The organism is Fulvimarina pelagi HTCC2506, assembly GCF_000153705.1.
In the GTDB taxonomy this organism is placed as follows: domain Bacteria; phylum Pseudomonadota; class Alphaproteobacteria; order Rhizobiales; family Rhizobiaceae; genus Fulvimarina; species Fulvimarina pelagi.
Map to the genome: position 1 here is coordinate 600,195 of NZ_DS022272.1, position 115,343 is coordinate 715,537.

At 61.3% G+C, this 115,343-nt stretch carries 98 protein-coding genes and 1 other annotated feature; of the genes, 50 read left to right on the forward strand and 48 right to left on the reverse strand.

What is annotated here, in order from left to right; translation table 11 throughout:
• The 9 genes from FP2506_RS02785 to FP2506_RS02825 form a co-directional block, all read left to right on the forward strand.
• The coding region (locus FP2506_RS02785) for an FAD-dependent oxidoreductase (RefSeq protein ID WP_007065859.1) at positions 1–894 on the forward strand (894 nt) is incomplete at its 5' end.
• Positions 895–989: 95 nt separating this feature from the next.
• The gene (locus FP2506_RS02790) at positions 990–1,634 is read left to right on the forward strand and encodes a gamma-glutamylcyclotransferase family protein (RefSeq protein ID WP_007065860.1); all 645 of its coding nucleotides are present in this window, start codon (positions 990–992) and stop codon (positions 1,632–1,634) included.
• Between the two features lie 23 nt (positions 1,635–1,657).
• A complete protein-coding gene (locus FP2506_RS02795) occupies positions 1,658–2,125 on the forward strand; it encodes a YtoQ family protein (RefSeq protein ID WP_007065861.1) in 468 nt (155 codons plus the stop codon).
• Between the two features lie 175 nt (positions 2,126–2,300).
• On the forward strand, positions 2,301–3,683 hold the full coding sequence (locus tag FP2506_RS02800; RefSeq protein ID WP_007065862.1) for a class II 3-deoxy-7-phosphoheptulonate synthase: 1,383 nt from the start codon (positions 2,301–2,303) through the stop codon (positions 3,681–3,683).
• A 234-nt stretch (positions 3,684–3,917) separates the two neighbouring features.
• On the forward strand, positions 3,918–4,442 hold the full coding sequence (locus FP2506_RS02805) for a hypothetical protein (protein ID WP_007065863.1): 525 nt from the start codon (positions 3,918–3,920) through the stop codon (positions 4,440–4,442).
• Complete coding sequence (locus FP2506_RS02810; RefSeq protein ID WP_007065864.1) at positions 4,442–4,783, forward strand: hypothetical protein; 342 nt, start codon at positions 4,442–4,444, stop codon at positions 4,781–4,783. Before FP2506_RS02805 ends, FP2506_RS02810 begins: the two co-directional genes overlap by 1 nt.
• Before the next feature lie 113 nt (positions 4,784–4,896).
• The gene (gene dusA, locus FP2506_RS02815) at positions 4,897–5,937 is read left to right on the forward strand and encodes a tRNA dihydrouridine(20/20a) synthase DusA (protein WP_007065865.1); all 1,041 of its coding nucleotides are present in this window, start codon (positions 4,897–4,899) and stop codon (positions 5,935–5,937) included.
• Positions 5,938–5,995: 58 nt separating this feature from the next.
• Entirely contained in the window at positions 5,996–6,823 is an 828-nt protein-coding gene (locus tag FP2506_RS02820; RefSeq protein ID WP_007065866.1) for a sulfite exporter TauE/SafE family protein, read from the forward strand.
• Between the two features lie 58 nt (positions 6,824–6,881).
• Positions 6,882–7,301, forward strand: coding sequence for an ion channel (locus tag FP2506_RS02825; RefSeq protein WP_007065867.1), 420 nt, complete (start codon positions 6,882–6,884; stop codon positions 7,299–7,301).
• 10 nt (positions 7,302–7,311) lie between these two features.
• Here FP2506_RS02825 and FP2506_RS02830 read toward each other — a convergent pair whose 3' ends face one another.
• The 3 genes from FP2506_RS02830 to FP2506_RS02840 form a co-directional block, all read right to left on the reverse strand.
• Positions 7,312–8,022 (reverse strand): retropepsin-like aspartic protease family protein, encoded by a 711-nt coding sequence (locus FP2506_RS02830; RefSeq protein WP_007065868.1) that lies wholly within the window; start codon positions 8,020–8,022, stop codon positions 7,312–7,314.
• Positions 8,015–8,218, reverse strand: a complete 204-nt coding sequence (locus FP2506_RS02835; RefSeq protein WP_040488859.1) for a DUF1289 domain-containing protein — start codon at positions 8,216–8,218, stop codon at positions 8,015–8,017. Before FP2506_RS02835 ends, FP2506_RS02830 begins: the two co-directional genes overlap by 8 nt.
• A gap of 109 nt (positions 8,219–8,327) precedes the next feature.
• Complete coding sequence (locus tag FP2506_RS02840; RefSeq protein ID WP_244404113.1) at positions 8,328–9,884, reverse strand: sensor histidine kinase; 1,557 nt, start codon at positions 9,882–9,884, stop codon at positions 8,328–8,330.
• A gap of 109 nt (positions 9,885–9,993) precedes the next feature.
• Here FP2506_RS02840 and FP2506_RS02845 point away from each other — a divergent pair, with 109 nt between their 5' ends.
• The 3 genes from FP2506_RS02845 (at position 9,994) to FP2506_RS02855 (ending at position 13,313) form a co-directional block, all read left to right on the forward strand.
• Positions 9,994–10,605 carry a glutathione S-transferase family protein gene (locus FP2506_RS02845; protein ID WP_007065871.1) on the forward strand — a complete coding sequence of 204 codons (612 nt, stop codon included), beginning with the start codon at positions 9,994–9,996 and terminating at the stop codon, positions 10,603–10,605.
• Positions 10,606–10,611: 6 nt separating this feature from the next.
• Entirely contained in the window at positions 10,612–11,250 is a 639-nt protein-coding gene (locus FP2506_RS02850; RefSeq protein ID WP_007065872.1) for a uracil-DNA glycosylase family protein, read from the forward strand.
• Between the two features lie 266 nt (positions 11,251–11,516).
• The gene (locus FP2506_RS02855; RefSeq protein ID WP_244404114.1) at positions 11,517–13,313 is read left to right on the forward strand and encodes an acetolactate synthase 3 large subunit; all 1,797 of its coding nucleotides are present in this window, start codon (positions 11,517–11,519) and stop codon (positions 13,311–13,313) included.
• A gap of 76 nt (positions 13,314–13,389) precedes the next feature.
• On the opposite strand, the gene FP2506_RS02860 is transcribed toward FP2506_RS02855, so the two are convergent.
• Entirely contained in the window at positions 13,390–15,393 is a 2,004-nt protein-coding gene (locus tag FP2506_RS02860) for a hypothetical protein (protein WP_007065874.1), read from the reverse strand.
• A gap of 154 nt (positions 15,394–15,547) precedes the next feature.
• On the opposite strand from FP2506_RS02860, the gene ilvN reads away from it, so the two are divergent.
• Complete coding sequence (gene ilvN, locus FP2506_RS02865; RefSeq protein WP_007065875.1) at positions 15,548–16,120, forward strand: acetolactate synthase small subunit; 573 nt, start codon at positions 15,548–15,550, stop codon at positions 16,118–16,120.
• Positions 16,121–16,151: 31 nt separating this feature from the next.
• On the opposite strand, the gene FP2506_RS02870 is transcribed toward ilvN, so the two are convergent.
• Entirely contained in the window at positions 16,152–16,913 is a 762-nt protein-coding gene (locus tag FP2506_RS02870; RefSeq protein ID WP_007065876.1) for an alanyl-tRNA editing protein, read from the reverse strand.
• Between the two features lie 3 nt (positions 16,914–16,916).
• Positions 16,917–17,957: a cysteine synthase A gene (locus tag FP2506_RS02875; RefSeq protein ID WP_007065877.1), complete on the reverse strand. Its 1,041-nt coding sequence runs from the start codon at positions 17,955–17,957 to the stop codon at positions 16,917–16,919.
• Between the two features lie 367 nt (positions 17,958–18,324).
• Between FP2506_RS02875 and dksA the strand changes: the two genes are divergently transcribed.
• Positions 18,325–18,741: an RNA polymerase-binding protein DksA gene (gene dksA, locus FP2506_RS02880; protein WP_040488861.1), complete on the forward strand. Its 417-nt coding sequence runs from the start codon at positions 18,325–18,327 to the stop codon at positions 18,739–18,741.
• A gap of 185 nt (positions 18,742–18,926) precedes the next feature.
• Here dksA and FP2506_RS19475 read toward each other — a convergent pair whose 3' ends face one another.
• Positions 18,927–19,145, reverse strand: a complete 219-nt coding sequence (locus FP2506_RS19475; protein ID WP_369407262.1) for a flagellar biosynthetic protein FliO — start codon at positions 19,143–19,145, stop codon at positions 18,927–18,929.
• Here FP2506_RS19475 and FP2506_RS19150 point away from each other — a divergent pair.
• The 4 genes from FP2506_RS19150 to alaS all read left to right on the forward strand — a co-directional run bounded on the left by FP2506_RS19150 (position 19,044) and on the right by alaS (position 26,183).
• The gene (locus FP2506_RS19150; protein WP_040488863.1) at positions 19,044–19,295 is read left to right on the forward strand and encodes a hypothetical protein; all 252 of its coding nucleotides are present in this window, start codon (positions 19,044–19,046) and stop codon (positions 19,293–19,295) included. The two genes, FP2506_RS19475 and FP2506_RS19150, sit on opposite strands and share 102 nt — an antisense overlap.
• A gap of 216 nt (positions 19,296–19,511) precedes the next feature.
• Positions 19,512–22,037: a cell cycle histidine kinase CckA gene (gene cckA / locus FP2506_RS02890; RefSeq protein WP_007065880.1), complete on the forward strand. Its 2,526-nt coding sequence runs from the start codon at positions 19,512–19,514 to the stop codon at positions 22,035–22,037.
• Positions 22,038–22,296: 259 nt separating this feature from the next.
• Complete coding sequence (gene recA / locus FP2506_RS02895; RefSeq protein WP_007065881.1) at positions 22,297–23,370, forward strand: recombinase RecA; 1,074 nt, start codon at positions 22,297–22,299, stop codon at positions 23,368–23,370.
• 137 nt (positions 23,371–23,507) lie between these two features.
• Positions 23,508–26,183 (forward strand): alanine--tRNA ligase, encoded by a 2,676-nt coding sequence (gene alaS, locus FP2506_RS02900; protein WP_040489339.1) that lies wholly within the window; start codon positions 23,508–23,510, stop codon positions 26,181–26,183.
• Positions 26,184–26,813: 630 nt separating this feature from the next.
• Here alaS and FP2506_RS02905 read toward each other — a convergent pair.
• Positions 26,814–28,031, reverse strand: a complete 1,218-nt coding sequence (locus FP2506_RS02905) for an NADP-dependent isocitrate dehydrogenase (protein ID WP_040488864.1) — start codon at positions 28,029–28,031, stop codon at positions 26,814–26,816.
• A 146-nt stretch (positions 28,032–28,177) separates the two neighbouring features.
• On the opposite strand from FP2506_RS02905, the gene FP2506_RS02910 reads away from it, so the two are divergent.
• The 3 genes from FP2506_RS02910 (at position 28,178) to murI (ending at position 31,344) form a co-directional block, all read left to right on the forward strand.
• Positions 28,178–29,689, forward strand: a complete 1,512-nt coding sequence (locus FP2506_RS02910) for a carboxylesterase/lipase family protein (protein ID WP_007065886.1) — start codon at positions 28,178–28,180, stop codon at positions 29,687–29,689.
• A gap of 123 nt (positions 29,690–29,812) precedes the next feature.
• The gene (locus FP2506_RS02915) at positions 29,813–30,559 is read left to right on the forward strand and encodes an RNA methyltransferase (RefSeq protein WP_040488865.1); all 747 of its coding nucleotides are present in this window, start codon (positions 29,813–29,815) and stop codon (positions 30,557–30,559) included.
• Positions 30,556–31,344, forward strand: coding sequence for a glutamate racemase (murI, locus tag FP2506_RS02920; protein WP_007065888.1), 789 nt, complete (start codon positions 30,556–30,558; stop codon positions 31,342–31,344). Before FP2506_RS02915 ends, murI begins: the two co-directional genes overlap by 4 nt.
• On the opposite strand, the gene FP2506_RS02925 is transcribed toward murI, so the two are convergent.
• Both FP2506_RS02925 and FP2506_RS02930 read right to left on the reverse strand, forming a co-directional pair.
• Positions 31,341–32,225 carry a transglutaminase family protein gene (locus FP2506_RS02925; protein ID WP_007065889.1) on the reverse strand — a complete coding sequence of 295 codons (885 nt, stop codon included), beginning with the start codon at positions 32,223–32,225 and terminating at the stop codon, positions 31,341–31,343. The two genes, murI and FP2506_RS02925, sit on opposite strands and share 4 nt — an antisense overlap.
• A complete protein-coding gene (locus FP2506_RS02930; RefSeq protein WP_007065890.1) occupies positions 32,222–34,660 on the reverse strand; it encodes a circularly permuted type 2 ATP-grasp protein in 2,439 nt (812 codons plus the stop codon). The genes FP2506_RS02925 and FP2506_RS02930 overlap by 4 nt, the downstream gene beginning before the upstream one ends.
• 74 nt (positions 34,661–34,734) lie before the next feature.
• Here FP2506_RS02930 and FP2506_RS02935 point away from each other — a divergent pair, with 74 nt between their 5' ends.
• Complete coding sequence (locus FP2506_RS02935; RefSeq protein WP_007065891.1) at positions 34,735–35,529, forward strand: ion transporter; 795 nt, start codon at positions 34,735–34,737, stop codon at positions 35,527–35,529.
• Positions 35,530–35,568: 39 nt separating this feature from the next.
• Positions 35,569–36,477 carry an AEC family transporter gene (locus FP2506_RS02940; protein WP_007065892.1) on the forward strand — a complete coding sequence of 303 codons (909 nt, stop codon included), beginning with the start codon at positions 35,569–35,571 and terminating at the stop codon, positions 36,475–36,477.
• Between the two features lie 480 nt (positions 36,478–36,957).
• Here FP2506_RS02940 and FP2506_RS02950 read toward each other — a convergent pair whose 3' ends face one another.
• On the reverse strand, positions 36,958–40,374 hold the full coding sequence (locus FP2506_RS02950) for a transglutaminase family protein (RefSeq protein WP_007065894.1): 3,417 nt from the start codon (positions 40,372–40,374) through the stop codon (positions 36,958–36,960).
• A 209-nt stretch (positions 40,375–40,583) separates the two neighbouring features.
• Here FP2506_RS02950 and FP2506_RS02955 point away from each other — a divergent pair, with 209 nt between their 5' ends.
• From FP2506_RS02955 to treY, 4 genes are all read left to right on the forward strand, one after another.
• Positions 40,584–41,681, forward strand: a complete 1,098-nt coding sequence (locus FP2506_RS02955) for a zinc-binding metallopeptidase family protein (RefSeq protein ID WP_007065895.1) — start codon at positions 40,584–40,586, stop codon at positions 41,679–41,681.
• A gap of 318 nt (positions 41,682–41,999) precedes the next feature.
• Entirely contained in the window at positions 42,000–43,862 is a 1,863-nt protein-coding gene (treZ, locus tag FP2506_RS02965) for a malto-oligosyltrehalose trehalohydrolase (RefSeq protein ID WP_244404115.1), read from the forward strand.
• On the forward strand, positions 43,859–45,715 hold the full coding sequence (gene malQ, locus FP2506_RS02970; RefSeq protein WP_007065897.1) for a 4-alpha-glucanotransferase: 1,857 nt from the start codon (positions 43,859–43,861) through the stop codon (positions 45,713–45,715). The genes treZ and malQ overlap by 4 nt, the downstream gene beginning before the upstream one ends.
• Positions 45,712–48,408 carry a malto-oligosyltrehalose synthase gene (gene treY, locus FP2506_RS02975; protein WP_007065898.1) on the forward strand — a complete coding sequence of 899 codons (2,697 nt, stop codon included), beginning with the start codon at positions 45,712–45,714 and terminating at the stop codon, positions 48,406–48,408. Before malQ ends, treY begins: the two co-directional genes overlap by 4 nt.
• Positions 48,409–48,558: 150 nt before the next feature.
• On the opposite strand, the gene sbmA is transcribed toward treY, so the two are convergent.
• The 5 genes from sbmA to FP2506_RS03000 all read right to left on the reverse strand — a co-directional run bounded on the left by sbmA (position 48,559) and on the right by FP2506_RS03000 (position 52,910).
• Positions 48,559–49,812, reverse strand: a complete 1,254-nt coding sequence (gene sbmA / locus FP2506_RS02980) for a peptide antibiotic transporter SbmA (RefSeq protein WP_040488868.1) — start codon at positions 49,810–49,812, stop codon at positions 48,559–48,561.
• 366 nt (positions 49,813–50,178) lie between these two features.
• Positions 50,179–51,138, reverse strand: a complete 960-nt coding sequence (coaA, locus tag FP2506_RS02985) for a type I pantothenate kinase (RefSeq protein ID WP_040488870.1) — start codon at positions 51,136–51,138, stop codon at positions 50,179–50,181.
• Positions 51,139–51,146: 8 nt separating this feature from the next.
• A complete protein-coding gene (locus FP2506_RS02990) occupies positions 51,147–51,485 on the reverse strand; it encodes a phosphoribosyl-ATP diphosphatase (protein ID WP_007065901.1) in 339 nt (112 codons plus the stop codon).
• Positions 51,486–51,512: 27 nt separating this feature from the next.
• Positions 51,513–52,316, reverse strand: a complete 804-nt coding sequence (gene hisF, locus FP2506_RS02995; RefSeq protein ID WP_007065902.1) for an imidazole glycerol phosphate synthase subunit HisF — start codon at positions 52,314–52,316, stop codon at positions 51,513–51,515.
• A gap of 36 nt (positions 52,317–52,352) precedes the next feature.
• On the reverse strand, positions 52,353–52,910 hold the full coding sequence (locus FP2506_RS03000) for a Uma2 family endonuclease (protein ID WP_007065903.1): 558 nt from the start codon (positions 52,908–52,910) through the stop codon (positions 52,353–52,355).
• Between the two features lie 67 nt (positions 52,911–52,977).
• Here FP2506_RS03000 and FP2506_RS03005 point away from each other — a divergent pair, with 67 nt between their 5' ends.
• A complete protein-coding gene (locus FP2506_RS03005; protein ID WP_007065904.1) occupies positions 52,978–53,820 on the forward strand; it encodes an alpha/beta fold hydrolase in 843 nt (280 codons plus the stop codon).
• Between the two features lie 3 nt (positions 53,821–53,823).
• Here FP2506_RS03005 and hisA read toward each other — a convergent pair whose 3' ends face one another.
• From hisA to hisB, 4 genes are all read right to left on the reverse strand, one after another.
• Positions 53,824–54,564 (reverse strand): 1-(5-phosphoribosyl)-5-[(5-phosphoribosylamino)methylideneamino]imidazole-4-carboxamide isomerase, encoded by a 741-nt coding sequence (gene hisA, locus FP2506_RS03010; RefSeq protein WP_007065905.1) that lies wholly within the window; start codon positions 54,562–54,564, stop codon positions 53,824–53,826.
• Positions 54,565–54,687: 123 nt separating this feature from the next.
• Positions 54,688–55,341 carry an imidazole glycerol phosphate synthase subunit HisH gene (hisH, locus tag FP2506_RS03015; RefSeq protein WP_007065907.1) on the reverse strand — a complete coding sequence of 218 codons (654 nt, stop codon included), beginning with the start codon at positions 55,339–55,341 and terminating at the stop codon, positions 54,688–54,690.
• A gap of 44 nt (positions 55,342–55,385) precedes the next feature.
• Positions 55,386–55,844 (reverse strand): DUF2628 domain-containing protein, encoded by a 459-nt coding sequence (locus FP2506_RS03020; protein WP_187289020.1) that lies wholly within the window; start codon positions 55,842–55,844, stop codon positions 55,386–55,388.
• A gap of 37 nt (positions 55,845–55,881) precedes the next feature.
• Positions 55,882–56,490 carry an imidazoleglycerol-phosphate dehydratase HisB gene (hisB, locus tag FP2506_RS03025; protein ID WP_007065909.1) on the reverse strand — a complete coding sequence of 203 codons (609 nt, stop codon included), beginning with the start codon at positions 56,488–56,490 and terminating at the stop codon, positions 55,882–55,884.
• A 165-nt stretch (positions 56,491–56,655) separates the two neighbouring features.
• On the opposite strand from hisB, the gene zapE reads away from it, so the two are divergent.
• The 8 genes from zapE to FP2506_RS03065 all read left to right on the forward strand — a co-directional run bounded on the left by zapE (position 56,656) and on the right by FP2506_RS03065 (position 67,809).
• Positions 56,656–57,837 carry a cell division protein ZapE gene (gene zapE / locus FP2506_RS03030; protein WP_050764975.1) on the forward strand — a complete coding sequence of 394 codons (1,182 nt, stop codon included), beginning with the start codon at positions 56,656–56,658 and terminating at the stop codon, positions 57,835–57,837.
• Between the two features lie 480 nt (positions 57,838–58,317).
• Positions 58,318–59,280, forward strand: a complete 963-nt coding sequence (mdh, locus tag FP2506_RS03035) for a malate dehydrogenase (protein WP_007065911.1) — start codon at positions 58,318–58,320, stop codon at positions 59,278–59,280.
• A gap of 84 nt (positions 59,281–59,364) precedes the next feature.
• The gene (gene sucC / locus FP2506_RS03040) at positions 59,365–60,555 is read left to right on the forward strand and encodes an ADP-forming succinate--CoA ligase subunit beta (RefSeq protein ID WP_007065912.1); all 1,191 of its coding nucleotides are present in this window, start codon (positions 59,365–59,367) and stop codon (positions 60,553–60,555) included.
• A gap of 2 nt (positions 60,556–60,557) precedes the next feature.
• The gene (locus FP2506_RS03045) at positions 60,558–60,740 is read left to right on the forward strand and encodes a hypothetical protein (protein ID WP_007065913.1); all 183 of its coding nucleotides are present in this window, start codon (positions 60,558–60,560) and stop codon (positions 60,738–60,740) included.
• A 14-nt stretch (positions 60,741–60,754) separates the two neighbouring features.
• Positions 60,755–61,675 carry a succinate--CoA ligase subunit alpha gene (gene sucD, locus FP2506_RS03050; protein ID WP_007065914.1) on the forward strand — a complete coding sequence of 307 codons (921 nt, stop codon included), beginning with the start codon at positions 60,755–60,757 and terminating at the stop codon, positions 61,673–61,675.
• Between the two features lie 233 nt (positions 61,676–61,908).
• The gene (locus tag FP2506_RS03055; protein WP_007065915.1) at positions 61,909–64,896 is read left to right on the forward strand and encodes a 2-oxoglutarate dehydrogenase E1 component; all 2,988 of its coding nucleotides are present in this window, start codon (positions 61,909–61,911) and stop codon (positions 64,894–64,896) included.
• Positions 64,897–64,946: 50 nt separating this feature from the next.
• Entirely contained in the window at positions 64,947–66,584 is a 1,638-nt protein-coding gene (gene odhB / locus FP2506_RS03060) for a 2-oxoglutarate dehydrogenase complex dihydrolipoyllysine-residue succinyltransferase (RefSeq protein WP_007065916.1), read from the forward strand.
• A 466-nt stretch (positions 66,585–67,050) separates the two neighbouring features.
• Positions 67,051–67,809, forward strand: a complete 759-nt coding sequence (locus FP2506_RS03065) for an SDR family oxidoreductase (protein ID WP_040489345.1) — start codon at positions 67,051–67,053, stop codon at positions 67,807–67,809.
• 32 nt (positions 67,810–67,841) lie between these two features.
• Here the strand turns inward: FP2506_RS03065 and FP2506_RS03070 are convergent, their stop codons facing one another.
• Positions 67,842–68,420, reverse strand: a complete 579-nt coding sequence (locus FP2506_RS03070) for a hypothetical protein (RefSeq protein WP_007065918.1) — start codon at positions 68,418–68,420, stop codon at positions 67,842–67,844.
• 175 nt (positions 68,421–68,595) lie between these two features.
• Here FP2506_RS03070 and lpdA point away from each other — a divergent pair, with 175 nt between their 5' ends.
• Positions 68,596–70,011, forward strand: a complete 1,416-nt coding sequence (lpdA, locus tag FP2506_RS03075) for a dihydrolipoyl dehydrogenase (RefSeq protein WP_040489346.1) — start codon at positions 68,596–68,598, stop codon at positions 70,009–70,011.
• A gap of 129 nt (positions 70,012–70,140) precedes the next feature.
• Here lpdA and FP2506_RS03080 read toward each other — a convergent pair whose 3' ends face one another.
• From FP2506_RS03080 to FP2506_RS03095, 4 genes are all read right to left on the reverse strand, one after another.
• On the reverse strand, positions 70,141–70,605 hold the full coding sequence (locus tag FP2506_RS03080) for a DUF2948 family protein (RefSeq protein WP_007065920.1): 465 nt from the start codon (positions 70,603–70,605) through the stop codon (positions 70,141–70,143).
• Positions 70,606–70,716: 111 nt separating this feature from the next.
• Entirely contained in the window at positions 70,717–71,667 is a 951-nt protein-coding gene (locus FP2506_RS03085; protein ID WP_244404116.1) for a glycosyltransferase family 2 protein, read from the reverse strand.
• A gap of 136 nt (positions 71,668–71,803) precedes the next feature.
• A complete protein-coding gene (locus FP2506_RS03090) occupies positions 71,804–72,655 on the reverse strand; it encodes a universal stress protein (protein WP_007065922.1) in 852 nt (283 codons plus the stop codon).
• A gap of 79 nt (positions 72,656–72,734) precedes the next feature.
• Positions 72,735–74,219 carry a SulP family inorganic anion transporter gene (locus FP2506_RS03095; RefSeq protein ID WP_040489347.1) on the reverse strand — a complete coding sequence of 495 codons (1,485 nt, stop codon included), beginning with the start codon at positions 74,217–74,219 and terminating at the stop codon, positions 72,735–72,737.
• 101 nt (positions 74,220–74,320) lie between these two features.
• Positions 74,321–74,376: a sequence feature (sul1 is cis-regulatory element that is thought to sense ions involved in sulfur or methionine metabolism; They are found in Alphaproteobacteria), on the reverse strand.
• Between the two features lie 206 nt (positions 74,377–74,582).
• Between FP2506_RS03095 and pdeM the strand changes: the two genes are divergently transcribed.
• Positions 74,583–75,296, forward strand: coding sequence for a ligase-associated DNA damage response endonuclease PdeM (gene pdeM / locus FP2506_RS03100; protein ID WP_007065924.1), 714 nt, complete (start codon positions 74,583–74,585; stop codon positions 75,294–75,296).
• 7 nt (positions 75,297–75,303) lie between these two features.
• Here the strand turns inward: pdeM and FP2506_RS03105 are convergent, their stop codons facing one another.
• Together FP2506_RS03105 and FP2506_RS03110 are read right to left on the reverse strand one after the other, a co-directional pair.
• Positions 75,304–76,200, reverse strand: a complete 897-nt coding sequence (locus FP2506_RS03105) for a patatin-like phospholipase family protein (protein ID WP_007065925.1) — start codon at positions 76,198–76,200, stop codon at positions 75,304–75,306.
• 94 nt (positions 76,201–76,294) lie between these two features.
• Positions 76,295–77,479: an acetyl-CoA C-acetyltransferase gene (locus tag FP2506_RS03110; RefSeq protein ID WP_007065926.1), complete on the reverse strand. Its 1,185-nt coding sequence runs from the start codon at positions 77,477–77,479 to the stop codon at positions 76,295–76,297.
• A gap of 300 nt (positions 77,480–77,779) precedes the next feature.
• On the opposite strand from FP2506_RS03110, the gene phaR reads away from it, so the two are divergent.
• The gene (gene phaR, locus FP2506_RS03115; RefSeq protein ID WP_040489348.1) at positions 77,780–78,367 is read left to right on the forward strand and encodes a polyhydroxyalkanoate synthesis repressor PhaR; all 588 of its coding nucleotides are present in this window, start codon (positions 77,780–77,782) and stop codon (positions 78,365–78,367) included.
• Between the two features lie 23 nt (positions 78,368–78,390).
• Here phaR and FP2506_RS03120 read toward each other — a convergent pair whose 3' ends face one another.
• The 3 genes from FP2506_RS03120 to FP2506_RS03130 form a co-directional block, all read right to left on the reverse strand.
• On the reverse strand, positions 78,391–79,464 hold the full coding sequence (locus FP2506_RS03120; protein ID WP_007065928.1) for an NAD(P)H-dependent flavin oxidoreductase: 1,074 nt from the start codon (positions 79,462–79,464) through the stop codon (positions 78,391–78,393).
• Between the two features lie 177 nt (positions 79,465–79,641).
• A complete protein-coding gene (gene rpmF / locus FP2506_RS03125) occupies positions 79,642–79,821 on the reverse strand; it encodes a 50S ribosomal protein L32 (protein ID WP_007065929.1) in 180 nt (59 codons plus the stop codon).
• A 241-nt stretch (positions 79,822–80,062) separates the two neighbouring features.
• Entirely contained in the window at positions 80,063–80,746 is a 684-nt protein-coding gene (locus FP2506_RS03130) for a biosynthetic peptidoglycan transglycosylase (protein WP_007065930.1), read from the reverse strand.
• Between the two features lie 182 nt (positions 80,747–80,928).
• Between FP2506_RS03130 and FP2506_RS03135 the strand changes: the two genes are divergently transcribed.
• Together FP2506_RS03135 and FP2506_RS03140 are read left to right on the forward strand one after the other, a co-directional pair.
• A complete protein-coding gene (locus FP2506_RS03135) occupies positions 80,929–81,828 on the forward strand; it encodes a polyprenyl synthetase family protein (RefSeq protein WP_050764977.1) in 900 nt (299 codons plus the stop codon).
• A gap of 216 nt (positions 81,829–82,044) precedes the next feature.
• Positions 82,045–82,965, forward strand: a complete 921-nt coding sequence (locus FP2506_RS03140; protein WP_007065932.1) for a universal stress protein — start codon at positions 82,045–82,047, stop codon at positions 82,963–82,965.
• A 13-nt stretch (positions 82,966–82,978) separates the two neighbouring features.
• Here FP2506_RS03140 and FP2506_RS19335 read toward each other — a convergent pair whose 3' ends face one another.
• Together FP2506_RS19335 and ispG are read right to left on the reverse strand one after the other, a co-directional pair.
• Positions 82,979–83,842 carry a lytic transglycosylase domain-containing protein gene (locus tag FP2506_RS19335; RefSeq protein ID WP_274533401.1) on the reverse strand — a complete coding sequence of 288 codons (864 nt, stop codon included), beginning with the start codon at positions 83,840–83,842 and terminating at the stop codon, positions 82,979–82,981.
• A 413-nt stretch (positions 83,843–84,255) separates the two neighbouring features.
• The gene (gene ispG / locus FP2506_RS03150; RefSeq protein ID WP_040489350.1) at positions 84,256–85,524 is read right to left on the reverse strand and encodes a flavodoxin-dependent (E)-4-hydroxy-3-methylbut-2-enyl-diphosphate synthase; all 1,269 of its coding nucleotides are present in this window, start codon (positions 85,522–85,524) and stop codon (positions 84,256–84,258) included.
• A gap of 159 nt (positions 85,525–85,683) precedes the next feature.
• On the opposite strand from ispG, the gene FP2506_RS18280 reads away from it, so the two are divergent.
• The 7 genes from FP2506_RS18280 to murJ all read left to right on the forward strand — a co-directional run bounded on the left by FP2506_RS18280 (position 85,684) and on the right by murJ (position 94,123).
• The gene (locus tag FP2506_RS18280; RefSeq protein WP_007065935.1) at positions 85,684–85,857 is read left to right on the forward strand and encodes a DUF3309 family protein; all 174 of its coding nucleotides are present in this window, start codon (positions 85,684–85,686) and stop codon (positions 85,855–85,857) included.
• Between the two features lie 212 nt (positions 85,858–86,069).
• The gene (locus FP2506_RS03155; RefSeq protein ID WP_040489351.1) at positions 86,070–86,729 is read left to right on the forward strand and encodes an outer-membrane lipoprotein carrier protein LolA; all 660 of its coding nucleotides are present in this window, start codon (positions 86,070–86,072) and stop codon (positions 86,727–86,729) included.
• A gap of 215 nt (positions 86,730–86,944) precedes the next feature.
• Entirely contained in the window at positions 86,945–87,850 is a 906-nt protein-coding gene (locus FP2506_RS03160; RefSeq protein ID WP_007065937.1) for an outer membrane protein, read from the forward strand.
• Between the two features lie 183 nt (positions 87,851–88,033).
• Entirely contained in the window at positions 88,034–88,504 is a 471-nt protein-coding gene (locus FP2506_RS03165) for a GNAT family N-acetyltransferase (protein WP_040488874.1), read from the forward strand.
• Positions 88,505–88,940: 436 nt separating this feature from the next.
• Complete coding sequence (locus FP2506_RS03170; protein ID WP_244404117.1) at positions 88,941–89,507, forward strand: GGDEF domain-containing protein; 567 nt, start codon at positions 88,941–88,943, stop codon at positions 89,505–89,507.
• A 117-nt stretch (positions 89,508–89,624) separates the two neighbouring features.
• Positions 89,625–92,519, forward strand: coding sequence for a [protein-PII] uridylyltransferase (locus FP2506_RS03175; protein WP_007065940.1), 2,895 nt, complete (start codon positions 89,625–89,627; stop codon positions 92,517–92,519).
• On the forward strand, positions 92,516–94,123 hold the full coding sequence (gene murJ / locus FP2506_RS03180) for a murein biosynthesis integral membrane protein MurJ (RefSeq protein WP_007065941.1): 1,608 nt from the start codon (positions 92,516–92,518) through the stop codon (positions 94,121–94,123). Before FP2506_RS03175 ends, murJ begins: the two co-directional genes overlap by 4 nt.
• Positions 94,124–94,271: 148 nt before the next feature.
• On the opposite strand, the gene FP2506_RS03185 is transcribed toward murJ, so the two are convergent.
• The 13 genes from FP2506_RS03185 to FP2506_RS03245 all read right to left on the reverse strand — a co-directional run bounded on the left by FP2506_RS03185 (position 94,272) and on the right by FP2506_RS03245 (position 111,314).
• Complete coding sequence (locus tag FP2506_RS03185) at positions 94,272–94,997, reverse strand: adenine nucleotide alpha hydrolase family protein (protein WP_007065942.1); 726 nt, start codon at positions 94,995–94,997, stop codon at positions 94,272–94,274.
• Positions 94,994–96,208 (reverse strand): electron transfer flavoprotein subunit alpha/FixB family protein, encoded by a 1,215-nt coding sequence (locus FP2506_RS03190; protein ID WP_007065943.1) that lies wholly within the window; start codon positions 96,206–96,208, stop codon positions 94,994–94,996. The genes FP2506_RS03185 and FP2506_RS03190 overlap by 4 nt, the downstream gene beginning before the upstream one ends.
• Positions 96,205–98,157 (reverse strand): DUF3483 domain-containing protein, encoded by a 1,953-nt coding sequence (locus tag FP2506_RS03195; protein ID WP_007065944.1) that lies wholly within the window; start codon positions 98,155–98,157, stop codon positions 96,205–96,207. Before FP2506_RS03195 ends, FP2506_RS03190 begins: the two co-directional genes overlap by 4 nt.
• Before the next feature lie 2 nt (positions 98,158–98,159).
• Entirely contained in the window at positions 98,160–100,214 is a 2,055-nt protein-coding gene (locus FP2506_RS03200) for an NADH:flavin oxidoreductase (RefSeq protein ID WP_007065945.1), read from the reverse strand.
• Between the two features lie 121 nt (positions 100,215–100,335).
• Positions 100,336–101,448 (reverse strand): FAD-binding oxidoreductase, encoded by a 1,113-nt coding sequence (locus FP2506_RS03205; protein ID WP_007065946.1) that lies wholly within the window; start codon positions 101,446–101,448, stop codon positions 100,336–100,338.
• Between the two features lie 22 nt (positions 101,449–101,470).
• Positions 101,471–102,730 carry an aromatic ring-hydroxylating oxygenase subunit alpha gene (locus FP2506_RS03210; RefSeq protein ID WP_007065947.1) on the reverse strand — a complete coding sequence of 420 codons (1,260 nt, stop codon included), beginning with the start codon at positions 102,728–102,730 and terminating at the stop codon, positions 101,471–101,473.
• 96 nt (positions 102,731–102,826) lie between these two features.
• Positions 102,827–103,393, reverse strand: coding sequence for a sarcosine oxidase subunit gamma (locus FP2506_RS03215; RefSeq protein WP_007065948.1), 567 nt, complete (start codon positions 103,391–103,393; stop codon positions 102,827–102,829).
• On the reverse strand, positions 103,386–106,370 hold the full coding sequence (locus tag FP2506_RS03220; protein ID WP_007065949.1) for a sarcosine oxidase subunit alpha family protein: 2,985 nt from the start codon (positions 106,368–106,370) through the stop codon (positions 103,386–103,388). Before FP2506_RS03220 ends, FP2506_RS03215 begins: the two co-directional genes overlap by 8 nt.
• Positions 106,371–106,384: 14 nt before the next feature.
• A complete protein-coding gene (locus FP2506_RS03225) occupies positions 106,385–106,690 on the reverse strand; it encodes a sarcosine oxidase subunit delta (RefSeq protein ID WP_007065950.1) in 306 nt (101 codons plus the stop codon).
• A gap of 28 nt (positions 106,691–106,718) precedes the next feature.
• Complete coding sequence (locus tag FP2506_RS03230) at positions 106,719–107,972, reverse strand: sarcosine oxidase subunit beta family protein (protein ID WP_007065951.1); 1,254 nt, start codon at positions 107,970–107,972, stop codon at positions 106,719–106,721.
• 205 nt (positions 107,973–108,177) lie between these two features.
• Positions 108,178–109,182, reverse strand: coding sequence for a GlxA family transcriptional regulator (locus FP2506_RS03235; protein WP_007065952.1), 1,005 nt, complete (start codon positions 109,180–109,182; stop codon positions 108,178–108,180).
• 150 nt (positions 109,183–109,332) lie between these two features.
• On the reverse strand, positions 109,333–110,580 hold the full coding sequence (locus FP2506_RS03240; RefSeq protein ID WP_007065953.1) for an ATP-binding protein: 1,248 nt from the start codon (positions 110,578–110,580) through the stop codon (positions 109,333–109,335).
• On the reverse strand, positions 110,580–111,314 hold the full coding sequence (locus FP2506_RS03245; protein WP_007065954.1) for a response regulator: 735 nt from the start codon (positions 111,312–111,314) through the stop codon (positions 110,580–110,582). Before FP2506_RS03245 ends, FP2506_RS03240 begins: the two co-directional genes overlap by 1 nt.
• Before the next feature lie 246 nt (positions 111,315–111,560).
• Here FP2506_RS03245 and FP2506_RS18905 point away from each other — a divergent pair, with 246 nt between their 5' ends.
• Positions 111,561–112,355 (forward strand): hypothetical protein, encoded by a 795-nt coding sequence (locus tag FP2506_RS18905; RefSeq protein WP_156414003.1) that lies wholly within the window; start codon positions 111,561–111,563, stop codon positions 112,353–112,355.
• Positions 112,356–112,445: 90 nt separating this feature from the next.
• Here FP2506_RS18905 and FP2506_RS03255 read toward each other — a convergent pair whose 3' ends face one another.
• Complete coding sequence (locus FP2506_RS03255; RefSeq protein WP_007065956.1) at positions 112,446–113,075, reverse strand: MliC family protein; 630 nt, start codon at positions 113,073–113,075, stop codon at positions 112,446–112,448.
• A 295-nt stretch (positions 113,076–113,370) separates the two neighbouring features.
• Here FP2506_RS03255 and FP2506_RS03260 point away from each other — a divergent pair, with 295 nt between their 5' ends.
• Positions 113,371–114,270: a D-alanyl-D-alanine carboxypeptidase family protein gene (locus FP2506_RS03260; protein WP_007065957.1), complete on the forward strand. Its 900-nt coding sequence runs from the start codon at positions 113,371–113,373 to the stop codon at positions 114,268–114,270.
• Between the two features lie 33 nt (positions 114,271–114,303).
• Here FP2506_RS03260 and FP2506_RS03265 read toward each other — a convergent pair whose 3' ends face one another.
• Positions 114,304–114,996 carry an SDR family NAD(P)-dependent oxidoreductase gene (locus tag FP2506_RS03265; protein ID WP_007065958.1) on the reverse strand — a complete coding sequence of 231 codons (693 nt, stop codon included), beginning with the start codon at positions 114,994–114,996 and terminating at the stop codon, positions 114,304–114,306.
• Positions 114,997–115,047: 51 nt separating this feature from the next.
• On the reverse strand, positions 115,048–115,266 hold the full coding sequence (locus tag FP2506_RS18650) for a hypothetical protein (RefSeq protein ID WP_148227454.1): 219 nt from the start codon (positions 115,264–115,266) through the stop codon (positions 115,048–115,050).
• Positions 115,267–115,343: the final 77 nt, after the last annotated feature.

The following is a 115,343-nucleotide window of genomic DNA, read 5'->3' on the forward strand; positions in this document are numbered from 1 at the left end:
CGTCAGCCAGAGAAGCTAGTGATTCTCGGCGGTGGTTATATCGCAGTCGAATTCGCGAACATCTTCCTCGGGCTCGGCACCGACGTGACGTTGGTCTATCGCGGCCAGGAGATCCTTCAGGGCTTCGACGATGACCTCCGCAAGAGCCTCCACGAGCAGATGAGCGCGAAGGGTATGTCGGTGCGCTGTCGCGAGACTTTCCAGGAGGTGCGCCAGAAGCCCGGCGGCGGCTTCGAAGCGGAACTCGACAATGGCGAAGTTTTGGATGCCGACGAGATCCTTCTTGCGATCGGGCGCAAGCCGAATACGGAGAATCTCGGCTGTGAGAAGGCCGGCGTAGAACTCGACCAACGCGGCGCCGTCAAGGTGGACGACTATTCCCGTACGAATGTGGAGAACATTTACGCCGTCGGCGACATCACCAACCGCCTGCAACTGACACCGGTCGCGATCCACGAGGCAATGTGCTTCGTCGAGACGGTGTTCAAGAACAATGCGAAGAAACCGGACTACGAATCCGTTCCGACTGCTGTCTTCTCCCAGCCCGAGATCGGCACCGTTGGCCTGACCGAGGCCGAGGCCGCCCGGCGCTTCGACGAAGTCGCGATCTACAAGACCGACTTCAAGCCGATGAAGCATACGCTTTCCGGCCGCAACGAGCGCACGGTCATGAAGATCGTCGTCGATCAGGCGACCGAGCGTGTCCTAGGCGTGCATATTCTAGGCTCGGACGCAGCCGAAATCGCGCAGGTGCTGGGCATCGCTGTCAAGGCCGGACTGACTAAGAGCCATTTCGACGAGACCATGGCCCTCCATCCCAGCGGCGCGGAAGAACTCGTCACCATGTACGAGCCGACTTACGTGCTGCGAAAGGGCGAACGGATCGCTGCCTGACCTCCGGTCCACCTAGCAGGGTCCATCGGCCTCGAAACGAGCCGTCAAGGGTTCGAAGGGTTGATTGGAGCCGCCGGCACTGCCATTGCAGGGGTATGGACGTACATCCCGATCATCCCGACCTTGAGGCGCTCGCCGCCGAGGGCAAGGTCATCGCCTATTTTGGTTATGGCTCGCTGGTCAACCGCCACACACTGCGTACGAAATTTCTCGGTATTCGGCGGGCCGAGGCGCGCGGCTGGCAGCGGTTCTGGCAACCGCGCGATCCGACAGCGGAGATGGCTCTTCTATCGGTGCAACCGAACAATGCTGAGTCCGTCCATGGCGTCGTCGTCTACGATCTCGTCGATCACCTTCCAAGCCTTGATGAGCGCGAGGCGGGTTACAATCGGCGGATCATCGATCCGGCGGCCTTGACGATCGAGAACCCGCCGCTCACTGATCTGCCCGTGTTCATCTACGAGGCGACACCCGGCGCGAGCAATGCTGTGGAACTCGGCTCGGCGATCCTGCAGAGCTATCTCGACGCGGTCATGCAGGGATTTCACGATCTCTACGGCGACGACGGCCTGAAGCGGTTCATCGAACGCACTCAGGGCTTTGAGACACGGCTCCTGCAGGACCGGTCTGCACCACGCTATGCACGGTCCGTCCCCCTGCTGGCTGGCGAAGCCGAACTTTTCGACAGTCTCGTCAGCGCCCGCGGCGTCGAGGCGATCGAACTTAATCCGAACGAGTAATTAAGAACTAAGGGTCTTCTGCGATGAGCGAGAAGCTTTGGCGCATCTATCTCTCCGGAGAAATTCACACCGACTGGCGCGACGAGATCGCAAAGGGCGTCGAGGGCGCCAGCCTGCCGGTCTCGCTGTCTGCGCCTGTGACGAACCATTCGGCGTCCGATGATTGCGGCGTCGCTATTCTTGGGCCCGAGCCGGACAAGGGTTGGCACGATCGCAAGGGCGCCTTGATGAACTCGATCCGCACCAAGACTCTGATCGAGGAAGCCGACATCGTCGTCGTTCGTTTCGGCGACATGTACAAGCAGTGGAATGCGGCGTTCGATGCGGGCATGGCCGCCGCGCTCGGCAAAAGCCTGATCGTGATGCACCCGCCCGAACATGCGCACGCGCTTAAGGAAGTCTGCGCGGCGTCCAGCGCCGTCGTCGAGAGGCCGGACCAAGTGGTCGAAATCCTTCGCTATGTCATCCGCGCGGAGCTGAAAGGCTATTGAGCGCCATTCTTCGTGACATTCGCACCTGAAAATGCTTAAAGGGCCTCGAATTCGGTCGGACAATCCCTGCGTGGGTTGGCGATTGGCTGACATGCCGGCCTGCCGAGCGAAAAAATCTTTGAATAACAATAAAGAAGTGACAGGCTGCGAAGCCGGTCGATGAGAGGTCAAGATCATGGGTGCGAATTGGACACCGTCGAGCTGGCGAAATCTGCCGATCGAGCAGGTGCCGGATTATCCGGATCCCAACGCTGTGCGCGATACCGAGGATCGCCTGAAATCGTTCCCGCCGCTAGTTTTTGCCGGTGAGGCGCGCAAGCTTAAGCAAAGCCTTGGTGAAGTCGCGAAAGGACGTGGCTTCCTGCTGCAGGGCGGCGATTGTGCCGAAAGCTTCGCCGAGCATGGCGCGGACAATATCCGCGATTTTTTCCGCGCCTTCCTACAGATGGCCGTCGTCCTCACTTTCGCCGGCTCCAAGCCGGTCGTGAAGGTCGGCCGCATCGCTGGGCAGTTTGCCAAGCCACGATCGTCTTCCAACGAGACGAAGAATGGTAAGACGCTGCCTTCTTACCGGGGCGATATCATCAACGGCATCGACTTCGATGAAGTCTCGCGCATTCCGAGTCCGGATCGACAGATCGAGGCGTACCGGCAGTCGGCCGCGACGCTCAATCTCCTTCGCGCTTTCGCTCAGGGCGGTTACGCAAATCTGGACAATGTCCACCAGTGGATGCTCGGCTTCGTCTCGGGTAGCCCGGAAGCGGCACGTTACAGCCAGATCGCCGACCGGATCACCGAGACCATGGAGTTCATGCGGGCGATCGGTATCAGCGGCGAGAACCATCGCTCTTTGCGCGAGACGGATTTCTACACCAGCCACGAGGCGCTGCTGCTCGGTTACGAGGAAGCGTTGACCAGGCAGGACTCGACCTCGCATGGCGATTGGTACGCAACCTCCGGCCACATGATTTGGATTGGAGACCGCACGCGCCAAGAAGATCATGCGCATGTCGAATATTGCAGCGGGATCAAGAACCCGATCGGCCTCAAATGCGGTCCAAGCATGGAGGCGGACGGCCTTCTGCGTCTGATCGACAAGCTGAACCCGAAGAACGAGGCGGGCCGCCTAACCCTCATTACCCGCTTCGGTCATGAGAAGGTGGAGAAGCACCTGCCGGCACTGATCGATGCGGTGGAGAAGGAAGGCCGGACGGTGGTCTGGTCCTGTGATCCGATGCACGGCAACACGATCTCGCAGAACAGCTACAAGACCCGACCGTTCGAGCGGATCCTCGCCGAGGTCGAGGCGTTCTTTGCTATCCACAACGCCAAGGGCACCCATCCGGGCGGCATCCATATCGAGATGACCGGCAAGGATGTGACCGAATGCATCGGCGGCGCGCGGCCGGTGCTGCCTGAGAACCTGTCGGATCGCTACCACACGCATTGCGATCCGCGGCTCAACGCCAATCAGGCACTGGAACTCGCCTTCCTGGTGGCGGAGCATCTGAAATCGGATGCCAACGACGCGGCCGCCAAGAGAGAGGCGGCTGAATAAGTCAGACTTCCGAAACCTCTGAGATGGCCCGGTTCGCCGGGCCATTTCTTTTTCTGGCCATGAGTGGTCTCTCTCGCCGCAAGATCTTTCCTCCGAAAATTTGTCCACAGTGGCCTGGCGCGCTCGCATGATCGCTAACGATGGGGCTTATGCGCAGCGATGCGCGTGATCACCCACAGATTGGGAAGAAGGACGAAGTGAAATGCTGCGTGTGAGAGCGGAGAGGATGGGCTCGTGAGCCCGGAGCGGATCGCGGCCGTCTGCCGAGGCGACGATCTGTTGTGGTGGGGTCTGCGCACCGTGCCGGGGCTTAGAAGGGTTTGCGCGTTTTCGCGCGGGATTTGGCATTCGGTCTGCGAGCGGCTCGCCGAATGGCTGCTCACCATCTGGCTTCTCAACTGGGGCGTGACGCTAGCCTATGGCGGTACGTTTGAAGCGCCGGCATTCGCCGTACTCAAGTCGTGGGCGAGCATCGAGACCTGGTCTCTGTTCTGCCTGATCGGTGGTGGCGGCCGGCTTATGCTGCTGATCCTCAACGGTGGATGGCGCAAGTCGCCGCATTTTCGGGTGCTGGCGGCGCTCGGTACTGTGCCGTTCTGGGTTGCGGTCGCCTACGGCTTCCAGTTGTCCGGCACGAACACTACCGGCACCGGCGCCTATTACGCCTGCATCGTCGCCGAGATCGTCAGCATGTACCGGGCGACGAGCGAGGCCGGTTGGAACGACGGTCGCGCTGCCCATCAGGGAAATCGTGGCTGATGCCGGTCGGGGAGATCATGGGCTACGTGGCGGCCGGCGTGACCGGGCTGATCGTCGTTATGCGCCTGATCGACACCTATTTCTCAGAGCGCAGACGCGGACGGCAGACGGGCGACGAACAGTTGAACATGGCTCGCATCGCCGTGTTCCAGCCGACCGCGGAACTGTATCGCCACGCGACGCTCGAGCAGCTGATGGGCGAGATCCATGCAAGGATTGGAGAGATCCATCATGTCGTGATGGCCGAGGACGAGGAACGCAAGGCGATCGAACGCGCAAAGCTCGCTGCGGATCTTGAGGAACTGGAAACACTGCGGCGGAAGGAGCGGGAGCGCGGTTGACCTGTCGGCCGTTCGCGTCGGCCCGGGTTCCGGGTTGGCAGTTGACGGTACGATACGGTAGATCGCGGCATACTCTCGAAACATGATGACGTAAGACACCGGGTAGCCGAGCGATGAAATCGCGCAAACCAAACGCAGCCGAAGGGGACCTTTATGGCGAAGACCAGCCAGTCTTCGCCGTAGCCCCCATGATCGACTGGACCGATCGGCACTGCCGCTTCTTCCACCGGCAGCTGACCGCCAAGGCGCTGTTGTACACCGAGATGGTCGTCGCGGACGCCATTTTACATGGGCCGCAAGAGAAGCTGCTCGATCACGATGCGGCGGAGCACCCGGTGGCTCTGCAGCTCGGCGGATCGGACCCTGAGAAACTGGGAGCGGCCGTGACGGTCGCCCGCGAGTGGGGCTACGACGAGTTCAATCTCAATGTCGGCTGCCCATCGGACCGCGTTCAGTCCGGGACCTTCGGTGCCTGCCTGATGCGCGAGCCGGAGCGAGTCGGTGATTGCCTTCAAGCCATGCGCGATGCTGCGAATGAAACCCCAGTCACCGTCAAATGCCGCCTCGGCGTGGACGATCAGGATATTGAAGAGTCGCTTGATCGGTTGGCGGACGAGGCGATCCGGGCCGGTGTCTCCGTCATCTGGGTGCATGCGCGCAAGGCTTGGCTCGAAGGGCTGAGCCCGAAGGAAAACCGTGACATCCCGCCCTTGGACTACGATCGGGTTGGCCGCTTGAAACGGCGTCTTCCCAATGTGTTTGTCGGCCTCAATGGTGGTCTCAGATCCGTTGCAGTGGCAAACGAAACCATCGCAGACCTAGAACTCGACGGCATGATGTTCGGCCGCGCCGCATACCAGACGCCGGACCTTCTGTCTGAGGTCGATCACTGCATTTATGGAGAGCCCGAGCGGGCTATCGACTATCCAGCTCTTATCGCGGTTATGGAGGATTACGCCGCGCGCCATATCGCGCTCGGCGGACGGCTCAACCACATCACACGGCACATGGTCGGATTGTTCAACGGTCTGCCGGGGGCGAGGCGCTGGCGGCAGGTGCTTTCGACCAAGTCCACAGGGTCTGAAGCAAAGCCGGCGATCATCCGCGAGGCGTTTTCCCACATCCGCCTCGACGCGAACCAGGAAGCGGCCTAAGCAGGCGACACGAACGGTCTTACCGAGACCAACCAATCCCGCCGGCCATTCCGTCTCCATGCTGACATCGATCGATTTCCACAGTGCGGCCGTCATCATCGGAGCGCTCGCCCTTGCCGCAGGGTTGGCCGGCTTCCTAGCGGGCCTTTTTGGGATCGGCGGCGGGGCGATCTATGTGCCGGTCCTGTATCAGCTTTATCAATGGCTTCAGGTGCCGGAAGCCGTTGCGATGCACCTCGCGGTCGGGACCTCGATCGCAACAATCGTCCCGACTTCGCTCCGTTCGCTATACGCGCATCTCAGCCGCGAAGCGGTGGACCGGAGGCTTTTGAAGGAATGGTGCATCGCGGTGCCAGCGGGGTCGATCGCCGGCGCCTTCCTTGCCGCGAGCGCGTCTTCGGTTACCCTTCGCGCGATCTTCGCCGCCTTGGCCTTCGTGATCTCGCTCAAGCTTCTGTTCGGTCGGATCGAATGGACGCTGGGAAAAGATCTTCCGGGTAAAGCGGGGCGCTCGCTCGCCGGTGTCATCATCGGCTTTTCCTCTGCCCTTATCGGTATCGGAGGCGGCGTTCTGAACAATACCTTCATGACGCTTTATGGCCGACCGATGATACAGTCGGTGGCGACCAGCGCGGGCGTCGGTGCTCTCATCGCTGTCCCCGGCGTTGCCACCTACATCTTCGGCGGTTGGGGCGATCCCCTGCTGCCGCCGTTCAGCCTAGGCTTCGTGAGCCTCACGACCCTTGTCGTCGTGGCGCCGATGTCGTTGATCGCGGTGCCCTTCGGCGCCGCGCTTGCCCACAAGCTGTCGCGCCGGACGCTCGAGATCGGTTTTGGCATCTTCCTCGTCCTCGTCGCGCTCCGGTTCGCGATCAGCTTGTCCTGAATTGAGACCGACCCCTTAATGCGCCAGACGCCTATATCGGCTTAGGGTGTTCTGACCGATGTTCTTTCTGACCCATCTCATCTTGCCCTTCGGAACGGCCGGCCTCGTGGTCCTCGTCCATCGTCTCGTGATGGACCAGGTCTCGCGCCGCCTCGGCCGTCTGGAGGCCAGCATCACGCCGTCCCGGACTGTCTTCGCAGTGGTTATCCTATTAGCCGCTCATCTCGTCGAGATCGGCGTTTTCGCCGGGAGTTTCGCCATGCTCGTCGGATTTGGCGAGGAGCCGATGCTGACGGGCGCCTTCGACCGGAGCCTGGAGGATTACCTCTACTATTCCGGCACGGCCTATACCTCCCTCGGGATTGGCGACATCGTGCCCCATGGCGCGGCGCGGATCATGACGGCAGTCGAAGCCGTCACTGGCCTGGTCATGATCGCCTGGACTGCGGCCTTCCTCTATGCCGAAGCAATCTATTGATCCGGTTCATTCAGTCCGTGAGGACGAGCCGATCGCCACGAAAATCGTAGGATGTGAGCGTGTCGAGAAAGCTCATGCCGAGGAGCACCGTTCCGAGTCCATCGCCGTCGGTAACCGCGGCCCGGATATTGCGCCGTTCGATATCGCCGACAGTCACCGAGTCGAGAAACACAGGCGCGGAACGAACGATACCATTCGCCGTCTGCACGTAGTCGCTGAATGAGAGGCGGCCAGTCTCGATCCCGATCGATTCGGCGGTCGGGCGGTCCATCGCGATGACAGATGCGCCAGTGTCCACCATGAAGGAAACATCCTCGCCGTCCACCGTGCCATTCAGGTGGAAATGCCCATCACGGCCGCGCGTTGCCATGTATTGCGGCCGCTCGCTGTCGTTCGCGATCGAGACGACGCTGCCGGGCATAAGGACCGCCGTGATCCGATCTTTGATTGCCAGGAATTCAGGCGCGAATGCGTAGGCGCCTATTACGACGATGAACAATCCGATCCAAACCAGAGCGTATCGGAAGGCCTCACCGATCCGAATGCCGCTGAACAGGAAGAGACCGGCGGCCAAGGCGACACCCCAGGTTCCGTAATAGGCGAGTTCGGCAAACTGGCCATCAGGCAGGCCGGCGATCATGCCATCCTGGCTGGTGAGGAGAGCAAGGAGTGCGATGCCGAGGATCGCAATGACGATCCAGAAGAGATTGCCGTCACGCATCGCCGCGATCCTTATTGAAACTTGGCTTCATGCCGGCCCCACGCATGCGCTCTGGGAGAAGCTTCAGAAGGGACAGCCGGTCGGCTCGGGAAAGCGATGGCCAAGCCGCGATTTCCGAACCGTTACGGCCGCACCCTCGGCAGAGACCGGTTTGCGGATGCAACTGACAGATCCCGTTGCAGGGCGACTCGATCATCGATGTCCTTTGTGCCGGCGTCGTGAAGTTATTGCTGGTCAGTGCGGATATGGTCAGTCGCGGACTTTCGCTCAAGACGGCTCGCAGCGTGGGTCAACCGGAGCAAGCGTCAGACCACGTCGAAAGCCGGCATCACTTCCAGGACGCGTGATTGGGGAAAAATGGCGATCACGTCTGTACCTTTTCCCTCGCGCGAGGAAAGTTCGAACTGGCCGTCATGAAGCTTGACGAGCGCCTGGACGATTGGGAGCCCGAGACCGGTGCCCTGTTCGGCATTCTTGATGGCGTTCGAGCCCTGACCGAAAGAGGCGAGAACCGTGGGGATCTCGTCTTGGGGAATGCCGGCTCCGTTGTCGCTGACACCGACATATTGTCCGCCGCCGGCGGTCCAGCCGACGCGGAGTATGATCTCGCCGCTCTTTGGCGTGAACTTCACGGCGTTGGACAGCAGATTGAGCACGATCTGGCGGAGCGCGCGCTCGTCACCCCAAAGCGCTGGAAGACCTTCCTCGAAGTGCATCTGTATCGCGATGCGCTTGTCCTCTGCACGCAGGCGCACCGTCGAGGCGCAATCGGCAGCGATGCGGGATAGATCGACGGCCTCTTCGTTCAAGGCGTATTGGCCCGCCTCGACGCGCGACAGATCGAGGATCTCGTTGATGACGCCGAGAAGATGCTTTCCGGAAGAATGGATGTCGGTGAGATATTCCTTGTAGTTCGGACTGCCAAGCGGCCCAAATATCTCGTTCATCATCACTTCCGAGAAGCCGAGAATCGCGTTGAGCGGTGTGCGCAATTCGTGGCTCATGGTGGCGAGGAACTGCGATTTGGCCCGATTGGCGTCTTCTGCCCGCCGCCGCGCTTCGTCCGAGAGGATCCGCGAGCGTTCGAGTTCGCTGATCAGTTCGTCCTTCTCCGCTTGATGGCGGATACGGGCGACTGCGCCGCGCCGCAGCGCTTCCGCTACGAAAGCGAAGAACGGTACCGCTCCGATCACCACGCCCTGCATTGCGACGCTCATTTTATCGGGATTGGCAAAGGCATCGAGGCTGAGACCGACGACGAGTGGCGAGAAGGCGATAAGCACGACAAAGCGAAGCGTGGAGGAGATCATCGCCGTCATCGCTATCGCTAGAACCAGGGCGGCGAAGTGGAAGAGTTCGAACCGTATCGCCGTGCAGCCCGGGCATTCGAGGAAGGCGAGTGCGGACCAACAGAGGCCGGCGAAGGTATGGCCGGCAAGAAACGGAAGCGCGTGGGCGATATGCGGCGCTTTGGTGAATCCGTCGGACTCTTGCGTGCCGGTATCTGCGCGCCGCGCGAGAATGACGATAATGAGATACGCCCCAAGCGTCGCGAGCGTCCAGGCCGCCGCAACCGTCGCGCCGGTGAAAATCGAAAGGCCGAAGCCGGCAAGGATGACTGGCGCCGGCAGGATGATCGACGCCGCACGAAGCTGAGCGGCATGCTGGACCAAAAGCTCGGCCTCGATGAACGAGGCGTTCCGCCGACTGTGTCGCTTGAGGTTCTGCCGCGCCGACCGAACGACTTTCGAACCGGCATGTTTCGAACGCGGCTTGCGCGCGCGGCCCAAATCGGTCCTGTCGTCGATGGGGTAGAGAGCAAGTGACATTGGATCGGGGACAGGTCCGGTACGCGGGGACATCAGGACGAAGGCTTGTCTTCCCGAAGAATGAACAAAATGGCTTAATGAACCGCGAACATGGCCAGACAGCCATGACGCAACGCCGATCGACGGAGAGGGATGGTCAGCGATGAAATTGTTCGACGGAGGCCGCGCGCCCAATCCAAGACGAACCCGAATCTTCCTTGCCGAGAAGGGAATTGAGGTTCCGATGGAGCCGGTCGACATGTCAAAAGGCGAGCACTGGGGCGATAAGATCGCCTCCCGCAACAGGTTGAAACGCCTGCCGGTGCTCGAACTCGACGACGGCACGATCCTCACCGAATCGATCGCGATCTGCCGCTATTTCGAGGCGCTCCAACCGGACCCACCGCTTTTCGGACGCGACCCGCTGGAGATCGGCAAGATCGAGATGTGGCAGCGCCGCGCAGAGATCGAACTCTACATGTCCGTCGGTGCCGTGTTCAGGCACGGCCACCCCGGCATGGCGAAGGCCGAGCCGGTGCAGGTGAAGGAATGGGCCGACCTCAACCGGGGCCGCGCGATCGACGCCTTGAAGATGTTCGAGGATCAACTCGGCGAGCATCCGTTCGTCGCCGGCGATGCGATTTCGGTCGCTGACATCACCGTCTTCGTCGCCGTCGGATTCATGAAAGTCGCCAAACTCGGGGTGCCTGAGGACTTTTCGAATGTCCGGCGGTGGTACGCCGAGTTCGAGAAGCGGCCGAGCGCTTCCGCCTGATCATCGATGGCTGACGAAAAGGCCGGCTCGGAGATTGCCGGGGCTCTCCAGCGGATCATCGAGACCTGCCGCATCTGCGCCGAAAATCCGATCGGCGAGCCGCTGCCGATCGAGCCTAATCCGGTGCTCGCGCTGTCGGATACGGCACGCATCCTCGTCGCGGGGCAGGCTCCGGGAAATTTGGCGGACAAGACGTCGAAGCCGTTCAACGATCCCTCGGGCATTCGCCTGCGCGACTGGATGGGGATCGGGCCGGAGTTATTCTACGATTCTACGAGGGTCGCGATCCTGCCGATGGGTTTCTGTTTCCCGGGTTACGACGCGAAGGGCGGCGACAAGCCGCCCCGAAAGGAATGCCGGCTGACTTGGCACGAACGGGCGATGGCCGCCATGCCTCAGATCGAACTGGTGCTCGCGATCGGTGCCTATGCCCAAAGCTTCCATATCGCCAAGGGGCGGGGGCGGACGCTGACGGAGACGGTTATGAACTGGCGCGATATCCTTGCCGGTGGAGGAAAATACGCCGCGGTCATTCCCCTGCCGCATCCCTCCTGGCGCAACAATGGCTGGCTACGGAAGAACCCATGGTTCGGAGAGGATCTCTTGCCGGAATTGAGAACGCAGGTCGCGAGGCTGGCAAAATGAAAGGTCGCGGCTAGCCGCATCATGGGATGACCACGAGCGTTTCCGAAAAACCATTGACCTTTCCGCCGTAAATGCATAGCGTCCCGCATCATGACGAACACGACCATTCTCGTAATCGTACGAAGGCGCACACGACCGGCAGCGTAGCTGCCAGGCGAATGCCACGTGTGCGCGAAGACAGGGGCCCTCCAGAGGCCCTTTTTTTATGCTTGCACTTGGTCGGAAAGAGACCGACGAGGGAACAGATCGAGCAGGACATGGACACGATGAGCAACCAAAGCATCGAAGCGGGCGGCAAACGCGAAATGACCGGCGCCGAAATGGTCGTGACCGCGCTGAAAGACAACGGCGTCAAGGATGTTTTCGGCTATCCCGGCGGCGCCGTGCTGCCGATCTATGACGAAATCTTCCAGCAGACGGACGTCCGCCACATCCTCGTGCGCCATGAACAGGGCGCCGGCCACGCCGCGGAAGGTTATGCGCGCTCCACCGGCAAACCGGGCGTGATGCTTGTGACGTCTGGCCCCGGGGCGACAAATGCTGTGACTGCGCTGCAGGATGCGCTGATGGATTCGATTCCGCTCGTCTGCATCACCGGTCAGGTTCCAACGACGCTGATCGGCTCGGACGCCTTCCAGGAATGCGATACCGTCGGCATCACGCGGCCCTGCACCAAGCACAACTGGCTGGTGAAGGACGTCAACGATCTCGCGCGTGTTCTGCACGAAGCGTTTCATGTCGCGACCACGGGGCGGCCCGGTCCCGTCGTCGTCGACGTGCCGAAGGACGTCCAGTTCGCGACGGGCTTCTACTCACCTCCGCCGCCGGATCAGACTCACGAGAGCTACCGTCCGAAACTGACCGCCGAGGCCGAGAAGATCAGCCAAGCGATCGAGCTTATGGCCTCGGCAAAGCGTCCGATCTTCTACACCGGCGGCGGTGTCGTGAATTCTGGCCCCGAAGCATCCGAGCTCCTGACCGAACTCGTGAACTTGACCGGCTATCCGATCACCTCGACGTTGATGGGTCTGGGCGCCTATCCCGCCTCCGGCAAGAGCTGGATGGGAATGCTCGGCATGCATGGCACCTACGAGGCGAACCTCGCGATGCATGACTGCGATCTGATGATCTGCATCGGTGCACGCTTCGACGACCGCATAACCGGGCGGATCGATGCCTTTTCACCGAATTCGCGCAAGATCCAGATCGATATCGATCCGTCTTCCATCAACAAGAACGTGCGGGTCGACCTCCCGATCATCGGCGACGTTGCCCATGTCCTTCGCGACTTGGTCGCAGCGTGGAAGAAGCAAGGAGCGACGACCGACAAGCCCGCGCTGCACGACTGGTGGATGCAGATCGAGAAGTGGAAGGCGCGCGACTGCCTCGCTTATTCGCCGAACGACGACGTGATCATGCCGCAATATGCGGTGCAACGCCTCTACGAACTCACAAAGGATCGCGAGACTTATGTCTCGACAGAGGTCGGCCAGCATCAGATGTGGGCGGCACAGTTCTACGGTTTTGAGAAGCCGAACCGGTGGCTCACCTCGGGCGGTCTCGGCACGATGGGCTACGGCCTGCCGGCGGCGATCGGCGCGGCGATCGCCCATCCTGACGCGCTCTCACTCTGTATTGCGGGCGATGCCTCGGTGCTGATGAACATGCAGGAGATGTCGACCGCTGTGCAGCACAACGCGCGGATCAAGATCTTCATTCTCAACAACCAATACATGGGCATGGTGCGCCAGTGGCAGCAGCTTCTGCATGGGAACCGGCTCTCGAACTCTTATACTGAGGCGCTTCCAGACTTCGTGAAGCTCGCTGAAGCCTATGGCGGACATGGTATCCGATGCCAGAAGCCGGGCGATCTGGACGACGCGATCCACGAAATGCTGGAGTACGAGGGCCCGGTGCTTTTTGATTGCCGCGTCGCCAATCTCGCAAACTGCTTTCCGATGATCCCGTCGGGCAAGGCGCATAACGAGATTCTGCTGCCCGACGAAGCGACCGACGAAGCGGTCGCCAATGCCATCGACGCGAAGGGTCGTGCACTGGTCTGACAACCAGCTGGCGAAGTAACGAAATATGGGCGCCGGAGGCGCCCATTTTCATCGTGCCATTGTTTTTGTAAAATCGTCAGTTCGCTCGAACGAATCGTGCTTCCTGACCGTCGGAGCGAACTTCGAGTGCGAAGGGTACGGATTGACTGTCGACCCCTCGGAAGACGAAGTAGCTCATATAGTTTTCGCGGGTCGACAGCATCACACGGTTCACCAAGCGGTCTGGCAGCAGGGCAGTTGCAATGCGGTTGACCTGCTCCGGCACCTGCTCGGAGTCGACTTCTCGATCGATGCTGACGATCTGCCCGTCAGGTTCGACGGCGACCGATACCGGCGTCCCCCCGAGCGCTGCCCCACGAAGGGCGAAAAGCTGCGTGCCGCTTTCTTCGCGTACCGAGACCGATTGAAATTCGACGCCGGGCAGGGCGAGCCGCGCACTGGCGACGACCTCAGCCGGAACCGCAATTCGGTCAGCCTCGTCATCGCCTTTTGACTCGGATATTGGGGCCGTCGTAACGGCAGCCAATTCGTCGCTGGTTTCGGACGGAGATGCTGGGTCGGTTGTATCTGAGCCGGAAACTTCATCGGATGTTTCGGTTTCGATTTCCGCAGACTGAGCGGTGGCAGCTGACATCTGCTGCTCGAGCGTGCCGGGACCGCGCTTCGACGGTGAACCGGACGAACCGTTGCCGGCGATGGCAGCGTCCATCTGCTCTTCCAGGGTTCCAGGGCCGGACTTCGAGGGCACGCCAGTCGCTTCGAGCGATGAGGTCGTATCGTCTTTTGATGCCGTGTCCGAGCTTGCGTCGTCAGAAGTTGAATCTTCCATGTCGTTTGTAGACTGAGCAGTGGCCGCTGACATCTGCTGCTCCAGCGTGCCGGGACCGCGCTTCGATGGCGTACCGGACGAACCGTTGCCAGCAATGGCAGCGTCCATCTGCTGTTCCAGGGTTCCCGGGCCGGACTTCGAAGGCACACCGGTCGCTTCGAGCGAGGAAGTTGTTCCGTCTTCTGATTCCGCCACCGAGGTTGCCTCGTCGGCCGTCGCGTCTTCGTTGCTCTCTGTAGATTGGGCGGTCGCGGCCGCCATCTGCTGTTCCAGTGTGCCGGGACCGCGCTTTGATGGCGTACCGGACGAACCGTTGCCAGCGATGGCGGCTTCCATCTGCTGTTCCAGGGTTCCCGGACCAGACTTCGAGGGCACGCCCGTCGCTTCGAGCGAAGAAGTTGTTCCGTCCTCTGATTCCGCCTCCGAGGTTTCCGCGTCCGCCGTCGCGTCTTCGTTGCTCTCTGCAGATTGGGCGGTCGCGGCCGCCATCTGCTGTTCCAACGTGCCAGGACCGCGCTTCGACGGCGTACCGGACGAACCGTTGCCAGCGATGGCGGCGTCCATCTGCTGTTCGAGACTGCCCGGGCCGCTTTCCGTTACGGTCCCCTGGAGATCGGAGACTACCGGCGCTTCGTCCGTCGTTCCAGTGCTCTCGTCGACAGTCGCCATCGCAGGTATATCCTGCGGCATCTTCTCCTTGGGCTCTTCCGCGAACGACTCCGCTTCGGTCTTTGTCGTCGCTAGGTCGGCGCTAGCCTCTTCTTCGCTTGCCGGAACCGTGCCGTTCTTCCGGGGTACAACACCATCGGGTTTCGCATCTTCGAGCAGAGGCTCTTCGGTGCGCGGGGTTACGTCGCCGCCATCCGGCATCATCGCCTCTGCTGCGGTCTCGCCAGAAGCGTCTTCTCGGTCTCTCGCCGGATCGGCCGAACCAACACCCGCCATGTTGCGACCAATTTCCATCTCGCCGCTGATCATCGCGCCGACGGTGCTGGCAGCGCTCTCCATCGCCTGTTCGGAGGGTGTTGGACTCGTCGCAAGGCCGGCTACCTCTGCCGGGACCGCGACCAGGGCACCGTTCTGACATGTCAGACGGTAACGGCCCGGCGCTCCCTCCACAGAGATCAACAGCTCGATACCGGATGAATTTGGCACCCCGGCGCACTGCCCGTCCGACTGCTGTGCATTGCCGCTCAGCGGGACAAGGGCGAGGGCCGTTCCCGTGGCGATCATGGAGGTCCATGACGTCATGTCTGTCTCCTACCCGATGTTGCTTGATCGCAATTCTTCACGGTCAAAGATGACACGCCGAGCAAAGTCGACAAGGCCAGAGAAAGGCTTTCCTTTCGCGTCGGCCTCGCTATTGTGCGCCAGCCGCGAACCACCAATCCGCTAGAGTTTCCCAATGTCACAGCCCGTCCAGCCGCCAGCCTCGGCCTATTTCATCACGCCGGAACAGGAAGAGACGCAGACCCGGACGCTTTCTGTCATCGTCGACAATGAACCCGGCGTGTTGGCGCGGGTCATCGGGCTCTTTTCGGGCCGGGGCTACAACATTGAGAGCCTGACGGTTTCCGAGACCGAGCACGAGCGGCATCTTTCGCGCATTACCATCGTCACCCGCGGATTTCCGCACGTCATCGAGCAGTTGAAGAGCCAGCTCGACCGCATCGTGCCGGTCCATCGCGTTATAGATCTGACCCAGGGCGGTGCCGGCAGCGAGGCCGCCAAGCCAATCCAGCGCGAACTCGCGATTATCAAGGTTGCAGGTAAGGGAGATAAACGCGTCGAGGCCTTACGGCTCGCCGACATTTTCCGTGCTCGGGTCGTTGATTCCTCGATCGAGCATTTCGTGTTCGAAATCGTCGGTCGGCCGTCGAAGATCGACCGGTTTGTCGGGATCATGCAGCCACTCGGTCTCGTCGAAATCTGCCGCACCGGGGTCGCAGCCCTTTCGCGCGGACCAAACGCAGACTGATCCAATCCAACGCGAATGTCTTGCCGACTCCCTAGGCGGGGATTGGACCGAACCGAATACGCATTCGCCGGTTCGCTTTGCCTTTCTTCTCAATTTTGCCGATGTGAACCTCACCCACCTCGCCGGTTTCGGATACATGCGTGCCACCGCAGGGCTGGGCATCGACCGATGAGTTTTCGCCGATGCAGACGAGGCGGATGACGCAAGTCCCCTTGGGCGGCTTCACGTTAGCCGATTTGACGAGACCCGGAGTGGCTTCGAGTTCCGCCTCGGTAATCGTTTTCGTGAAGACTGGGTGATTCGCTGCGACGATCTCCATCACCCTCTCGGAGATCGCCTGCTTTTCTGCGGCGGCCTCGGGCCAATCGAAATCGATACGGCTCTCTTCCTCTCCCACAGCTGCACCTGTGATCGGGTAGGGGCAAACGACAGAGAGAAGATGGCAGGCTGTATGCATGCGCATAAGCTTGTAACGTCGCTTCCAGTCGATATGGAGCGTCAGCGTCTCGCCCAGTTCCGGCAACAGCGCACTTTCACCTGCGAACATCACCACGTCGCGCGCGTTCGACGAATAAGCTGTCTCGACGATCTGGATCTTCGTCCCGTCGCTCTGCTCGACGAAGCCACGGTCGCCCGGCTGTCCGCCGCCAGTGGCATAGAAGTTCGTTCGGTCGAAGACGAGGCCGTTCTCCCCCTCGATCCTGATGAGCGTCGCTTCCATCGTGGAGAGGTAGGCGTCCGCCTGGAAGATGCGTTCTGTCCCTACGAAATCTGCCCTTTCGGTCTCGCCCATCGGTCAATCGACCTTTTCGAAAGGCACTTCGAAATCTGGCGTTCCACCGATCCATTCCGGTACCGGAAGTCCCTTCTCCTTCAGAAACGCCGGATTGAACATCTTAGACTGGTAGCGATTGCCGTAATCGCAAAGGATCGTAACGATGGTATGTCCAGGACCCATATCCTTGGCGAGTCGGATCGCGCCGGCGATGTTGATCCCCGACGATCCGCCGAGGCAGAGACCTTCCTCGGTCACAAGGTCGAAGGCGATCTTCAGGGCTTCGCCATCCGGAATCTGATAGGCGAAGTCCGGCTCGAAGCCTTCGAGGTTCGCGGTCACGCGCCCTTGGCCAATGCCTTCGGTGATCGAGGAGCCTTCGGCCCTCATCTCGCCGTGCGCATAAAAGTTATAGAGCGCTGCTCCCATCGGATCTGCGATGCCGATCTTGATGTGGCCGGAATGGCGCTTCAGTCCGAGTGCCGTACCGGCCAGCGTGCCGCCTGTGCCAACGGCGCAGATGAAGCCGTCGACCTCGCCGTCGGTGTCATGCCAGATCTCCTCGGCAGTGGTGACCACGTGCCCGTCGCGGTTGGCGACATTGTCGAACTGATTCGCCCAAATGGCGCCGGAGGGGTGGGTTTTGGCAATGCTCTCAGCGAGTCTGCCGGAAAGTTTAACGTAGTTGTTCGGGTTCTTGTATGGGACAGCCGGAACCTCGATTAGTTCGGCGCCCATCAGGCGGAGCGCGTCCTTCTTCTCTTCGCTCTGGGTATCGGGAATCACGATAACGGTACGATAGCCCAGCGTGTTTGCCACCAGTGACAGGCCGATTCCGGTATTGCCCGCCGTGCCCTCGACGATGATTCCGCCTGGTTCCAGCAATCCCTTCTCTTCCGCATCGCGGATGATGAAGAGGCCCGCTCGATCCTTTACCGATTGGCCTGGGTTGAGAAATTCGGCCTTGCCGTAGATTTCGCAGCCGGTTTCTTCGGAGGCCCGATTGAGGCGGATAAGCGGCGTGTTACCGATGGCGTCTAGGATGGAATTATAGCGTGACATGGCTCGCTTCGGTTCAGAGAAGACGTCGATTGATGATGTGCTGTTGCTTTTGATCGGCAACACAGGAGCGCATCACGTTCGTGAATCGCTCCGGGAAACTAGTGCGACGTGAGTTACGAGCGAGCCTGCGGCAAGGCAAGTCTGGCAAAGCATGCCCACTCGCATGTTGCGTAACCCGTTGAGTGTCGGCTGTCATACGCCCTTTGTATCTCGCCGATAAGCGCGGTCGTGAGCGGCGGCGGACCGCAACTGTGCGGAAGCTGACGGTGGCACGACACTATCGGCGTTTTATTCCTCGGGTGCGGCTTGCGCGCGCTTGTTTTAGAGAAATCCCGCGGGTATACAGCGCCTGGCGATGGAGGACCGCATGAGTGAAACTGTTGATGTTACAAACGCTCTGACGGACGATGGCGCTTTCATGAACGAACGCCAACGCGAATACTTCAGGCGCAAACTCAAGGACTGGAAGGCGGACATCCTTCGCGAGTCGAAGGAAACCCTTGAGGCGCTCGCCAACGAAAGCCCAAACCAGGCTGATGCGGCCGACCGTGCTTCTTCTGAAACCGATCGGTCTATCGAATTGAGAGCCCGTGACCGGCAGCGCAAGCTGGTTGCCAAGATTGATGCCGCCCTCCAGCGCATCGACGACGGAACCTACGGCTATTGTGAAGAGACCGGTGAGCCGATCAATCTGAAACGGCTCGACGCGCGGCCGATCGCGACGCTTTCCCTTGAAGCCCAAGAGCGCCACGAGCGGCGTGAAAAGATCTATCGGGACGACTGACTACGGCGACCCGTATGGACGCTGCATGACGCTCCGGACTTGAATAATCCGGCACTTTGGCTCAATTGATAGTTTAAAGTTACGGAAGCGTATTTCTCGCCCGATCAACGCCTGTCATTAGATATATCCCTATAATCGCGAACTGTTCGCGCGGTCCTGTACAAGACACTTTGTGCAAGCGGTCATCATGACCTCGACCTATTGCTTATAACTTCAGCGCCGCTGGTATCCACTTCAGATTGCGCAGCCCGTCCTACGTTTCTCTCGATAACAACATCCCCATTGCCTCCGATGAGAAGCAGATGCTCTTCTCCATCGCGCCGGACAAGGACAAGACGGCGCCGATCTCCAAGACTGAGAGTCTCAACCAGTGCAAGCCGAGGCGCCTGACCACGAAAGCCGATCGCCGATCCCGAGGCACCGGTCATGGTTTTGAGCAACCACAGGCTTACAACCGCTATGGCGCACACAAGCGCCGCGACGAACACCACCCACAAAATGGGTCCGAAGGTTTCTCCTGTTATTGCGGCGAACCAGTTCGGCATCAGTTGTGACTCGTTTGTTGTCGCGGTTCGGTGCGCAGTCCTTGGCATGCAAGGTTCTGGCAAGTTTGGCGTCGCTGGGACGAGATACTTTCGCGCTCCTTGGATTATAGTAGACGGCACGAAGGCAACAGAGACCGAACGAGTCTCAGTCGGCGGCTTTTTACCACTCGCCTATTCGAGCGCTATGACTCATTCTGCTTTCGCTTGAAGGAGAGCCGGTCCGAAATGAACACTATGGCGAATGCGTTCGATAAACCTCTGATCGACAGGACGGAACGCGCAGGCAGCGTTCGCCGCCTCCTTCTTTTCGGAGGCTTCCTGATCGTGCTCGCCGCGGCTATGGCGCTATTCGGCAACGCTTACGGCGGGATTGCGCTCCTCGTCATTTTCGCTCTCGTCTCCATATTTGGCGTCGTGGCGCTGTTTGGCTTCGCCCTGGGGCTGATCTCGATAGGCGGGCGCGCAGACGAAGGCGCGGCCGCACGCAGCTTCCTCGACGGGGCGCGCCAGGGGGCGGTTTTTGTCGATACTAAGGGCCGTGTTGTTTATGCCAATCAGTCATACGGCCGGCTGATTGGCGCGGAAAATGGCGCGGATGTCCAATCTCCAGTCCAACTCTTGGCGCGCAATTCGGGCGCTGCGGAGGACGTCTACTGGCTCGCCAAGGCGGCCCGCGACGGCGGGGGTGGTCAACGCGTATTCCGGCTCGATACACCCCTTTCGCGCGCTGATAACCAAGCGCGCTGGTACCGCGTCTCCGTGCGCCCTATCCAGTCGCCCGGTGGGATGCTCGAAGCCTGGCAAATCGCAGACATCACGGCTGACCGGCGGGAGGAGGAAGCTTCCTTCCGCACCTTGCAGGACGCCATCGACTATCTGGATAAGGCGCCCGTCGGGTTCTTTGCCGCCGATGCGGAGCTGCGTCTGAACTATCTCAACGCGACGCTGGCTACCTGGCTGGAGACCGATCTCGGAAGTTTCGATCCGGGAAGAGCCACTCTTTCAGACCATCTCCCAAAGCCGATGCGCGCCCATCTCGAGACGCGGCTTAAATCGCTGGTCGAGGGTGAGACCCAGCTTATCGATCTCGACCTGACGACCGCTCGGGGTCGCATTCTTCCCGTGAAACTCGTGGCCCAAAAGGCGCGAGAGCGGGATGGACGCACAGGTTTGCGTTCGATCGTGATCAACGAAACCTTCGGCGAAGCGAACCATTCCGAAGCTGCGACTGCACGGTTCAATCGTTTCTTCAATGCAGCGCCCATGGCAATCGCTGCGCTCGACGATCAGTATGTCAGTCGCCGCTCCAATCCTGCCTTTGAACGACTTTTTGGATCGAATGCGGTCGACGGGCACGGCTCATTCCTCGAACTCCTGACGGAAGAGAGCGCTGGCCGACTTGGCGGGTATCTGCAGGCTGCAAGTGACGGCGAGGCAGAGATTTCGCCTATCGACGTGACGCTGAAGAGCGATAAGCCACGCTCTGTGCGCATTTATCTCAACGCCATACCGGACCGCGTATCCGGTGCCGGCGAGACAATCATTCTTTATGCCGTCGATATGACGGATCAGCGCGCTCTGGAGGAGCAGTTTGCCAAGGCACAGAAGATGCAGGCGGTCGGGAATCTCGCCGGCGGCATCGCCCATGACTTCAACAACGTCCTGACCGTCATCACCGCTTCCGTTGACTTTCTTCTGATGAACCAGAAGCCGGGAGACCCGTCCTTCCAGGATCTACTCCTGATCAAGCAGAGTGCGAACCGCGCTGCCTCTCTGGTGCGGCAGCTGCTTGCCTATTCGCGCCGCCAGACGATGCGGCCCAAGATGCTGAACCTCACGGACGTCGTTGCCGATCTTGATCTTCTGCTCAAGCGTATTGCGGGTGACAAGACGAAGCTGGAGAGACGCCATGCCCGCAATCTCTGGCCGGTGATGGCTGATATCGGCCAATTTGAACAGGTGATCACGAATCTTGTTGGCAACGCGCGCGATGCGATGCCCAATGGGGGCACGATCAAGATCGAGACCCGCAACGTCGAAGAAGGTCACGCCAGAGTCTTCGGCTATTCGGAAATGCCGGCCGCGGACTATGTGCTTGTCGAGGTTTCGGACACCGGAACCGGTATGCCGGCCGATGTCGCCGAGCGAATTTTCGAGCCATTCTTTACGACCAAGGAGATCGGCAAGGGTACGGGTCTTGGCCTGTCCATGGTTTATGGCATCATCAAACAGTCGAACGGCTTCATTTATGTGGAGTCGACTGAAGGTGAGGGAACGGTCTTTCGCATCTTCCTGCCTCGCTTCGTGCCTGAACCCTCTCTGGTTGCGGCTGAGAAGCAGACCGCTATCGATGTCAACGAGAAGGTCGATCTCACCGGCACTGCGACCATCCTTTTGGTCGAGGACGAAGACTATGTTCGCGCCGGCAGCGTGCGTGCGTTGAAGTTGAAGGGCTACGACGTGCACGAAGCCGATTCCGGGCTCGACGCTCTCGATGTGCTTGAGGAACTGGATGGCAAAGTCGATCTCGTCGTCTCCGACGTCGTGATGCCGGAAATGGACGGACCGACGCTGCTACGCGAGATGCGCAAGGTCCGGCCGGACATGAAGTTCATCTTCGTCTCGGGCTATGCCGAGGACGCGTTCGCGAAGAATCTTCCCGAAGGCGAAAAGTTCGGCTTCCTATCCAAGCCATTCACCCAACGCGAATTGGCGATGACGGTCAAACAGATGCTTTCCAGCGACGACTGATCGCTGAGAGGTCAGTGTATCGGCTTACTCAACGAATCGCCGAGAGTCACAAGACCTAGCGCACGCTACACCACCAATGCACGACGAGCATGACTGTCACTCCCACGCATACTGAGAGGCCACAGTGCCGAATTGTCCAGCGTGGGCTTTAGAAGAACAAATGCAAAACATTCTGCTTGACGAGAACAAAATGGGTACGTATTTCTGGCCCGAAGACAGCGTTGCGTGACGCGCGTCGAATGCATTAAGGAGCGGATTCATGGCCCAGAACGCCCTCAGGCTCGTCGAGGATAATTCGGTGGATAAAACCAAGGCGTTGGACGCCGCTCTCTCCCAGATCGAACGCGCCTTCGGCAAAGGTTCGATCATGAAGCTCGGGCAGAACAACCAAAGCGTCGAGGTGGAAACGGTCTCGACGGGTTCGCTCGGCTTAGACATCGCGCTTGGCATCGGCGGCCTACCCAAGGGCCGCGTCATCGAAATCTATGGGCCGGAGAGTTCAGGCAAGACGACGCTTGCCCTCCATACGATCGCTGAGGCGCAGAAGAAGGGCGGCATCTGCGCCTTCGTCGATGCGGAGCATGCGCTCGATCCGATCTACGCTCGAAAGCTCGGCGTTGATCTGGAAAATCTTCTGGTGTCGCAGCCTGATACGGGCGAACAGGCGCTCGAGATTACCGATACGCTCGTCAGATCCGGCGCCATCGATGTTCTCGTAGTCGACTCGGTTGCTGCGCTTACGCCGCGCGCCGAGATTGAGGGCGAGATGGGCGATTCGCTGCCTGGCATGCAGGCCCGGCTGATGAGCCAGGCCCTGCGCAAGCTGACGGGCTCGATCTCGCGCTCCAAGTGCATGGTCATCTTCATCAACCAGATCCGTATGAAGATCGGCGTCATGTTCGGTTCGCCCGAGACGACGACGGGCGGCAATGCCTTGAAATTCTACGCTTCGGTCCGCCTCGACATCCGCCGTATCGGCTCGATCAAGGATCGCGACGAGGTGACGGGCAACCAGACCAAGGTAAAGGTGGTCAAGAACAAGCTCGCGCCGCCTTTCAAGCAGGTCGAGTTCGACATCATGTATGGCGAGGGCGTCTCGAAGATGGGAGAGCTGATAGATCTCGGCGTGAAATCGGGTATCGTCGAAAAGTCTGGCGCCTGGTTCTCTTACAACAGCCAGCGTCTGGGGCAGGGGCGTGAGAACGCCAAGCAGTTCCTGCGTGACAATCCGGACGCCGCGCAGGAAATCGAGCAATCGATCCGGCAGAATGCGGGTATCCTTGCCGAGAAGCTGCTGGAAGACGGCGCCGGCAGTCCTTCAGAAGAAGAATAGGCCTCACCCGCGGAGGTCAGCCAATTCCGGTCTCGATTTACAGCGAAGCGCGACCTTTGTAGAACGACGTCAAAATGGCCTACCGGACGGTCAGTGTCCGGTCGCGCCTAATGACTGTTTCTCCAAAGGTTGCGACGATGAGTGGCGTCAACGAAATCCGGTCCGCGTTTCTGGACTATTTTGCGAAGAACGGACACGAGAAAGTTTCGTCTTCGCCGCTGGTTCCGCGCAACGATCCGACCCTGATGTTCGTGAACGCCGGCATGGTGCAGTTCAAGAACGTCTTTACCGGTGAAGAGAAGCGGTCCTATTCGCGGGCCGTCACCTCGCAGAAATGCGTGCGCGCCGGCGGGAAGCACAACGATCTCGACAATGTAGGCTACACGGCCCGGCATCACACTTTCTTCGAGATGCTCGGCAATTTTTCTTTTGGTGATTATTTCAAGGACCATGCGATCGAACTCGCCTGGTCTCTGATCACCAAGGATTTTGGCCTGCCGCGTGACAAGCTTCTCGTCACCGTCTACTCGGAAGACGACGAAGCCGCTGGTCTCTGGAAGAAGATCGCCGGTCTCTCCGATGATCGAATCATTCGGATCGGAACTTCCGACAACTTCTGGACCATGGGCGAGACCGGCCCATGCGGTCCGTGCTCGGAAATCTTCTTTGATCATGGCGAAGACATTCCCGGTGGCCCTCCCGGCAGCCCCAACGAAGACGGCGACCGTTTTATCGAGATATGGAATCTCGTCTTCATGCAGTATGAGCAGCTCGCGGGCGATGAGCGGCTCGATCTACCACGCCCCTCGATCGATACGGGCATGGGGCTGGAGCGCATCGCGGCAGTGTTGCAGGGCGTTCACGACAACTACGACATCGATCTTTTCCGTACGCTCATCGCGGCCGTTGAGAATGCGATCGGTTCGCGCGCTGAAGGCGCGGCTGTCGCGAGCCATCGCGTCATCGCGGACCATCTGCGCTCGACCGCCTTTCTGATAGCCGACGGCGTCCTGCCATCGAACGAGGGGCGTGGCTATGTCTTACGCCGCATCATGCGGCGGGCGATGCGCCATGCGCGTCTTCTTGGGGCCGGCGAGCCGGTGCTCTACAAGCTGCTGCCGACGCTTATCGCGGAGATGGGGCGTGCCTATCCCGAGCTTGTACGCGGCGAGGCGCTGATCGCCGAAACGCTCAAGCTCGAAGAAAAGCGCTTTCTGCAGACGCTCGACCGCGGCCTGTCGCTTCTTGCCGACGCGACCGAGGGTATGGGTGCAGGCCAGAAGCTGTCCGGCGAAACCGCCTTCAAACTTTATGACACCTATGGCTTCCCGCTCGATCTGACGCAGGATGCTTTGCGCCAGCGAGGGATCGCCGTCGATCTCGACGCATTCAACACGGCTATGGAGCGCCAGAAGGCGGAAGCCCGCAAGAGCTGGGCTGGATCCGGTGAAGCGGCTACCGAGAAGGTGTGGTTCCCGATCCGCGACCGGGTCGGGGCGACGGAATTCCTCGGCTACGATACCGAAGAGGCTAGCGGCTCGGTCGTCGCTCTGGTGCAGGACGGCGCCGAGGTGAAATCCGCCACGGCCGGAGAGAAGGTCTTCGTCGTCGTGAACCAGACGCCCTTCTATGGCGAGTCCGGCGGCCAGTTGGGCGATGCCGGCGTGATGACCGATGGTGAAACGGTGATCGAGATCGAGGACACCCAGAAGCTCGCAGATGGGCTCTTCGTCCATCGCGGCATCGTCAAGTCCGGCGAGGTCTCTGTCGATGATGCGCTTGATCTCAAGGTCGAGCATAGACGCCGTTCGAAGATCCGCTCCAACCATTCGGCGACCCACCTTCTGCACGAGGGCCTTCGCGAAGTTCTCGGTACCCATGTCGCCCAGAAGGGTTCGTTGGTCGCGCCGGAACGCCTTCGCTTCGACTTCTCTCACCCAAAGCCCATGGATCGTGCAGAGATCGAAGCCGTCGAACGGCTTGCCAATGGGATCGTCCGGCAGAATGCGCCGGTCGAGACTCGGCTTATGGCGGTGGACGAAGCGATCGAGTCCGGCGCGATGGCTCTTTTCGGTGAAAAGTATGGAGATGAGGTTCGCGTCGTCTCGATGGGAACAGCGCAAGAGGGCAAGAAGGCGGGCAAGCCTTATTCAACCGAACTCTGCGGCGGCACCCATGTGAGCGCCACCGGAGAAATCGGCGTCGTTCATGTGGTCGGCGAGAGCGCGGTCGGAGCGGGCGTGCGCCGTATCGAAGCGCTCACCGGGGAAGCGGCGCGCGACTATCTTCGTGAGCAGGACCAGCGCGTGCGCAAGATGGCGGCGCTTCTCAAGGCTTCGCCGGAGGACGCGTTGGCTCGCTTGGAGACCGTAGTCGAGGAGCGGCGCCGTCTGGAGCGTGAACTGGCCGAAGTGAAGAAGCGCCTAGCCCTCGCTGGCGAAGGCGGAGGCAAGGGCGATTCGGCGAAGACGGTGAATGGCATTTCCTATCTCGGGCGCGTCATCGACGGGGTGTCGGGACGCGATCTGAAGGGGCTCGTTGACGAGGCCAAGAAGTCCGTTCAGTCTGGCGTCGTGGCTTTCGTTGGCGTCGCAGAAGGCAAGGCCTCGGTCGTCGTCGGCGTTACCGAGGACCTGACGGCGCGCTTCGATGCGGTGACGCTTGTCAGGACCGCAAGTGGTGCTATCGGCGGCAAGGGAGGCGGAGGCCGCCCAGACATGGCTCAGGCCGGCGGACCCGATGCCGATAACGCAGCCGGTGCGATCGCTGCAGTGGAGAAGGCTCTGCAGGAGAGCGGTCAGGCCGCGGCCTGATGGCTTCGCAAACCGCTACGAGACGACAGAAGCCAGCGGATTGGTCGCTGATGCGCTGCAACTGTCGACGCGGATCGCGGCAGATCAGTCGTTGCGGGTCGTGAGGTTCGAGACCTCGTCAGGCCCGATATAGATGACCACGCGTTTGTCCATGAAGGTGATGTCATTTATCGGCAGGACAACGTCTACGCGGTCGGGACAGGTGCTGCTGTCGTCATCCTCGAGTTTGCCCTTGAGATTGGTCGGTGTCTACGCACCCATTCCGAGCACCTTCGAAACCTCGGCCACTTCGGTCCCCTCGGCATCGAAGACCCCTAGATCGGAAATCTCGTCGACGGTCATGTCGAAGATCGCGCCTTTGAGATCGTCCGCGATTTCACGGAGAGCAGTCTAAGCAGGCGCCGATCCAAGCGTTAGAAGGATGGTCGCAAGCGCTGTCCCGTTGCAACTGAACATGAGCGGAAACTCTGTGATGGTTCCGGCGGAATACCAATCTGGCAATTGCACTCGGCTGCCGAGATTGTCCCATTGACTGCTACACGCGCAGATCCCGGATCAGGGATCGATCGGGTCCGCACACAAATAAGGCGGGCATTGCGCCCGCCTCCAAACCTCTACGCTGGTCTGGCCTCAGACCTTCGCCATCTCCTTCTGAAGGCCTTCGTCGACCTTATCGAGGAAGCCAGTGGTGGAAAGCCACGGCTGGTCGGGGCCGATGAGCAGGGCCAGATCCTTCGTCATGAAGCCGCGTTCGACGGTGTTGACGCAAACGGTCTCCATCTTTTCGGCGAAGGTCTTCAGATCGTCGTTGCCATCGAGCTTGGCACGGTGGGCAAGACCGCGTGACCAGGCGAAGATCGAGGCGATCGAATTGGTCGAGGTCTGCTCGCCCTTCTGGTGCTGGCGATAATGCCGGGTGACGGTGCCGTGTGCGGCTTCCGCCTCCACCGTCTCGCCGTCCGGGGTCATCAGCACGGAGGTCATCAGGCCGAGGGAGCCGAACCCTTGAGCGACCGTATCGGACTGGACGTCGCCGTCGTAGTTCTTGCAGGCCCAGACATAGCCGCCCGACCATTTCAGGTTCGAGGCCACCATGTCGTCGATCAGGCGGTGCTCGTAGGTGATCTTCTTGGCCTTGAACTTGTCCTCGAACTCGCTCTTGTAGATCTCCTCGAAGATGTCCTTGAACCGCCCGTCATAGACCTTCATGATCGTGTTCTTGGTCGACAGATAGACCGGATAGCCGCGCTGCAGGCCGTAATTGAGCGAGGCGCGGGCGAAATCCTTGATCGATTCGTCGAGATTGTACATGCCGACCGCGATGCCCGCTGCCGGCGCGTCGAAGATCTCGTGCTCGATGGTCTCGCCGTCCTCGCCGACGAACTTCATCGTCAGTTTGCCCTTGCCGGGGAACTTGAAGTCGGTCGCGCGGTACTGGTCGCCGAAGGCGTGGCGGCCGACGATGACCGGCTTCGTCCAGCCAGGTACGAGGCGCGGCACGTTCTTGCAGATGATCGGCTCGCGGAAGATGACGCCGCCGAGGATGTTGCGGATCGTACCGTTCGGCGAACGCCACATCTTCTTGAGGCCGAATTCCTCGACGCGGCCCTCGTCCGGGGTGATCGTCGCACATTTGACGCCTACGCCGTGGCGCTTGATGGCGTTCGCGGCGTCGATGGTCACCTGATCGTCCGTCGCGTCGCGATGCTCTACGCCGAGGTCGTAATATTCGAGATCGATGTCGAGGTAGGGATGGACCAGCTTCTCCTTGATAAACTGCCAGATGATTCTCGTCATCTCGTCGCCGTCGAGTTCGACCACAGGGTTCTCGACTTTGATCTTCGCCATCGGTGCCATCCTTCGCAAAAACATAAGCGGCGACCGCGGGGCCGCCGGGACATGACGACACGGGGGTCCGCGCCGGATTGATCTGAGGGCCCTATACCACCCACCTGACCGGACGCAAAGAAGAGCACGAGGATCGACTGAGGGGCATGCGCGAACGGCATATTCTGAAGTACCCCGTCCACTCCGATCCCGTCTACGTCAAGGCATCCTGCGGACTGGTGGAGGGAAAGCGTTGGCGAGGTGGTTTACGTTTTCTGGGGATTCCCTACGCCGAGCCACCAGTCGGCCAACTGCGCTTCGCGGCACCCGTCAAGCGATCGAAGGCCTTTTCGACCCTCAGAGCCGTTCGGTTCGGGCCCGCCAGTCCGCAGCGCACGGCATTCCCCGAGCCTTTCGCACGCCTCTCCGGGTGGTCGGGCGAAACCGGCGAGGACTGTCTAAACCTCCACGTCTTTACGCCGGGGACCACAGGCAAGCGCCCGGTTCTCGTTTTCATTCATGGCGGCGGCTTCTTCATCGGGGCCGGCTCGCAATACCTGGGAGACGAACTCGCGAAGCGTGGAGACATCGTCGTCGTCACGATGAACTATCGGCTGGGACTGATCGGTTTCAACGGGTTTTCCGAGTTGTTTCCGGGTGACGAGCGCTTTTCAGCAAATGTAGGTCTACTAGACCAGCGGCTGGCACTGGAATGGGTTCGCGACAATATCGCGTATTTCGGCGGCGATCCGGGCCGCGTGACCATCGCTGGTGAGTCCGCCGGGGCTGCGTCGGTAGGCTATCACATGGTCGCCGAGCGTTCCCATCAGCTGTTTCATCAAGCGATCTGTCAGTCCGGCACGATCAATCTCTTCGCGCCGCGAGAAAAGGCCGAGGCCGTCGCGCGAACGGCATTCAGGTTGCTCGCCCCTAGCGGCGACCGCGAGGCCTTGTTCACTCAGCCGGCGGATGCGTTCGTGAACGTGTTTCGCAAACTCACGGCTCGCTTTCCCGGTCTCCCGACGATGCCCTATTTCGGCGGCGGCGAACTCCCTGATAGCGACCTCGGCGGCTTTTACCGGCGTGCGAAACCGGTGCCGCTGCTGATCGGGACGAACCGCGACGAGTTTACACTCTTCACCGATCTGCCTGGTTTCAGTTTTCCGGTCGGACCCGACGACATGAGCGGCTGGCTGGAGCGCGCGACGAGCCCGGAAAAGGCGAGGGCCATCCACGCGCTCTATGACGCGAGCAGGGCCGGCGCCTCGACTCTTGGAACGGATATTCTGTTCCGCGCATCGGCGATCCATGTGGCGGAATCGAACGCGCGAGCCGCGCCCACCTTCATGTACCGGTTGGATTGGCCAGCCAAGGGCGCTTTCGCACGGCTCGGCGCGACCCATTCCGTCGACCTGCCGCTGCTCTTCGACCGATTCCTCTCCCCGTTCCGCGGCATCTATTTCGGCTGGCTTCCTGATCCCGGACGAAGGCGACTGAGCGAACGTATGCGCGAGCACTGGGTTTCGTTCGTCCGGACCGGTCGACCTTGCGCGGATTGGCCTGCTTACGAAGTCGGTATGCGGAAGACGATGATCTTCGACGTCGCGGACCGGGTCGAACAGGATCCGCAGCGCGAGCGTCGGCTGGCATGGGACGGCGTGTGCGGACCGGTGCCGTGAGCTTAATGACGTCTTGCCGGAGCCTCCGGTAATCCAAGCTGGAAACGATCCGGAATCGACTGTAAGGCTCAGCCCTGTAACGATCACGAGCCGCCCTCTTTGTCCGATATTCCCTTCACCAGCATGCCGGCGCCGCCGGCGATCATCCTCGTCGAGCCGCAGATGGGAGAGAACATCGGCATGGTCGCGCGGGCCATGGCGAATTTCGAACTCGCCGACCTGCGTCTCGTGAAGCCGCGCGACGGCTGGCCGAACGAGAAGGCGCGGGCGACGGCGAGCCGGGCGGACCATGTGCTCGATGCCGCGCGGGTCTTCGAGAAGCTGGAAGATGCGCTTGCGGACCTCTCGCTCGTCTACGCGACGACGGCGCGGGCGCGCGACAGCTACAAGCCCGTTCGCGGGCCTGAAGAGGCGGCCGAACGCCTCGTCGCACATGCGCCGGCGGGAAAGACAGGCGTCATCTTCGGGCGTGAGAAATACGGGCTTGAAAACGACGAGGTGGGGCTGGCCGACGAGATCGTCACCTTTCCGGTCAACCCAAAGTTCGCCTCGCTCAACATCGCCCAGGCGGTGCTTCTGGTCAGTTATGCCTGGCGCAATGCCTCAAATCCTTCGAAGACGCCGCGCTTCTCGGCCCCGCCCAATCCGCCAGCTGAAAAGGCCGATCTCTACCGCCTCTTCGATCATCTGGAAGCGATGCTCGATTGCCGAAACTACTTCTTCCCGCCTGAAAAGCGTGAGGCTCTGGTACAGAACCTGCGGACCATGCTGACCAAGGCGCAGTTTTCCGAACAGGAAGTGAGAAGCCTTCGCGGTGTCCTCAAATCGCTCGACCGGCCGGCGCAGCACTGCGGGACTGACGCGTCATGAACGACGCGCCGATCCTCATTCTCGACAGCGGCGTCGGGGGACTGACCGTCCTGCGTGAGGCGCGTGTGCTGATGCCCGATCGCCGGTTCGTCTATGTGGCGGACGATGCCGGTTTTCCCTATGGCAACTGGGAAGAGGACGCCCTGCGTGACCGGCTCGTCGCACTGTTCGGCGATCTGATCGTCGCCCATGAGCCGCTCGCGTGCGTGATCGCCTGCAATACGGCGTCGACCTTGGCGCTCAATGCGCTGCGGCAGTCCTATCCGCGCATGAAGTTCGTCGGAACCGTACCGGCGATCAAGCCGGCGGCGGAGCGAACACGCTCCGGTCTCGTCTCAGTGCTCGCGACGCCGGGTACGGTGCGGCGTCAATACACTCAGGATCTCATCGACCAGTGGGCATCGAGAGTTTCGGTGAAGCTCGTCGGCAGCGTCGCTCTTGCAAGCCTTGCCGAGCGCTACATGCGTGGCGGTTTCGTAGACGAGCAGGCCGTGCTTGCCGAAATCGCGCCCTGCTTCATCGAGGAGAATGGCCGGCGGACAGATATCGTTGTGCTCGCCTGCACTCATTATCCGTTTCTGGTCAACCGCATGCGCAAGATGGCGCCGTGGCCAGTCGATTGGCTCGATCCGGCGGAGGCGATTGCGCGGCAGGCCGATCGGGTCGTCGGAGATGCGGGCACGCGTTCGATGCATGGCGACTTCGACCCGGCGGTCTTCACATCCGGGGCGCCGGATTATGCTACGCAGCGGATCGTCCGGGGGTTCGGGCTGCGGACCGGCTAGCCTTCCTCGACCGGCACGACGTCCACCGTATGGCCGGTCTCCTGTGGGCCGGTTGTCATCAGGACGCCGGAGATCGGGGTGACGTCGTCATAGTCGCGACCGATGGCGACGACGATGTGATCGTTGGAGGCGAGAATGCCGTTGGTGGGATCGAAATCCACCCAACCGGTTTCAGGCCCGAGCCAGGCCGTCACCCAGGCATGCATTGCGTCGGCACCTTCAAGGCGCGGCTGGCCCGGCGGCGGATCGGTGCGCAGGAAGCCGCTGACGTAACCTGCCGGGATGCCGTTCGCGCGAAGACCTGCTATCATCACATGAGCGAAATCCTGGCAGACGCCGATCCTTGCATCGAAGGCCGCGGGAACGCTGGTGCCGACATCGGTCGCGCCAGGCTTGTAGGCGAAGTCGTTCTTGATGGCCTGCGTTACGTCGAGGATCACCTTGGCGGCCGGCTGCTCGCTGGCCCCGAGTATGTCGCCGATATAGCTGGTCAGCGGGCGATAGGGCTCGATACGCCGGCTCTCGCCGAGGTACCAGACCGGGGAGGCGCCATTGGTGCGCGTTTCGGCGTTTGCACGACGGACTACCTCCGAGAGCGGCTCGGTCTCCTCCAGTTCCAGTGGCTCGCGGTGGACTGAAATGCGGGCGCGCATCTCCACTTCGAAGCTGTGATGGGTCCGCCAGATGGCGACGGCCTCCCGTTCGTTGCCGAAGAAATCTGTCTCAATCCGCCGTTCTTCCGGTCGTGGCTCGATCATGACTTCGACGGACATTGGGGTCTGCGCCGGAAGCAGGCGAGGGCGTACGCGAAGCGCATGGCGCGCATCGGCGACGGAGGCGGCATACTGGTAGTCGATCTTGAGGGTGATGTCGTACTTCATTCTGGCGATCCGCTCGCCGTGACCTTTCCCGGCGACGAGAGCAGGTAGCGGGCGGTGAGAAGGCTCGAAATGTCACCGAGATCGTTTGCGACCCGCACGACGAAGGCATGATCGAGCTCGGATGCATCGGCGGTCTGCAGCCTGACGGCAAGCCGCGCGATACGGCGCGTGAGCATATCCAGCGTTTCCGCCGTGTTCTGGTTCGGCAGATCGTAGAGCAACGCCTGTATGCGGTTCACCTGAAAGGCGATCGAGCGTGGATTGAGCGGATCGAGAACGCTGAGATCGAGAACGGTTTCGCGGGTAAGGTCCACCGAATAGCGTCGCCGGTAGGTCACACGGCTGTCGGTCAGATCGAGGATGGTCTCCAACGCGCCGTCTGCGAGCTTGTCCGGTTCGATCACGCTGGCAATCGCGGACGCGGTGTTGAAGCCGCGCTCCAGCGACCGGCCGATCTGCATGAAGCGCCAGCCTGTGAACTGGTACATGTTCTCATGAACGAGGCCGGCGAAGCCCGAAAGATGGGTGAGAACTGAGCTCGCCAGTCCGACGAGTTCCACATCGTCGTCGTTATAGCTGCCGAGAATGAGATCGACGGTCTCGTGCAGCGCTCGCCAGGCGTCCGGTGAAAACCGGTCCCGGACGCGCGAAGCCGTGTCGAAGGCTTGCTGCGCATAGGCGAGAAGCGCGCGTCCCGGGCGAGCCGGCGTGACTTCGATGCCGAGGAAGCCGATGAGATCAAGAAGCTGCGTCTCGAATTCCCCCGGCTCCGTCAGTTCGTCCATGCGCGCGCCATAGGCCCTTAGAAGCCGGGTCGCGGTTTCACAGCGTTCCACGTAGCGACCGAGCCAGTAGAGATTGTCGGCGGCGCGTGCAGGAAGGGCGCCCGGCAGCTTGCGCTGGAACCGGCTGCCGGTTCCGGCGAGAAGTGTCAGCGGCCGTTCCGGTCGTTCGACTCTGCTTTCGGACGGCACCCAGACATCGATCGAACTGCCGCCCTGGCGCATGGAGATGACCCGCGCATCCTGTTGGTCGGCGACGCGGGCAAAGCCTCCGGGCATCAAATGCCAGCCTTCGTCGTCACGCGTCAGGAAGACCCGCAGCGTGACGGGTCGGGGTTCGAGCTTGCCGTCGACGAGGATCGGCGTCGTCGAGAGCGCAGCAATTTCCCGGCCTACCCAATGAATGCCGTCACGCATCAGGTCTATATTGCGGCTCTCCTGAACTTTCTCGAAGTCCGACCCGGACGGCATCCCGACTGCACCGGACCATACGGCTTCGGATGGGAAAGCATTCGCCAATTGAAGGCTCTTCCGGTTGGCCTCCACATAGGCGCGTTCGGCGTCCTGACCGCACCACCAGGTCGCGATGGTGGGCAGTTCGAGGTCGGTGCCGAGCAGTGCGTTGGCCATACGCTGTTGGAAGGCAAGAAAGCCCGGCGTTTCGAGGATGCTCGATCCGATCGCATTGATCAGCTTGAGCTTGCCAGCGCGTACGGCCTGAAGCAGGCCAGGAGTGCCGATCTGAGAGCCACCGAAGAGTTCGAGCGGATCGGCGAAATCGCTGTCCAAACGGCGCCAAAGTACGCGGATCGGCTGGAAGCCGCTGACAGTTCGCACCATCGCCTCGTCGTTGTGAACGACAAGATCGCCGCCTTCGAGAAGCAGAAGGCCGAGATAGCGGGCGAGATATGTGTGTTCGAAGTAGGTCTCGTTATGGGGGCCCGGCGAGAGAAGCCCGACCCGAGAGCGGTCCGGGCCTGCGAGGTCATAAAGCATCTCGCGGAAACGCTGGAAGAAGGGAGCGAGCCGTTCGATGTTGAGCGCGCGCAGGAAATCCGGGAATGCCTTCGTGTTGGCTACCCGATTCTCGAGCGCGAAACCTGCACCAGAGGGCGCCTGCGTGCGGTCTCCTAGAACCCACCAGCGCCCGTCCGGCCCCCGCCCGAGTTCGATGGCGATAAAACGGATCAGCGGCTCGCCCGTTTTCGCCTGATCGGACAGGGCATGGCAGAATTCGGGGTTCCGGCCTATCAGAGCGCTTGGCAGGATACCGTCGGTCACGAGGCGCCGATGACCGTAGATGTCAGCGAGGAGTTTCTCGAGGAATCGCGCGCGCTGGATGAGCCCTCGCGAGAGTGTCTTCCATTCGGCAGGTTCGATCAGCAGGGCTGGATGACCGAGCGGCCATTCGCGCGTCTCTTCGCTCGCGTCACTTGGCGCATAGACCCGATGAAAGACGCCAGCCTCGGACAGATATTGACGAGCCCGGCGCACGCGCTCGTCACGTTCCTCGGAATCAAGGCTTAGTGCCTGTTCGATCACTTTGCGGTAGTGCGGCTTGATCACCCCCTCACGGTCGACCATCTCGTCGCGCCCGTCGGCGGTGAACGCCGCATAGGTTCTTGCAAAATGGGAGAGTTCCGGTGAAGACATCCGCGCGATAGTCCTTTCGACAAACCGGCTGATAACACGCCGGGCTTTATTCGGGATTGCCGGGACGCACCACCATGCAAGAGCGTTTGCAACATCTCTTTCGGTCGAGACGATGGGAGCAGTTCATCATCGGGCTGATTGTCGTGAATGCAATCTTTCTCGGCCTAGAGACGAGCGACGCCGTAATGCGAAACATCGGCGGGCTGCTGCTCGCCTTCGACACGGCGATCCTCGCGGTCTTCGTCATCGAAATCGTCGGACGGATCTATGCTTTTCGCGGTGCCTTCTTCCGCGACCCGTGGTCGATCTTCGATTTCACCGTTGTCGGGATCGCGCTGCTGCCGGCCACCGGTCCACTGACCGTCCTGCGCGCCCTGCGCATCCTGCGCGTACTGAGACTGATTTCGGTGATTCCGTCTTTGCGCCGGGTGATCGGCGGCTTGATCGCGGCGCTGCCCGGTATGGGGTCGATCATCGCACTCCTCGCGATCACGTTTTACATCTTCGCCGTGATGGCTACGAAGCTTTTCGGAGACACATTCCCGCAATGGTTCGGCGATATGGGCGCGTCGATATATACCCTCTTCCAAGTGATGACGCTGGAAAGCTGGTCCATGGGCATCGTCCGTCCGGTGATGGAGGTTCATCCTTATGCCTGGCTCTTCTTCGTACCCTTCATTCTCTCGACCACCTACGCCGTGCTGAACCTATTCATCGGTGTCATCGTCTCGGCCATGCAGGGCGAGCACGAGGCTTCGATCGATGCAGAGCATGAGAAGCGGCACAACGAAAACACAGAAATCCTGGCCGAAGTGAAGGCGCTCAGAGCCGAACTGGCAGAGATGCGCGCAGCGAAAGCGGAAGGGTGAGGGTGCGATTCGCTTCCTCGTGAACGACAGGCGCGTCTCGTGCTCTTCGTAACGATCTGGCCGATCTTCGCGCTGATTTGCCTCGGCTACGCGCTCTTCCGGGCGGGCTTTCCGGACCGCAGCTTTTGGCCGGCGGCGGAAAGGATCAACTACTTTCTTCTGTTTCCGGCGTTGCTCTTCGTGAACCTCGCCGATGCCCCGGTGCGCGATCCGGACATCCTGAGGCTCGGCAGCGCCGTCTTCGTGCTAATCATTTCGGCGACGCTGGCACTTTATGGTTTTCGGCTCCTTCGGCCGTCACCAGCCGCCCGCTTCGGACCGGCGGTTCAGGGAATCATTCGCATCAACACCTATCTCGGCCTTGCGCTGACGGCGAGCCTCGCAGGCGGAGAGGGGCTCGAACGTGCGGCGATACTGCTTGCGGTTCTTGTGCCGCTGGTCAATGTCGTCTCGGTAGCCGCGTTGACAGACGGTTCGTCGGCCGGCGGATCCTGGGGGCTCCTCCAATCGATTGTCGCCAATCCGCTCATCCTTGCCTGTCTTGCAGGGATCGCGGTCGCCCTGACCAAAGTGGGGCTGCCGTTCGGTATCGAACGTTTCCTCAATCTCGTCGCTCAGGCCAGCCTGCCGCTTGGCCTTCTATGCGTCGGAGCCGCTCTCCGGCCGGATGAAGTTCGGCAGGATACGGCGATCCTTGCCGGCAATACGGCATTGCGGCTTCTAGTCATGCCGCTCTTCGGAGCGCTGATCGCTCACGTCTTCGGCCTCGGGGAAACGGAAACCCTGGTGCTCGTCATCTTCGCGGCAATCCCTACGGCGCCGACCGCTTACGTACTCACCCGTCAGCTCGGTGGCGACGGACCTTATATGGCCGGAATCATCACTGCGCAGACCTTGGTTTCAGTGGTGACGATTCCGTTGATTTTGACGATCCTGAGCGTCGGCTAGCTTATGGTAGGTGGCGATGACGTTCTCCGGCCCACCTTTCCGGCCGGTCCGTACCATGACGGAACCGGTAGACTCCCAGCTCGTTTATAAGACGAGCAATCATAACGGCTTAGGCCAGTTGGGAGAAACGATCATGAATCTTGGAAGTATCGTCAGAAGAGCTGTCTCGGCATTTGCGAGCTCGAAAAGGCGTCCGGCAACCCGCCGGCCGGTCCGTCCGACCACCACTACGCGTCGTCATGGCGGCAGCGCCGAATCCGATCTGGTGCGCGGCGTCGCGAAGATGGCGAAAAAGAAGCTTTAAGCACGGCCGCTGCTCGTCCGCAGCATCTCTCGAAAGGGCCGCCTGTCAGGCGGCCCTTTTTCATGCGCGAACGAGACTCACCAGTCTCTTCACGAACCGAGTAGGTCATTATTCACCTCGGTCCACGCTCTGCGTCCGCGTTTCAGCGCAGCGGACGCCGAATGCGCGCGGATCGACTAGCCGACCGCCAGCCCCGACGGACGCCTCAGATCGAGCGTCATCGGGAAGCTCGGATCGGCGATCTCGCGGACCGGCGCGTAGCTACCCGGCGTATGGCCGATCGGCTCGAAGCGCGCGAGGCGGCGGGCTTCGGCTTCGTAGGAGTTGACCGGGAAGGTGTCGTAGTTCCGCCCGCCCGGATGAGCGACGTGATAGGTACAGCCGCCCAGCGACCGCCTCGACCACGTATCGTAGATGTCGAAAGTGAGCGGTGCATGCACCGGGATCGTCGGATGGAGGCCGGATGGCGGCTGCCATGCCTTGAAGCGCACGCCCGCGACGGCCTCCTTGCCCGTTCCGGTCGCCGTCATCGGCACCTCGCGGCCGTTGCAGGTGACGATGTGACGGGCCTTGTCGAAATTCGAGAGCTTCACCTGAAGGCGCTCGACGGATGAATCGACGAAGCGCACCGTGCCGCCGATCGCGCCGGTCTCGCCCATCACATGCCACGGCTCCAGCGCCTGCCGCAGTTCGAGTTCGATACCCTCGCGCTCGATCTTGCCGCAGAATGGGAAGCGGAATTCGGCCTGCGCCTCGAACCATTCGGGCCGCATCGGATAGCCGGCACGGGTGAGATCGCCGAGAACGTCGAGGAAATCCTGCCAGACGAATTCCGGTAGCATGAAGCGATCGTGCAGGTTCGTCCCCCAGCGCACGAACTTGCCGTCTTCCGGCTGCTTCCAGAATTTCGCGATCATCGCGCGGATCAGCAGCTGCTGGGCGAGCGACATCTTCGGCTCGGGCGGCATCTCGAAGCCGCGAAATTCGACGAGGCCGAGGCGGCCCGTCGGACCGTCCGGCGAATAGAGCTTGTCGATGCAGATCTCGGCGCGATGGGTGTTGCCCGTCACGTCGATCAGGAGATTGCGGAATAACCGGTCGACCAGCCAGGGCGGCGTCGAGAAACTGTCCTCGGTCACCTGCGCCATGGCGATTTCCAGCTCGTAGAGCTGGTCGTGCCGGCCTTCGTCGATGCGCGGGGCCTGGCTCGTCGGGCCGATGAAGAGGCCGGAGAAGAGGTAGGAGAGCGACGGATGGCGCTGCCAGTAGAGGACCAGCGACTTCAGGAGATCCGGCCGGCGCAGGAAGGGTGAGTCGAGCGGCGTTGCGCCGCCGACCACCACATGATTGCCGCCGCCGGTGCCGGCATGCTTGCCGTCCACCATGAACTTGTCGGTGCCGAGGCGCGACTGCCGGGCATCCTCATAGACGCCTTGGGTGATCGCCTTCGCCTCCTCCCAGCTCGAAGCCGGGTGGACGTTCACCTCGATGACCCCCGGATCGGGGGCGACCCGAATCACGTTAAGCCGAGGATCGTGTGGAGGGGCATAACCCTCGATCTGAATGGGCATATCGAGATCGCGCGCGGCCTCCTCGATCGCACCGAGCAGGTCGAGATAGGCTTCCGTCAGCTCCAGCGGTGGCATGAAGACGCAAAGCTTCCCGTCGCGCGGTTCGACCGAGAGCGCTGTTCGAACGAAGCCATGGATCTCGGCGTTCTCCGCAGCGACCGCTGTGAAGGTGGTGCCGCGCGGAACCGTCGAACCGTCGGCTTGTGAAGACAGCGGCGGCAGCGGCGTCATTTCGCGCCGCCGGCCGGCGACCGTGTCGGCTTTCGCTGAGTTCGGATCGTGCGTCTGCCGCTCGGTGCGGCCCCATTGTTCGCGGCTCTGCGGCGGCAGCGGCGGGAAAGGCTGGGTTGGGTCGGCGGGATGGATATAGGGATAGTCGCCCTTGCCCAGATAGGGCAGGGAGGCCAGCGGCAGGCGGTAGCCGAGGGCCGAGTCGCCCGGCGTCAAGTAAAGATGCTTGCGTCGCGTCCGCCATCTTTCCGACATCCAGCGGACCTTGCTCGACCGCGACTGCCAGGCCTGGACCGGCAGCACGTGCCCGGTCGGCTTCGACAGGCCGTGATCGAAGACCTTCGCGAGCCGCGCGCGCTCCTCGCGATCTTCGAGCTTGGAATCGGTCGGCTCGACATTGTCCGGCAGGCCCTGTTCGCGGGCGATCCAGAAGGATGCGTCCTCGAAGGCCGGCAACACGTTTTCGGCCTGGATTTCCAACGCCTCGGCGACGGCCTTCGTGAAGGCCTCCGACTCGTCCGGCCCGATTTCGGCCTCGGTCTTTTCGCGGGCGACGAGATCGCTGTTCTGCCAGATCGGCGCGCCGTCCTTGCGCCAGTAGAGGGAGAAGGTCCAGCGTGGCAGGGTCTCGCCCGGATACCACTTGCCCTGGCCGTAATGCAGAAATCCGCCCGGGGCGAAGCGGTCGCGCAGGCGGCGGATCATGTCGTCGCCGAGGCCTCGCTTCATCGGGCCGGTCGCGTCGGAGTTCCACTCGGGCGATTCGAACTCGTCGATCGAGACGAAGGTCGGCTCGCCGCCCATGGTAAGGCGCACATCGTTCGCCTCGAGCTCCGCGTCGACCGTCTTGCCGAGCGCGTCGAGCGCTTCCCAGCTTTCGTCGGAGAAGGGATAAGTGACGCGCGGGCGCTCCGAGATGCGGCCCACCGTCATGTCGAATTCGAAATCGACCTCGGCGAAGCCGACGAGACCCGAGATCGGCGCGGCAGAGCGGTAGTGCGGCGTTGCGGCGAGGGGAATGTGGCTCTCGCCCGTTAGGAGCCCGGAGGTCGGATCGAGGCCGATCCACCCTGCGCCGGGAATGTAGACTTCGCCCCAGGCGTGGAGATCGGTGAAGTCATGGCTCGTGCCGGCCGGCCCGTCGAGCGAGACGACATCCGGCTTCAGCTGGATGAGGTAGCCGGACACGAAGCGCGCGGCGAAGCCGAGATGCCTCAGCGTGTTGACGAGGAGCCAGGAGGAATCGCGGCAGGACCCGGAATTCTTGGTCAGCGTTTCGTCGGGCGTCTGAACGCCGGGCTCCATTCGGACGAGATAGTCGACCCGCTTCTCGATCTTCTGGTTGAGCCCGACGAGGAAATCGATGGTGCGCTGGCCGGGCATCAGGTCGATCTCTTCGATGAACGCGCGGAACCTCTCGCCCGCCGGTTCCGGGTCGAGATAGGATTCGAGCTCCTTCTTCACCTCGTCCGGATAGGTGAAGGGGAATTCCTCGGCATGCTCCTCGATGAAGAAGTCGAAGGGGTTGTAGACCGTCATGTCGGCGAGGAGATCGACCTCGATCTTGAACTCGCGCACCGGCTCGGGGAAGACGAAGCGGGCGAGATAGTTGCCAAACGGGTCTTGGTGCCAGTTGACGAAATGCTGTTCGGGCGAAACCTTCAACGAGTAGGACGGTATACGGGTCCGCGAATGCGGTGCTGGCCGCAGCCGGATCACCTGGGGGCCGAGGACGACCGGGCGGTCGTACTTGTAATGGGTCAGGTGGCGAAGGCTGGCGAGGATCGACATGGGCGCTTTCTGATTCCGCTTCGGCTTTCAGTTCGTCACCTATGCTTAGACCAGAGCTGCAAGCCGACAAGGGCCGGCAGCTATCCCCTTCGTCGAACAATGCACGATATTGTATCCGAATTGCCGGGTTGGTCGGAACGATCGTACTGTTTCCGCATTGACGCCCATCGCGCGACCGCGCGCGTAACAATTGCCCCAGGGACCTGACAATGAAACTGTTTTCCTGCTCGGCCTGTCAGCAGGTCGTGTTCTTTGAAAACGTCGCCTGCGAAAGATGCGGCCGCTCGCTCGGCTACGATCCGCAGCGCGAAGAAATGATCGCGCTCGATAAGGAAGACGACTTCTGGAAGGAAGCCGGTTCCCATTCGGACGTATCGACTCTCAAATATTGCGACAACTATCAGTACGGCGTCTGCAACTGGCTGCTTCCGGCGGATACCGAGGACATGTATTGTCTCGCTTGTCGGCACAATGAAACCGTTCCCAACGTTGCCGACCCAGTGAATCTTGCCCGTTGGCAGAAGATGGAAATCGGCAAGCATCGCCTTTTCTATGCAATCAACCGCTTCGGCCTGCCGCTCGCGACGCGCAACGAGCACGAAGAAGGCCTCGGCTTCGACTTTCTTGCCGAGGACGACGGCACGCCCGGAAACGTCATGACCGGGCACGATCGCGGCCTCATCACCATCGCGCTCGCCGAAGCCGACGATGCCGAGCGCGTCAGCCGGCGTCAGTCCATGGGCGAGCCTTACCGGACGCTGCTCGGGCATTTCCGCCACGAAGTCGGCCACTGGTACTGGGATCGCATCGTGCGCGACGGCAACGAGGGCGCGCTGGACGCCTGCCGTGGGCTCTTCGGCGACGACACCGAAGATTACGGCGAAGCGCTGCAGCGCCATTACGAGAACGGTCCGAAGCCCGACTGGCAGAATGAGTATGTCTCATCTTATGCCGGCGCTCATGCCTGGGAGGACTTCGCCGAGACCTGGGCGCACTATCTCCACATCGTCGACACGCTGGAGACCGGTCATGCCTGGGGCGTGACCGTCGATCCGCGCATCCCGGACCAGGGGCTGTTGACGACACGGATCGATTTCGATCCGTATGCGCGCGATACGTCGATCGAGCAGATCACCGACGCATGGTTGCCGCTTTCCGCGGCCCTCAACTCGTTCAACCGCTCGATGGGCCATCAGGATCTCTATCCGTTCGTCCTGTCTTCCGCGGTAATCGAGAAGCTGGGCTTCATGCACGATCTCGTGCGCGGCGAGGCGGGGCGGAAGGGAAGGCAGGCGCAGGCTGCCTGATCCTGGCTGTGGTCCTCCCGATCGGGGGATTCGACGAGAGAGATCCGCGCCCGGTTCGGTTCGAGCCGGGCGTCGTTCGTTTCGCGCCGAAGCCTAATCGTCGTTCGGTCGCGCGCGATATGAGTTCCTTGTCTGGCGATGATTATTTGAGCGGCTTGCGGGCTGGAACTGGCGGCGTTCGCTCCAATTAGGCGAAGGGCGTTGCGGTGTACGGAAATGCCGTAGCCTGGCATCGGATTTGGACCACGGATAGCCGGATGATGCTCCTCTAATAGAAGGACACGGCCTGACCACATGACTTCAACGGATAATGGGTTTGTGTTCGAGACTTCTTGGGGCCCACGGCTGGTCTCGTCCGGCGCCGAGTTTCGTCTCTGGGCCCCTTCTGCGCCATCGATCGAGCTCGCAGTCGGCGATGCGAAGGGCGAGCCGGCCGTCTTTCTTCCGATGGAGAAGGACGACGCCGGATGGTGGCGACTGACGACCGACAAGGTTTCGGTCGGCGGTGCTTACGGGTTTCGGCTGAACGACGGGCTCGTCGTGCCCGATCCCGCTTCGCGCCGGCAGTTCGGCGATGTCCATTCCCTTTCTGTTCTTACTGATCCCAACGCCTATCGCTGGACGACGCCCGAATGGAACGGCCGGCCTTGGGAAGAGACCGTCTTCTACGAGCTTCACACCGGGACTTTCTCGCAAAAAGGGACCTTCGAGGGCATCGAGGACAAGCTCGATTTCCTGAAATCCGTCGGCATCACGACGATCGAGCTCCTGCCCGTCGCCCAGTTCATGGGCAAGCGCGGGTGGGGCTATGACGGCGTGATGCTCTACTGTCCGCACGAGGCCTATGGTGGCGATGCCGGCCTCAAGCGGCTGATCGATGCCGCCCATTCGCGCGGGCTCAGTGTCTTTCTCGACGTGGTCTACAACCACTTCGGACCAGATGGGAATTACCTCGGCGCCTATGCGCCCGAGTTCTTCCATGAAGAGATTCATACCCCCTGGGGCCCGGCGATCGCTTATGACGAAGAGCCGGTTCGCGCCTTCATGATCGAAAATTCGCTCTACTGGCTCGAGGAATTCCGCTTCGATGGCCTGCGGCTGGATGCAATTGATTCCATCAAGGACACGACCGACACGCCGCTGGTTAAAGAACTCGCTGCCGCCGTGCGCAAGCGCTTCCCCGGCCGGCACGTGCACCTCACCACCGAGGACGACCGCAACATCACCTGGCATATCGAGCGCGGCGAGACCGGCCAGCCACTGCTCGTCTCGGGCGAGTGGAACGACGACCTCCATCACACGGTCCACGTCCTCGCGACCCACGAGCAGGAGGCCTATTACGCCGACTACACGCGCGGCAGCGTCTCACAAATTGCGAAATCCCTTGCGACCGGCTTTGTTTTTCAAGGCGATTATTCACCGGTGCGCGACAAGAAGATCGGGTCAAGGTCCGAGCATCTGCCGCCGACGGCCTTCGTCAACTTCATCCAGAACCACGACCAGATCGGCAATCGGGCCTTCGGCGAGCGACTGACCGATCTCGCCTCCCGCCGCATGGTCGAATGCGCCCAGGCGATCCTGCTCCTCTCGCCCCACATCCCCCTGATCTTCATGGGCGAGGAATGGGGCGAGACCCATCCGTTTTGCTTCTTCACCGATTTCGACGGCGATCTCGCCGATGCAGTGCGTGAAGGTCGGCGCTCGGAATTTGCAAAGTTCACCGCCTTCCACGCCGCTGAAACGCGTGAACTGATCCCCGATCCGAACGCGGAGACGACGTTCGCCGCATCGATGCTCGATTGGTCGGAACTCAATCGCCCAAACCATCTACGCCGGCTCGAACAGGTCAAACGCCTGTTGAAGATCCGTCGCGAGACGATCGTTCCGTTGCTGAAGAATGTTCCTGCAAATTGCGGTTCTTATTACTCTGCCGAGGATACGCTGGCTTTCGCGGTTGTCTGGACCCTTCAGGACGGGAAGGCACTTCACCTGTTCGCCAATCTTAGCGACGAACCTTGGCCGCTTCCGAGCGACTTGACGCCCACGGACCTGACAGCAGGCGATCTCGTTCATGCCTATCCCGCAAATGCGGATAGTCGGCTTGCTGACGGGACCCTGCCGCCCACTTCTGTCGTTTTTCGACTCTCGGACCAAAAGCTCATCATGGGAGGCACCGCTTGAGCCGATCACTCGACCTGCTGGCTGAAAGCCACGGAATCCAGTCGGTCTATACCTCTGAGATGGGCGAGCGGAAGGTCATTGCCGATGAAGCGAAAGAGCGACTGCTAATGGCATTGTCGGTCGATCCTGAGAATGGCGAACAAGGGCATTTCTCGGAAGCGAGGCAGGCGCCTGAGAAGAGTTGCGCGCTTCCGCCCGTAGTGGCCAAGCATCGTCGCTGGGGCATATCGTGCCAGCTTTACGGGCTGCGCTCGCAGCGCAATCTCGGCATCGGCGATTACGAGGATCTCGCGCGGCTGGCGGTCATCGCGGCGCGCGAGGGCGCGTCATTCATCGGCGTCAATCCGCTGCATGCACTCTTTATGGCCGACGGTAGTCGCATCTCGCCCTATTCGCCCTCGACCCGGCGCTTCAACAACCCGCTCTATCTTGCCATCGACAAGATCGAGGGGGGTGCGAAAGCGATCGAGACGCTCCGCGCGGACGAGCCGGCACTGTTCGAAGGGCTCGACGGATCGCTGGTCGATTATCCGACGGTCTGCCGCCTGAAGAATCGTCTGCTCCGGATGATCTACGGAACGCGGAAGGACGATATCGCCGCGTCCCAGGCGTTTGAGCGTTTCGTCTCCGGCAGCGGATCGACCTTGCACGACTTCGCACTTTTCGAGGCGATCTCGCAGTCTCAGGTCGCCGATGGCGGCCATGCCGGCTGGCATCACTGGCCGGAAGCACTGCAGGATCGGACGAGCGATGCCGTGGACGATTTCGAGCGCGACAACTTCGACGAGATCAACTTCCACAAATGGCTGCAGTTCGAGGTCGACGAACAGATCGCCAGCGTGCAGGCGCGTGCGAAATCCGAGGGTATGGCAATCGGGCTCTATCTCGATCTCGCGGTCGGCGTGGCCCCGGATGGTGCCGAGACTTGGGCCGATCCGGCGCTGACCGTTGCTGCAGCCCGCGTGGGCGCGCCGCCGGACATGTTTAACTCGGCCGGCCAGGACTGGGGCCTCGCACCGCTCTCTCCGAAGGCGCTTCAGGAACGGGACTATACGCCGCTGCGCAACGCCTTCGGACAGCTCACGCTCCATGCCGGCGCGGTGCGTATCGACCATGCGATGGGACTTGCGCGGCTATGGTGGATTCCCGGAGACCAGTCCTCGGCCGGGGGCGGTTATGTCCGCTATCCGCTGGGCGAGATGGTCGATGCTGTCGCAGAAGCCTCGAACACCAATCATTGTATTGTCATCGGCGAGGATCTGGGGACCGTACCAGAAGGCTTTCGGGACACGATGGAGCAGGCCAACATCCTCTCCTACCGGGTCCTCTATTTCGAGCGCCGAGACGATGCGTTCCTGGCGCCTCATATCTATCCGAAACTCGCGCTCGCCTGTATCTCGACCCATGATCTCGCACCGCTTGCGGGCTGGTGGAAGGGCACCGACATCAAGCTGCGCGAGGAAGCCGGTACGCAGGATTCGGCCGCGACCCAGCGCGACCTGAAGAGCCGCGCGGAAGAGCGGATCGACCTTCTCGTCGCCTTGCGCAAAGCTAGCCTGATACCTCACGAATACGAGCAGATGCTCAACGGAGATGCGCCTTTGTCCGCCGAGTTGAACCAAGTTCTTAGCGAGGCGGTCCACCGCTATGTCGCGCGCACGCCGTCGCTGCTCCTCACTGTTCAGCTGGAAGACATGCTTGGTGCTACCCACCAGCCGAACCTTCCCGGCACCACTGATCAGTACCCCAATTGGCGCATACGCCAGGATTTCGCTCTTGAAGATCTCGACGGACACGAGCGCTTCCTAAGTTTGGCGCGGGCAATGCGCGAAGAAAGGCCGAACCCCTCATGACCGCGCCACTCGTCTCAACCTATCGGCTTCAATTCAGGGAAGGCACTGATTTCGCAACTGCGCGCGATCTCGCTCGCTACTGGAAACGTCTCGGCATAAGCCATCTCTACGCTTCTCCAATCTTCGCGGCTTCACAAGGATCGACCCACGGCTACGACGTTACCGACTACAACGCGCTGGAGGAGGATCTCGGCGGCATCGGCGGCTTCACCGAGATGTCGAACGCGCTCTCCTCAGCCGATATCGGGCTGATCCTCGATTTCGTGCCGAATCACATGGGCGTTTCCCCGCATAACCATTGGTGGGAGGACGTGCTGCGGTGGGGCGAAGAAAGCCGTTACGCTTATACGTTCGACATCTCCTGGGAAGCCAAGCGCATTCTCGTCCCCGTGCTCGGCAAGCCTTATGGCGATGCGCTGGAAGCCGGCGATTTGACGATCGTCCTCGACGAGGCGACACCCGCCTTCCGCTTCGATGCGGCGGGCTACGGCCTGCCGATCGATCCTCGCACCTACGGCCACGTCTTCGGCCTTCTCGACCACGATGAACGCGATCGACTGGTGCGGCGCTTCTCCGTTTCCACGCCGCCGGAAGCCGACGAATTGCGCGAACGGCTGAGCGAGCACCTGCAGGATGAAAGCTTCCGCACGGCCCTCCATGCGGCGATCTCGGCAATCAACGACGACAGGCAGGCGCTCCACGCCCTTCATGAGGCCCAGGCCTGGCGGCTCGCCTGGTGGCGGACGGCCCGCGAGCGCTTGACCTACCGCCGCTTCTTCGAGATCGCCGACCTGATCGGCGTGAGGCAGGAGATGCGTCGGGTCTTCAGCGAGAGCCATCAGATGATCATCCGGCTTGCGCGCGAGCGTCGGCTCGATGGTGTTCGCATTGACCATGTCGACGGGTTAGCCGACCCGAAAACCTATCTCGACGATCTCAACCACGCCTTCCGAGCGGTGCGTCGATCTCCGAGCATTCATGTCGAAAAGATTCTGACCGGCGAGGAGCGCCTGCGCTCTTCCTGGGCGATCGATGGCACGACCGGTTACGAATTCATCACTGCGCTTTCCGACCTCTACGTCGATGCCAAGCGCGAAGAGGGCATGAGCGAGGCGTACCACACCTTCATCGGGCGCAGGGAAGACTTGCGCGCGATGATCCTCGCGGAGAAGCGTTCAATCTTTCAGCGCAATCTTGCAGGCGAACTGACCGTTCTGACTGGCCTTGCACTCGACGTCGCTTCGCGCGGGCTTTCGACCCGCGACCTTGGGCGCGACACGCTCGCGCGCTCAATTGTGGAGGTCGCCGCCGCACTTCCGGTCTACCGCACCTACGGTTCCGTCGACGGCGTGCCTCGCCGCGACGTCGCGATCATCGACGAAGCTGTCGATCTGGCGATGACGCGTCGCGAGGTGGAGGCGGACGAGCCGATCCAGTTCATCGGCCGGCTCCTGAAGCTGGACTTCGAGGATGGCGCGGACGTCGCCGGCGCTCTGAACTTCACGCGCCGGTTCCAGCAGACGACCGGCGCAGTGATGGCCAAGGCCGTCGAGGACACGGTCTTCTACCGCTACAACCGACTGATTGCGCTCAACGAGGTGGGCGGTGAGCCAGACCACTACGGGGCCGATGTCGATAGCTTCCACGAGGCGATGCAGGTCCGAATCGAAGACCAGCCTTCGGGTCTGCTTGCGACGACAACGCACGACACCAAGCGCGGCGAGGATGCGCGTGCTCGCATCTACACGCTTTCCGAGGCGCCGGGCCGCTGGCGCGCGCTGGTCTCCAGTTTCGCCGCCGTTATGACCGGCTGGCGCAAAGACATCGAGCCTGGCCTTTTCTCCCCGGATCCTGCGACCGAATGGGGTCTTTATCAGGCGCTCCTCGGCGTCTTGCCCACGGATTTCGATCCCGCCGATAAAGAGCAGTGCGAAGAGATCGCCGAGCGGCTCACGGGTTTCGCGGAAAAGGCAGTGCGGGAGGCCAAACGCTATACCAGTTGGACGGCGCCTGCCGAGAAGTATGAAAAGGCTTTGCGCAACTTCGTCGAGGCGATGGTCGATCCTCAGGAAGAGCTGATCAGCGAGTTCTGGTCTAGCGTCCAGCCTTTCGTGGCTGCCGGTGCGCTTAACAGCCTCTCCCAGACGGCAATTAAACTGACTGCGCCCGGCGTTCCGGATATCTATCAGGGCACGGAATTCTACGACTTCTCCCTCGTCGATCCGGATAACCGCCGCCCCGTTGATTTCGATGCGCGGATTGAGGCTCTCGAAGCTGAAGCCGATCCCGCAGCCCTCCTTGCCGACTGGCGCTCCGGACGCCTGAAGGCGAAACTGACTGCCGCCGGCCTCAAAATGCGGCAAGACGCTTCCACCCTCTTCACGTTGGGCAGCTATCAGCCGCTCGTCGTTGAAGGGCCAGGTGCTGGTTGGGTGGTAGCCTTCGCGAGGGTCGCCGAGAACGGTGAGGCATCAATCACCGTCGCGCCACGGATGACCCTGACCCTCCTAGACGGGAAATTGGAACCATCGGTGCCGGCGGAGCGCTGGCAGGGCACGAGCATCGTGCTCCCGGAAGCGCTAGCAACGAGGACGTTCAGAGACGTCATGACAGAGGCCGAATGGACCGGCTCGGAGCTTCGCCTCGCTGATGTTCTGCAGACGCTCCCGGTGGCGATGCTTATTTCCGCCTGACGTGTCAGGCGGTCAGGTCTGATCGTCTGAGCTTTATTCGATCCGCGGCAGGCTCAGTCGAAAGGCGGAACCCATTTTCGTTGGCCTTAGGCCAACCGGTCGAAACCTTCCGAAAAAGCGCGGCCGCGCACGGCAATCAGAGCCTCTGTTTCACTCCGCCGGTGAATGCCTGGCGAGCCATTCCCGATCGACGCTCGGTAGAGGTTCATCGTGGATCGCTGCCTCGAAGCCCTTCAGGCGTTTGTGAATCGACAGCAGTTCGACGATCGTCGTCCATGAATTTACAAGATATTGGAACGACGTCCGCACCTGCTGAAAGGCGTTGAGGATCTGGTTCATGGTACCAAGCGTGATCGCACCGACAACGATGGTAGGTGCAAGGATAATATAGGGGAAGATGTTATCGGTCTGGAGATAACCGATACGCGCCACGTTGAAGTACATATAGTGGAAATAGAGCCGGAAATAGTTGCGGCGCACGCTGGAGTAGAGAGTGCTGATTTTGGGTGGCTGCGCGCGGTCGGCATTGTCTTCCCCGTAGACGAGCTCCTTTCGATAGGCCGCTTCCACACGCTGGTTCCTGAATTCGAGTCCAGGCAGCTTGATACCGACAAGCGCAAGAAACGTCGTTCCGAATGCGGACCAGAGCAGCGCTGCAATGACCAGCGGATAGGGAACTTCGCCGATCAGCGGCAGAGATGTGATATTCGCGGACAAGACGAGGAGTACCGGCAGGAACGCTATGAGCGTCATGACTGCCTCGATGAAGTTCACACCGAGGTTCTCGGTAATCGAGGCGAAGCGCATCGTATCTTCCTGGATACGCTGTGAAGCACCCTCGATCATCCTGAGTTTGCCCCAGTAGCTCATGTAATAATCGTTCATCGCCGTTCGCCAGCGGAAGACGTAGTGGCTGATGAAGAATCGTGTGAGGACACCGACGGTGACCGCAACGAAGGCGATTCCCGCAAAAGTGGCAAGCGAGCCGTAGAACTCTGCCTGTGTTACCTCGCTGGTCTGAGCGAGAGCGGCCTGGATGAGGTCGTAGAACGGTCCGTACCATGCGTTGATCGCGACTGAGACCTGAACCTGGAAGTAAGTGACGAAAATGATCAAAGCCGATCCGAGGATCGACCAGAGCGCCCAAGGATGGGGTTCCTTCCACATCCAGAACGCCGCGAAAAGCGCGACCATGACTGCGTAGTAGAGATAGAACCAGATGAACTCGTTAGACCAAAAAATGGAGACGCCGATGACCGGCTCTTCGCCCATCGGCGGACGTGGTAGGCCGAACCACACCCCTGATTCGTCCGCGAATCCGTACCAGAGAGCAATCCCGACAACTGCCCAGGCAACAGCCGACAGGAAGAACAGTTTCGGGCTTGGAAAGAAAGACGGAAACACTGCGGTGACGACCTCGCGTTGAATCGGCCCGCAACAGGACTTGGGCGATCGATACGGACCTTGCTCATAGCGCGCTTCAAGTCCCAGCGCGATTGAATTCGCAGCAATGTAAAAGGCACCGCGATTAAGTCGCCAAGAATATGACGCTTATGAGGGTGGGTTTTCGGTCATGATTCGAAGCTTAGACGCGTGATAGCGACATGATACTGGGGGAATCCAACGCGAAAAGTCGGCAGGCAGAGCTCTCCATGACGAGCTACCGAAGTGATCGCGAGGCGAACAGATCGGTCGTCGATTTAGTTTCTTGTCGAAAGCGTCCTAAGCGAGCACAGAATTGCACAGTACATTTCAATTTGTGAATTGCACTTAAAGCTTGCGCAACGCGACCTGTTTGATGAGATGATTCGGGCCTTTCTTCAGAATAAGATCGGCACGCGGGCGAGTCGGCAAGATATTCTCGTGCAGATTGACGGCGTTGATGTCGGACCAGAGATCCTCGGCCGTAAGCCTTGCTTCGGCATCGGAAATCTTGGCGTAGCGGTGAAAGAAGGAGTCCTCCTGCTGGAAGGCGGTTTCACGCAGCCGCATGAACCTGTCGATATACCACCGGTGGATATCGCTCTCCTCAGCGTCGATGTAGATCGAATAGTCGAAGAAGTCCGACACGAACGGTACGGCCCGGCCATCCGGCGGCATCTTCTGAACCTGAAGCACGTTCAGCCCTTCGAAGATCAGAATGTCCGGGTGGTCGACGACGGCCCGTTTGCCTTCGGTCACGTCGTAATGGAAGTGCGAATAGACTGGCGCCGTCACGCTCGGCGCGCCGGCCTTGATGTCCGATAGGAACCGCAGAATGGCGCCAACGTCGTAGCTCTCCGGGAAACCCTTGCGGCGCATCAAACCCTTTTCTTCAAGAACGGCGTTGGGAAAGAGGAAACCGTCCGTCGTAACGAGCGCCACCTTCGGCGAGGTCGGCCAACGGCCGAGGAGCAGTTGGAGAAGGCGCGCGGTCGTTGACTTTCCCACGGCCACGGAGCCCGCGATGCCGATGACGAAGGGGGTCTTGTGGCCGACGCCGTTTCCGGACAGAAACTGCTGGCGCTGCTCGAACAGCACTTGGGATGCCTCGACATGGGCCGAGAGAAGGCGCGAGAGCGAGAGATAGATCCGAGCAACCTCGTCGAGATCAACCGGATCGTTCATCGAGCGGATGCTTTCCAGTTCGCTCGCTGAGAGTGTCAAAGGCGTGTCGGCGCGAAATCCAGCCCACTCTTCAGCCGAAAAGACGCGGTAAGGCGAGAAGAGCATGGGCGCGAGCTGGTCCATCCGCCCGTTCACCCCTCGCGCGGTCCGTCCGGGGGACGGGCCGCCTTCTCCTCGAGACCCGTCGTCGATGTTCGACGGCCGAGTTCCGAGAAGATATCGGCGGCGGGAATGCCGCGCAGATTGAGCGCCACGAGGAGGTGGTAGATCAGATCTGCGCTTTCGGAGACGACGCGGTCGTCGTCCTGCGAAACGAGGGCGATCACAGTCTCTGTTGACTCTTCGCCTAGCTTCTTGGCGACGTGAGAGACGCCCATGGCCTTAAGCTTAGCCGTATAGGATTCCGAAGGCGATGCATTCGCCCGTTCGGCGACGATCTTTTCCAGATCAGAAAGGCTGAAATCTGTCATCAGGCTGTCATTTTCGAGGGCAGCGAATCATGCGGCGTCGAGCGAAATATCGGCTGGATCAAGTCTCATGGGAACCCCGGCGGTGGCCATATACGCCTTCGCCTCGGCGATCGTGTAGGTGCCGAAATGGAAGATCGAGGCAGCGAGAACAGCCGCCGCGCCGCCCTTCGTGACACCTTCCACAAGATGATCGAGCGTGCCCACACCACCGGACGCGATGACGGGGACCGCCACCGTATCGCTGATCGCCTTCGTCAATTCGAGATCGAAGCCGGCCTTCGTGCCGTCCCGGTCCATCGAGGTGAGAAGGATTTCGCCCGCGCCGAGCGCGACGACTTTTCTAGCGAATTCGACTGCATCGATGCCGGTCTCCCGGCGGCCGCCATGGGTGAAGATTTCCCAGCGAGGCTCGGCGCCAGTCTCGCTCACGCGACGCGCGTCGATGGCAACCACAATGCACTGGTCGCCAAACTTGTCGGCGGCATCGCCGACGAAGCCCGGCCGATTCACCGCCGCTGTGTTGATCGATACCTTGTCGGCGCCGGCAAGAAGTAGCGTTCGGACGTCCTGCACCGTGCGCACGCCGCCGCCTACGGTGACGGGCATGAAACACTGCTCGGCGGTTCGGCGCACTACGTCGACGATCGTTTCGCGTTCGTCGGAGGAAGCGGTGATGTCGAGGAAGCAGAGTTCGTCCGCACCGGCGGCATCATAGGCACGCGCGGCTTCCACCGGGTCTCCTGCATCGCGCAGGCCTTCGAAGTTGACGCCCTTGACGACACGGCCATCCTTCACGTCGAGGCAGGGGATGATGCGGGCCTTGAGGGTCATGGCATGCGCCGATCGTTGGAGCGGGGTCGAGATCGCTTATGCGATACCGCGATAGAGATCGGCAAGTTTGATGTTGAGGTCGAAGCCCGTGAGCGGGATCTCGCTGTCCGGTCCCTCGATCATTTGTGGCCGTTGGAAGACGCCATCCTCATCGCGCGACCAAAGCCAGATGCGCGGCTCGTCCTGCGAGAGCACGAGATAGTGGCGAAGGCTCTCGATCGTCGTGTATTCCTCGGCCTTTTCGCCGAAATCGATCGCGAGCGAGGAGGGCGAGAGGATTTCCGCGACGAACAGAGGTTCGATCGCGGCAAGATCACTCGCCGTCCCGCCCGAGCGATCGACGAACACATCTGGATAACGGACCCCGGCGGGAGTGCGCACACCGAAATCGGCCGTTCCGATGTCGAATTCGCTCTCGTCAAGCGCGTTGATGAGGATCGCTGTCAGTTTGCCGGCCAGTTTCACATGACCGCGGGTGACGTTGATCATCATCTCGAAGACTCTCCCGTGCACGAGTTCCCGCTTGCCCTCCCGGCCCTCGTTCCAGCGGAGGAATTCCTCGGTCGTCATGACGGGTTGCGACTGGATGTTCATGGGACGGCAGTCTACCAGCGTAGCGTCACGGCGCAAAACGCCCGCTTGAAAGGTGCGATATTCTCCGTTGAAGCCTGCCCGTGAAAAGCTGAGGATCGTCCAAATCGGAGATACGCGTTTCGCGATCGACGACTCCGGAGTGCCTCTAATTCAGGGGGCGCCTCTGGTCTTCCTGCATGGCGCGGTTCAGACGCGCCAGGTCTGGGAGAGCCAGTGGCGGGCATTTTCGGGGGCGCGCCGGGTGGTCGTTCCCGATCTGAGGGGTCATGGGGAGACGACCGGCTCGTTCGAAGATCTATCGATCGAGACCCACGCGCGGGACGTCGTCGCGCTTCTTGACAGGCTGGAAATCGACCGGGCTCTTGTCTGCGGCGTTTTCTTGGGCGGTATGGTGGCGCTGGCGATGGCCGCAAAGGCTCCGGAACGGATCACCGGGCTGATTCTTGCGGACACCCCGCTCGCGCTGTCGATGACCGGACCCGTGCGCGCTTTGATCGAATGGCTGGGCCCGCAGCGGATTCTGTGGCCGTTCTTCAGAGTTCTCGGTCGGCGCGGGACTGCACGTCTTGGTCTGGCGTTGGCCCGACTTATGCTCAGCCGGAAATGGGTCGGCCCGATGGGTGGTAGGCACTTCGTCGATGGTTTCTCGCAAATGGCACCCGCTGCGATCGTCGCAACCTATGCTGGGATCGTCGCCGCTGATCCCATCACGGTCGAGATGCCAGACAAGCCATGCCTCTTAATCCTTGGTCGCCATGAGACAAAAACGGTTGTTGCCCAAGCCAGCGAGATAGCCTCCCGCCTCGGCCAAGCGGAAATCGTTCTCGTCGATGGGGGTCACGTCCCGAATATCGATGCGCCGTACGAGTTTAATCGCGCCGTGCATCAGTTTCTCGAGAAGATCCGTTAGGATTCAGCTTGTTGGCGTGAGCACCGCCAGCGCCTCTTTCGGGTCAATTCGTCCGTCGTAGAGAGCCCGGCCGGAGATCGCACCTTCCAGCGCTTTCGCATCCGGCATCGTCATTCGCACGATATCAGCCATCGAGGCGAGACCGCCAGAGGCGATGATGGGGATCGAGACGGCCTCGGCGAGATCGATGGTCGCCGGCCAGTTGATGCCGGCGAGGACGCCGTCTCGGTCGATATCCGTATAGATGACGGCTGAGACGCCCGCATCCTCGAACCGCTTCGCCAGATCGATGGCAGTCAGTTCGGAGGTTTCGGCCCAGCCCTCGACGGCGACCTTGCCGCGTTTCGCGTCGATGCCGACCGCGATCCGGCCGGGGAAGCGCCTGGCCGCCGCCTTCACGAGGTCGGGATCGCGAACCGCGACCGTGCCGAGGATCACCCGGGCAAGGCCCTTGTCGAGCCAGCCTTCGATATCGGCCATGGTCCGAATGCCGCCGCCGAGCTGGACTTTCATCTCGTTGCCGACCGCCGCGAGGATTGCGTCGACCGCCTCGCCATTGACCGAGTCACCTTTGAACGCGCCGTTAAGGTCGACGACGTGGAGATGGCCGAATCCGACATCGTGGAATTCCCGCGACTGGCCGGCCGGATCGGCATTGTAGACCGTCGCCTGGTCCATCAAACCGAGTTTCAGGCGAACGCACGCACCATCTTTCAGATCGATGGCGGGAAAGAGGATGGGCACGGCGGAGCCTCTCGTTCGGTTGGCTAGATGATCTGGAAGACAAAGAGCAGGATGATCGTCAAGACGACGGAAACGAGGATCGATCCGAGACAGCCCAGGCGGTTCGAGAAGAAGACGAACATCTCACGGCGTCCATGCCAGGAAGTTCGCGATCAGGTTCAGGCCAAGCATCTGGCTCTTTTCCGGATGGAACTGCGTACCGACCTTGTTGCCACTCGCCACCATCGCCGTGACCGGGCCGCCATAGTCGGCGGTCGCGACGAGGTCGTCGGCACGCGCAGCCGCCAGATGATAGGAGTGGACGAAATAGGCGTGTAGCCCGTCCGGTCCGGTCTCGATGCCGGCGAGAAGCGGATGCGGAGTTCTAACCTCCAGCGTGTTCCAGCCCATCTGCGGTATCTTCAAGCAGGGATCGTTCGGTTCGATTTTGACGACGTCGCCCTTAACCCAGCCGAAGCCCGGCGTCACCGCCTTTTCGAGGCCGCGCTCGGCCATCAGCTGCATGCCCACGCAGATGCCGAGAAAGGGCCGCGCCTTTTCCTCGACTGCCTCGCGGAGCGCATCGACCATGCCGGGCACCGCGTCGAGACCGGCGCGGCAGTCGGCATAGGCGCCGACCCCAGGAAGCACCACGCGATCGGCCTTCAAGACCGCGTCCGGGTCATCCGTCAGGAGAATTCTCGTCTCCGTTCCAATGCCTCGAGCAGCGCGCTCGAAGGCCTTGGTCGCCGAGCGCAGATTGCCCGAACCGTAATCGATGATCGTGACCGTCTGCATCACAGCGCGTCCTGATTGAATCCTGCTCGGGTGATGGCCGTGCTTTACGCGACCCGCGTCGCCCACGGAAGGCGCGGATTTTCGCCGGCAGGTACTTCATAGCCTTCAGCCCGCGTTTTCGGTGTGGTGTCGACCGTTCCGAAATACCGAAGTTCGGCCTCGGCTCGCGAGTCCGCGTGCACGACGGAGGTCATCCGCCAGCCTTTGCAGAGCTGGTTGGCAACGATCAGGTTACGACCTTCGAGGCCAACCAGCAGCGCGAGCCCGGCCTGGGCAACCGAGGAGAGCAGACCTAGACCCTGCCACCAGCCGACCATCATGAAGGCAATGTCGAGTGCTAGAACGGCGATACCAGCAAGCCAAACCCGGTGCCAGAACAGCCACAGAAACAGAAAGAGGAAGGCGAGCGGTGCGAAGGCATCCTTCACGAAGCGCGCCTCGGCCGTCTTGTCGCCGTCGTTCGCGGCTGGCGGTTCGAGCACGACCCAACGTCTAGCGCTCATCCGTCTGCTCTTTCTGTCAATACGTGTCGTCGGTGCGTCAAGCGAGCATTCCCTTTGTCGACGGCACGAGATCGGCTTGGCGCGCATCAATGGAAATCGCCTCCCCGAGAACGCGTGCGACCGCCTTGAAGCAGGTCTCGGCAATATGGTGGGAATTCTCGCCGTAGAGATTGGTCACGTGCAGCGTCAATCCGGCGTTCTGGGCGAAGGCCTGGAAGAATTCCCGGACGAGCTCGGTGTCGAACGTGCCGATCTTGGCCCGCGTGAACTCGGCGGAAAAGACGAGAAACGGTCGGCCGGAGACATCGATCGCAGCGCGCGTCAGGCATTCGTCCATGGCAAGATCGACAGAAGCGTAGCGGCGGATGCCCTTGCGCTCGCCCAAGGCCTGCCGGATCGCCTGACCGAGTGCGATCCCGACGTCCTCGACGCAGTGGTGATCGTCGATGTGGAGATCGCCCTTCGCCTTGATGGTCATGTCGATGAGGGAATGGCGAGCCAGCTGGTCGAGCATGTGGTCGAAGAAGCCGACACCCGTCGCGACATCCGCCTTGCCGGTGCCGTCGAGATCGACACGAACCTCTATCTCGGTCTCCTTGGTCGCCCTCGACACCGTCGCATCGCGCCGTCCAGCGTTACCAGCCATCGTCTTTCTCTCCCATATGGGGCTTTGGCCATCTCCTATCACCACAAAAGGTGTTGAGCCAATCGGTGTGCCGCATGCGATCGGGCTTTTACTGCACCGCAAACTTGCCTATGCACATTCGGCCGGGAGGAGTGGGCACTGTTCTCGTCAGACACCGGAGCATTGATGGCCAATCCGTCGACCAGAACCGAGCGAAAGAGAGCAGGTCCTGTGAGGGCTCAGCTCGAACGCATGATCGAACGACGAGAGATCGAGGCCGATCACGCGCAGAGACAACTCGCCGACCGTCTCGACCGTCTCGACCACGATCTCGCCAACCGGTCGGTCGCGACCAAGTCGAGCGCTCTCGGGTGGCTTTTCGGCCAGAAGGGTAAATCCGAAAAGGTAACGGGACTTTACGTGTATGGCTCGGTCGGTCGAGGCAAGACGATGCTTATGGACATGTTCTTCAGGCAGAGCTCTGTCGCTAGAAAGCGCCGCGTCCACTTCCACGCCTTCATGGGCGACGTTCACGACCGCATCAGCGACCATCGATACAAGGTGAAGGAAGGCACCGCCTCCCAGGACGATCCAATGCCGCCGGTCGCAAAACAGATCGCTGAAGAAAGCCTCCTTCTCTGTTTCGATGAGTTTACGGTGACCGATGTTGCCGATGCGCTGATCCTGTCGCGGCTCTTCGAGGCGCTGTTTCAGGAGGGTGTGGTTTTGGTCGCGACCTCCAACGTCGCGCCGGACGACCTCTACAAGGACGGTCTCAACCGGGGTCTGTTTCTTCCTTTCGTCGACAAGCTGAAGAACAACGTGGAAGTGCTCGCTCTCGATGCAGGCGAGGATTACCGTCTCGCCGCGATCGGTACCGAAGACCTTTACATCACGCCGCTCGACGACCAGGCGCATGCCCGGGTCGAAAAGGTGTGGGATTCCCTTCTTTCTGGCGAGAAGGAGCATACCGCTTCACTCTCGGTGAAAAGCAGGACGATAGCCGTACCGCGGGCCGGCAACGGCGCGGCGCGATTCCGCTACGAACAGCTTCTTCAAAAACCGCTCGGCGCGCAGGATTTCATTGCGCTCGCCAAGCGCTTCCATACGGTCGTTCTGGAGGATGTTCCGGCACTGACGCGCTCTGAGCGCAATGAGGCAAAGCGCCTGATCAATCTAGTCGACACGCTTTACGACGCGGGCCGCCGCCTGATCATTTCGGCGGAAGTGCCCGCCAAAGAGCTATATTCGGCGCCTTCGGGTACGGAAAACTTCGAGTTCCAGCGCACTGTCTCCCGTCTCTTTGAGATGCACAGCGATACCTATATGGCTGGCGCCACGGCCACCCCTCAGGAAGCGCTCGCTTAGGTAGCCGCCTTAAGACGTGCCGACCTGCGCTTGCGCACAGTTGCCGAATTGTAAGCCTTTTCGCCTCGAATGCCGGGTATGACTGCAATCGGCGCATCTCGAAGAATCACTATGCTTCGAGAATGCCTGCGCAAGCCTCCATGAAGTCGCGATCTGCGCGATTTGCAGACTTTGCAGACCCGATCGGATGTCCGTAAAATTCCCTGCAATCTAACCGTTTGAATGTTCGGAAGGCTCCTTCGCTGCTGTTGCGCAGCACTCACCTTAGGGCTATCCCCGCTCGAGGCTCGTCACGAGACCTGTCGATTTCATGCCGTAGGGCCGAGATTTTCGGTTGGGTGCGGTGCAAGGAAGTTCGCGGCGCGTTAAGTGGCCGCTTAAGCCCGATGAGCATTCCGCTGCAACGGCGGATCGGTCAGCAGTATTTCCGCGCGGGACGTCCCATGGGCTGCCTGTCGCCAGACGAAGAGGACCCATGGCATGGCCCGCAACAAAATAGCATTGATCGGTTCCGGCATGATCGGCGGCACGCTCGCGCATCTCGCAGGCCTGAAGGACCTCGGTGACGTGGTGCTGTTCGATATCGCCGAAGGCACGCCCCAGGGCAAGGCGCTCGACATCGCCGAGTCGGGCCCGGTAGAAGGCTTCGACGGCGCGTTTTCAGGGGCGAACGATTATGCTGCGATCGAGGGCGCAGATGTCTGCATCGTCACGGCCGGCGTGCCGCGCAAGCCGGGCATGAGCAGAGACGATCTTTTGGGTACGAACCTCAAGGTCATGGAGCAGGTCGGCGCAGGTATTGCGAAATATGCACCGAATGCCTTTGTCATTTGCATCACCAACCCGCTCGACGCGATGGTCTGGGCCCTGCAAAAGTTCTCAGGACTTCCGACGAATAAGGTCGTCGGCATGGCGGGCGTTCTCGATAGTTCGCGCTTCCGTCACTTCCTCGCAACCGAATTCCAGGTGTCTGTCGAGGACGTGACAGCCTTCGTGCTCGGCGGTCACGGCGATACGATGGTGCCGCTTGCGCGCTATTCGACTGTCGGCGGCATTCCGCTCACCGATCTGGTCAAGATGGGCTGGTGCACGAACGAGCGTCTGGAAGAGATCATTCAGCGCACCCGCGACGGCGGCGCGGAGATCGTCGGACTGCTGAAAAACGGTTCGGCCTATTACGCGCCGGCAGCTTCGGCGATCTCGATGGCTGAATCCTACATCAAGGACAAGAAGCGGGTTCTACCATGTGCGGCAGCCCTCAAGGGCGAGTACGGCCTCTCTGACATGTATGTCGGCGTGCCTTGCGTCATTGGCGAGGGCGGTGTCGAGCGTGTGATCGAGATCGATCTCAACGCCGACGAGAAGGCGCAGTTCGACAAGTCTGTCGGCAGCGTGAAGGGCCTGATGGAAGCTTGCCGCGGCATCCAGCCGAGCCTCAGTTAGGATCTAATCGGAAAGATCGACGCGGCTTCCGCTGAGCCGACTGCGTCCAAATACGTATCGCCTCATCATGGCAAAGGGCACCCAATGAACATCCATGAATATCAGGCCAAACAAGTCCTGAAAGGCTTCGGCGCGCCAGTGGCCGAGGGCGTCGCGATCACCGATGCAGGCGAGGCGGAGAAAGCGGCGCGGATGCTTCCCGGGCCGCTCTACGTGGTAAAGAGCCAGATCCACGCCGGCGGGCGCGGCAAGGGCAAGTTCAAAGAGCTAGGTCCTGACGCCAAGGGCGGAGTGCGTCTCGCCAAGTCCATCGAGGACGTCGTCGCCAACGCCAAGGAGATGCTTGGCCACACCCTCGTGACCAAGCAGACGGGCGAAAGCGGCAAGCAGGTCAACCGCCTCTATATTGAGGACGGCGCGGATATCGCACGTGAGCTCTATCTCTCGATCCTTGTCGATCGCGCGGTCGGCAAGGTCGCCTTCGTCGCCTCGACGGAAGGCGGCATGGACATCGAGACGGTCGCGGCCGAGACGCCGGAGAAGATCGTCAACCTACCAATCGATCCGACGGCCGGCGTGACCGAGGCCGATGCCTCCAAGCTGTCCGACGCGCTGAAGCTCGACGGCGAGGCACGGGCCGACGGAATGACGCTCTTCCCGACGCTCTACAAGGCCTTCATGGACAAGGACATGAGCCTTCTGGAGATCAATCCGCTGATCGTGATGACAAACGGCCGATTGCGAGTCCTCGACGCCAAGGTTTCCTTCGACTCCAACGCGCTCTTCCGTCACGACGACATCAAGGCGCTTCGCGACGAGACCGAGGAAGACGCCAAGGAGATCGAGGCCTCGAAATACGACCTCGCCTACATCGCGCTCGACGGTGACATCGGCTGCATGGTGAACGGCGCTGGCCTTGCGATGGCGACGATGGACATCATCAAGCTCTACGGCAAGGAGCCCGCCAACTTTCTCGACGTCGGCGGCGGCGCCTCGAAAGAAAAGGTCACCTCAGCCTTCAAGATCATCACCGCCGACCCGAATGTGAAGGGTATTCTCGTCAACATCTTCGGCGGCATCATGCGTTGCGACGTGATCGCGGAGGGCGTGGTCGCCGCGGTTAAGGAAGTCGGGCTCAAGGTCCCGCTGGTCGTGCGCCTCGAAGGCACGAATGTCGATCAGGGCAAGCAGATCCTCGACCAGTCCGGCCTTGACATCACCTCCGCCGACGATCTCGACGATGCCGCGCAGAAGATCGTGAAGGCGGTCGGCTGATCATGTCTGCGACCACCGCCGCACCCGATTGCGACGTCACTCTGCGGCTCTCGCCGGAGACGGTCGAACAGATCGAATTTCTTGCGCAGGATCGGGACGAGATCTTCGAAGAGGCCGCGACGCGCCTTCTGTGTGAACAGGCGGAGGCGGAAGCTGGTCGCCGACGCGGCTATATTTATCGATAATTGCAAGAGGCACCATGTCCATTCTCGTCGAGAAGAACACCAAGATCATCGTGCAGGGGCTGACCGGCAAGACCGGTACGTTCCACACCGAACAGGCGCTCGCCTATCACGGCACGCAGATGGTCGCCGGCATCCATCCCAAAAAGGGCGGCGAGACCTGGACGGCGGGCGAGGGCGCGAAGGATGCGGCCGGAACCGAGCTGCCGATCTTTACGTCTGTCGCTGAAGCCAAAGACAAGACCGGCGCAACGGCGTCAGTCATTTACGTACCGCCCGCAGGCGCGGCTGCTGCGATCGAAGAGGCGATTGAGGCCGGCATCGATCTCATCACCTGCATCACCGAAGGCATTCCAGTGTCCGACATGGTGAAGGTCAAGGCCAAGCTGGAGAAGTCCAAGTCGCGGCTGATCGGCCCGAATTGTCCCGGCGTCTTAACGCCGGAGGAATGCAAGATCGGCATCATGCCGGGCAACATCTTTTCCAAGGGATCGGTCGGCGTTGTCTCGCGCTCGGGTACGTTGACCTATGAAGCTGTCTTCCAAACCACCAATGAAGGCCTTGGCCAGACGACAGCTGTCGGCATCGGCGGCGATCCGGTGAAGGGCACCGAATTCATAGATGTCCTCGAAATGTTCCTCGCCGACGACGCGACCCAGTCGATCATCATGATAGGCGAGATCGGCGGCTCGGCCGAAGAGGACGCTGCACAGTTCCTCGCCGACGAGGCGAAAAAAGGCCGCTCGAAGCCGACCGTCGGCTTCATCGCCGGTCGTACAGCACCGAAGGGCCGGACCATGGGCCATGCGGGTGCGGTCGTCTCCGGCGGAAAGGGCGGTGCTGAGGACAAGATTGAAGCGATGGAAAAGGCCGGCATCCGCGTCTCCCCGTCACCGGCCCAGCTTGGTAAGACACTGGTCGAACTGCTCAAAGGCTGATTTCGGTAACAAGCATCTGATCCAGATCTGTTCGCGACAACCAGGCCATTGTCCAGAGCCGCATCTGTCCCCACTTGGCGCGTCGACGCGCTTTACGGCAAGGTCAAATTGGAACAAGCTGGCGACCCATTCGAGGGACTGCCGCCAGCGGCTCGAAAAAGGGACGGGCGAAGAGCTGCCCGCCAATCAACGAAGCGAGGAGGCAGGGCCCGTAGACCCTGCGGATAGACGCCATGGCACGCAACGATGACGCCACCGAAGTTTTCGCCGAAACTTCGTTTCTCTACGGCGGCAACGCGGATTACATCGAAGAGCTCTATGCCGCTTACGAGGACGACCCCTCCTCGGTCGATGCAGAGTGGGCAGATTTCTTCGACGGCCTGAAGGACGAAAAGGCAACGGTTCGGAAGAACGCTTCCGGCCCATCCTGGGCCCGTGCGAACTGGCCTATCGCAGCGAATGGCGAACTGGTCGCCGCGCTCGACGGCGATTGGGGCGAAGTCGACACGCGAATTGACACGAAGGTTCGAAAAGAAGCGCAGAAGCAGGGCGTTGGTCTGACTGAAGAGGCCGCGAACCGGGCGCGGCAGGACTCGATCTCGGCCCTTATGCTCATCCGCGCTTTCCGTGTGCGCGGGCATCTCCATGCAGATCTCGATCCGCTCGGTATCGCCAATCAGCCCGACGACGACTACAACGAACTCTCGCCGAAGACCTACGGCTTCACCGAAGCCGACTACGATCGCAAGATCTTCATCGACAACGTTCTGGGGATGAAATTCGCCACCATCCGTGAGATGCTGGAGGTCCTGAGACGCACCTATTGCTCGACCCTAGGTGTCGAGTTCATGCACATCTCCAACCCGGTCGAGAAAGGCTGGTTGCAGGAGCGCATCGAAGGGCCCGACAAGGGGGTCGCCTTCACCAACGAAGGCAAGCGCGCGATCCTCAATAAGCTGATCGAGGCAGATGGCTTCGAGAAGTTTCTCGATGTAAAGTACAAGGGGACCAAGCGTTTCGGCTTGGACGGCGGAGAGGCGCTAATTCCTGCGCTTGAGCAGATCATCAAGCGAGGCGGTCAACTGGGCCTCAAGGAAATGGTGCTCGGCATGGCCCATCGCGGCCGGCTGAACGTGCTCTCCCAAGTGATGGCCAAGCCCCACCGCGCGATCTTCCATGAATTCAAGGGCGGCTCGTTCAAACCAGAGGACGTCGAGGGCTCCGGCGACGTCAAATACCATCTTGGCACGTCTTCCGACCGGACGTTCGATGACAACAACGTTCATCTTTCGCTGACGGCGAACCCGTCGCATCTGGAAATTGTCGATCCGGTCGTGATGGGCAAGGCGCGCGCCAAGCAGGATCAGATTGCCGGTTCCACCCGCTCGGATACCGTGCCGCTCGAACAGCGATCCAAGGTCCTGCCACTCCTGCTTCACGGCGATGCGGCCTTCGCAGGCCAGGGCGTCGTGCCGGAATGCTTCAACCTTTCGGCCCTGCGCGGTCATCGGGTGGCGGGGTCGATCCACTTCATCATCAACAACCAGATCGGCTTCACCACCAATCCCCGCTTTTCGCGGTCCTCGCCCTATCCCTCCGACGTGGCGAAGATGGTCGAAGCGCCGATCTTCCACGTCAACGGCGACGATCCGGAGGCGGTCGTCTATGCAGCGAAGATCGCGACCGAATTCAGGATGAAGTTCCATAAGCCGGTCGTCATCGACATGTTCTGCTATCGGCGGCACGGTCACAACGAAGGCGACGAGCCGGCCTTCACCCAGCCGAAGATGTACAAGGTCATTCGGAATCATCCGACGACCCTCGAAGTCTATTCGAAGAAGCTGGTCGAGGAGGGACTGCTCACCCAGCAGGACGTCGACGACCGCATCGCCGATTTCCGCAAGAGCCTCGACGAGGATTTCGAGGCGAGCCAATCCTACAAGCCGAACAAGGCGGACTGGCTGGACGGTGCCTGGTCGGGCCTGAAGCGCGCCGAAGAGGACGACGAACCGCGTCGCGGCGCGACCGGCGTGCCAATAAAGACCTTGCAGGACATCGGCACTAGGCTGTGCAGCGTACCGGACGAATTCAACGTCCACCGCACAATCCGTCGCTTCCTCGATAACCGCTCGAAGATGATCGAGAGCGGCGAAAACATCGACTGGGCAACCGGTGAGGCGCTGGCCTTCGGTTCTCTCGTCGCCGAGGGGCATCCCGTGCGCCTCTCCGGTCAGGATTCGGAGCGTGGAACGTTTTCCCAGCGCCATTCGGTGCTGTATGATCAGGAAAACGAGGATCGCTACATCCCGCTCGGCCACGTGTCCGAAGGCCAGGCGATTTACGAAGTGATCAACTCGATGCTTTCGGAAGAAGCCGTTCTCGGCTTCGAATACGGCTACTCCCTGTCGGAGCCGAACGCGCTGACCCTTTGGGAGGCCCAGTTCGGCGATTTCGCGAATGGCGCCCAGGTCGTAATCGACCAATTCATCTCGTCCGGCGAGCGCAAGTGGCTGCGCATGTCCGGCCTCGTGCTGCTCTTGCCGCACGGCTACGAAGGGCAGGGGCCTGAGCACTCCTCCGCGCGCCTCGAACGCTTCCTGCAGCTCTGCGCCGAGGACAACATGCAGGTCGCAAACTGCACGACACCCTCGAATTACTTCCACATTCTGCGGCGCCAGTTGAAGCGGGACTTCCGCAAGCCGCTCATTCTGATGACGCCAAAATCGCTGCTCCGACATAAGCGCGCGGTCTCGCGCCTGGAGGAGATGTCTGGCGACACCAGCTTCCATCGACTCCTGTGGGACGATGCCGAACGTCTCGAAGGCGGCGAAACCTCACTCGTTTCGGACGAGCGGATCCGCCGCGTCGTGATGTGCTCCGGCAAGGTGTACTACGACCTTTACGAGGAGCGGGAGAAGCGCGGCGTGGACGACGTCTATCTCCTGCGCCTGGAACAGCTTTATCCTTTCCCAGCGAAAGCGCTCATCAAGGAACTTTCGCGCTTCAAGCAGGCCGAAATGGTCTGGTGTCAGGAAGAACCCAAGAACATGGGGGCCTGGTCTTTCATCGATCCTTATCTGGAATGGGCGCTAAACCATATCGGAACGGAGAATACGCGCGTCCGGTATGCAGGTCGTGCGGCGGCCGCTTCGCCCGCGGCTGGAACCATGTCGACCCATCTCAAGCAGCTCGAAGCTTTCCTCGAGGAGGCGCTGGGCTAGCTCAGCATTCCGAAACCTTCGACCGAATCAGGACGCCGAAAGAAAAATCTATGAGCACCGAGATCAAAGTTCCGACCCTTGGCGAGTCTGTGTCGGAAGCCACCATCGGCACGTGGTTCAAGCAGGTCGGGGACCGCGTGGAGCAGGACGAGGCGCTGGCCGAACTGGAAACCGATAAGGTTACCGTCGAGGTGCCAGCTCCGGCCGCCGGTGTTCTGCAAGAGATTGTCGCCAATCAGGGCGACACGGTAGGTGTCGGCGCGCTCATTGGAATGATTGGCGAGGGGGAGGGTGCTGGCAAAGGCTCGTCCGACGATGCCACCGAGCAGCCTTCGAAGGAAGCGAAGGATAAAGCGGCTTCCGATAGTAACGGAGGTTACGGCGGCGAGAGCCAATCCGATCAACAACAGTCTGCCGGTGGTTCCAGTGGCTCGCTGACGGACGTCAACGTCCCATCCGCCGGTGAATCGGTGACAGAAGCGACGGTGGGCACGATCTTCAAAAAGGTCGGTGACCACGTATCCATGGACGAGGCGCTGCTCGAACTCGAGACGGACAAGGCCGCCCAAGAAGTGCCGTCGCCCGTTGCCGGCGTCATCCGCGAACTCGCTGTCTCCGAAGGCGACGAAGTTCAAGTTGGCGCACTCTTGATGAAGATCGAGGAAGGTGCCTCTGCCGGCGAAAAGGGGTCGGACGGATCGGGCGGGGCGGTCGCCAATAGGGCACCGAAGGCCGATGAGCACGGCGCGGATGGGCCGGCGGCCGCGCGTTCGGAGGAACAAGCCGCCGAGGGCAAGCGCCCGCCGGCGCCATCCGCACGGAAATTGATGGAGGAGAGGAACCTCTCCGCCGATCAGGTGCAGGGGTCGGGCCGGGACGGTCAGATCCTGAAGGGCGACGTGCTGGAAGCCGTTTCGAGGGGCGCGCCATCGAGCACACAGGAAAAACCTGCCGCGCCGAAGCGTGCCGAACCGTCGAAAGACGACGCTCCGCGCGAAGAGCGCGTGAAGATGACGCGGCTGCGCCAGACCATCGCCAAGCGCCTCAAAAGTGCGCAGGATACGGCTGCGATGCTGACCACCTTCAACGAGGTGGACATGACGGCAACCATGGAGATGCGCAAAAAGTACAAGGAGCTCTTCGAGAAGAAGCACGGCATCAAGCTCGGCTTCATGGGCTTCTTCACCAAAGCCGTTTGTCATGCTCTGAAGGAGATCCCGGCCGTCAATGCCGAGATCGACGGCGGCGACATCGTCTACAAGAATTTCTGTCATGTCGGGATGGCCGTCGGCACGGACAAAGGCCTTGTCGTTCCGGTTATCCGCGATGCTGACCAGATGACGATCGCCGAGATCGAGAAGGAACTCGGCCGTCTCGCAAAGGCCGCGCGCGACGGCAAGCTCGGCGTCTCCGACATGCAGGGCGGCACGTTCACCATTACCAATGGCGGCGTCTACGGCTCGCTAATGTCGACACCGATCCTCAATGCGCCGCAGTCGGGCATCCTCGGTATGCACAAGATTCAGGAACGCCCAATGGCGGTCGGTGGCGAGGTGAAGATCCGTCCGATGATGTATCTGGCGCTCTCCTATGACCACCGCATCGTCGACGGCAAGGAAGCCGTCACCTTCCTCGTGCGCGTGAAGGAAAGTCTGGAAGATCCCGAGCGTCTTATCCTCGATCTCTGATCGGTAGAGACGAGGGTCGATGGAACATCGCCTCGACTCTTTTGCAGAGAACGCAAGCCCAAGTGCCGACAGCTGTCATATCCGTCGGCGCATTTCCGGGGACCAATCGCGTCCTCCACAGAGCTTGCCGGATCGGCCAAGCTGCGGGTCGGGTCCGCTTACGCGGTAGCGCTCTGTAATCGCCACAATATTTGACGAGGCCATGAGAATAGGCAGGCTCGGCTTGCCGCAAATTTTTGCTTGCGGTGCCGTGGTGTCGCGATCGCGGACGAAACGAAGAAATTCGTTGATGATTTCGATCCACCTCAGTCTTTGACGGCATTTACAGAATCAGCTCTTTGTGTGGCGATCGGGAACCGCACGGACTTTCGCCGCTTTTCCAGGCTCAACAAGACCGGTGGGCAATCGATCCGAGCTGCACTCATTGGTTGCTGCAACTGTTCCTACCGAGATGAGCGTTTCCGCGATGCCTGATACTGAAAGCAAGCTTCTCCTCGTCACCGGCGGATCACGTGGCATCGGAGCAGCAGTGGCGAGGCTTGGGGCTGCAGCGGGCTGGACGGTGGCTCTGACATATCGAAAGGCGAAAGACGAGGCGATGGATGTCGTCGCGGCTATCGAGGGAGACGGTGGGGCGGCAAGCGCCCACCAGTGCGATACGGCCGAGCGAACGTCGATCCGCGCGATGTACGAAGAGATCGACACGCTCGGCATACCGCTTGCCGGCGTCGCCAACAATGCCGGCATGATCAATCTGGCAAAGCCGTTCATGGACAAGGACGCGGAGGAGATCGAGCGGCTCTATGCCGTCAATACGCTCGGAGCGACGCTCGTCATTCATGCCGCCGCGAAGCGCATGGCAAAGAGCAGAGGTGGCAAGGGCGGATCGATAGTTACGACTTCTTCGATCGCGAGTCGGCTTGGCGGGGCGGGTGCTTCCGTCGAATATTCGGCGTCGAAGGCCGCGATGGATGCGCTTACCTTCGGCCTTGGCCGAGAACTCGCCGGCGACGGTATCCGCGTCAACGCCGTACGCCCAGGTATCATTGATACTGACATCCATGCCGATATCGGCATGCCTGATAGAGCGGAAGCGATCGCCGACGAACTGCCTATGGGTCGTGCCGGTAGTGCGGAGGAGGTCGCGAAGACCATCTTGTTCCTCTTATCGGAAGAGGCGTCCTACGTCAGTAACGCGATTCTGGACGTGGGCGGAGGGCGATAGGCTAACAGCGCCGATCCTGCGAGCCCAATGCATCATCGAGTGGTGGACGCTCCGGCGGGATCGTCCGAGAGCGTCAGCCAAGCGCTTTCCGTCGCGAAGATCACCGTTTCCGGGCTTTTGAGCGTCAGTTCCGACAACTGCAACGCTATGTCCGCGCGATAGAAGATCATCGTCACCGTTCCCGAAGCGCTCATGCCGTCGGTCTCTGGCAGGTCCGCCTGAAGTTGGGGAAGCACGAAGGCGCCGCAGGTACGATTGCCAAGTTGATCGTTCACTTTGGTGTTGGAAGTGGCCTCAAGAAATGCTTCGATCTGCTCATCGTCGTAGGGCTCGTCCACTCCATTCAGGTCGAACGCTTCGCCACGAAGGCTATCGAGGAATTCGCTATTAATGGTGAGGCCCCGGGCTCGACGTTCGATTGTCACTCGAGCTGGTAGATCCTTCGACAATCGGGAAAGGGTTTCGCTTTCTAACGAACGATTGGATTTGCCGATCCATTCGCCTGTCGCGATTTCTGCGATCCGTGCCTCGTTTGAAAGGTCGCAAAGCGTTTGCGCGGCGGCCGGCGCTGCGGCCCAGAAGATTGCTAGGGGTATCAACAGGAAACGCATCAGATATCTCTCGAAGACTGGTCACGACAACGCCGCTGGGAAGCGACGTCGGCGCGCCACGCGGATACCAGCGCGGAACGGAGAGGCACTGCAATGTGCGCGCTTCGTGCTGGTAGCTTGCACTCGGCCAGACGATACGGCAAGCAGGGGCAACCACACCTGAATGGATGCAATGATGTCTGAACCCTACGATCTCGTCGTTATCGGCTCGGGGCCGGGCGGCTATGTCTGCGCTATCAAGGCGGCTCAACTCGGCATGAAGGTGGCTTGCGTGGAAAAGCGCGAGACCTACGGCGGCACCTGCCTCAACGTCGGCTGCATCCCGTCCAAGGCGCTGCTCCATGCATCCGAGCGTTTCCATGAAGCAGGGCACCACTACGCCTCGCTCGGCATCAAGGTCTCGCCGGAACTCGATCTGCCGGCGATGATGACCCACAAGGACAAGACGGTGAAGTCGAACGTCGACGGCATCGCCTACCTCTTCAAGAAGAACAAGGTGGATGGTTTCATCGGCACCGGCTCAATCGAGGCGAAGGGCAAGGTGAAGGTCGAGAAGGAGGACGGCTCGTCCGAGACGCTCGACGCCAAGAACATCGTCATCGCGACGGGTTCCGAAGTCGCCGGCATTCCGGGCGTCGATCTAACTTTCGATTCCGATACGATCGTTTCATCGGACTGGGCAATCGCGCTTGAAAAGGTGCCGGAGCACATGATCATCGTCGGCGGCGGCGTGATCGGGCTCGAACTCGGCTCGGTCTGGTCGCGGCTTGGGGCGAAGGTGACCGTGATCGAATATCTCGACAAGGTGCTTGGGCCAATGGATGTCGAGCTGTCGACCGCGTTCCAGAAACTGCTCGTCAAGCAGGGCATCGAGTTCAAACTCGGCGCCAAGGTAACGGGTGTCGAAAAGCATGATGGGGGCGGCGCGTCGGTGACGTTCGAGCCGGCGAAAGGCGGTGAAAGCGAGACGCTGGACGCCGAGGTCGTTCTCGTTGCAACCGGTCGCAAACCTCATACCGAGGGCCTCGGGCTGGCGAACGCTGGCGTGAAAGCGGACGATCGCGGTCGGGTCGAGATCGATGATCACTTCAAAACGAATGTCGACGGCATTTATGCGATCGGCGACGTGGTGCGCGGCGCGATGCTCGCCCACAAAGCAGAGGACGAGGGCGTCGCGCTCGCTGAGCTTCTTGCCGGCCAGTCGGCCCATGTGAACTACGACGCGATCCCGTCGGTGGTTTATACCGCGCCAGAGGTTGCCTCGGTCGGCAAGACCGAGGAGGAACTGAAGAAAGCCGGTATCGAATACAAGGTGGGCAAGTTCCCCTTCCTAGCGAATGGCCGTGCCCGCGCAATGCTCGCGACCGATGGCTTCGTGAAGATGCTGGTCGATGCCAAGACTGACAAGCTGCTTGGCTGTCACATCCTTGGCGCATCGGCTGGCGATCTCATCGTCGAAGCGGCACTCGTCATGGAATATGGCGGCGCCTCGGAAGACGTCGCGCTGACGAGCCACGCGCATCCATCGCTTTCGGAAGCGATGCGCGAAGCGGCGATGGCGGCGGCCTACGGCAAGCCCATCCATATCTAAGTGGAGAAACCTGACCGCTCCGGGAGGGAGCTCAGACGCCGATTTACGGCTAGAAGGTCGTCGAAGACGGCCGGCTCTACGGGAAGTAGGCCGGCACGGGTCTGAGCGTGATTGCGAAATTCCGAGCTTTCAGAGTTCGACATCCGTTCTGTCGTGGTCGGGTTTCGCTTCGGTCGACCAGGCAGCGCCCACGTCGGCCAGTTGGGCTTCTACCACTTCCACTTCCAGCCGGATCGTCGCCCCGCCAGCGAAGAGCAGGTCGATATGGCCGGATGGAGAACTGGTTTCGGTGAAGCGGATCGCCAGAAGGACAAGGATCTGATCGTCCTTCGCCGTATCGAGGCCCTGCCGGCGAACACCTGTGACCCGGTCGAAATGCAGCGCCGAACGGCGGCGTTCATATTTCGGGGCAGCGAAGACGCTGAACTTGCGCTTCTGGGCGGTCTCCCAGGCGAACCGGTTCATCTCGACGGCGAACTGCTTCTCTACCCTGCGATAACGACAGTCGCCCAGCCGGACGATCGCGTCCTGGCAGTGAGCCGAAAAGATGTCGAGATCGTCATTGTCGACGGCAAGCAGGCGGAGGCGGTCCATGGGCATCGCAGCGTTCGGTGTCGTCCGGTTGGAAAAGCGCCGCGCTCGGCAGCCAACCCGATATAGGTCTCGCGAACTCTCTTCAAACCCGTTGGACTGCCGGGAAACGCTTCAGTTCTTTTCGGGCTGACGATATTGCTCGGCTACCTGCCCGAATTCGGCGAGGAAACGGCCGGCGGCCACCTGAACGTGGTACATTCCGATCGCCGGCGACCGCGTCTCGAAAGCCAGCTTGGCGGAGCGCAGCGGAGCAGCTGCTAGCAGCGCGATATTGCGAGCATGGCGTTTCACTCGTGCACCCAACCCCTGGCCGTGGCGACGCTCGATAATTGCGGAGATCGCGCCATTGCGAACCGAGCGCGCATTGATCCAGGAGGCCTGCGTGCGACGCGCCGGCATACTTTCCCTTACATGGGCTTCCGCGCACCATCCGAAGCTGAAGCCGCGGGCCTTGCAGCGCGTGTAGAAGTCGGCATCGCCGCCGCCGATGAAGTTGAAAGTGGTATCGAGCCATTCCGGACCCATCGCCTCCAGGACCCGACGCCGGATCGCGACATTGCCGGAGGAATAGAGGATCGGGACGCGGCCGGTCGTCCGGTAGTGCGGAATGAACACCGGATGTTTTGACCAGCGTCGCCCGCCTTCATCCTCGAACACCGGTATCTGCGGTGCGCCGACCATGTCGGCATCGAGATCAGCACTCGCCGCCAACAGGCGGCTCAGCCATTTGGGTGAGGCGAGTTCGTCGTCGTCGATGATCAGGAGGTGCGAGAAGTCCGGATAGTGGTGGAGTGCGGTCTCGATTCCGGCATTGTAGGCCGAGCAGTTGCCGCGCTCATGGGCGATCAGCGCGACGCCTTCCTGTGCCGGATGGGCCGCGAACCATTTCGTTGCGGCCGCGAGACCCTCCAGACCTTCGTCGTCGTTCTCCATCACGATGATCGCGAAGCGGATGTCGCTGGTCTGGACTGACAGCGAGTCCAGTGTCTGAACGAGGTGGTCGGGGCGCCGAAAGGTCGGCAGGATCACCACGGCTTCGATCGGCGCTTTGCTCTCCGCCACGTATCGAACGGAAATGTTCGGGTTCATCGCACACTCGGCCGGCAGGTCGGTTCTCTCGGGTCGACCGCATCCTATCGTCGAGTCGTGAACATTCTCTCCGGCTTTCGATCAGCCTCGGAGAGGCATTGCCGAGAGCCTAACGAAAGAGCAGCACCGGTCGCTTGCATTTGCGTACGATCTCGTTGGCGACAGAGCCGACGAAGAACGCCCGAAGGCGCGAGTGTCCGGATGCGCCGGCGACCACAAGGTCGATGTCCTCGCGATCACATTCGGAGATGATCGCCTCTTCGACATCGCCTTGGAGTGTGCGACACCGGACATTGAGACCGACGCCCTTCAAGTCTTCACAAACCCGATCAAGTTCGGGGTCCGACGCCTGGTTCGTAGCCTTCACCACTTCAATCTGCGTCCGCTTCAGAAGCGGCGAGGAGCGCAGAAAATCGAGCGCCTTCAGAATGCTCTGGCCACCGTCATAGGCGACGAGAACCTTGTGCAGGGGCCTGAAAGTACGTGCCACGATAAGCACTGGAGCCTTCGCCCGCCGCATGATGCGCTCGACATTCGAGCCGAGGTGGAGTTTGGCGAAATCGGCTGCATCGCCGCGCTTCCCGATCACGATGAGATCGCAGCCCGGTTCTCGCACCTCGATCGCTTCGAGAAGATCGCCCAAGACGAGCTCCTCTTCCACTCGTTCGATGCCGTTTTCGCGCAGGCGGCCCGCCGAATCGGAAAGGATCAGCCGGCCGCGCTTGCGGGCAAGCTTGGCACGCTGCTCGTCGTGCTCGGCGAGTTCCTTGAGGAGTTCGTCCCGCTCGCCGAGATCGAGATTGCCCGAAAGATCCGCCGGCGCCGAGCCGAGATCGCGGCGACCGATGACGTGAATGAGCTGAACGTCGGCGGAAAGCTGACGCGCGACGAACTCGGCGTTGTCGACGACGCTCTCGGTGTAGTGCTGGGATCCGTCGATCAGTGCGAGTATCTTCGCCACGATGTTTCCTCTTCAATTCCCGTCTGCGGCGATCCAAGAGACCCGCCCGGTTCTTTCAGACCGGTTGTGGACCAGTGTGTCAGTGGGCTTCCATGCGAGCAAGGGCATCCGGCTTGTCAGCAATGCCGAGGCGCCCGACGAGGGTACGGCTCGCCTCGTTCATACCTACGAGCTCGACCTCGGTGCCCTCGCGTCTGAATTTGAGAACCGCACGATCGAGGGCGCCGACGCCCGAGAGATCCCAGATATGGGAACGAGAGACGTCGATTGTGACTTTGTCGACATCCTCGCGGAAGTCGAAGGCATCGCCGAAATCGCTCGTCGAAGCGAAGAAGATCTGGCCGAGTACTCTGTAGGTGCGGTGGCGCCGATCCTCTGAGAGATCGCTCTCGATGTAGAAGAGCTGGGCGACCTTCGAGGCGAAGAATATGCCGGAGAGAAGCACACCGGCGACGACACCGATTGCGAGATTGTGCGTCCAGACCACTGTGACGACCGTCACTAGCATGACAAGCGATGAGCGGCGCGGATGGGTCTTGAGGTTGACAATCGACTCCCAGGAGAACGTGCCGATCGAGACCATGATCATGATCGCAACCAGTGCGGCCATCGGGATAACGGCGACCCACTCTCCCAGAACGACGATGAGGAAAAGAAGCGCGATCCCGGCGAAGAAGCACGAGAGCCGCGTGCGCCCGCCGGATTTCACGTTGATGACTGACTGCCCAATCATCGCACAGCCAGCCATGCCTCCGAAGAAGCCGGTGACGGTGTTCGCGACGCCCTGGCCAAGGCATTCGCGGTTCTTGTCCGACGGCGTATCGGTGAGATCGTCGACCACTTGAGCCGTCATCAACGATTCGAGAAGGCCGACGACTGCGATCCCGAGCGAGTAGGGCAGTATGATTTGCAGCGTCTCGAGGTTGAGCGGAATGTCAGGAATCAGGAAGATCGGCAGCGAATCGGGGAGTTCGCCCATATCGCCGACTGTTCGAAGATCGAGCCCAAAGACGAGCGCGATCGCCGTCACCACGACGATCGCGACGAGCGGGGAGGGGATCGCTGTCGTCACTCGCGGCAGGAGATAGATGATCGCAAGCCCCAAAGCGACCATCGCGTAGGTCAGATACGGTACGCCGACGAGTTCGGGGATCTGCGCCATGAAGATGAGGATCGCAAGGGCGTTGACGAAGCCGGTCATCACCGAACGCGAAACGAAACGCATGGCGTCGCCGAGCTTCAGGGCACCCGCGACCAGCTGGAGGATGCCAGCGAGAACCGTCGCCGCAAAAAGATATTGCAAGCCGTGATCGGCGACGAGCGTGATCATCAGGACGGCGGTGGCAGCAGTCGCTGCCGAGATCATGCCGGGGCGGCCACCAAAGATCGCGGTAAGGCAGGCGATCGAGAACGATGCGTACAGCCCCACCTTCGGGTCGACGCCGGCGATGATCGAAAAAGCGATCGCTTCGGGGATGAGGGCAAGGGCGACCACGAGGCCGGACAACAGATCGCTTCGGATATTGCCGAGCCACTCGGCTTTGAGGTTTCGGGTCGAGAACATGAGCTCCAGACGAATGTCGGATCGCCGCGCGCAGTTCGCTTGCTCGTTGCCGGCGTCCGCGCTCGTGCACGATGCGATTCGGCCGTTGAATGCGACGACAGGATGGGCCGGGGGATAGGCGCCCGGCATAGCCACCCGCGGAAGATGCGGGTCCATGTTGCGCTGCACTCTTGACCCATCGTCGCGTTTCGATCAACCCGCGACCATCGGACTCGCGTGCATGGCACCTATGCGCCCTTGCCTTTGCATCCGGTTACAAGCACAAGAACGGAACATGAATTCCGGCTGGATGGAGGCGATCGAGGAGCGGCTTGCCGCTTGCCCTCATCCGGTCGGCAATGAACCGAGTAGCGGCGGTGACACATGAATGCTTTGGCGCGGCGTATGCGGCAGGACGAGTGCGAGCGACTGGAGACCGAGATCGTCGGAGAACGGGTGCAGCTCGATCCGGCCGGCGTACTGATCGTCCCTAATGAGCACACGCTCATCGTCTCCGACCTGCACATCGAAAAAGGTGCGGCCTTCGCCCGACGCGGCATGATGCTGCCGCCCTACGACACCGGACTGACCCTCCTGCTTCTGGAGAGAGTGCTGAAGCGCCTCGAGCCGCGTCGCGTCATATGCCTCGGCGACTCGTTTCACGATCGCAAGGGTGCCGAGCAGATGCCGGATATCTACCGCGATGCGCTGGTCAAGTTGATGGCCGGGCGGGATTGGGTATGGATCAGCGGCAACCACGATCCTGAACCGCCGGGAGGCCTCGGCGGCGAGACGGCAAACGAACTTTGCGTCGGCGCACTCGTTCTGCGACACGAACCGCTGAAGCAGCCGGCCGAGGGGGAAATTGCCGGTCATCTCCATCCGGTCGCCAAGGTGAAAGGGCCGGGCCGTGCGGTCCGTGGCACCTGCTTTGTCGGTGACGGCAGCCGAATGATCCTGCCGAGCTTCGGCGTGACGACAGGTGGGCTCAATGTGCTTGATCGCGCCTTTGCCGGCATGTTCGATCTAAGCCGTGCGAAAGCCTTCATGACGGGCATGCGGAAGATTTATCCGGTCGGCTTCGGAGCGCTCTGCTAAGGAGCGCTCAACCGCGCCCTCGGCTGTCGAACAGTCCTGCCTCGTCGGCGGCAAGGAAGCGGTGGGCGTCCTTTTCGCCGAATTCCCAGGTCCGATAGAGCTTGTCACGATCGGTGAAGTCGATCTTGTCCGCAGGCACTTCGTCAGAAGGTTGAATGTAGAGCCGCCGTTCGGTCTGCGGCAGGTTCTTGAACCGACGTGTCAGCAATATCAGCGTGCGTCCTTCGTCCGGCGACGGCAAGGGCGCCTTGGAAGTCATCCCACCGTCGATCACCTTCTTGCCCTCCCAGCCTTCGACGTTGAATACCGGGGGGATGACGGCGGCCGCGCATATGAGGTCGATAAGCTTGCCCTGTTTCGCCGCTTCACGCGCGTCGACGAGGCTGCTGTCGGCTCCGAGCTTCGCCGGCCACTCGACGTGTGGGGTAGAGCGGACGGTAAGATCCAGCAAGTAGGCCGCCATCATGGGAAAGGTCGACCATTTCGGCAAGATTTCGGTTGGCGGATGGGCGATAAGGACCTGAAATTGCGGGCCGTCGATGACCGCTTGTATCGCATCGTCGTCCAGAACCTCCGTGACGACCTCCCGGTAGATCCTTTGATGCGGCGTCAGACCGTCTTCCTGAATCTCGTTCAACGTCGTGCTGATGTTCTCGTCTCGGTCGAGGAACGCCGCGCCCATCGTCTCCAGGAGTTTTACTTCGCGCTGCGCGATGAAGCATGCAGCCGACATAGCGCCACCCGACGCGCCTGTTATGCGCTTCGGCATCAGTCTGAGCGGTTTGCGCACATGTTCGCAAAAGCCGCCATGCCAGAAGCAGCGTGTGCCACCTCCGGAAAACACGAGCTGCTCGAAGGGCTCCAGCTTAACGCTGTTGACGATGGATGACGCGTGCTCGGACATCGGCACCTTCCGCACTTGGCTGTTTGCCCCCTCGAAAGGAAAAGACCCCCGCCATATGGCGAGGGCCGTTTCTTCTCATCTGCGCTTTATCCGGTCAGAGCCGCTCGACGCACATGGCAACGCCCATACCGCCACCGACGCAGAGCGTGGCGAGGCCTTTCTTGGCGTTCCGGCGCTGCATCTCGAAAATGAGTGTGTTGAAGATGCGATTGCCCGAAGCGCCGACCGGATGGCCGATCGCGATTGCGCCGCCGTTGACATTGACGATCTCCGGATCCCAGCCGAGATCCTTATTTACCGCGCAGGCCTGGGCCGCGAATGCTTCGTTTGCCTCGACGAGGTCGAGGTCGTCGATCTTCCAGCCGGCCTTCTCTAACGCTTTCCGACTGGCGGGAATTGGGCCGGTTCCCATGATCGAGGGATCGACGCCGGCCGTCGCCCAAGAAACGATACGAACCATCGGAGTGATGCCGCGCTTTTCGGCTTCCGATTCGGTCATGAGGACGACGGCCGAGCCGCCGTCGTTGATGCCGGAGGCATTTGCCGCCGTGACCGAGCCCTCCTTGTCGAAGGCCGGCTTCAACTTGGCGATGCCTTCTGCGGTCACGCCATATTTGATGTACTCGTCGTCCTCGACGACCGTGTCTTCTTTCCGTCCCTTCACGGTGAAGGGCACGATCTCGTCTTTAAAGCGGCCGGCCTTCTGCGCGGCCTCCGCCTTGTTCTGGGATTTTGCGGCGAACTCGTCCTGCATCTCCCGCGTGATCTGCCACTGGTTCGAGACGTTTTCTGCCGTGTTACCCATGTGGTAGCCGTTGAAGGCGTCGAGAAGACCGTCTTTCAGCATGGTGTCGACAAGCTTGAGGTCGCCCATCTTCTGGCCCTTGCGCAGATGTTGGGCATGCGGTGCCATGGACATCGACTCTTGGCCGCCCGCTACGATGATCTTCGCATCGCCCATCGCGATCTGCTGCATGCCGATCGCGACCGTGCGCAAGCCCGATCCGCACAACTGATTCAGGCCCCAGGCAGTGGTTTCCTTCGGGCAGCCGGCGGCCATGGCGGCCTGGCGTGCGGGGTTCTGACCCTGCGCGGCCGTCAGGATCTGCCCCATAATGACCTCGTCCACTTCATTCGGGTCGACCTTGGCGCGGGACAGGGCTTCCTTGATCGCAGCGGCACCGAGTTCGTGTGCCGGAACGCTCGACAGACCCCCGTTGAAGGACCCCACTGCGGTCCGCGCGGCGCCGGCGATGACGATGGATTCGGTATTGCTCATGGGTCTACTCCCTCATTGTGGTGGAGCCTGCCGCCGCGACGTTCTTGAGGCTTCATCCCGGTCCGCTCCGCTTTCCATCGACAATTTGATAGCTCCTGGCGTCAAGTCAAATGGCCGCGGAATGTTGGCAGGTGCACATTCGCAGTGCGAAGCCGTCATCCCGGTTTGGTTTCAAAACGATGCCGCGCGATTGGGTTTGGAAAGCGGTGCAAAATGTGCCACTCCTTAATGCAGTGCAGCGACAATCCCGTCTTCGGCACGGGTCTACGGATCGAGAACTGTCTTTGGGGGCACGAAGGCATGGCGAAAAAGTCCGATGTGACGATCATCAAGAAGTACGCCAATCGGCGGCTCTACAACACCGGGACGAGCCAGTACGTGACGCTGGAAAACCTGGCGCAGATGATCAAGCTCAACGAGGAATTCCTCGTCCAAGACGCCAAGACTGGTGAGGATATCACCCATGCGGTGCTCACCCAGATCATCTTCGAGCAGGAATCGAAGACCGGTCAGGCAATGATGCCGACGACTTTCCTGCGTCAGCTCATCCGCTTCTACGGCGATCAGATGCAGATGGTGGTGCCGAGCTATCTGGAACAGTCGATGGCGGCTCTTGCACGGGAGCAGGAGCGCTTTCGCGAGACCATGACGAGCGCTGTCGGCAAGACGCCGATCGAGATGATGGAAGCTCAAGTGCGGACCAACACCGAGATGTTCCGCAAGGCGATGGCGATGTTCAACCCGTTCATGGCGGGGGCGGCCAACGGCGCCAGCGGCGCGAAGTCGCCTCATGAAGCCGAGCATCCTAATCAGGAACTCGAGGCGATGCGTACGCAACTCGCCGCGATGCAGGAAAAAATCGATCGGTTGACAGACGAAAAGGGCTGAGGCGCTTTTCGGCTAGGCTCGCTTCACGCGAGAAATGTTTCGATGTCTTCAGCGATCTCCGTGAGAATGTCACCTGCAGGACGCGCTTGTGCCAGTCGCGCGGATTGGCCCGCCCAGGCCTGCATGCGGTCGATGTCTCGTTTCTCTATCGCATCCTTGCGCATGGCGGCGGTCAGCCCACGCTGGATCGGATAAGGTGCAGGATCGGGAATATCTCCGGCTTCGATCGCCGCGACATAGCGATTGCGAACTGCCCGGCCCAGACGGCCGGAAAAGCCACGGGTCAGCGCGGTGTCGGTCGGGGACGTTTCGGCAAGCGCATCGGCCCAAGCAGGATTAAGCCCTGCTTCCGGCGTTCTGAGAAAGCCGGTGCCGATCTGCACGGCGGATGCCCCCAAAGTCAGCGCGGCGATGGCGGTCCGCGCGTCCGCGATGCCGCCGGCGGCTACCACCGGGCAGCACACCACGTCAACGATTGTCGGTAGCAAGCTGAGCGCACCAACGGATTGCAGTTCGGCATTCCCCGGATCGAAACTTCCGCGGTGTCCGCCGGCCTCTGACGCTTGCGCGACGATGACGTCGGCCCCGGCTTCTTCGGCCTGGCGGGCTTCGTCGACGCTCGTCACCGTCGCGAACCAGAGCAAGCCCGCTTCCTTCAATGCCTCGACGTTGTCCTGCGATGGCAGCCCCATGATGGATGAAAAAGCCGTCGGTCTTGCTTCGATGATCGCGTGGGTCTGGCTGTCGAAGTCCAGGATCGGAGTTTCGCCCGCATCCGCGGCGACCGCCGGCCCCCAGGAAGAAAGCGCTTCTCTGATCTGGGTTTCCTGAAGGGTATCACGATGGGGCTCAGAGTCGGGAACCCACAGGTTCATGATGAAAGGGCCATCGGAACCGGCCCGGAACGACTCGGCCCAATCCGCGATTTCGTCCGGTCCGAAGAGAAGGGCGCCGCACGCACCAATGCCGCCCGCATTGGCGACAGCGATCGAAAGCGCCGGAGGGCAGGCGCCTGCCATCGGCGCAAGGCCGATCGGAGTCTTTGCACCGGTCAGGTTCTCGAATGCGGATATCCTTGCGAGGATTTCGCGGCGCATGGCAGCCTCGTCCCGTGGTGAGCTCCTCGGCAACCTACCGCGTTCGCCAGTCCTGCCAACAGCGAGCAGGTCCTTCGACCGGGCGACCTCGGCCGACGGCTTGCCCGTGCATAGACGCGAAAAACCCGGTCACCGTCGCCGGTGCCGGGCTGATTCCTGTCGTCGATGCCAGACCGATCAGTCCTTCGGCGTCATGATCTGGCGGCCGCGATACATGCCCGTCTTCAGATCGATATGATGGGGACGGCGCAGCTCACCCGAATTTTTGTCCTCGACATAGGTCGGGTTCTTCAGTGCATCGGCCGAACGCCGCATGCCGCGCTTGGACGGGGTGGTTTTTCTCTTGGGTACGGCCATCGCTCGCTCCACTCAGTATCGGCCGTCGGACGGGACTGGCCCATCGCTTCTCTCGACCGAGAAATGTCGTTCACTCTCCACGCCTTCTCGCCATTTTGGGCGTTCAGGCTTCCCATGCGGTCAAAGCGACCGGCTCCGCAAGCGAAATGCGAATGGACCAGCTTCACCATGACGGGAAATCTTGGGACGGCCCATATCAAACCTCGCGCCTCTTGCAAAGGGTTTAATGTGGCCCGATGGCTCACGCCTCTGTCTTCACGCAGCCAACGTAATCGCCTGAAGCACGGGCAAGACGCTGAACGCGATCGGCAAGCGCATTCATCCGCCTCGTCGGGGCTGCGGGATTTCGCCCGGCGGGGTTTGGAAGCGTCACAGTCAGGAGGGCGGCCTGCCTCTCCGTTAAACTGCTTGCCGACTGCCCAAAATAGTGCTGGCTCGCCGCTTCGATCCCGTAGATGCCCTCGTCCCACTCGGCAATATTGAGATAGATTTCGAGAATTCGATCTTTGGACACGACGAGATTGAGATAAAGCGCCAGCGGCAGTTCGATCGCCTTTCGGACATAGGAGCGACCGTTCCAGAGGAACAGGTTTTTCGCCGTCTGCATCGGGATCGTCGAGGCTCCGCGCGTCTCCTCGCCATCGAGAAACTGGTCGACCACAGCCTTCATTTCGACCCAGTCGACGCCGTCGTGCCTGCAGAACTGACCGTCTTCGGACATGATCACCGAATATCGCATGACCGGCGCGATCTCCTCCAGATCGACCCAGTCACGCAGATAGGGGCGGAAAGTGAAATGATCGCGCAGGATGAGTGTGGAGACGGGATGAACCGGCTGGATCGTGTAGACTGGAACGAGGATGAGAGGGATCGCGGCCAGGACCAGGCCGGAGAGGATGGCGGCGATGACGATCTTGCGCAGCATACTGATCGGTCGGGCTCTCTCGGCAGATCGAAGCGGAGGCGGTGGCGGTTGAGCAAGCTTCGGTTTAGACGGCGGCTCTTGTGACGGCAACGCCGCTTCTTTCACTTGTCCGCGCCATGCCGGTGCATCGGTCTGGCGAGTGACGACAGTTGCCCGAGACGAAGGCAGGAAAATGGAGAGGAATGCTTGTAATGTTCGAGCAGAGCCTGGCACAGACCGCAGAACTGGTGGAAGGCAGGCTGAGCGAAATTCTCTCCGGCCACGATCGCGTTGCGCGAGGCGCGCCGGAACGGCTTCTGGCGGCCATGCGGCACGGCACGCTCGGGGGTGGCAAACGGCTCAGGCCGTTCCTCCTGATCGAGAGCGCGAGAATTTTCGGCATTCAAGACGACGCCGTCCTCGACATCGCTTGCGCGCTTGAGGCTATCCACTGCTATTCGCTGGTCCACGACGATCTTCCTGCCATGGACGACGACGACTTGCGACGCGGCCGGCCAACCGTGCACAAGGCCTACGACGATGCGACGGCAATCCTCGCTGGCGACAGCCTTTTGACGCTCGCATTCGGCCTTGTCGCCGGAGCGTCGAAGATCCCACCCGAAGCGCGCGTGCGGATCGCCGCGCTGCTTTCGGCCGATGCCGGAGCTGGCGGGATGGCGGGCGGTCAGGCACTCGATCTCGCGGCCGAGCAGAGCGCCTTGAGCGAGGACGAGATCGCCCGCATGCAGGCAATGAAGACGGGCGCGCTCATCGCCTTCGCCTGCGAAGGTGGCGCGATCGCAGCTGCCGCTTCGAGCGAAGATCAACGGCGCCTTCGGCGCTTCGGCGAAATAATCGGCCTTGCCTTCCAGCTTGCCGACGATCTCCTCGATGAGACGGCCGACGCGGCCCAACTCGGCAAGGCTGCCGGCAAGGACCGCGCGCGCGGCAAGAAAACGCTTCCGGCCCTCAAAGGCATCGAATGGACCCGCAACCGTCTCGCCGCCCTCGTCGCCGAAGCCGAGTCAGAACTTGCGCCCTTCGGCGACAAAGCGACTGTGCTGCTCGAAGCGGCTCGCTTCATCGCAAGCCGGGACCGGTGAAGAGAATTATGGAAAAACAAGCGATTGCCAGTTTGACCTGAGAAAGCGGTTGCGAGGAGGATCGGAGGAGCTTGCTTGAACCGATAGCAGGTACTTCCGAGCGATAGCCTCTACCCCAAGCGACTCATATCACGTCTTCCCGCCCATCTTGAATTGAAGCAAGATGTGAAACGTCTGAGCCTTGTTAGAACGGCGTTTCACCAAGGAGAACGTGCCATGGGCGACATGCTCGAACCACTCGCAGCAAGCGGGGACACGCCGACGATCGGGACCGCTGACGAATCTCGCACTGAGAGCAGGCTTGCCGATGTCGCAGTCATCGCAGACGGCTCTGAACACGACGAGACGTCGCTTGCCTACGGCGAGAGGATCGCCAATTCTTTCGGGGCGCACCTTGCCGTCCTTTACACGAATTATGTCCAGCTCGGCGCCCTGCCTCTCGGGCCCGGGTCGACCTTCCTCCTCTCCCAGCTACGCGAAAACGGCAAAGCTGCAGGCGATAAAGTCGAAGCGGCGCTCCGCAGCCGTCTGGATGCTTTGAGCGGCACGTGGGAACTGCGCCGTGCGGAAGGCGAGATTGGCGACCTCCTCGCAGCAGCAATCACCATGGCTGGCGTTAGCGACGCCGTGATCGCATCGGGCCGCAGTGCGCTGTCAGCGCCTGGTCGCGAAATCATGGAGGCGCTGCTCTTCAAGGGGAGCGCACCAGTCCTCGTCGTTCCAGACGAGACCGCTGTATTGAGCAAAGTGAACGGTTTTGCGAAATCCGTCGTGATCGGCTGGCGCGATACCCCTGAATGCGCCCGCGCTATCGCCGCCAGCATCCCGTTCCTCAAGAGGGCGAGTACGGCAACCCTTGTTAACGTCGCGGAGTCGAACGCCGACGAAGAAAGACGCTTGGTGCCCATGGCCGATATGGCGCGGCATCTCTCACGCCACGGCATCGCCGTGGAAGTCCGACATCTTGCTGTATGGCACAATCCGGCAGAGGCACTTCTCAACGAGGCGAAGATGATCGGTGCCGATATGCTTGTTCTCGGGGCTTATGGGCATTCGCGGGTCTATGAGACCGTGTTTGGCGGGGTAACCCGCGAATTCTTGCGCAGTACGCCGCTACCGGTGCTGTTCTCGCGCTGATGCGGTGAACCCGTCAGTTCTTGACGACCATGCAGGAGCCGCCCCGCTGGCGAAGCCGGCCACAGACGCGGCTCGCTTCATCGCGGTTATCGGCGCCGATCCTGACTGCATAGATTTGAGCGCGGCCGCCAGCACGGGCCCTGATCACCATGGGCTGCTTGCCGCCAATGACTGAGTCGTATTGCGAGCGTACCCGACCGAACATCTTGAGGGCGACGGACCGATTGATGTGACCGGCCACCTGAACACCCCACGGCTGTCGGCGAACCTCTGGAGTCTCGGTCGATGCGAAGACGGAGCGGGTTTTCATGATCGGGAGATCAGAGCATGATTCCATGAAGGGTTTTTTGGAGTCGAGCGGGCGTTTCTCCACGTCCCGGCCCGTCTCCAGGAACCATTCGATCGGCCGGTATGTGATCGCGTTCACGTATTCGACCGTCTCGTAGGGCAGGGTGCCTCTTGCCCCGCCAGCGATCCAACCCTTCATTCGATTGATGCCGCCGTTGTAGGCCGCCGCAGCAAGACCCCAATTGCCGAGTTCGTTCTTCAGGTCTCGCAGGTAGAGCGCCGAATGCCGGATCGCCGCTACGTAGTCGTAGGGGTCGGCGAGGCCTCTCTCTTTGGCCGTATAGGGCATGAACTGCGCGATTCCCTGTGCACCGACCGGTGAGACGGCACCAATGTCGAAGCGGCTCTCTTTCCAGATCAGTCGTGCGAAGAAATCGCGGTTCATCAGAACCTTGTCGGCATTGTCCGCAATCAAGTTGCAAATCTGCCCCGTCGTCGGGGTTTTGGTCCTCCCCACCTTGGGTTCGACCTTGTTCGCCTTGGCTTTGGTTTGGTCGCTTTCGGTCGGCATGTCCGGTTTGACGACCACAGCAATGTCTCGCTCGTCGCCAGACTTGCTGCTTTCCGGTTTCCTTGCCTCTGAATGCCCACTAGCCTGAGGATTTGAAGCGTTTACAGTTCCAGCCTCGTTCGCCGCGAAGCTCGTCGCAGGCGCGATAAGGCACAGCGCCAGACCAAGACCAAAAAAGATCGCGTATTGCCGCACGTCCCGCCTCTTGGTCCACGTTCAACAACAACTCAGTGTCCGAGGAGTTTGCCGATATGGCGGCGAGGCGCAATGGTATCGATGGTCTCTCTCGGTCCGACGTGAGAGTTCGTTTGGGTGATGTTGCCATTTTGCCGACTCGTCTCACCTAGAGCGCCGAAAGGCACTTTAAGCGCCTGGCGTCATCGATCGAAGAACGTTCGGGAAGTTCGGCAGCTCTCGCCTTGTCTTGCGACCTATTCCGCGGCGTTCTGGACCTTGCCGGTCCCGAACCGCTTCTCGATGTAGTCGGTCACCATCACCTGGAAATCGGCCGCAATATTCGGTCCTCTGAGTGTCGCCGCTTTCTTGCCGTCGATGAAGATCGGTGCGGCAGGGCTTTCGCCCGTGCCGGGCAGGGAAATCCCGATATCGGCATGTTTGGATTCGCCCGGACCGTTCACGATACATCCCATCACTGCAACGTTAAGCTGCTCGACACCGGGATATTTCTCGCGCCAGACCGGCATGTTTTCGCGGATATCGTTCTGGATCTTCTCAGCGAGCTCCTGGAACACTGTCGAGGTCGTGCGGCCGCAACCGGGGCAGGCCGCGACAACAGGAAGGAACTGGCGGAAACCCATGGTCTGAAGAAGCTCTTGCGCGACCTGGACTTCGCGAGTCCGGTCGCCGCCCGGCTCGGGCGTCAGCGAAACGCGGATCGTGTCGCCGATGCCCTCCTGAAGAAGAATGCCCATTGCGGCCGACGAGGCGACGATGCCCTTCGACCCCATGCCCGCCTCGGTGAGACCAAGATGCAGGCAGTGATCGGTTCGCCGCGACAGATCGCGATAGACTGCTATCAGGTCCTGCACGTTGGAGACTTTGGCAGACAGGATGATGTGGTCGCGCGGCAGGCCGATATCCTCAGCAAGCTCGGCCGACAACAGTGCCGACTGGATGATCGCCTCGCGCGTCACGGCACGGGCCGACTTCGGTTCGGCGAGCTCGTTATTCGCGTCCATCAGCTTGGTAAGCAGCTCCTGATCGAGCGAACCCCAGTTCACGCCGATGCGCACCGGCTTATCGTGGCGGATCGCCATTTCGACGATTTCGCCGAATTGCTTGTCCTTCTTCGACTTGAAGCCGACATTTCCAGGATTGATGCGATATTTCGCAAGCGCCTCGGCGCAGCCAGGATGATCGGCGAGCAGCTTATGGCCGATGTAGTGGAAGTCGCCGACGAGCGGCACGTCGACACCAAGCCGGTCCAGCCGCTCGCGGACTTTCGGAACAGCAGCGGCCGCCTCGTCGCGGTCGACCGTTATGCGCACGATCTCCGAGCCTGCGCGAGCGAGCGCCGCGACCTGAGCGACTGTCGCGTCAACATCCGCGGTATCGGTGTTCGTCATCGACTGCACGACAACCGGTGCGTTGCCGCCCACCATCACGCCGCCCACGTCGACACCGATCGTTCGACGGCGGTCGAGTGGTCCGGCCGGTGGTCCTCCGAGAGTTGGCGTCATGTCATCCATCGTGCAAAGCTCTTCGAAATCATCGATCTCGCAGCGGACGTGGGCCGTCTTCGTGGGCTTGTCAATTGACCTCAGCGCGATGGCGCGCATGTGACCTGCGAAAGAAGCCGTATCGTCATGTGAGCGGTCTTTCGAAGCGAGGTCACAAGAATGGATGTGGGAATTGGGCCGATCGTCGTCGTCATTGCGTTTCTCGTCATGATCATGGCCGTCCCGATCTGGCCATGGGCCCGGCCTTTCGGCTACCGCCCGACGATCATTCTGGGTATCGTCTTCATGATGATTGCCGTTTTTGTTGCAATAGGCGGATTCGGTTCCTTCTAGTCTTACTGACCACGACTTGCCGCTCTGCAAGTGTCCGCGTTCAGCTTCCCTTCATGACGAAACCGTCATGTCACAAGACATGGCAATGCCCCAATGTTACAAACATATGGGCTTCACAACGGCGTTCCGTTCAGCTTCGCGGATGTTATCTTCGCGGTATCGAGACGATGAACGGAACCGACTCGGACAAACAGACGACAATGGCGAACACGATGATTTCTTCCAAGCTTGCGGGGAAAGCAAAGGCTTTCGGCGGCCGCTCTATCCTTTCGGTGATGCTCGCACTCGGCATCGCGGCTCCAGCTGTAACGGCTTTCAACGGACCTGTGCTAGCGCAGAGCGGCGCAGCGCAACGCATCGCGGACCACTTCTCCAGTATTCCTTCGATGCACGGAGATTTCGTGCAGTTCGATCCGAACGGACGCCAAAGCGAAGGCAAATTCTACATCGAAAAGCCTGGCAAGGTGCGTTTCGACTATGCCTCCCAGCCGCTTCGCGTCATCGCAGATGGCACGACCGTCGCAATCAACAACAAGAAGCTGAACACCTGGGACACCTATCCGCTCTCCCAAACCCCGCTTAAGCTTCTTCTCGACAGGCGTATCAACCTCTCCTCGGCGAACATCCGCAGTGTGCGGGAGGAGCCGGATCTGACGACAATCGTCATGGGTGACCGTTCGGTGTTCGGTAATTCGACGATTACGATGATGTTCGATCCGCAGTCGAGCGACCTCAAGCAGTGGACAATTCGCGACAAGCAGGGCCGCGACACCACCGTAATGATCTACAACGTCAAGGAGGGCGGTGACATACAGAACTCTGCCTTCAACATTCCCTACACCGCGATCCAGCAAGGCCAGACCGGAAATTAAGACTCTCGGCTTCGTTCACTGTCGAACGGGCTTCTTCATTCGGCTCGCTCGAAGACGAGTCTATTAAGGATCTCGAGAAGGGGCGCTTCGGCGCCCTTCTTTTTTGCCGATTTTTCGACGCATAACGCTCTGTTAACCCATCCGATTTACCGTCTTCGTTAAGGCTAAAGGGTCACGAGGGGTGGCCGGAAGGCCGTTGACGCGGGGAAATCGCTATGAAGAAAACTCTCTTGACCACCGTCGCGGCCCTTGGTGCCTTGGCGGCTTTTCCATTTGCGGCGAATGCTGCCGACTTGATCGAGGAAGCTCCGGTCTACGTCGAGCCACCGGTCGTCCATCAGCCTAAGCCGATCGCCACAGCCGGCTGGTACCTGCGCGGCGACGTCGGTTACGTTTTCTCCGACAAGACCCGCGGGCGGTACAAAGTACCCTACCACTATGGGTATGATCTGGAATACGAAACCTACAGCTATGACGAGATCGAACTGGAAGAGAGCTTCCTCGTGTCTGGCGGTGTCGGTTACCGTTTCAACGATTTTGCCCGCCTTGATTTCACGGCTGACTATTTCAGCAGTGACCTTCGTGGGACCTCAAACTGCGTCGGAACGCCGTCCAGCGACTGCCGCTACGACGACAGAGCGGAAACCGACATCTGGGTCCTGATGGCGAACGCGTATGCCGACCTCGGCACCTACGGCGGCATCACGCCTTATGTTGGCGGTGGCCTTGGTTTCGCTCATGTCTCCTACGGCGAGATGAAAAACGAATTCAAGTGCGGCAGCCACTACTCATCGTCTTTCTGCGGCATAACACTCAAGCATGGCGGCAAGGATAGCTGGCGCTTCGCATACGGCCTGACAGTTGGCGCAAGCTACGACCTTACCGCCAACCTGAAGTTCGATGCGGGTTACAAATGGACCCACATCAACGATGGTGAAGCGTTCGGCTATGACGAACTTGATCGTGCCGCGGGTGCGAGCGGTACCCAAGGTTACGACAACGGCTTCGACATCCACACGGTCCGTGCCGGTCTGCGCTACGAGTTCGGTGGCATCGGCAAGGAGCCGGCCCCTGTCTATTCGGAACCGGCTCCGATCTACGATCAGGTGGTTTACAAGTAAGCCTTCGATCCAGTTCGAGAACATCAAAGCCCTGGCAAGCGATTGCCGGGGCTTTTTGCGTCGTATCTATGGATCGCTTCCCCTGTTCGCGCTGGTGTTTCGGTCTTCCGGTTGAAGAGGCGTAGCTCCTATGTGAAGCAGGTCTCCGAGCTTCACTTCCGACGACCGAGACAGCAAGCGGCTATGACCAAACTGACCCTGCGACCCAACCGACCCTTTGATCTCATGCCTCTGGCGGCGCTTCTGAACGACGAGGACGATCTCTCACTGGTCAACCCGAACGCCAAGCATCCTTTCGATCCGCTGGAATGGCAGGAGAAGTGGCTGAACGAACCCGACGACGCGTCATTCTACCTAGTCGATGAAACAGGCCGCGAGGTCGGTTTCTTCGCATTGCGAGTGGGGATCGGTCCGGAAGTGCGCCATCTCGTATACGTTTTTATCGAAGAAGGCGCCCGCGGCGGTGCTGGCAAAGAGCTCGCCGCATTGGCGGAACAGGCGGCGCGCGATCTCGGCGCGATCTCGATCACACTGAAGGTCGAGCTCGACAATGAACCTGCACTTAAAGTCTACGAAGCAGCGGGTTACGAGGAGCTTGGGCGCTCGAACGGCATGGCGACGATGCGTCGGGACTGGGGCCCCGACTTCGGCTGAACGCGCATAACTTGCTGTCAGCGCTATTGGGCATGGTCGGAAATAATACGAAAAGGTCTCGCCAAGAACGCCGTTAGGGCGCCTCTACGATAAGTCCGGGTTATAATCGATGAATTCGGTTCGAAGGACGAGATCTCTTCTGTTTCTCCTTGGAACCAGCTATTAAGGCATTTTGCCTATAGTATGAGAGATTGAATGCCGGCTCGGTCCATACAACCATTAGATGACTATTTCCCGCCCAGTTATTCCTGGTTTAATTTGTATTACTGCCGCGTCTTTGGCTGCGGCATGCCTTGTAGTACTCCTGGCGACTGCTTTTCCGCTTCTGGCCTATCTCGACGAGGGTAAGCGGCTCTTGGCGGTCGGCGCCGCTGCGCTGACAGCCTTGGCAATTATTGCGACGTTGGCAACATCGGCGTTCTGGATACTTCCCGGCATGCGGCGCCAGACGAAGGAGCAGGGCAAGCTTCAGACGCTGACCGGCGCGCTCGAGCGGCGGTCGCTAGATCTGGAAACTGCAGCACTCACCGATGCGCTCACCGGTATGCATAACCGCCGATTCTTCGACGAGGCGATGCGCCACTATCTCGCTGAATTCGAAAAGATCGGACGTCCAATCGGCTTGATGTTGCTCGACCTCGACCACTTTAAAGCTGTAAACGACACTCACGGTCACGATGTCGGCGACGAGGTACTGCGGTCTGTCGCGAACTGCCTCTTCGAATTTACCCGTCACAACGATGTCGTCGCACGTCTTGGCGGCGAGGAGTTCGCCGTCATCGCTCCGAACATGAACAAAGCCGACTGCGCGGCCTTTGCCGAGCGGATCAGGGAGGCGATCGCCAAACTCGTCGTAAGGTCTGGCAATTTTCGGGTTCGAGTTTCGGTTTCGGTCGGCGTCGCGGTCTCCAAGCGCAACGACGACGTCGGCCAGTTTTGCAAACGCGCCGACCTGAAGCTCTACCATGCTAAACAGACTGGCCGGAACCGCGTGTGCGCATAGCCCTTCGAAATCCGCATTCTTATTGAACACCGTATTCGCTCTCGCGGAGGCTTTGTTCTATAGAGATGCCTCTTGCGGCTAAGCCGTCGTCACGTTGCACTGAAATTCAGGATTGGCATGAGCCAGAACGCGCTGCTCGAACCGGCTCCGGTCGTGGAAAAGCGGACCCTAGACGGAGCCAGCCCCCTCGTTCCGCCAGCCGAAGAGGAACTGGTTTCTCTCGACGGTATCCTCGATACGGAGAAGCTGAAGGCCGATCTCGACGCCATCGCTCAGAAATACCGCGATGGCGAATGCAGTGAGCCCCGTCCCAAGGTTCTCGAGCGTCTCAAGATCGCGGTGACCGAGGGCCGGAACGCAGTGCAAGAGCTGCTTTTTGCAGACAATCTTGGAACGCTTTGCGCCCGACGCCTGGCAGCCTTGCAAGACGCGCTGATCCGCACGATTCATGATTTCGCGCTCGCCCATGTCTTTGCAGACTCCGAACTGACAACGGACGAGCGGATCGCTGTTCTTGCCGTTGGCGGCTATGGACGAGGAACGCTCGCGCCCGGCTCTGACATCGATCTCCTGTTCCTCATGCCGTCGAAAAATTCGGCGATCGGCGAAAAGATTGCCGAATATCTTCTCTATTTCCTATGGGATCTTGGTTTCACGGTCGGCCACGCCTCACGCACCGTCGACGAATGTATCGCGCTCGCCAAGGATGATTTTACCATCCGAACTTCGATCCTGGAGCGTTGGCTGATCGTCGGTCAGGCGGACGTCGCCGCCGAGCTCGATCGGCGGTTCGACCGGGAGGTCGTTCAGGGCACGAGCCGGGAATTCATCGCCGCGAAGCTCGCCGAGCGTGACCAGCGGCATTCGAAGTCCGGCAATACACGTTACCTCGTCGAGCCGAACGTGAAGGAGGGCAAGGGCGGCCTGCGCGATCTGAATACGCTCTTCTGGATCGCCAAATACCATTATCGCGTGGACACATCGGAAGCGCTTGTGAAGGCCGGCGTCTTCTCGCGGCGCGAGCAGGCGCTGTTCACCAAGGCTGAGGACTTTCTCTGGGCCGTGCGCTGCCACATGCATTTCGAAATGGGCAAGGCAGAGGAGCGTCTATCCTTCGACCTCCAGCCAACTATCGCGGAACGGCTGGGCTACAATATTCATCCTGGCCTTCAGGCCGTCGAACGGTTCATGAAGCACTACTTCCTCATCGCAAAGGATGTCGGCGATCTGACGCGCATCTTCTGTGCAGCTCTGGAAGAGGAGGAGGCGAAGGAGGCGCCCGGCCTGCGGGGCTTCGTCCGTTCGCTGCGCAACCGGGCGAAGTCGATCGCCGGCACGCTCGACTTCCATGTCGACAACAACCGCATCAACATCGTTTCACGTGACGTCTTCAAGCGCGATCCGGTCAATATCATCCGCATCTTCCGCCTCGCGGCAATGCACGACCTAGAATATCATCCTGACGCGCTGAAACTGATCCGCCGCTCCCTGCGGCTCCTTAACAAGGATCTGCGCGAGAACCCGCAGGCGAACTCGCTTTTCCTCGACGTTCTGACTGATCGAAAGAATCCGGCACTTCATCTGCGGCGGATGAACGAAGTCGGCGTGCTCGGCCGTTTCGTGCCGGAATTCGGCAAGATCGTCGCGATGATGCAGTTCAACATGTATCACCATTACACGGTGGACGAGCATCTTCTGCGGTCGGTCGCCGAGCTCTCGCGGATCGAACGCGGCGAGCTTGGCGACGAACTGCCACTCTCGACCGAGATCGTGCCGAAGCTTCGCGACAGGCGGCTCCTCTATGTTGCTCTTTTTCTGCACGATATCGCGAAAGGCCGTCCGGAAGATCACTCGATCGCCGGTGCACGCGTTGCGCGCGAGCTCTGCCCGCGTTTCGGCCTCGATTCGCGCGAAACCGAACTCGTCGCATGGCTCGTCGAGGATCATCTCGTCATGTCGATGACGGCGCAGCAACGCGATCTCGCCGATCGCAAGACCATCATCGATTTTGCCGAGCGGGTGCGCACCCTCGAGCGCCTGAAGCTTCTGGCTGTTGTCACAGTGTGCGACATCCGCGCCGTCGGGCCGGGAGTATGGAATGGCTGGAAGGGCCAACTTCTTCGCACGCTATATCTCGAAACCGAGCCGACCCTTTCAGGTGGTTTCACCCAGACCTCCCGCGAAGAACGCCTGATCGCCGCCCGCCGCCGCCTTGCAGGTCGCCTGTCCGAATGGAACGAAGAAGACCGCGACGCCTATCTCGAACTGCATTATCCCAACTATTTCCTCACAGTACCGATCGACGAACAAGTTGCGGACGCGGAGTTCATCCGCCGCGCCGGCGACAACCAACCACTCGCGACCGAGGTTACGACGGATGCCTTCCGACAAGTAACCCGCATCAAAGTGCTGGCGCCCGACCATCCGCGGCTCGTCTCGCAACTCGCCGGTGCCTGCGCGGGCGCGAAGGCGAACATTGCCGATTCGCAAATCTTCACTCTTACCGATGGTCGTGCGCTGGACGTGATGACGATCTCGCGTGCCTTCGAGAACGAGGAAGACGAAATGCGCCGCGCGCGGCGCATCTGCGAGAACATCGAGAAGCTGTTGCGTGGCGAGACCATCATGTCCCGCCTGATCGGCCAGTCCCGCGGTACGCGCCGGGCCGATCTCTTTGAAGTCAAGCCGAAGATCACCGTCGACAACAGCCTGTCGAACCGGGTGACTGTTATCGAGGTCGAGGGGCTTGACCGGACAGGTCTTCTCGCCGACATCACGGGCGCGATCTCCGATCTTAGCCTCGACATCCGCTCGGCGCATATCTCGACTTATGGTGAGAAGATCATCGACGCCTTTTACGTCACCGATCTCATTGGTGCGAAGGTCACCTCTGAAGCGAAAATCGCCCGAATAGAGCGGCGGCTGCAGAGCGTTCTCGAGAGCGCCGAGGGTGAGGTTTCCTCGGTGAATGCAATGCCATCTCAAAGCGCCTTCGGCTTTCATTACAAATGAGCCTAATTTCAAAATTCGCGACCGTTGGCGGCGCGACCATGGTCAGCCGTGTATTCGGGTTCGGCCGCGAAATGCTGATGGCTTCGGCGCTGGGCGTTGGACCGGTGGCGGACGCCTTCAACCTTGCTTTCCGGTTTCCGAATCTCTTTCGCCGCCTTTTCGCGGAAGGGGCGTTCAACGCGGCTTTCATTCCGCTCTTCTCGCGCTCGCTCGAGGAAGAGGGAGAAGCGGGCGCTCGCAGGTTCGCCTCCGAGGTCTATTCGACCCTCTTTGCGATCCTCACCGTCTTCACGATCCTTGCCTGGATCTTCATGCCCTTCCTGGTGCAAACGATCATCGCGCCGGGTCTCGCCTTTTGCGTCGACGAGGAGGGCGGCGCGGAAGCCATATCGTGCGCGGCCCGCTTCGACCTGACGGTCAGCCTCTCGCGCATCATGTTCCCTTATCTCGCCTGCATGTCCCTGATGGCGATGGTTTCGGGGATCCTCAACTCCTTCCGTCGCTTCTTTGCCGCCGCAGCCGCGCCGACCGTTCTCAATTTCGTGCTGATCGGCGTCATCGGCTATGCGATCGTCGCCGGTTACGACAAGCCGTCGACCGGTTATTTGATGAGCTGGGGCGTGCTCGCCTCGGGCCTGCTGCAGCTTGCGATCGTTGTCGTCGCAATGCGCCGCGCCGGCTTCAACGTCTCGCTCCGTATGCCGAAATGGACGAATGGACTGAAGCGATTGTTGATCCTGGCTGGGCCCGCCGCTTTGATCGGCGGTATTACCCAGATCAACCTTTTCGTCGGTCAGGCGATCGCCTCTTTCAAACCGGGTGCGGTCTCAATCCTGCAATATGCCGACCGGCCATACCAACTGCCGCTCGGCATGGTAGGTGTCGCGATCGGTGTCGTCCTCCTGCCCGAACTCGCGCGTTCGCTCAAAGCCGGGCGGCTGGCCGAGGCGCAGCATACTCAGAACCGCTCGCTCGAATTCGCGCTCTTCCTCACCGTACCGGCGGCGGTCGCGCTTTTCATCATCCCGGAGCCGATCATCCGCGTCATCTACGAGCGCGGCGAGTTCGATCCGTCCTCGACCCCTGCGGTGGCCGCCGTCCTCGGCCTTTATGCTCTGGGCCTGCCTGCCTTCGTCATGATGAAGGTGTTCCAGCCTGGCTATTTCGCACGTGAGAATACCCGAAGCCCGATGATCGCGACCATGATCTCGGCCGGCGCCAACATCGTCCTCTCGCTCGTCCTGTTCCAGATCATTGCCGAACAGGGCATTGCGCTGGCGACGACCATTGCCGGCTGGCTCAACGCAGGTCTGCTTTTCTGGGGCCTTTACCGAAAGGGGCTCTGGGAGATCGACGGCCAACTCATGAAGCGCTCGGCGCTGGTGCTGCTCAGCGCAGGCCTGATGGGCTTGTCTCTCATTGCCATGATGTGGGAGCTCGGTGACTGGCTGAACCCGAGCGATCCGGTCTCGACACAGATCGCCGCGATCCTGGTCCTCGTCCCCGTAGCGATGGCAATCTATTTCGCCCTGTCGTTGCTCACAGGCGCCGCAGACCGCCGTCTGGTGTTGGGGCTTGTAAAACGGAAGCGCGTGAAGCCTTAGGCCGGCTCTGCTCAGCCGGCGAGGGTGAAAGTCGAGCAGACCGCTTTGATCGTCGGCCGCTTTTGGCGCGGAAGCTCAAAAGATCGTCATCCTTGGGACGGCGCCCGCGGATGACGGAGGAGAGCGCTTGGATGAAGCCGCTCTCTGCTCAGAACGACCGTATCCCGTTCCTTTCCAGATAATCGAGGATCAGCTTCGCAGCCTCTTGCGGGTCCGGCTGGACATGAAGCTTCTCGCTGGCGTCTCCAGTCGCCACACCGGCAGTTCGCATGAGGCGCGGGCGGTTGCGGTAGGGGCGTTCGGCCCAAGTCGCTGCATCTTGGGCATGCTCCGCAACAGCGAGCGAGCGGATCTCGCCGCGCCGCGAGGCGCCGTAGGCGAATACGGCCGGAGCCGGTGCAAGAGAATGGACGGTGACGATCGCCGGAAGCCGGACCGTAATCCGCCGCCGGGCGCCTTTTTTCAGCGCCTGGTCGACGCGGATGGTACCCGCCTCGCTGCCGGCTTCGATTGCGGCGGCGTCTGCGATGATCGGCCGGTCGAGCGCTTTGGCGATCAGGTAGGGAACGAGGCCCGTGTCGAGGCCGCCCTGGCCACGGCGACCGGCAAGGACGAGATCGAACTTCTCGGCCTGCAGTCGCTCGATAAGAGCTGGAACCGGATCCGCATCGGCCGGCATTTCGAGACATTCGACAGAAGTCAGGCCGACGCCGAGCGCCTCGCGGGTTGCATCGGTACGCTCGCCCGCATGAATGCCGACGATCTCGCCGCCGAGCCGTGTCGCAAGGCCGATCGCCTGCGATTCGAGCCGCGCAAGAGCCGGGCGGCCGGAGACCGGATGGCGGGAGGTCGAAAGAAGGACGGCGGTTTTCATGCTTTGCCTCGGCGCTCTTCGATGAGTTGCCACAAGGCGGGCATGACGAGTTGCGCATCCTGAATGATCGCCAGCCCGGAGCGCTCGACCATCTTGGCGTGGAGGTCGGTGTTCACCGCAATCACGTGATCGCAGCCGGCGATGCCCTGCAGGTGCTGCGGTGCGCCGGCGATGCCGAAGGCAAGATAGCATTCAGAGGAAAGCACTGTGCCCGAGGCGCCCACCTGAGCCGAGCGCGGCATCAGCCCGGCGTCGCAGATGACGCGCGAAGCGCCGGGCGTCGCGGTCATCACCTTGGCGAGGTTCTTGAAAACCTCGATATCGGTCACGCCATTGCCCGCGGAAACCACGAAATCCGTCTCAGACAACGAGAGTTGGGTCGGATCGCCCGGGATCGTCTCGACGGAGAGGATCGCCGGATCGTTCAAGTCGAGAGCGGGCGCGTCCTCGATCGCGCGGGCCTCGCAGGGCGCGCCGGAATAGTTGGCGGCGCGGTCCTCGCCGAGCGTGATGATGCGCGGCGGCTCGCCATATTCCTCGGCGCGCATGCCGTTCTTGCGGCGCGCGACCTGCTTGGCGCTGAGATAGACCGCATCGGTCATGATCGGCTCGCCGAGCGTAACAGCGAGGCGGCGCGCGAGATCGGCGCTCTCGTCGTCTTCGGCGAGGAGGATGTGTTTGGGCTGAAGCTGCTCGACCGCGGCCTTTACGCCTTCGGTTCTCAGCGACGCCGGCCTATTCGGCTCGTCACCGAGATCGAGAATGCGGTCGGCACCGGCCGGACCGAGATCGGCTGTCGCCGCGGATGCGAGGGCGACGACGGCTCCACCACCGCTGCCTGCATCGGCCAACATGCGCGCTGCACCAAGAATTTGACGGTCGAAACGCGAGAGCCGGCCCTTTGGCGTCTGCAGCACCGCGAAGACATGGAAGGCCGGAGTTTCAACGATCCGAACCTGCGGTGCCTTCGGTTCGGCGTCCTGCGTGGCCGCTCGCTTCATCATGCGCGAGACAAGGGCCGTCGTCTGAGTGCGGTCGTAGCGCCGGCGCGGCGCGCCGAACACTTCGATGACGTCGAGTTCCGCGCGCGGATCGCGGCGCGGGCGTCTGGACGGGGAGACGAACGCCGCAAGATCAAGGCGGCGACGGGCGGTGACGGCGACCGTCTTCGCCTCGCGTTCGGCTCGGGGATCGCGTCGTGGGCGGCTCATGCGAGTTCGAGCTCCCGTTGCATGCCCTTGTTCCGGGACTTCGCGCTCTTGCCGGCCTCGACTGCATCGAGCAGAAGTTCAGCGATGTCTTTGACCTCGGCCCGGTCGCCGGTAACGCCTTCCAGCATCGCAGTGCATTGCGGACAGGCGACGGCGACGGTCTTAGCGCCGGTTTCGCGCACCTGACCCATACGGATGTCCGGAATGCGATTGTCGCCCGGTATGTCGGTGGTCGGTGCACCGCCGCCACCGCCGCAGCACATCGACTTACGCTTGGAACGAGCCATCTCGCGGCGTTCGAGACCGAGTGCGTCTAGAAGCGTGCGCGGTGCATCGAACTCGCCATTGTAGCGACCGAGGTAACACGGGTCATGATAGGTGATCGCGTGGCCTGCGATGTGGCCTGTGGTCAGGCGGCCTGTCTCTACGAGCTCGTTGAGGAAGGCCGTGTGGTGGACCACGTCGAATTTCCCACCAAAGGCCGAATACTCGTTACGCAATGAATGGAGCGCATGGGGGTCGGCGGTGAGGATGCGTTCGAAGCCTACACTCGCGAGCGCCTCGATATTGGCTTTGGCGAGTTGCTGGAAACTCGCCTCGTCGCCGAGGCGGCGGGCGAGATCGCCGCAGTCCCGCTCGGCCTCGCCAAGCACAGCGAAATCGACGCCGGCCTCATTGAGCAGCCGGATCAGCGCTCTCAAAGTGCGCTGTCCGCGCAGATCGAATGCCGCCTGGCCGAGCCAGAGGAGGACTTCCGTGCTCTCGCCTGCAGCAAGCGTGCGGAGACCGAGGCCCCCTGCGAAATCGGTCCGCTCGCTGAGAGGGTGGCCGTTCGGCTCGTCGGCAAGGCGTGTGTTGTCGAGAACATCGGCGCCTTTGCCTGGCACCGCTCCCATCTCAAGCGTCTGGAAGCGCCGCAGATCGATAATCGAGTCCACGTGCTCGATCATCATCGGGCATTCCTCGACGCAGGCCCTGCAGGTGGTGCATGACCAGATCGTATCGGGGTGAACGATGCCGCCGTCACCGATCACTGCGTGATGAAGACCGATTTCGGAACCGGTCGGGCGGGCATTCGGATATGGATTGCCGGCGTAAGGGCTGCCGTAACCACCGCCGCCCGCCGCCGCGAGATCGGCGATCAGGTGCTTCGGCGAGAGCGGCTGGCCGGCGGCGAAGGCCGGGCAGGCAGCTTCGCAGCGGCCGCACTGGACGCAGGCATCGAAGGAGAGAAGTCGATTCCAGGCAAAATCGGCGGGGTCCTCCCGTCCGAGTTTGTCTCCGTCGAGGTCGATCGGCTTCAGGCTCGTCGAACGTCCTTTGGGGAGGGTCGCGTCGAAACGTTCCGGACGGGGATGAAGCGCCAGATGGGCCGCACCCGCCAGCGCATGCCGCATCGGACCGGTCGCGGCCTGAGCCGCGAGTGCCAGTCCGCCGGCAGCGGCGACGATCAGAGATAGGAGCGATAGAAAAGGAAGGGGATCGCCCAAGGCGGCGAGGAGCGAGGTCAGAAGTCCTCCTCCGGCGAAAGCCGCAAGGTAGAACGGCGTGCGCTGATACCGACCGAGGGACAGGCGAGGCAGGGCATGCGGATAGCGGCGCTGCGCCACCAGCGCCACGCCAACCGCCATGAACGCGAAGGCCAGCGTCACGATGGTCCAGTAGAGGCGCGACGAGGCCACTGCCGGAATCAACCCGAGCAGCAGCAGGGCGCCAGAGAGTACGAGTCCGCCGGCAACCGGTACGTGCATGCGCGAGGCAGACTTGTCGCGGTCGACGACGTGATGAACATCGACGAGATAGCGCTTGGGCATCGCTTTAACGCCGGCCAACCAGTCTACCTTGGCCGACTGTCCCAACCGCCAGAGCGCCACGCGCCGACCGATCTGCACGGCGGCGACGAGCGCCATGGCGACGACGATGTAGGGCAGGAAAGCGGCTGCGCCCATGGCTACAGGTCCTTGCAGAGCCGGAGTGCGTCGTAGATGGCAGCGTGAATGTTGCGCCCGGCGAGGACATCGCCGACGCGATAGAGCGTGAAACCGTCTCGCTGGCCTGAGCCGTTGGTTTCGTAGGGCTGTGGTTTCCCGGCGACGATGGCGTCGTTATCGACGAAGCCGGCGTTCTTCGACTTCTCTTTCAGGGCGAAATGAAGCTGATCGACGGGGTGGGTGCCGTAGTCGACCACGACGTAGTCGACGACACGCTCCTCCTCTTGATGAGTCATCACGTTGCGCAAAGCCGCGATCTTACGGTTGCCTTCGGGATATATCTCGATCAGTTCCATGTTTGGCGTCTGAATGACGCCGAGATTGTAGAGTTCGCGCAAGTGAACCGGCTGGTTGGTGCCGCCGATCTCTTCGCCGATCATCCGGTCGTGGGTGGCAAGCTCGACGAGGCAGCCCTTCTTGGCGAGGTGCTCGGCGGTCGAGGCGGCGTTGTGGTCGCCCATTTCGTCGTAAAGGAGGACGGTGCCCGACGGCTCGACCTTGCCCTCCAGAACGTCCCAGGTCGAGATCGCATGCTCCGAACCCATAGCTTCGCCCAGATGCGGTAGGCCACCGGTTGCAACGATGACGATGTCTGGCGACAACGCGAAGATCGCCGCGTCGTCGGCTTCCGTATTCAGGCGGATGTCGACGCCAAGCTTCTGAACCTGGCCGACGAGCCAGCGCGGGATCCCAGTAAGAGCCTCGCGCCACGTCGCCTTTGCCGCCGTCAGCACCTGGCCGCCGAGCTTGTCGGTCTTTTCGAACAGGGTCACCTCGTGACCGCGTTCGGCGAGAACGCGGGCCGCTTCCAGTCCGCCGACCCCTCCGCCGACGACGACCGCGCGTTTCTTGACGTCCGCCTTCTCGATGACGTGCGGCATGGTCGCTTCGCGGCCGGTCGCTGCGTTTTGGATGCACAGCGCGTCCTTGCCGATATAGATGCGGTCGATGCAGTAGCCGTAACCGACGCACTGCCGGATATCGTCCGCCCGGCCTTCGGTAAGCTTCTTGATGAGATGCGGATCGGCGATATGCGCGCGTGTCATGGCGATCATGTCGACATGACCTTCTGCGACCGCGCGGGCGCCGGTCGCGAGGTCTGTGACGCGCTGGGCATGGAAGATCGGGATGTCGACCTCGCGCTTAACGGCCGAGGCGATCGGCAGATAGGGCGCGACGGGGAATGACATGTTCGGCAGCGACACTGCATGGGCAATGTGATCACGCGCCTGACCGCCGACGACGTTGAGGAAGTCGACGAGGCCGCGCGAGGCGTATTCCGAAGCGATCGCGATCAGGTCTTCGGCTGTAAGGCCGCCCTTGAGAAGTTCGTCGCCTGACATGCGCATGCCGATGATGTAGTCGTCGCCGGCAGATTCGCGCATCGCGGTGAGCACCTCGATGCCGAAGCGCATGCGGTTTTCGAGGCTTCCACCGTACTTGTCGGTGCGATGGTTCGAAAGCTGCGACCAGAACTGATCAACGAGATGTCCGTGCGCAGCGGAAATTTCGCAGCCGTCGAGACCGCCTTCTCTGGCGCGGCGTGCCGCTTGCGCGAAGTCGCGGACGATCCGGTCTATTTCTTCCTGCTCGAGTTCCTTCGAGACCGAGCGAGAGGCCGGCTCCCGCGTGACAGAGGCGGACTTCACCGGAAACCAGTTTTCCGTGTCCCACTTGGTACGTCGGCCCATATGGGTCAGCTGGATCATCAGCTTGGCGCCGTGCTGGTGCACACGGTCGGAGAACTGCTGGAAGAACGGAATGACGGAGTCGTCGGCGACCGAGATCTGGTTCCAGGGCGCGGCGGGGCTGTCCAATGAGACCGAGGACGAGCCACCGAACATCGTCAGGCCGATGCCGCCTTTGGCCTTTTCCTCATGGTAGAGCTGATAACGCTCTTGCGGCTTGCCGTCCTTGCCGAAGGAAGGAGCGTGGCTCGTCGACATGACCCGGTTGCGGATCGTCATGCCCTTGATGGTCAAAGGCTTGAGGAGAGCTTCGGCGTTGGCGATCATGGGTGGCGCTCTCCTGTATAGGGGCTGCTGTCGGGGGCGGGCTCTCGCGAAGGCTATCGCTGAATTCTGGAGTGGTAACCCCATGCCCTCGGGCCGTAGCCCGAGAGGAGGATGGGATAAATCAACGGTCGATGACCAGATCGCTCGTCGGCTTGGAGCAGCAAAGGAGGGCCATGCCTCTGTCGATCTCGCGCTGGCGGATACCGCCGGAGTGCTTCATGTCGACAGTGCCGGCGGTAATCGTCGATTTGCAGGTGCCGCAGAGGCCCTTCGAGCAGGAAGAGGGCACTCGGATGCCGGCGCGGCGCGCTGCTTCCATCACGGTGATGCCTTCGGGACATTCCACCGTACGCCCGGTCTTGGTGAACTCCAATTGGAACACCCTGACGTCGGTCGTGATCGCTTCGGTCGCCTCGGCAATCTGCTCCTGCGCTTCCTCGGTGAAGGAGTCGAAGTTGAAGCTCTCCTGGTAGAAGCGGCTCATGTCGAAGCCGGCATCCTTCAGTGTCGTCTTCACGGCCTTCATGAACGGTGCCGGTCCACAAACGAATACGGTCCGTTCGGCATAGTCGGGGCAGATCACTTCCAGCTTCTGACGGTCGAAGCGGCCGCGGAAGCCATTCCAGCGCTCAAAGGGCGCATCCTGCTCACATATGAATGTCGGCTTGATCCAGTGGTTGCGCCGGCCCATGAAATCGAGCTCGTCGCGGAAGATGATATCGGCAGGCGTGCGTGCGGCGTGGATAAACTCGATGTCGGAGATCAGCGCGAGGTCGTAAGCCGAGCGGGTCATCGCCATCATCGGGGTGATGCCCGAGCCGCCAGAAATGAAGAGATATTTCGACTGCTGCATCCCGGACCAGGTGAATTCGCCCATAGGAATGGTCGCCTTCACCATCATGCCCGGCTTGAACTCGTCGTGCAGCCAGTTCGAAACGGGACCGCCCGGCACACGCTTGACGGTGATCGAAACAGTGTCGCGCCGTGAGGGCGGAGAGGAGATCGTGTAGCAACGCTGAATCGTTTCGCCGCCGATCTCGAACTCGAAGGTCATGAACTGGCCCGAGACGAACTCGAACTGGCGCTCGTTTCGGGGCGCCAGCACAAACGTCTTCACGTCGTGCGTCTCATCACGCACGGCGCGGCAGATCAGGAACTCGTCTTCCTCGGGCTCCCAACGGAAGTAACCGGTCGGGACAGGCGACTTGTATGGCTCGGGCGTATGCGCGTCCATCGATCTTCCCTCCTTCGACGCGTCAGGCAACTGCGCGCGTCTGGGCAAGGTGGGCCATCATTCGGCCGACATACCAGTTGGTACACTTCTCGACGAGCATCTCGGTGTGCGGCGAATAGGGACCAGGAACGTAGCCCTTGCCGCGGACGCCTTGCTGGCAGTAGCCGACGAGATCGCCGTCCTGCTGGTTGGTGGCCATCCATACGCCGATCAGGTTCTGGAGATCGTAGTCGATGCCCTCGCGCGCATCCTTGTGGACAAGCCATTTGGTGCGCAGGATCGAGTGCTCGGCGTCGATCGGCAGGACCGAGAAGACAACGGCATGGTCTCCCATGAAGTGATGCCACGAATTCGGCTGGGTCCACAGGTGCAAGGCACCTGCCTTGGCATTGGTGAGGTTGCCCATTAGCTTCTTGCAGGCACGCTCGGTGTTCAGCGTATGGCTTTCGCCTGCGCCGGCGAGCGGCAGCCGCTCGGTGCGGAAGCTCGTGACCATGTCGTCGAGGCGGTCGATCTCCTTCGACGGCAGACCCTGCGATTCCCAGTCCCGATGATTGTCGTTCAGCATGCAGGCATAGTTCTCGGCATGCTCGCGCTCGGCCGGGTCGAGTTCCTTGGGGTCGAATCCGAAACCGTAGGCAAAGAGCGGGACCGTCAGCTCAGGATGGTTCGCGCCGCAGTGATAGCACTCGCGGTTGTTCTCGATCGTGAGCTTCCAGTTGCCGTGTTCGAGAAGGTCGTGCTCGTAGGCGATCTTTGCGTCACGCAGGTTGTGCGGTGCCAGGTAGGGCGCGATCTGCCGCTCCATCTCGTCGAAATCGGCCGGCGCGTTTTCTGCGAGGCAGATGAAGAGCAAGCCTTCGAGCGAACGGCAGTGAACCGGCTTCAGGCCGTGGCACGACTTGTCGAAGTCCTGGCCCATATGCTCGGCATGGATCAGAGCGCCCGTCGTATCGTAAACCCAGGAATGATAGCGGCAGACGAGGTTGCCGACCGTGGTCTTGTCATCATGCACTAGGCGCGCGCCGCGATGGCGGCAGACATTGTGGAAGGCGCGTATTACGCCGTCGTCGTCGCGCACGATGGCGACTTCGGTCTGGTGCACCTTGACGACCATGACGTCTCCCGGTTCGGGGACGTCGACATCGACACCGACGAAAATCCAGTGCCTGCCGAAGATCACGTCCATGTCCGCCTCGAAGATTTCGGGGTCGGTGTAGAACGGGGCTTCGAGCGTGTAGCCCTTCTTGCGATGGGTCAGTTGCGAGACGAGATCGACCATGGTGACGCCTGTCTGTGCGGTTTGCGAGCCGGCTTCAATGTCCGCCGGCTACAAGGGAAACGGGAATGGCGAATATCTGCCGTCACGCGTTCGAGTTTACGCGAAATCGAGAGCGGCGTCAGCAAGGTAGCCCTGAACGTAAGAGCCGAAGGAGCGCCAGCAGGTAACCCGCCAGGTGATCTCTGTGATGCGTGCGAGGACGATCTCCGTTTTACCCAGCACTGTCCGGGTCGCGCTACCGACCGGAAAGGCGGAGAGCGACAGATCGAGCGGGCAGCCCGAATTGATCACAGCCTCTGCATCCTTGCCCGTGACCTCGAACGTCACGTCGCGATGGGAGACGTCCACGAGCGAATGGGCGACGTTGTCGAGCGAACGTGAAACGTTCGCCACGACCGCTTCGGTCTCGCTCTCGTCGCAGAGGAACATCCACTCGTCCGGGCCGAGCCGTAGGCTGGCGAGGCCGAGGTTCTCGCGGCGGGAATTGACCGGCCCATCGACGGTGAATCCAGCGACTTCTGTGCTTCCCGCTATGGCTTTCTGCTTTGCACGGAACGATAGGCGACCGCTCGAGGGCTGAAGGGTTATCTTGACGGGGCCGGCGATGGCTCGGGCGTCGAGATGAATTGCTGGCGCGCGGCGGGCGAGATTGACCTCAAGCATCGACCTTTTCTCCCTGAACAGTGTGGAAGACGGAAGTGGAAATGGTTGCCTCGGTGAAGCCCTTCGGCGTGGTGACCCAAACCGTTTGGTCGATGCGGGCGCGGCCGCCCTTGATCATCGCCATGGCAATCGACCGGCCGCAGTTCGACGAGAAGTAGCTCGACGTGACATGGCCGATCATCGGCACCGGAACAGGCAAGCTCGGATCTTCGACGACCTGCGCGCCTTCCTCGAGCACTTCGTTCGGGTCCTTGGCGAGGATGCCGACGAGTTGCTTGCGGTCCGGCAGAAGCATGTCCGGCCGGGCCAGCGAACGCATGCCGACGAAGTCCGGCTTCTTCTTCGAGACGAGACCTGAGAGCCCGACATCGTCCGGCGTCGCGGTGCCGTCCGTTTCCTGGCCGACGATGATGAAGCCCATTTCGCAGCGCAGAACGTGCATGGTCTCCGTGCCGTAGGGCGTGATGTCGTATTTCCGGCCTTCTTCGTAGAGCGTCTTCCAGACTGCCTCTGCGTAATCGACCGGGACATTGACCTCGAAACCGGTCTCGCCGGTGAACGAAACCCGGAAGAGACGGGTCGGCACGCCGCAGATGAAGCCCTCGCGGACTGCCATATGCGGAAAGGCGCCTTCCGACATGTCGATGTCCGACACGAAGGGCTCGACGACCTTACGGGCGTTCGGGCCTTGGACAGCAATCGCCGCCCACTGCTCGGTGATCGAGGTGATGAAGACGTCGAGGTCCGGCCATTCGGTCTGGAGGTAGTCTTCCATGTGTTGGAAAACACGCGGCGCACCGCCGGTTGTCGTCGTCACGTGGAAGCGGTCCTCGGCCAAGCGCGCAACGACGCCATCATCCATGACGAAGCCGTTCTCGCCGAGCATCAGGCCGTAACGGCAGCCCCCGACCTTCAGTTTGGCCCAGGCATTGGTGTAGATGCGGTTCATGAACTCGGCCGCATCCGGACCCACGACCTCGATCTTGCCCAGCGTGGACGCGTCGAAGATGCCGACCGAGGTGCGGACGGCCTTGCACTCGCGGGCGACCGCGGCGTGCATGTCCTCGCCGGCCTTCGGGAAGTAATGCGCACGGCGCCACTGACCGACCGGCTCGAATTCGGCGCCGTTGGCGACGGCCCAGGGGTCGATCGCGGTGGTGCGGACCGGTTCGAAACGGTCTTCGCGGGACGGGCCGACGAGGGCGCCGAAAGTCACCGGCGTATAGGGCGGACGGAACGTCGTGGTGCCGATCGCCGGGAGCGGGCGGTCGAGCAGGCCGGCGACGAGGCCGAGCGCGTTCATGTTGGACGTCTTGCCCTGGTCGGTCGCCATGCCGGTAGTGGTGTAGCGCTTGACGTGCTCGATCGACTCAAAGCCTTCGCGAACGGCAAGCTTGATGTCCTTGGCGGTCACGTCGTTCTGGAAGTCGATGAAGGCCTTGACCTTCTTTGGATCCGCGTCGGTCGGCAGGACACGCACCGGCTGGAAGCCGGTGAAGGTCGCCGTCGCCGAGACGGACGTGTCGGAGCCACCGGCCTTGTAGCCATCGGCGATGATCTCGGACAGATCGTAGATGCCGTGGCAGGCGCCAGCCGAAACCTCTTCCTGAGCCGACTGGCCGGGCAGGAAGGCGTCGAGGCTTGCGTCGAAGGCGAGCTTGCCGCGCGACTGGGAGAAGAGGTGGACCGACGGCGTCCAGCCGCCGGACATCGCAACACAGTCGCAGGTGAGGGTGCGGCGGGTGCCGACCGACCCGTCATTACCGAGCGGGGCGACGACGACGCCCGTGACACGCTTCGTACCGAGCGCCTTGACGACCGTGTGGCCGGTGAGGACGTCGATGCCGGCCGAGCGAGCTTCAGCAAGCTCGGGGCCGCAGTCTTCGCCGAGTCGGATGTCGACGATCTTGACGTCCATGCCGGCCGCCTTGGCGTCGAGCGCGGTTCGGTAGGCTGATGCGCCGCAGGTCGCGACGACGAGGCTCTTGCCCGGCAGGACGGCATAGCGGTTGATGAACGCGCGGGCGCTCTCCGCGAGCATGATGCCCGGCCGGTCGTTGTTCTCGAAGACGAGCGGACGCTCGTGGCTGCCGGCAGCGATGATCACCTTGCTGGCGCGTACCTGCCAGAGGCGCTCGCGGGCGAGGCCGTCCGGCGCGTTGTCGCGGTGGTCGGCGACGCGTTCGACCATCGCGATATGGTTGTGGTTGTAGTAGCCGAACACCGTCGTGCGCGGCAGAACGATGACGTTCTCGCGGGCGTCGAGCTGAGCGACCATTTCCTCGACCCAGACAGCGGCAGGCTTACCGTCAATCTCGGAGGTAACGTCATTAAGGAGCGCGCCGCCGAGCTTGAAGCCTTCGTCGGCGAGGATCACGCGCTTGGAACCATCTTCGGACGCGGCGAGCGCGGCCGAAAGGCCGGCCGGGCCTGCGCCGACGACGAGGATGTCGGCATGGGCGTGACGGTTGGCGTAACGGTCGGCATCCGGCACTTCAGGCGCATCGCCGAGACCGGCAGCCTTGCGGATGAAGGGCTCGTAGACCTTGTCCCAAAACTTCCGGGGCCACATGAAGGTCTTGTAGTAGAAGCCTGCCACAAAGACCGGCGACAGGAGGTCGTTGACCGCACCGATATCGGTTTCTAGGGAGGGCCAGTGGTTCTGGGTCGCGGTCTTCAGCCCCGAACGGGCCTCGACGACAGAGGCTCGATTGTTCGGGTCGCGGCGGCCTTCGCCCTTTTCGGGACGCCAGTCGACCGAGAGCAGCGCATTCGGCTCGTCCGAGCCGTGCGAAAGGATGCCGCGCGGACGGTGATACTTGAACGAGCGGCCGGCGAGATGGGAGCCGGAGGCGATCAGCATCGAGGCGATGGTGTCGCCGCGATAGCCATGGAGCGTCTTGCCGTTGAAGGAAACGGTGATCGGCTGGGTGCGGTCGATATGGCCGCCGGATGATCTGCGGAAGGGCTGGCTCATCTTCTATCGAACCTTCAGGCGGTGCGGGCGGGAGCAGGGGTGGCGGCTAGATCGGGGCGCGGGGAGCCCATCTCGTAGGTTGCTGCGAATTTGTCGGTCACCGTATCGCGCAGCGCGTTGAACCAGCGGCCGCAGCCGTGGCGATGCTGCCAACGCTCGGCATGCATGCCCTTGGGGTTCGTGCGGTAGTAAAGGAACTCGGCCCAGTGCTGGTCGGTCATTTCGGACGGCGTCTCGGGACGCGCGATATGCGCTTCGCCGCCGCAGTGAAATTCGATCTCGGGCCGGTTTCCGCAGTGGGGGCAACGAATAAGCAGCATGGACCTGATCCTTTCTCGGAACGGCGCGTCAGTGGGAGACTGCGGCGGCAGCCGCTTCATCGATGAGCCGACCGGTGCGGAACCGGTCGAGGCTGTAAGGCGCGTTGATCTCGTGCGGCTCGCCGGTTGCCAGCATGTGGGCGAAGACGTGGCCGGAACCCGGAGTCGCCTTGAAGCCGCCGGTGCCCCAGCCGCAGTTGACGAAGAGGTTCTTGATCGGCGTCTTCGACAGGATTGGCGAGCGGTCCGGGGTAACGTCGACGATGCCGCCCCAGGAACGCAGCATCCGCATGCGGGTGAATTGTGGGAAGAGCTCGCAGATCGCATCGAGCGTGTGGTTGGTGACGTGGATGCCGCCCTGCTGCGAATAGGAGTTGTACTGGTCGGTGCCTGCGCCGATGACCAGCTCGCCCTTGTCGGACTGCGAGATGTAGGCGTGCACGGCATTCGACATGACGACGCAAGGGAAGCAAGGCTTGACCGGTTCGGAGACGAGCGCCTGCAGCGGCACGGATTCGACCGGCATGCGGAGGCCGAAGCGGCCCATCACGACGCCGGTGTGACCGGCCGCGACGACGCCGACTTTCCTGGCGCCGATGGTGCCTCGGGTTGTCTCGACGGCCTTGACCGAACCGTCCGGATTGCGCTGAAGCCCGGTGACCTCGCAGTTCTGGATGATGTCGACGCCGCGGGCGTCGGCGCCGCGCGCATAGCCCCATGCGACCGCATCGTGGCGGGCCGTACCGCCCTTACGCTGAAGGGCGCCGCCCATGACCGGATAGCGGATATCCTTCGAGATTGTCAGCGGCGGGCAGAATGCCTTGCACTCTTCGGGCGACAGCCACTCGTTGTCGACGCCGTTGAGCTTGTTGGAATAAACGTGCCGCTTGAAGGTCACGACATCATGATGATTGTGCGCGAGCATGAGAACGCCGCGCTGGGAAAACATGATGTTGTAGTTGAGTTCCTGGGAGAGGCCTTCCCAGAGGTTCATGGCGTGATTGTAGAGGGCGGCCGACTCATCGAAGAGGTAGTTCGAGCGGATGATCGTCGTGTTGCGGCCGGTATTGCCTCCGCCGATCCAGCCTTTCTCGATGATGGCAACATTGGTTACGCCATGCACCGTCGCAAGGTAATAAGCCGTCGCAAGGCCGTGGCCACCGCCACCGACGATGACGACGTCGTATTCTTTCTTCGGCTCCGGCGCACGCCATTGGCGCTCCCAGCCAGTGTGACCTTTGGTGGACTCTTTGAGGAGAGAGGCGAGAGAGAAACGGCGCATGGTTCGGGCCCCCGTTGAGACGGGGTCGATGTCGCATTTCGCCGGCTACAAGACTGTCGGATTTCCGTCGCCGACCATGAGGAATGCGACATCATTGGTCGATTTGCTGCGCTGCCGAAAACCTCAGCAGCAACGTGATAAAATGTAGAAGCCTGAGGGAGTTGGACTCAAACGTTTGAAAGCCAGCTAGGCGGCGTTGTTGGACTCAAGCCACCGGGTCGACCCTTTTTTCCCGTTGCGCCCGAACCTGCTTTGGCGACTGGCCGAAGACCGTTCGGAAACTTTGCGCGAAATGCGCGCCGTCGCAGAAACCGGACTCGATGGCGATGTCGGTCACCGATTTTCCGGTTGTTTCCAGAAGTCGCCTGGCGTGATCGAGACGGATCTTGCGATAGACGGCTGCGGGGGCTTGGCCGAGCGTCGTGCGGAAAAGTCTCTCGAGCTGGCGACCAGAAAGATCGAGCCGTATGGCAATCGTGTCGACCGGCAGCGGATCGCCGACATGGCTCTCCATCATCAGGATTGCCCGGCGAACGCGGGAGTCCGTCGATGCTGATCCCGCATGGGGCTGTGCCTCGCTGCCCTGCCGCGCGTCTTGAAGCTGCAATACGTGCAGGCTTTTCTTGGCGGCATCGACATTGATGTGCCGGCTGACGAGATAAGCTGCGAGATCGGCCACGCCGCCCCCGCCGGCACAGGTGATGCGGTTGCCGTCGTCGATGAAGAGCTGCTCTGCATCCGGCATCTGGTCCGGAAATTCAGCTGCGAAATCTTCCGCATGAAACCAGGAAACGCATGTGCGGCGACCCTTCATCAGGCCGGCTCGCGAAAGGACGAAGGAGCCCGTGCAAACGCCGACCAGCGTGATACCGGCCTGATCGCAGCGGTCGAGATAGCCGAGAATAGCCCGGTCTATCTGCTCGCCGCCGTCGAGAAGGCCGCCAACCACCACGACGTAATCGAAGTTGTTCGGGTCAATCAGACCGGTGGTCCGCGTGACGCTCACTCCGCAGCTGGAACGCAGCGGTTCTGGGCGGGGCGCCATGATGTGCCAGCTGGCGCGAATCGGCCGCGAACGATCGCCGTCGTCGCCGGCAAGGCGGAGCGTATCGATGAAGAGCGAGAGAGCGGAAAGCGTGAAGTTGTGAGCGAGGAGAAAACCGACGCGGAGGGCAGGGCGCACCGCGGAAGCGGTGGTCGCATGATGCATGCGACCCGTAGTCGACGATCCGTTCGTGCCTCTGTTCGACATCGCGCAATCGATCCCGGAAATCACCTTATAACCGATAAAGAGAAGGCTTTCGACGAGATCAAGGCTCGGGCCTTGGCTAACGCATCTGTGATGAGTTTGCGGCGGCCGTCAAAGCGCAGAAAGCCGCACGACTTGTTCGAACCCGCCCTTCGGTCTGTTGGCGATCTCGATTCTGCCACCCAGCCTGTCGACGATCTCCTTGGCGATCGCCATGCCGAGCCCCGCACCGGGCTTCAGCTTGCGTCGGCCGGGATCGACCCGGAAGAAGGGCTCGAAGGCGCGTTCGATCAATTCCGGCGGGATGCCGGGTCCGTCGTCCGTGATGGTGACGACGGCGCTTGCGTTTTGGCGCGCGAGGGCGATCCGTGCTCCACCGCCGTGGACGGCGGCGTTCTCGACCAGATTACGCAGTGCACGCTTCAGCGCGAGCGGCGGCGCGGCTACCGCGATCTTTGCATCCTTATCGAACGTCGTCTCCACTGCCCGGCCGATGTCGCGCAATTCGCGGGCGATCTCCGTAAGGAGAGCAGGGAGCGCTACCGTTTCCAACGTCTGCGGGTCGACCTCCTCGCGGACCAGCCGAATGGCCGAGTCGGCGATGCGGTCGAGCTCCTCCAGATCTTTGAGCCAGAGCTCACGATCCTCCTCGGGCAGGAATTCGGCGCGAAGCCGCATGCGGGTCATCGGCGTCCTGAGATCGTGTCCGGCCGCTGCCACGAGACGCATGCGCGTTTCGACGCCGGTCTTCACCCGCTCGATCAGCCGGTTGAGCGCCCGAGCGGTCTCGCGTACTTCCATCGGACCCTTTTCCGGAAGCTTCGCTGGCAGGCCGTCCGGCCCGACCGTCGCGACGGCCTTTTCGAGAAGCCGCAACGGGCTCGCCACCTTGCCGGCGATAAGCAGCGCGATGACGATGGCGCCGAGGGTCACGAGCGCCATGTTGGCGACAAAAACCGGCCAATCGCGCGGCGGTGGGCCAAGAAAGGGTAGATAAGCCCACTGTCCGTCAGCGAACTCGAAAGCGAGTTGGCGAGCGCGGCCAGCTTTATCGTGCACGATCCGTGTCGGAATAATCTCGCCGTCGGCGCCGCGCACGTTCGACAGGAACCGGCGTTGCCGCACCTTGTACTCATCTCCGTCACGCGGGGGCGGTCCGACACGAATTCGCAGGCGTGCGGCTGCATCCGGGTCTTCCTGCAGGACCGACGCGACGATCCGGACTTCCTCTGCGAAGGTCTGGTAGAAGCTTTCGCGATCCGGCCGGTCGAGGAGCTGGACCGAGACCATCGCCGCGACCGCGACGACGCCGACAATGGATACGACAATGAGAAGGGCGATGCGGGCGCGCAGGGACATCACGGCTGGTCACCGCTCCACTTTTCGACAGGCGCCGCGAATTGGTAACCGCCGTTCCTGACCGTCCTGAACAGCTTGAAGCGGCCGCCATCGTCGAGCTTTCGCCTCAGGCGGCTCATGGTGACGTCGATCGCTCGATCGTAGGGCTCGACGCTGCGACCGTGCAGATTGTCCATGAGGAGATCGCGCGACAGGACGCGGTTGGGGCGTTCGAGGAAGATCACGAGAAGGTCGAATTCGGCGCCCGTCAGCGGTATTTCCTCGCCGTCTGCCCGCGTCACGGTTCGCCGACCCGGATCGGCAGAAAAGCCCTCGAAGCCGTAGACAATGCCGTCGTTACCACTCGATGCGTTCTCGACCTTGAGCGCCGTCCGGCGCAGTACGGCTCTGATGCGCGCTACGAGTTCGCGTGGATTGAAGGGCTTGCCGAGATAGTCGTCCGCCCCGAGTTCGAGGCCAATGATGCGGTCGACGTCCTCCTTGAGCGCGGTCAGGAGTATTACGGGCAGTCTCGGCCGGCGCTCCTTGAGATCGCGGCAGATGTCGAGGCCGGAGCCGTCGGGCAGCATCACGTCGAGAACGAGAAGATCGATCTTCGCGTCGGCAAGCCGTGCCTCGCAGGATTTCCGGTCGGTCGCCAGCGTGCAGCGAAACCCCTGGCCTTCGAGATATTTGCCGAGAAGCCGGCCGATTTCGGGATCGTCGTCGGTGACGAGAATGTGCGGCGATGGCATGGTTCGAACATCCAGTCTGGAGCGCGCGGCCCGGTACCGGGAGGCGCCTGCCGCAGTCACCGTCAAATCTCAAAAGACCACGCTTGCCGAGTCCTAATCTGTGACGAAAGCTTGCGACGCCTGTCCCTGCAATCTTTCGCAACGAATATCCCGCCCTTCGGACATCTTTCGCTACGTTTCGCCGAACCGCTGCAATCGGCGAGGATTAGATCATCAGCATCGAAACACCAATGAAGGATGATCCAGATGTTCAACCGATCCCAGGCTTCCGCCTCTGGCGGCCGCAAGGTCCTCGCCGCGCTTCTTGCCGGTGCGATTCTTTCGACCACCGCGCTCACCGCATCGCGTGCCCAGAACGCCGAGCCGGTGCAGACGCCGCCTGCCGCTTCCGAGAATGCGGCGCCCTCGCGCGCTGCGAACGACGGCGAGCGTCGGTCCGAGCGGATGGAGCGACGGGCCGAACGGCGCGGCGGTCACCATCAGGAAAAGCACGGTCGGCATCACCGCCGCGGCGGCATGGCAGCGATGATGACACCTGCGCGTGTCGCGATGGCGCTCGCTGCCTTCGAGACCGGTATCGGCGTCACGCCTGAACAGATGGATGTCTGGCGGGAGTTCTCTTCCGCTGCGGTCGCCTTCGCGGCAGCCTCGCAGCCGGGATTCGGACGGCGCAGCGGCGCGGACCGCGACATGACGGACGGATCGGACGAGGACGCGAACGCCATGGAGATGGACGGCGAAACGGCAAACGCTCCGGACGAAACGTCCGACGGGACGGCCGGGAACCAGTCGGAACGCGCGGGTCGCACACCGTTCGCCTTCATCGACCGGATCACCGAGCGGTCGATCGCCGCCGGCGAAGCCGCGACGCGCCTTCAGACGGCCACCGCCGACCTCGAAGAGGTCCTGACCCCCGAACAGGTCGATACGGCCCGGACCCTCATGCGCTCGATGATGCGCGAAGCCCGTATGGAGCGCGGAGGCCGCCACGGCATGAGGGGGCATCGCGAGCATCACGGTAGGCATCACGGGCGCTACTGATCGACATACATCAGCCCCGGACTTTCATCTGGGGCTGCTACTTGATTCCTTTCGCTCGTCAAGATCCTCGTGTCCACGGCTCGGGTCGGATCACCTTACGCGCGCCTCGTAGCAGGTATCTTCGATACCGTTGAAGTTGATGGACATCTCTCTGCCCTTGCCGCCGAACCAGTTCGGCCCTGACTGGAACTGAATGCCGGAGCCCGAGACGATCTGCGGCAATCGGACCTCGGGATAGGAGTCATGCGAGACGTAGGCGACCGTGCCGTCGGGCTCGTCTACGTAGCGTGCGATGAGCGGGATACCCTCATTACAGGAATATTCGACGATCGTCTGCCGCGGCTGTGGCTGCGGCTGCGGGGTGGTTGCAGTACGCGCCGGGTAGCCGGAAAGCTGGGCATCGAGCTCGGAGCCGCAAATAGTGAGAACACCGCTCTCCTCGCTGTGCGCGCAGAACAGGCCGCCGAACTGATAGCCAACGAGGCCGTTCGAAAGGCGGATCTGGAACCAGTTGTAATCGTCCATTCGGGCTGAACGCTGCAGCAGGGTGATATCGTCGTTGAGGCGCGTCGAGGCGATCTGCGGATAGTTGAGACCAGGCCCGGAACGTACCACTCCGCCGTAGGAGCGGCCTGGAACGTCCATAATCTGAGCAACGGCTGGAACTAGGCTGGTGGTGAAGGCGGCGACTGTAAGAAGGGTTCTGAAAAGCGAGGACATTCGCGAGTCTCCCTGAAGTCTCTTCTGAAGTGCTTCGAACCTAACGTTAGGACAGTAACCCTTGATTGACTTGATGCACAACGATCCCGTCTTGTTTATTTGAGCCTAATCTGCGGATGGAGCTCTTAATCGCTCTGGATAGCTATGCGCTGCGAGGATCTCGCGATTGCAAGCATGTTGCGCGACCGGCACAACGCTCCAATGATTCGCTGTGTCATGCCGCTGCTGTTTGACCGGCCTTAAGCTACTCCACCATAGGGTGAATTCACCCGAAAATGGAGCAAGACCGGACGCCATGGACAGCACCCTTGCGCTTTCATCATTCAAGCGGTTGAGCGGGCGTCTCCTCGCAGCCTTCCTTTCCCTTGGCATGCTCGCCGGTTGCCAGTCCTCGCAGCTGACGGCCGAAGGCCTGATGCCCGCTTCGCAGCCGGTTGCGCCGATCGCCTTCAGCCAGATCGAGCGGCGCGGCCATTCTGCCCTCGTCGTCGATTTTGGAACGGGTCGGACGCTCTACGAGGATCAGGCCGACGAATTGCGCTACCCGGCTTCGCTCACCAAGATGATGACGCTCTATCTCCTGTTCGAGGCCGTAGAGAATGGGCAGCTCTCCCGCGAGACCCAGTTCATCGTCAGCGAGAACGCCGCTTCCAAACCGCCGTCGAAACTCGGTCTGAAGCCTGGCGAATCGATCCCTGTAAGTCTCGCAATGACGGCCCTTGCCGTAAAATCGGCCAACGATGTCGCGACGGTCGTCGCCGAAAATATGGCCGGTACGGAGGAGGCCTTCGCCGCGGTCATGACCCGCAAGGCGCGCTCCCTCGGCATGAATCACACGCAATTTGCCAACGCGTCCGGCTTACCTAATCCGCAGCAGGTCTCGAGCGCGCGGGACATGGCGATCCTCGGTCGGGCAATCATGTCGCGTTATCCGAGCTATGCTCAACTCTTTGCGACGCCGTCCTACCAGTACAACGGCCGGACTTACAATTCGACGAATAAGCTTCTCGGCAAGGTGGCGGGCGTCGACGGCATGAAGACTGGTTATATTAACGATGCCGGGTCGCATCTGGTGGCGACTGTCCGGCGGAACGGACGCCGGCTGATCGTTGTGGTGCTTGGTGGCGATTCCAGCCGCAAGCGTGATGCCGAGGTGACCGAACTCATCGAGCGCTATACCGGCGCCGGCGCCTGATCCGGTTTTCGGATCTCGGGAGCGCGAGGCGGATCAAAACGTTTCCACCCAGGGCCTCAGTTCAATCTCCCAAGCCCAGGCACTGCGCGGCTGATCGATAAGGGAAAGATAAGTCTCGGCTATCGCGTCCGGATCGAGTTGCGCGTCGGGGTTGACGTTGGTTGACTGGCTGCCGCCACCCGCGGGTCCAATTGATCCGTCCACGACCACATGACCGACATGGACACCCTGCGGGTGAAGCTCGCGCGCCATGGATTGGGCAAGACCGCGTAGAGCGAATTTGCCCATCGCGAAGGGTGCCGAACGTGGGAAACCTTTCACGCCAGCTGATGCGCCGGTGAAAAGGATGGTTCCCGATTGCCGTCGCACCATTCGACGGGCAGCTTGTTGGGCCATAAGGAACGCGCCGAATGCCGTGACATCGAGGGCCGTGCGAACCGTTGTGGGGTCGAGGTCGACCAAGGCCCCCTTCGTGCGAGCCGATGGATTGTAGATCGCGACGGCAAGATCCTCCGATCCGGCATCCACCTCCTCGAAGAGCCGGTCCATGTCCTCGGACAGTGCCGCATCGCACTGAACCGTTGTCGCACCGGTCTCCCCCGCCAGGCCCTCCAGCTTGCCGGTATCCCGGGCGGCAAGAATCAACGAATAACCGCGGGCGGCAAGCTTTCGCGCTAGGGATGCCGAGAGCCCGTCGCCGACCCCGACGATGAGTGCGAGTGCCATGGCCTATTCCTTATCAAATCGGTAGTACGCGCGAATTGTCAGCGAACGGGATCAGTAGTCGTTGGCCGAATGGAGATTTTCCGGTCGAATTCCGGTATCGGCTTCGTGGCGATGAACCAGCACGTAGCGACCTTCAGGTCTCTGGCCGCCAGGCGCTCGTTCGACAACCTCTATATCGACGTGAAGGCCTTGCTGCTCTGCGGCATTCATGGCTTTCGTCAGGGCATCGGCGCAGCGTTGCACCTCCTTGAGGGCGTCGTTTTGATCCATGGTTGGATCGCCTCCTTTCATCTCATGTCATGATGAAGACATAGGCGCGATACCAAGGCCTTTACAGGCGTTTTTAC

Bases quoted from the DNA above. Each gene is read 5' to 3' on its own strand.
- FP2506_RS02790 (WP_007065860.1), top strand. From the start codon at position 990: ATGGACGTACATCCCGATCATCCCGACCTTGAGGCGCTCGCCGCCGAG.
- FP2506_RS02795 (WP_007065861.1), top strand. From the start codon at position 1,658: ATGAGCGAGAAGCTTTGGCGCATCTATCTCTCCGGAGAAATTCACACC.
- FP2506_RS02800 (WP_007065862.1), top strand. From the start codon at position 2,301: ATGGGTGCGAATTGGACACCGTCGAGCTGGCGAAATCTGCCGATCGAG.
- FP2506_RS02810 (WP_007065864.1), top strand. From the start codon at position 4,442: ATGCCGGTCGGGGAGATCATGGGCTACGTGGCGGCCGGCGTGACCGGG.
- dusA (WP_007065865.1), top strand. From the start codon at position 4,897: ATGAAATCGCGCAAACCAAACGCAGCCGAAGGGGACCTTTATGGCGAA.
- FP2506_RS02820 (WP_007065866.1), top strand. From the start codon at position 5,996: ATGCTGACATCGATCGATTTCCACAGTGCGGCCGTCATCATCGGAGCG.
- FP2506_RS02825 (WP_007065867.1), top strand. From the start codon at position 6,882: ATGTTCTTTCTGACCCATCTCATCTTGCCCTTCGGAACGGCCGGCCTC.
- FP2506_RS02830 (WP_007065868.1), bottom strand. From the start codon at position 8,022: ATGCGTGACGGCAATCTCTTCTGGATCGTCATTGCGATCCTCGGCATC.
- FP2506_RS02835 (WP_040488859.1), bottom strand. From the start codon at position 8,218: ATGATCGAGTCGCCCTGCAACGGGATCTGTCAGTTGCATCCGCAAACC.
- FP2506_RS02840 (WP_244404113.1), bottom strand. From the start codon at position 9,884: ATGTCCCCGCGTACCGGACCTGTCCCCGATCCAATGTCACTTGCTCTC.
- FP2506_RS02845 (WP_007065871.1), top strand. From the start codon at position 9,994: ATGAAATTGTTCGACGGAGGCCGCGCGCCCAATCCAAGACGAACCCGA.
- FP2506_RS02850 (WP_007065872.1), top strand. From the start codon at position 10,612: ATGGCTGACGAAAAGGCCGGCTCGGAGATTGCCGGGGCTCTCCAGCGG.
- FP2506_RS02855 (WP_244404114.1), top strand. From the start codon at position 11,517: ATGAGCAACCAAAGCATCGAAGCGGGCGGCAAACGCGAAATGACCGGC.
- FP2506_RS02860 (WP_007065874.1), bottom strand. From the start codon at position 15,393: ATGACGTCATGGACCTCCATGATCGCCACGGGAACGGCCCTCGCCCTT.
- ilvN (WP_007065875.1), top strand. From the start codon at position 15,548: ATGTCACAGCCCGTCCAGCCGCCAGCCTCGGCCTATTTCATCACGCCG.
- FP2506_RS02870 (WP_007065876.1), bottom strand. From the start codon at position 16,913: ATGGGCGAGACCGAAAGGGCAGATTTCGTAGGGACAGAACGCATCTTC.
- FP2506_RS02875 (WP_007065877.1), bottom strand. From the start codon at position 17,957: ATGTCACGCTATAATTCCATCCTAGACGCCATCGGTAACACGCCGCTT.
- dksA (WP_040488861.1), top strand. From the start codon at position 18,325: ATGAGTGAAACTGTTGATGTTACAAACGCTCTGACGGACGATGGCGCT.
- FP2506_RS19150 (WP_040488863.1), top strand. From the start codon at position 19,044: ATGCTCTTCTCCATCGCGCCGGACAAGGACAAGACGGCGCCGATCTCC.
- cckA (WP_007065880.1), top strand. From the start codon at position 19,512: ATGAACACTATGGCGAATGCGTTCGATAAACCTCTGATCGACAGGACG.
- recA (WP_007065881.1), top strand. From the start codon at position 22,297: ATGGCCCAGAACGCCCTCAGGCTCGTCGAGGATAATTCGGTGGATAAA.
- alaS (WP_040489339.1), top strand. From the start codon at position 23,508: ATGAGTGGCGTCAACGAAATCCGGTCCGCGTTTCTGGACTATTTTGCG.
- FP2506_RS02905 (WP_040488864.1), bottom strand. From the start codon at position 28,031: ATGGCGAAGATCAAAGTCGAGAACCCTGTGGTCGAACTCGACGGCGAC.
- FP2506_RS02910 (WP_007065886.1), top strand. From the start codon at position 28,178: ATGCGCGAACGGCATATTCTGAAGTACCCCGTCCACTCCGATCCCGTC.
- FP2506_RS02915 (WP_040488865.1), top strand. From the start codon at position 29,813: ATGCCGGCGCCGCCGGCGATCATCCTCGTCGAGCCGCAGATGGGAGAG.
- murI (WP_007065888.1), top strand. From the start codon at position 30,556: ATGAACGACGCGCCGATCCTCATTCTCGACAGCGGCGTCGGGGGACTG.
- FP2506_RS02925 (WP_007065889.1), bottom strand. From the start codon at position 32,225: ATGAAGTACGACATCACCCTCAAGATCGACTACCAGTATGCCGCCTCC.
- FP2506_RS02930 (WP_007065890.1), bottom strand. From the start codon at position 34,660: ATGTCTTCACCGGAACTCTCCCATTTTGCAAGAACCTATGCGGCGTTC.
- FP2506_RS02935 (WP_007065891.1), top strand. From the start codon at position 34,735: ATGCAAGAGCGTTTGCAACATCTCTTTCGGTCGAGACGATGGGAGCAG.
- FP2506_RS02950 (WP_007065894.1), bottom strand. From the start codon at position 40,374: ATGTCGATCCTCGCCAGCCTTCGCCACCTGACCCATTACAAGTACGAC.
- FP2506_RS02955 (WP_007065895.1), top strand. From the start codon at position 40,584: ATGAAACTGTTTTCCTGCTCGGCCTGTCAGCAGGTCGTGTTCTTTGAA.
- treY (WP_007065898.1), top strand. From the start codon at position 45,712: ATGACCGCGCCACTCGTCTCAACCTATCGGCTTCAATTCAGGGAAGGC.
- coaA (WP_040488870.1), bottom strand. From the start codon at position 51,138: ATGGACCAGCTCGCGCCCATGCTCTTCTCGCCTTACCGCGTCTTTTCG.
- FP2506_RS02990 (WP_007065901.1), bottom strand. From the start codon at position 51,485: ATGACAGATTTCAGCCTTTCTGATCTGGAAAAGATCGTCGCCGAACGG.
- hisF (WP_007065902.1), bottom strand. From the start codon at position 52,316: ATGACCCTCAAGGCCCGCATCATCCCCTGCCTCGACGTGAAGGATGGC.
- FP2506_RS03000 (WP_007065903.1), bottom strand. From the start codon at position 52,910: ATGAACATCCAGTCGCAACCCGTCATGACGACCGAGGAATTCCTCCGC.
- hisH (WP_007065907.1), bottom strand. From the start codon at position 55,341: ATGCAGACGGTCACGATCATCGATTACGGTTCGGGCAATCTGCGCTCG.
- FP2506_RS03020 (WP_187289020.1), bottom strand. From the start codon at position 55,844: ATGAGCGCTAGACGTTGGGTCGTGCTCGAACCGCCAGCCGCGAACGAC.
- hisB (WP_007065909.1), bottom strand. From the start codon at position 56,490: ATGGCTGGTAACGCTGGACGGCGCGATGCGACGGTGTCGAGGGCGACC.
- zapE (WP_050764975.1), top strand. From the start codon at position 56,656: ATGGCCAATCCGTCGACCAGAACCGAGCGAAAGAGAGCAGGTCCTGTG.
- mdh (WP_007065911.1), top strand. From the start codon at position 58,318: ATGGCCCGCAACAAAATAGCATTGATCGGTTCCGGCATGATCGGCGGC.
- sucC (WP_007065912.1), top strand. From the start codon at position 59,365: ATGAACATCCATGAATATCAGGCCAAACAAGTCCTGAAAGGCTTCGGC.
- FP2506_RS03045 (WP_007065913.1), top strand. From the start codon at position 60,558: ATGTCTGCGACCACCGCCGCACCCGATTGCGACGTCACTCTGCGGCTC.
- sucD (WP_007065914.1), top strand. From the start codon at position 60,755: ATGTCCATTCTCGTCGAGAAGAACACCAAGATCATCGTGCAGGGGCTG.
- FP2506_RS03055 (WP_007065915.1), top strand. From the start codon at position 61,909: ATGGCACGCAACGATGACGCCACCGAAGTTTTCGCCGAAACTTCGTTT.
- odhB (WP_007065916.1), top strand. From the start codon at position 64,947: ATGAGCACCGAGATCAAAGTTCCGACCCTTGGCGAGTCTGTGTCGGAA.
- FP2506_RS03065 (WP_040489345.1), top strand. From the start codon at position 67,051: ATGCCTGATACTGAAAGCAAGCTTCTCCTCGTCACCGGCGGATCACGT.
- FP2506_RS03070 (WP_007065918.1), bottom strand. From the start codon at position 68,420: ATGCGTTTCCTGTTGATACCCCTAGCAATCTTCTGGGCCGCAGCGCCG.
- lpdA (WP_040489346.1), top strand. From the start codon at position 68,596: ATGTCTGAACCCTACGATCTCGTCGTTATCGGCTCGGGGCCGGGCGGC.
- FP2506_RS03080 (WP_007065920.1), bottom strand. From the start codon at position 70,605: ATGGACCGCCTCCGCCTGCTTGCCGTCGACAATGACGATCTCGACATC.
- FP2506_RS03095 (WP_040489347.1), bottom strand. From the start codon at position 74,219: ATGTTCTCGACCCGAAACCTCAAAGCCGAGTGGCTCGGCAATATCCGA.
- pdeM (WP_007065924.1), top strand. From the start codon at position 74,583: ATGAATGCTTTGGCGCGGCGTATGCGGCAGGACGAGTGCGAGCGACTG.
- FP2506_RS03105 (WP_007065925.1), bottom strand. From the start codon at position 76,200: ATGTCCGAGCACGCGTCATCCATCGTCAACAGCGTTAAGCTGGAGCCC.
- FP2506_RS03110 (WP_007065926.1), bottom strand. From the start codon at position 77,479: ATGAGCAATACCGAATCCATCGTCATCGCCGGCGCCGCGCGGACCGCA.
- phaR (WP_040489348.1), top strand. From the start codon at position 77,780: ATGGCGAAAAAGTCCGATGTGACGATCATCAAGAAGTACGCCAATCGG.
- FP2506_RS03120 (WP_007065928.1), bottom strand. From the start codon at position 79,464: ATGCGCCGCGAAATCCTCGCAAGGATATCCGCATTCGAGAACCTGACC.
- rpmF (WP_007065929.1), bottom strand. From the start codon at position 79,821: ATGGCCGTACCCAAGAGAAAAACCACCCCGTCCAAGCGCGGCATGCGG.
- FP2506_RS03130 (WP_007065930.1), bottom strand. From the start codon at position 80,746: ATGCTGCGCAAGATCGTCATCGCCGCCATCCTCTCCGGCCTGGTCCTG.
- FP2506_RS03135 (WP_050764977.1), top strand. From the start codon at position 80,929: ATGCTTGTAATGTTCGAGCAGAGCCTGGCACAGACCGCAGAACTGGTG.
- FP2506_RS03140 (WP_007065932.1), top strand. From the start codon at position 82,045: ATGGGCGACATGCTCGAACCACTCGCAGCAAGCGGGGACACGCCGACG.
- ispG (WP_040489350.1), bottom strand. From the start codon at position 85,524: ATGACGCCAACTCTCGGAGGACCACCGGCCGGACCACTCGACCGCCGT.
- FP2506_RS18280 (WP_007065935.1), top strand. From the start codon at position 85,684: ATGGATGTGGGAATTGGGCCGATCGTCGTCGTCATTGCGTTTCTCGTC.
- FP2506_RS03155 (WP_040489351.1), top strand. From the start codon at position 86,070: ATGATTTCTTCCAAGCTTGCGGGGAAAGCAAAGGCTTTCGGCGGCCGC.
- FP2506_RS03160 (WP_007065937.1), top strand. From the start codon at position 86,945: ATGAAGAAAACTCTCTTGACCACCGTCGCGGCCCTTGGTGCCTTGGCG.
- FP2506_RS03165 (WP_040488874.1), top strand. From the start codon at position 88,034: ATGACCAAACTGACCCTGCGACCCAACCGACCCTTTGATCTCATGCCT.
- FP2506_RS03170 (WP_244404117.1), top strand. From the start codon at position 88,941: ATGCGGCGCCAGACGAAGGAGCAGGGCAAGCTTCAGACGCTGACCGGC.
- FP2506_RS03175 (WP_007065940.1), top strand. From the start codon at position 89,625: ATGAGCCAGAACGCGCTGCTCGAACCGGCTCCGGTCGTGGAAAAGCGG.
- murJ (WP_007065941.1), top strand. From the start codon at position 92,516: ATGAGCCTAATTTCAAAATTCGCGACCGTTGGCGGCGCGACCATGGTC.
- FP2506_RS03185 (WP_007065942.1), bottom strand. From the start codon at position 94,997: ATGAAAACCGCCGTCCTTCTTTCGACCTCCCGCCATCCGGTCTCCGGC.
- FP2506_RS03190 (WP_007065943.1), bottom strand. From the start codon at position 96,208: ATGAGCCGCCCACGACGCGATCCCCGAGCCGAACGCGAGGCGAAGACG.
- FP2506_RS03195 (WP_007065944.1), bottom strand. From the start codon at position 98,157: ATGGGCGCAGCCGCTTTCCTGCCCTACATCGTCGTCGCCATGGCGCTC.
- FP2506_RS03200 (WP_007065945.1), bottom strand. From the start codon at position 100,214: ATGATCGCCAACGCCGAAGCTCTCCTCAAGCCTTTGACCATCAAGGGC.
- FP2506_RS03205 (WP_007065946.1), bottom strand. From the start codon at position 101,448: ATGGACGCGCATACGCCCGAGCCATACAAGTCGCCTGTCCCGACCGGT.
- FP2506_RS03210 (WP_007065947.1), bottom strand. From the start codon at position 102,730: ATGGTCGATCTCGTCTCGCAACTGACCCATCGCAAGAAGGGCTACACG.
- FP2506_RS03215 (WP_007065948.1), bottom strand. From the start codon at position 103,393: ATGCTTGAGGTCAATCTCGCCCGCCGCGCGCCAGCAATTCATCTCGAC.
- FP2506_RS03220 (WP_007065949.1), bottom strand. From the start codon at position 106,370: ATGAGCCAGCCCTTCCGCAGATCATCCGGCGGCCATATCGACCGCACC.
- FP2506_RS03225 (WP_007065950.1), bottom strand. From the start codon at position 106,690: ATGCTGCTTATTCGTTGCCCCCACTGCGGAAACCGGCCCGAGATCGAA.
- FP2506_RS03230 (WP_007065951.1), bottom strand. From the start codon at position 107,972: ATGCGCCGTTTCTCTCTCGCCTCTCTCCTCAAAGAGTCCACCAAAGGT.
- FP2506_RS03235 (WP_007065952.1), bottom strand. From the start codon at position 109,182: ATGCATCATGCGACCACCGCTTCCGCGGTGCGCCCTGCCCTCCGCGTC.
- FP2506_RS03240 (WP_007065953.1), bottom strand. From the start codon at position 110,580: ATGTCCCTGCGCGCCCGCATCGCCCTTCTCATTGTCGTATCCATTGTC.
- FP2506_RS03245 (WP_007065954.1), bottom strand. From the start codon at position 111,314: ATGCCATCGCCGCACATTCTCGTCACCGACGACGATCCCGAAATCGGC.
- FP2506_RS18905 (WP_156414003.1), top strand. From the start codon at position 111,561: ATGTTCAACCGATCCCAGGCTTCCGCCTCTGGCGGCCGCAAGGTCCTC.
- FP2506_RS03255 (WP_007065956.1), bottom strand. From the start codon at position 113,075: ATGTCCTCGCTTTTCAGAACCCTTCTTACAGTCGCCGCCTTCACCACC.
- FP2506_RS03260 (WP_007065957.1), top strand. From the start codon at position 113,371: ATGGACAGCACCCTTGCGCTTTCATCATTCAAGCGGTTGAGCGGGCGT.
- FP2506_RS03265 (WP_007065958.1), bottom strand. From the start codon at position 114,996: ATGGCACTCGCACTCATCGTCGGGGTCGGCGACGGGCTCTCGGCATCC.
- FP2506_RS18650 (WP_148227454.1), bottom strand. From the start codon at position 115,266: ATGGATCAAAACGACGCCCTCAAGGAGGTGCAACGCTGCGCCGATGCC.